Genomic DNA, 113,044 nt, shown 5'->3' with positions numbered 1-113,044 from the left:
AGGTGGCGGGACAGTTGGCGGAATGCTTGCAACGGTATTGTTATGGCGTTTTGTCAATAAAGGAACGTTGAAAGAGTTGGGCTTCAGAGGATCGCTGAAAGATTTAGGTTTCGGCCTTTTGCTTGGAGCTGTGTCCATCGCTATCATTTTCTTTATTCTATTGGCTTCCGGTAATGTGATAATGCTTAATTCATTCACGAATCCCGAGTTTTCCGTGTATGCATTTTCCTTTCTTGTTTTATTCATTCTCGTCGGCTTTTTCGAAGAGATGTTTTTCAGAGGGTACGTTATGTCGACGATGGAGAAGCGCGGAAATCCGAAATGGCTCGTCTATGTCGTCTCTGCGGTCGTGTTCAGTTTGGCACACGGAACGAATCCGAATGTCAGTGTATTAGGATTGGTCAACATCGCATTAGTCGGTATCTTATTCGCCTATATGTTCGACGCGACGAAGAGCTTATGGCTGCCGATCGGCTATCATATTACATGGAATTACTTTCAAGGGAATGTTTTCGGATTTGCAGTGAGCGGAACTGCGCCGCATGGGATTTATAATGTGTCTGTGGAAGATGGGAATGCATGGCTGACAGGTGGAGCGTTCGGATTGGAAGGCGGCATACTGGCGTCGTTGTTAATTATTATAGGTTTTTTTGCGACAAGGCTGTATGTGAAGTTGAAGGCGGAGTAATGCTGTGACCGTCCGTTATGCGTGATTTTAGCGATTTATGCGCGATTATAGGAAATTATGCGTAGTTTTATTGATTTATGAGCGAATTTATCGTTTTATGCGCTTTTGCGGCGTTTTATGCGTAGTTGGAACGATTTATGCGTAATTAGAATGTGATGTAAGGCTGCCTATTGAATGGCAGCCTTTTCTTTTCGCCCGCTGAACGTTAACACGAGGATTCCGCCTAATAGTAGGGCGATTCCGCTCCATGAAACAAGATCCAGCCTTTCCCCTACGACGATTACGCTTAAAATAGCGGCGGTTAACGGTTCGGCCAAAGAAAGTGTCACGGCGGATGACGAAGGGATATGCCGTAGACCTGTTGAAAATAAGATATACGCCACGCTTGTTGCCGCAATGCCGAGATAAATCATTGTCGAGATGCCGGGAACGGTGAGCAACCCTTCCGTTTCAAAAATGAAAAGAAATGGCATGAGCATAATGGCGCTCACTGAGAAAATGACAGCGACTGAAGGAATCGCATCCGCTTTCTCCAATACTTCTTTGTTGAATAATGTATAAAAGGCAAATAGAAGTCCGGCGATTAAAGATAGCGAGATGCCGACCGGGTTGACGACGAGTCCCTCTTTATTCGAAAATAATAATATACATCCGACAATGGCAAGCGATGTTGCCGTCAACCATACTTTTGACGGGCGCTTTTTCAATAGTAGCCATTCAATGACACCTGAGAACATCGGCGCACTCCCGATTGCTACAACTGTTCCGATGGCAATTCCGGTCAACCGAATAGATGTAAAAAAGCAGTATTGGAAGATCGCCATCGCCAATGCTGAAAGAATTGTCGCTTTCCATGGCCAGTTCCGAAAATCGATTTTGCGAAGAAGAAGCATGATAACAAGTAATGTGAAGCCGCCTACTGCGAGTCTTGAGGCACCGACCGCCAATGGATGGACCGTTTGCGGCATGAAAGTTTGCGCAGTGCCGGTCGTCCCCCAGAGCACCGCCCCTAATAGGACAACTATGAATGCTAAGCGTTGTGACAAAGAAATCCCCTCCCCCAATATATTGAATATATCATGATATTGAAGGAGGGTGTATGAATTCTCGCAATTATTTAGTTGTTTGACTCAATCGTTTTTTTCAGCTTCGCCAATAGTCCATCCCAGCCTCCGGACATGCGCGGTCGAACGACATCATGCGATTCGCCGAACTCCGTTTGCTTGCCATCCTCCCAGCCGGCATGAATGAAGGTCAATTCAGTTTGGTCATCGATCCCCTTCAATTCAAAGTGAACTTGCCAATCCTTTCCCCAGTCGAATGACAGACGATTTGACGGTTGGACTTCAGTTACTTTACATAGTGATTCTCCCCATGGACCTGCTTGCAAAGTGAATTCCTTTCCTTCGACCGGTTCCATATCATTCGGCATGAACCAAGCGCCAATCCCATCAGCTGTTGAGACGTACGGCCATACTGTTTCGATAGGTGCATAGATAACGATGTTTTTTCTGATTTCTGTTGTAGACATTTGGTTCTCTCCTTATTTTAACGAATGAAATCAAGTCTTTGAAACTTCTCTCGAATCTCAGGATGAATCCGATTCTCCTCCTTCATTATTATATCTTCTGTTTCGATATCTTTGAATACATCATGAATTGATTGTAATTGATTCATTTGCTCAGCAGTCGGCGGCTTGTTAATTAGTTGGTTCAACATGTCAATCGTGCCATCTAAAGAAACATTCAGCTCCCGATTCAACTCCGCAGCCATCTCCAGCAATCGCTCAGCATTATAAGCACCTTCTAAGATCGGTTCAATGATTGCCCTTCTCTCCTCATTATCCTGAAGGCTATTCTCACTAGCTTCTAGAACCGGCAACATTTTAGTTGTAAATGCCATGTTCATTAATTTATATGCATCGTTGAAAAAGGCATAGGAGGCCGGCTCGTTATCCTGATCATTTGTATTTTCTTTCTTATAAAAAGTCTCTTTCTGATATCCATTTTCATTTTTATCGTATGTGAATTTCTGTACCTTACTATCAGAATGCGACCTCATAATCATCACAATTCCCGGTTTCCCATCAAATCTTGCCGTACTGAAATCAATCGAGCCTAGCTGAACAAAGTCATCAAAAAGCGGGTAGGTTTTCTCGCCGTCTTTTACTACTAACAACCAGGTTTGTCCATCGTCCCAAGTAAAGACCCCATTTTCCGTTTTTCCAGCATTCACATGTAATTCAATTACTTCCTCTTCGCCATCCCCATCCATGTCCAATGCGGTTGTCTTATATAAAGTTTGCGGATACTTTTCAATATCTTTTGCGATAATCATCGAATAATCATTATTTACTTGTTGATTCAAGTCTAGCTCGAGCGCCTTTTTTTCCTCCTCTAACGTATTTACAAGAGCATCTTTTTCTAATGAGATTTGCTCGATTTGCTTTTTCAGTTCATTAATTTCGTTAGTCTGATCTGCATTTGTCTGGTCCGTGCAGCCGCTTAGTATGCCGATCAAGCACACGCCTCCTAGCAAGAGTTTCCTCATTCCCAATCCCCCTGTGTTTATCAATACGACACTTCCACTATTGGTACGTTCTTAACGACTAATTCGTTTCAATAATCAAAAATCAACTCATGCAGTGAACGCCATCCCTCAATGAAACAGCCCCGATTCCCGTGATTTTCTTAATAATTGATGGGTTTTCCGGTTCACAATCTTTTTCAGGAAGATGCCTATTAATAAAAAGATGATTCCTGTAATGAGCAGAAATGTGACGTTCGTGATGACCCGTTGCCAAACAATGCCGCCGACTGCTTCTCTCATTAAATCGATCGCATACGTGAAAGGGAGACCGGGATTGATCCATTGAAAGAAACGTGGCAAGAGCGCAACTGGATACGTGCCGCCGGAACCGGCAATTTGCAGAACGAGCATGATGATTGCAAGCGCCTTTCCGACATCTCCGAATAAAGAGACGAGCGTGTAGACGAATATCATGAACACCGTACTGATGAAAAGACCGAAAACGATGAACCAGACTGGATCCTTTGCATGAACACCAAGGATTATCAGATCGCCGACTATAACGATAAGAGTTTGGAGCAGACCGATAGCAAGGAATGTAAAAAGGCGCCCTGCGTAAATATGTCTGCTGCTCATCCCATCCACATTTTCAACATCCGTAGCAAGAAGGGAGATGAGAAGAAGGCAGCCAACCCAGATGGCAAGCACGGTGTAAAATGGCGTCATGCCTGTTCCGTAATTTTCGATAGGGAATAATTTATTTTCATTTAACAATATCGGTTCCTCAAAAAAGCTGCGCTCCGCTTGCGGATCATTCCGAAGCAATTGGATAATTTCATTGATGTCCGTTTCACCTTGAATGGTACGAATTTTGTCAGCAAGATTTCCCACTCTATCCGCGATGTAAGGGTACTCGTTCAATGCTTTTTCCGACAGCTCGATTCCCTCAGTAATATGCTTAGAGGTACTTGCCAGAATTCGCTCCACCTCAGGGACAGTCGATTGTATTGACGTCAGTAACGATTTAGCCTGTTGCAGCGTTTTTTTGGCACGTACTGTTTCCGCGATGACGGTCGGTTCGATTGTATTTTTATATTCATCAAGAAATTGATCCAGCCGAACGGTTGCATTCTCCGATAACCGTTCTAAATTTGTCAATGTTTGTTTCAGTTGCTGTTGCTTACCTTCAACTAATCCATTAAGCGAGTTAGCATTCGTTTGCGCTTCTTCCAGTAAGTTTTGTAATTCCGTCGTCTTGTCGATTGCCTTTTGCAATCGCTCTTGCTGCTCCGCACTTGGCTGTTCTTCGTTGCTTGCTACATCTTGCAACCACCGGAGATCCGCTTCCACCGATCCAACATTCTGGATTGTCTCTGTCATTTTAGCGTTAAGCTGCTCTTTCACACGCTCAATTTCTGTAAAATCCAATTTAACGTTATACACTTTTCCTAAAAACTCGTTCGTTTCCTTTGAAATCGCAGACGCTCGTTGCAAATCACTTTTCACCTTAGGAGCAATTTCATTCAGCCTAGCTTCCGCATTATCCAAAAAGGTCAATGCACGGTTCACCGTCGTCAATCCGTCCGCAACCGATTGTTTTGCTGTCGGCATTTTCTTTTGCGCTTTATGAATCAAATCTTGTGCTGACACTGCGTCTCGTCTTGTGCTTTTCAACAAATCATGTATATGCGGCAGTTGCTCTTCCATGTCAAAAATATAGTTCTCAAACTTTTTGACATCCGGCATATCGTGTTGAAGCTCAATACCAAGCCGATTAAACTGGTCAAAAATAACACCGTTCACCGTTGAGATGAATTGTCTGCTCACTTTATCGACAATGACGCTTGCACCTTTTTCAGTAATTTTAGGGGCAATCGAATTGATTTTTTCATTCACATAATAATCGATCTCCGCTTTTTCGGGATGATCGGAAATAACGGAACTGAGCTTTTCCGAAAAATCCTTTGGGATAATTAACACGGCAAAATAATCCCCGTACTCAATCCGTTCCATCGCCTGCGTCCGAGTAGTGAATTGCCAAGCCATATCCCGATTTCCTTTCAGCGTATCAACAAGCTGCGCGCCGACATCAAAATGCTCACCTCGAACAGCCGCCCCGACATCCTCATTGACGACGGCGACCGGCAGATGACTTGTTTTACCATAAGGATCCCATGTCGCATAAATATTGAACCATGCATACAAGGATGGAAGAAAAATGAGCCCGCCAATCAACACAGCCGCCACCCAGTTTTGGCTAATATTCTTAACGTCAGTCATGAAAATGGACCAGCTTTTCCGCATATCGCTCCCTCTTTCAACGATCATTCATTTGAAAATAGCATACCCGTATTCAAGGTAAATCAGCGGTCCGAATAAAACAGCTATTGAACGTTCAATAGTCCTATGGTAAACTAAAAGGTAGGCTTTTTGCCACGTGGTTCGCGAACCTCCCACGAAAAAAAACTAAGGAGAAATGAATATGAAAGTAAAAATGATGGCAACGAGCGGTATTATCGCTGCGTTGTATGTTGCTGTGACGTTTTTGATTGCCCCGTTCGGGTTCACAAACATCCAGTTCCGCTTGTCTGAGATGTTCAATCATCTCGTTGTGTTCAATAAAAAATATATCGTTGGTGTCGTATTGGGCGTATTTATCGCCAACATGCTCTTTTCCGAACTCGGGCCGATCGATCTTGTATTCGGTGTTGGGCAATCCGTAATCGCTCTATCGATTACAATCCTATCCGCTAAGTTCATCAATGGGCTTTACAAACGGATGTTTTTCAATACAATCGTCTTCACGTTTACGATGGTCCTCATAGCATGGGAATTGAACATCGCGCTGGAGTTTCCTTTCTTACTGACATGGTTCTTCGTCGCAACCAGCGAATTTATCGTCATGACAGTCGGCATTCCTATTATGGTTGCTTTGGATAAACGGCTCAATTTCAGCAAACTCATATAAAAAAACGAGAGTGGCTTTGCAAAATGCCATTCTCGTTTTTTCTTACGTTTCATCTATATATGTGCTCCCGAAATGCGTTTTCAAAAGCCAAGAATGAAAAAAGTATTCCCCTACACTTACAATTACCCCTGTCAAAAATGCTTCTCCCATGGAATTCGTATATCCCAGCAAATGTAAACCACCCCACAAAACAATAAACCCTAACAATATATCTCCAATTGTCGCAGCCATATTCCCAATTCTCGGGAGTATCACCATATCGCCTAAATAGGAAATGAGTAATAAAGCGATTCCTAAAATGGTCGAGTGCCAGAAAGATACCCCGTTAAATAATGTTAAAACAATCCATAGAACCGGAAAAATCATTATTGCTTTAATCAAAATAGATCTTCCATGGTTCACGTTAGATTCTTCATTCATATTGATTGCTACCTCCATTCGTCTAGTTCTTTTTAAATTGCCCAAGTACATGCAAAATATAAAGGAAGGAAGGCTATCGGTAGTATTCGTTTATAATGTAAAGAAAACAGAAGGAGAGTTTTGGTATGTATATGACAATTGAAGAAACAGCAGAATATTTAGGGATGCCGGTCGAGCAAGTCCGGAAGTATGTTTGGGGAGGACGCATACGAGCTGTGCATGACGGCGAACAATATCTTATAAATCAAAGTCAGTTTGGCACTTATTTCAATCAGCTCGAGACGTTAAAAAAGCAGATTGAAGACTATTTGAGTGAACCATTGCCTCCAGATCTTGATATTAAAGACGAGGATTAAAAGTCGGTATAAGGGGTAAAATGAAAACAGGGATGTGCTCTAGTCAAAAAGACACATTTTTTTTATTCAATCTAAACCGGATTCACAATCCAGAACTTTCTATTTATTCCCACCAGACACCTACCGGATGCACTTTATACATGTTTATAAAAAAATAAAACAAGCTGTTTGTGTAAGTGTTTACATTTTCACCCCTTTTGCTTTCCTGCTATATGATTGGTATAGTATGTAGTCGTTTCAAAAATTCATGATCCATAGGGGGAAACATGCGAAAAATATCAAATGTATTTTATATAACAATCGGCCTGATCATCTTGGCGGTCGGCTATGGAGTGGCTGCGGCGGAAAGTTTTGAAGCCGTCACAACTTCCATAAAATCCTTCGTTTCATCTTCATTCGGATGGTATTACATGCTTCTGCTTTCATTTCTTCTTGTGCTTAGCCTTTTCTTCATTTTTAGTCCCTTTGGAAAAGTGCGTTTAGGTCAAGATACGGACCGTCCAGCGTTTACGATGATCACTTGGATTGCCATGCTGTTCTCTGCAGGTATGGGCATCGGGCTAGTCTTTTACGGGGCTGCGGAACCGTTATCCCATTACGCCATCAATCCTGCTACAGCCGAGCCTAATTCAGACGCAGCCTTCAAAGAGGCAATGCGCTACTCGTTTTTCCATTGGGGCTTGCATGTATGGGCGATGTACGGAATCGTCGGTCTTGCACTTGCCTATTTCCAATTCCGCAAAGGAGAACCGGGGTTAATTTCAGCAACATTGAAGCCGATTTTCGGTAAAAAAATGGAGGGCCCATGGGGTGTCCTCGTTGATGTACTTGCCGTTTTTGCAACAGCTTTTGGCGTTGCCACTTCTCTCGGCTTCGGTGCTGTTCAAATTAACGCAGGGCTGAATTATCTTTTTGGCTTTACAATCGGGTTTTCTTCACAACTAATAATTATTGCAGTCGTCACAGTACTTTTTGTGATGTCCGCTTGGTCAGGGCTTAGCAAAGGGATTAAGTATTTGTCGAATACAAACCTGATTCTTGCTCTTGCCATATTAGGCTTCGTCCTCATCGTAGGGCCGACTTTGCTTATATTCAATGTGTTCACCGATTCAATTGGAGGTTATCTTGCCAATCTCGTTTCGATGAGTTTCCGTACTGCTCCATTGAACGATGCTCACCGTGAATGGCTTGATACCTGGACGATCTTCTATTGGGCTTGGTGGATCTCTTGGGCACCATTTGTCAGCATGTTTATCGCACGTGTATCGAAAGGAAGAACGATCAGGGAATTCATGGTTGTGGTCATGTTGGCACCAACCATTTTGAGTGCTTTCTGGTTTTCAGCTTTCGGGACAACCGCTATCAATATGCAACGTGAAGGGATTGCAGACTTAGCGAAAACAGATACTGAACTAACGATTTTTGAAATGTTCCATTCGATGCCATGGTCATTCTTCATTTCTGTAGTCGCAGTTCTTCTCATTGCATCGTTTTTCATCACTTCCGCGGACTCAGCGACGTTCGTATTAGGCATGCAGTCCACGTATGGTTCATTGACCCCGCCGAATAACGTGAAGATTATTTGGGGTGTCATCCAGTCAGCCATTGCGATTATACTATTATCCGTAAACGGATTGACTGCGCTCCAAAACACGATCATCATTGCCGCCTTGCCGTTCTCCTTCATCATTTTGCTAATGATCGTTTCTCTGATCAAAGCATTGCAAAGTGAACGGCCTAAGAGTGAGCGACCAAGAAAACAGAAAGTGAAAGACAGCGTATAATGAAAACAAAAAAGTGGAGGGTGGAATCTAAGATTCCTCCTCCACTTTTTTAGTTCGGCACTAGAACTGATTCGTGTTGACGAATAATATGCAATAAATCGGCAATCATTGCACTTCCTGTTGGATACATGCCAGCGCCGGGTCCTACCAAAGTTAACGGTCCTAAATACTCGGTATCTACAATGATTGCATTGTCGACACCGTCTATGCTGTACAGCGGATGATCCGCCCCGATCAAAACCGGTCCTACCGTCGCTTGCAGCTTTCCTTTTTTGTCCTTCCAAATATCAGCTACGTGGCGATAGCGAAGATCACCTTTGGATGCATCGATAATATCGATTGACTCCAAATGATCAATTCCGATAACCGGTACGTCATCCCAATCGGGCTGCCTGCCGAAAGCGAGCGAACTTAAAATCATCAGCTTGCGGAAAGCGTCCGTACCGTCCACGTCATCCGCAGGATCCGCTTCCGCGTACCCGTTTTTCTGGGCATGCAAGAGAGCTGCTTTGAACGAAGAACCTTCTTTACGCATTTTTGTCAAAATGAAATTTGACGTCCCGTTTAAAATACCTTGAATCCGTTTGATACGGTCGCCTGCAATAAGATTTGTCACTGTCCGGATAATCGGGACGCCGCCAGCTGTTGTCGCTTCGAATCCGACTTGCACATTGCGGAATTCTGCATGCTTCAGTAATGCAGGTCCGTGTTTAGCGAACATCTTTTTATTCGCAGTAATAATGTGGCAGCCCTTCTCAATCGCTTCCGACAAAAACGTATAGGCAGGCTCTTCCCCGACAATTGCTTCGAAGATAACATCGATTTCGGGATTATTCCATATTTCCTGAATGTCGTCGGTGAATTTCGCTCCTTGAATCGGCTTGCGTCTTTTCGCCTTGTCTTTCACAAGGATGGATACGACATCAACTGTGAAACCAGTGCTCTCTTTAATCTCCTCCCGCTTCTCCTGCAGGATTCTATACACACCTTCACCGACCGTACCAAAACCGAGTATGGCCACTTTAATTGACGGCATTATACCACCCTTCCTTCCTAACTTTGCTTTGTCATTTTAAATCAAAGTCGCTCTATTATCGGACTTCGACAGGCGCAGCTTTCTCAATCGCCTGCTGCAAGTCTGCAATCGTATCTTCCGTAGACTCAAGTCCGACAGACAGACGGATCAATTCTTCTGGCGTTCCCGTCTTTTTCAAGTCCTCAGCAGACAATTGCTGATGTGTCGTCGATGCAGGATGGATGATAAGTGATTTTGCATCCCCTACATTCGCTACGTGTGACCACAACGTAATATTGTCGATCACTTTGCGTCCTGCTTCACGTCCACCTTTAATACCGAAGACGATGATGGAGCCGAAGCCATTTTTCAAGTATTTCTTAGCATTTTCATACGTCGGATGGTCTTCCAATCCTGCGTATGTTACCCACTCTACAGATGGATGCGATTTTAGGAACTCAGCCACTTTAACGGCATTTTCGTTATGACGAGTAACACGCAAATGAAGCGTCTCTAGCCCTTGTAGGAAGTTGAAAGCACTATCCGGATCTAGGCAAGGCCCGAAGTCGCGCAGTAATTGGACGCGAAGCTTTGTCGCAAATGCAGCTGCCGCAGTGTCAATACCGTATCGAAGTCCGTTGTACGTTGTATCAGGCTCTGTAAAGCCAGGGAATTTCCCTCTCGTCCAGTCGAATTTCCCCGCGTCTACAACGACGCCGCCGATTGTTGTTCCATGGCCGCCGATCCATTTCGTCGCGGAATGAATGACAACGTCCGCCCCGAACTCGATTGGATTCGATCCGTATGGGGATGCAAATGTGTTATCGATGATGAACGGGATTTCATTCTCATGCGCAATGTTTGCGACCGCTTCGATATCGAGCACTTGAAGGCTCGGGTTCCCGATTGTTTCAGCGAATATCGCTTTTGTTTTGTCCGTGATTGCAGCACGGAAGTTTTCAGGGTTTTCTGCATCGACGAATTTTACATTGATGCCGTAGCGAGGAAGCGTGACGGCGAATAGATTATACGTTCCACCGTATAGGTTGCCCGCCGCGACGATCTCGTCCCCAACTCCAGCAATGTTCAAAATGGAAAAGGCGATAGCGGCCATACCGGAAGAAAGAGCGACAGCGGCTGTTCCACCTTCTAAAAGTGCAACTCTTTCTTCAAAGACAGCAACAGTCGGATTCGTGATTCTTGTGTAAATATTGCCTGCTTCTTGCAAGCCGAATAAGTTTTGGGCATGTTCAGTATCGCGGAAAACAAATGCAGTAGTACGGTGGATCGGCACAGCGCGTGAACCTGTAATAGGATCCGGCTTTTGGCCTCCGTGTAAAAGAAGAGTTTCTGGTTGAAGTTGGTTTGTCATTTTTATTACCTCCAGTGGATTTTTTTAAGATGAAAAGGCAATGCGGAGGCGTTGGGGGTTTTTGGAATAAAAAAAATAACCCCTTTCGCTAAGAGAAGGGTTACGCTTTCGCTTATTCCTCCTCTTATCTTTCAGACCGTTTGCACGAATCTGTAGGAAGTAGCACCTTTGCAAGTTCGTCACTTGCCGGTTGCCGGGCATCGCAGGGCCTAGTCCCTCCGCCGCTCTTGATAAGAGTTTGGGTATTCAGTTTTTCATCTTGTTGAACAGTATAGGAGACTCTTTTTGAAAAGTCAAGAGGTGAATTTATTTTTTTCTGAAACTTCCGCTTTATCTCTGATGTTATAATAGTTTTAGTAATTGGACTGACGGCGCAGGTGTGCTTGCATCGGACGTGGAACCTGCCTCTTTGGTCGCGTGGACACTTGCTTTGGACACGGAAGCACCCTCTTTGGACGCGCAGACACTCACTTTGGACGCGGGAGGGCCTTCTTTGGACGTGCAGCTACTTGCTTTGGACGCGATTCAACAGGCTTTGGACGTTGGTGCATATGAATATATTAATTTTGGAGGATTTATATGACGTTATGGATTTTGGGCATAGTCATTTGTGGTTATTTAGTCGGCTGCTTGCACGGTTCGACAGTTGCACATTGGATTTCTGGGGTTAATTTAAAAGAGACTGGTGTGAAAAATGCTGGGGCGTCGAATGCGATGATTGTTCTCGGGAAACGGTATGGCGCTCTTGTTGCATTAATTGATATCGGCAAAGGCGTTCTCGCGGTCATTGCGGTAAGATTGCTAGCAGGACATTTCGGACTGCCTGTAGAATCTATCATATTGTTATTATTTGTTGTCGGCGCAGCCGTTATATTCGGCCATAATTTTCCGTTCTATATGAAGTTCAACGGTGGTAAAGGAACGGCTACCGTAATCGGTGTACTTTTCGCCATCGATTGGCGATTCGGGCTTGCCGGGCTTGCTTTATTCATACTGGTTGCCCTTCTCACCGACATTCTTGTCATCGGCGTCTTCATGCTCTATATTACTCTCTTCGTCATGGCCGTTTGGCTCGATGGTTATTGGCCGATACTGATTGCCGTGTTGCTTTCCTTAATGGCGATCTGGAAGCATATCGAAAACTTCAAGCGAATTCGAAAAGGGACTGAACCACGGATTCGTGCATCATTCAAGAAAAAACAGAAGCACTCGGAATGAGGCTTCTGTTTTTTCTTATGCTATCCTTATCAAAAATCCAACCAAATCTTCACAGCCGTCCCTAAAATCAACACCGCCAATATACCCTGCAATATTTTCGTATTCATCTTCTGTCCCGCCTTTGCCCCTAGTGGAGCAGCAAGGATACTCGCTACAATCATGATGGCGGCTGGTCCGTAAAGAACTTGGTCAGTCACGATCTTCCCTACCGTCGAACCGATCGATGAGATGAATGTGATAGCAAGTGACGTTGCAATTGTCATGCGTGTCGGGATTTTCAAAACGACGAGCATGATCGGAACTAGAATAAAAGCACCTGCAGCTCCGACAATCCCAGCAGCAATGCCGACGATGAAAGCAAGTACGGCTGCAAGCCATTTATTGAAAACGACTTGATCCGCCGGAATATCATCCAGTCCTTTTTTCGGAATGAACATCATGACGGCCGCAATCGTTGCCAAAATGCCATACACGAGATTGATGCTTCCTTCTGATATCAAATTGGAACCATACCCTCCGATAAAGCTTCCGACTAAAATCGCACTTCCCATATAAATGATCAATGTCTTGTTAAGATATCCGCCTTTCCGGTACGCCCACACTCCGGATATTGTCGCGAAGAACACTTGGATTGCACTGATTCCTGACACTTCGTGTGCAGAGAATGCGGCAATTCCGAGCAATGGCGGAATGTATAATAGCATCGGATATTTGATAATTGATCCACCGATTCCGACCATGCCGGAAACGAAGGACCCTATAAATCCAATGAGAAAAATGGTAACGAGAAATGTCAAATCCATAAAATCACTCTCCTTAATTAGGAAAAGGGTATCTGTTTAGATACCCCCACCCTTTATTCAGCTTTCTTAATCCAGAACATGAAGACGCCTGCTTCTTCTTTTTGGTCAATCATTTCATGGCCGCTTGATTTTGCCCATGCTGTCAAATCAGCAACCGAACCTTTGTCAGTCGCTTGAATTTCTATAATTTCTCCTACTTCCAATTCCTTAATTGCCTTTCTTGTTCGTACAACCGGCATTGGGCATGCCAACCCTTTTGCGTCTAATACTTTTTTTACGTCCATTTGGTCATCTTCTCCTTATAATTAATTTGTCACCGTACCGCGCAACGGTTCGGTCCAATTTCCATTTCACGCTGTGTTTCCTCATTTGGCGCAATTTTACCCATGTTCATTTGACGGATTTCTTGGTATGCGTTCGGTTGAGGAGGCAAGTTTCCCGTCACCAATTGCCTGAATTCCTGTTCATCCTTAATATTCAAACCGTGGTTAACCTCAAATAGCTTCCCTAACTTTTCGGAGACACTTCCGTCGTCATTCAATTCTTCGATAATCATGAAGTGCGCCGGAAGAACGAGAAGATCCTTCGCTAACTCGCGGTAGCGGCTATACAAAGTCTCCCGCAAATCACCGACCCAATCTTCCGCCAATCCCGCAAGGTCAGGTCTCCCGATTGAATCAATGAATAAAATGTCTCCTGTCAATAAATAAGCGTCATCGACAATAAACGAAGTGGAGCCGATTGTATGGCCCGGTGAATAGAGCGCCTGAATATCGATTTTCGATGTCCCTACAGTTATGACACGGCCATCTTCTAACGGTTCGTATGCAAACGTTACTTCTTTCGCGTCTTTCGGCGGGAGCCAGTATGTTCCATTCACGGCTTCGGCAATTTTACGCCCGCCGGAAATATGATCAGCGTGCAAATGTGTATCGAGTACGTTCGTAATTTTCACGTCCAATTGTTTCGCGAAATCAAGGAAGACATCCGTCATTCTTGTCGCATCTACAATGACCGCTTCACCGTTTGACATGATCATGTAAGAAAGGCAACCTTTTCCGATGCGCACGAATTGATAAATCGAGCCGCCATCCTTCAAGTCACCTATTTTCACCGGCTCCAAATGCTCGCTCCACGCCTTCATGCCTCCTTGTAAATAGGAAACATCACGTCCCTCTTCAGCAAGCATTTCCGCGACGAAAACTGAAGAGCCTTCCTTTGCACAGATGACGATAATATCTTGATCGGTCGGGATTTGTGGAAGAATTTCTTCTACACCGTCCAATAGATCGAAATATGGGACATTCAAGTATTGAATGTTATCCCCTTCAATTTTCCAATCTGCGAATGCATCTTCATTACGGACATCCAAAATGAAGAAGTTCTCTTTATTGATCACCTTTTTTGCGACTTCCGCAGCCGTCATTGGTGTTACTGTCATACTTATCTCCTCCTATCTAGCAAAGTTCGTTATTAAATAGATTTTTCTATGGGACCGTTCCATCCACTCATGCCGGGTACAACATTTTTTACGTTCTTGAATCCTGCTACAGCAAGTTTTTGTGCAGCCATGTCGCTCCGATTGCCTGATCGGCAAACAATGTAGATAGAAGCTTCTTTATCTAATTCGTTAAAAGATTTTTCAATATCACCAAGAGGCAGCGACTGCGCTCCTGAAATATGGCCGAAAGCGAATTCCGCAGCTTCACGGACATCCAATAAAACAATCTCCTCTCGGTTCGAAAGTGCGGTTTCCAATTCTTCATTGGAAACGACATGAGGATAGCTCATTTCCTCTTTTTCCCCTCCTTCGGATTTTCGTAAATAATGGGTAAGCACTCCATCTTCTTCCGTTGTGCCTAAAAATTGATGTCCTGAACTTCCCGCCCAAGCTTTGAGGTCGGCGGAAGAACCTTTATCGGTTGCCTGAACCTCAAGGACACTACCGAGTTCCAACTCTTTCATTGCTTTTCTCGTCTTGACGACTGGCATTGGGCACGCCAAGCCTTTCGCATCGATTATGTGATCTGCTTTTATCATTTTCCGTCTCTCCAAGTACCCGCAGGGGTATATTTTTCTTTATAAAAAATTACTTAGTAGGGCCTTCCCAAGCCAACATACCGCCAGTCATATTTATGACTTGGTATCCGTAACTTTCCAAGAACTTCGTTGCCTGCCCGCTGCGTCCGCCAGAGCGACAAACCATAATATATTCCTTCGCTTTATCCAATTCGTTCATGCGGAACTCCAACAACCCTAAAGGGATATTGATCGCGCCAGGAATTTTACCTTCAGCTACTTCGTCGACTTCACGGACATCGATAATGTTCAGCGGTTGCCCAGCAGATAATTTTGTTTCGATTTCTTTTGCTGTCACTTCATTCATGTTGTTTCCTCCTAATTTAGATAAATAAATTCACACTGCCATCTTGTGCATCAGCTAAATAAGCAGCTACCCCTGCATAGTCAATCCCATCTAGCAATTCGTCTTGATGAAGACCTAACAAATCCATCGTCATCGTACAAGCGACAAGTTTAATATCCTGTTCTTGCGCTAGTTCAATCAATTGGGGAAGCGTCATCGCATTATGTTTTTCGATGACGTGCTTAATCATTTTTGGTCCCATTCCAGCCATATTCATTTTCGAGATGCCCATCTTATTAGCACCACGAGGCATCATTTTCCCAAACATCTTTTCAAGGAACCCTTTCTTCACGGGAACATGCTCTTCTTTCCGGAGTGTATTCAATCCCCAGAACGTATGGAAGATTGTCACTTCATGATCGTAAGCCGCCGCTCCATTTGCAATAATATAAGCAGCCATTGCTTTATCGTAGTCTCCACTGAATAAAACAATGGTTGTTTTTTTCGTTTCCGACAATCCTATCTTCCTTTCAAAATTATTATACACTACCCTACCCCGTAAGGTATAATGAATGCTAATAAGAAAAGAGTCAACAGTTAGCGACTCTTTACCAAAAGATCTACAGCTTCTTTTATAATCTCCTCTTGAGACATCGAATTAGTTTCATCAACGTTCTGCATACAAGAAATGATATTTGAGCTGACAATAACACCGATTGTACGGTCAATCGCCGAACGGGAAGCAGACAATTGTGTAACGACTTCTTTGCAGTCTTTTCCTTCTTCGATCATCCGTAAAATCCCTTTTATCTGACCTTCGATTCGTTTTAATCGATTTACGATTTTATCATCATATTCCAATTGTGCTCAACTCCTTTCTCGTTGATTACAAAACTGATTGTATACCCCTCCAGGTATAATGTCAAGCAACTATTCTTCTTGGATTCAGGATTCTGCAAAGTACGACAATTTATGATATAATAATAATAGACAACTTGATAGAGATCGTTTTCAACTAGTTGTTTTCCATCATGATTCGATTGCTTAGGGCATGCCCAAGCAATTTTTTTCATTAAGAATTATGATGAGAATGAACAGTAGGAGTGATCAGATTGGCTTTTCCACGCAGTGAAAAACCTGTTTCAGATTTTGTCGCAGCTCGTCATATCGATGAGGAAATCTCGTTCGTTCGCAATGATCATGAGGTGAACGGAACAATCCAAAAAATCCTAGAGAACTCAGTCATCGTTAAGATTTCAGAGGAAGATGCAGACCGAATCGGTGTCGCATCCAATCTCACCGTTGTTTCCCACAAGAACTACTCCGTAGTCTAATTTCATATGGGAAAAGGGCATTTCCACGTGGGAATGCCTTTTTCTTGTGCATTCTTTAGAACCGATGACTTTTATGTATGTCTTTCAACTGTTACATTCTTTAATGATCCGCATTGCGATGCCCGATAACTCCCCATGTTCAGTGAAACGTTCGCTGAGCATATCCGTCAGAATATGGTCGAGGAAGTATTTTACGCAGTTCATATTTTGAAATATCAGTATTGTTCTTAATGCTTCTTCATATATCTCTATAAACAATGGCTCTGGATTACCTTTTTGAATTTCACCAAATGCTTCATAAAGCAAATCAATTTTATCAGCAACAGATAAAATGCGCCCCTCCAATGTCTCATCTTTACCTTCCTTAAATCGCTCCAAATAAATGCCTTGAAACTCAGATGGAAGTTCCTTTTCTACAAACTTTCTTGTCATTTCTTCTTCTACTTCACTGAAAAGTTGCTTCAACTCTTTCGAAGCATATTTTACAGGTGTCTTTATATCTCCCGTAAAAAGTTCAGCGTAGTCATGGTTCAATGCCTTTTCATATAGGATTCTCCAATCCACTTTCTGTCCAACCTTTTCTTCGACCGTTCCAAGAAATTGAGCAATTTTCGTCACCTTAAATGAATGGCTGGCGACGGAATGGTGCTGATATTTGAACTTTCCTGGGCAACGGATAATTTGTTCTAAATCAGATAAGCTTTTAAAATATTGATGTACACCCATCCTCTTCATCACCTTTCTATAATAAGCATTATCAATACTTTCCCTTATTTCATCTAAATTATGCATGTAAGGGATTCATATCAAATAAGGCGCCTTTTCCTTTTTCGGAAAAGACGCCCACAATTTTATATAATAAAATACACCAAAACAGACAAACAGACTGATGTGATAGTCACCGCTATCAACGGCCTCATCGCGCGTTCACGCAGGTCTTTCAAGCTGACGTTCAATCCTAAACCGACCATGGCAGCAGTCAATAGCCATGTTGTCACTGTACTGATTCCTGTCATCACTTCATCAGACACAGGTATTGAATGACCTAATACATAACTTCCAAATATGCTTAACAGAATGAACCCGACAAGGAACCAAGGGAATTCGATTTTGTTCTGCCCCTCTTCTTCCCCTTTGCTTTTGCGCTTCATGAAATAAATGAAAATGAAGCATAACGGGACTAATAAGAATACCCTGCCGAGTTTCGCAAGCAATGCGATGGCGAGCGCATCTTCTCCCGCAGGAGCTGCGGCAATCGCGACATGCGCCAATTCGTGGAGACTCATGCCCGACCAGATGCCGTACTCAGTTGGGAGCAATGGCACAATCGGTCGCAATACTGTATAGCCAATTGCAAACACCGTCCCCAGCATAGCGATGATACCGACCCCGATTGCAGTATCTTCATCCTTCGCCTTGATGATCGGCGCAACCGCCGCAATGGCTGCAGCTCCGCATACCCCCGTCCCTACTCCAAGCAGTAAAGAAATATCTTTATCCGCCTTCAGCCACTTGGCAAGAAGGACCATAAGCCCGATGGCAAATGCAATGACGAGCACATCACGCGCCAGCAAGCCGAGTCCATCGCGGAAAACGACATCGATGTTTAATTTCAATCCGTATAAAATGATCGCTAATCTCAGCAGCTTTTTCGATGAAAACGTAATTCCCGCGCGAAGCGCTTCAGGATAACCGAATAATTGCCGGTATGCGACGGCAATTATGATGGCACTTGCCAATTGTCCGATATGGTTGAATCCAGGTACTTTCGCTAATAAAAAACCTAATAATGCAATAAAAAATGTGAAAGCGATTCCCGCAAACCACATGCTATTTTTTTGATTCACCTATACCACCTCCTATGTAAGCGTAATATGCAGTATGTCATAAGTAAAATAAATTATAATAATGCCTATGATAAGTAAAATGATATGATTGATTGCAAGGAGTGATGGAGATGGACCAGCAACTTCAAGTATTTGTAACAGTAGCGGAAAAAGAGAGCTTTTCACGCGCCGCTGAAGAGCATCATATGACCCAGCCGGCAGTAAGCCAATATATCCGGCAGTTCGAGGAACAGATCGGGACAAGACTGCTAGAGCGTACGAATAAATACGTCCGGCTGAACAAAGCAGGGGAAATCGTCTATCATCACGCTAAGGAAATCCTTGCTCTGTATACGAAAATGCAAAATCTTGTCGATGATCTAGCGAATAAGGCGAGTGGTCCTTTGTCGATCGGCGCAAGTTATACGTTCGGCGAATACGTGCTGCCACGCATTATCGCCAATTTGAAGCAGACTTATCCCGATATCCAACCGACAGTGACAATCGGCAATACAGCAACTGTCGCTGATTTAGTCGCAAGCCATCAGCTCGATATCGGCATCGTGGAAGGAAAATTCAATGCTGCAAGACTCATCGTGGAGGATTTTGCGGAGGACGCCATGGTAATCGTCTGTGCAGCCGACCACCCGCTTGCACGAAAAGGAAAATCTCTCGAAATGACCGAATTGGAGCAAGAGACTTGGATTGTTCGTGAGCATGGGTCGGGCACACGTGAAGCGATGGATAATTTATTTGAGCAGCATGGGATTTCACCGAGCAAACTAATGGATTTCAGCAGCACTCAACCAATCAAGGAATCTGTCGAGGCAGGCCTCGGTATAAGTCTGCTTTCCCATTGGTCGATTAAGAAAGAATTGAAAAACGGTGATTTACGAATGCTGGATGTCAAAGGGCTCCCTTACTGTCGCAAATTTTCTATTGTGACGAACACTCCTTTCCAAACGAAGGCGCTTGAAGTTTTCATTGATATCTTGCGGACTAAAAAATTATTGACGACGCTTTAACAGAAGGATTTCCACGTCCCCCTATCGAAGTGAAAAGGAGGAGAGGAGCTGTATAAGCAATGAGGAATATCGTATTGACAGCTATCATCATAATGGGTGCCCTTTATATATTTTTAATTCCACCTGATCCGGTCGGTTTCAAGATTTTCATGAAGCTAATTCCTATGGCACTCATTATCATATTCGCTGCGATGACGCCGTCACTGATTTCACATAACTATAAAAGAATCATTATTGCAGGGTTATTCATTTGCATGATTGCGGATGGTGTTATCTACTGGTTCATGGCAGGTCTTATTACTTTTTTCATTGGACATCTTTTTTACATCTTTGCTTTCAATTCTGCAAGCCGCAAACATATACCGAAATGGGCGGCAAGTTTGCTATTGTTATACGGCGTGGGCATGGCCATCTGGATTGCCGGCTCACAATTTGCTAATGGCGAATCAATTCTTGGGGTGGCTATCCTCGCTTATATCGCAGTCATTTTGACGATGGGCTGGATGGCGATTCGTACCCAGTTGAAGCTTGCCATTTTCGGGGCGCTGCTATTTATATTTTCCGATTCGGTGCTGGCGATTGACCGATTCGTCGTAGACATCCCCTACAGGGACGCATTTGTCATGGTGACGTACTATGCAGCGCAAGTCTTCATTGCTGCAAGCATCGGCAGTCGGGTCGTCAAGTATTCCGTGAATCGAAACAATCTGATAAGATAAGGGAAATAACGCTTTACACTAACTGGAGGTATTTGGAATGAAAGAAAAACTGATTGAACGCCTAACACGTTATGCAAAAATCGATACACAATCGGATGCAAATAGCACATCCACCCCATCCACACCAGGTCAGTGGGATTTGCTGCATGTGCTCGAAAAAGAACTTGCTGAAATTGGAATGGAAGAAATCACTTTAGACGAGAACGGTTATTTATTTGCCTCCCTTCCGTCAAATACTGACAAAGATCTACCGGTTATCGGATTTCTAGCGCACGTCGACACAGCAACTGACTATACAGGCAAAAACGTCAATCCACAGCGTATAGACAATTACGATGGAAACGACATCCAGTTGAATGCACAAACAACAATGTCCGTCTCCACATTCCCTGAGTTGAAAAATTATGTAGGCCATACACTCATCACAACAGATGGTACGACATTGTTAGGTGCTGACAATAAAGCCGGGATTGCTGAAATCATGACGGCGATGGAGTATTTGATTCAACACCCGGAAATTAAACACGGTAAACTGCGTGTCGCTTTTACACCTGACGAAGAAATCGGGCGCGGGCCGCATAAATTCGATGTGGAAGCATTTGGTGCAAAATATGCGTATACAATGGATGGCGGACCTCTTGGTGAACTGCAATATGAAAGCTTCAATGCAGCTGGAGCAAAAGTGACATTTCACGGAACAAACGTGCATCCAGGATCCGCGAAGGATAAAATGGTGAACTCAATCCTTATCGCGAGCCAATTCCAAGCGGCGATGCCTGCAAATGAAATTCCGCAAGTGACAGACGGTTATGAAGGGTTCGTCCACTTGATGGATGTAAGTGGATCTGTCGAAAAAACCGAGCTGCATTTTATTATCCGTTACTTCGATCGTGAAACATTTGAAGCGCGAAAGCAATTGTTTGTCGACTCTGTGGCTCAACTGAAAAAAGAGCATGGCGAACATGCCGTGGAACTTGAGCTGAATGACCAATATTTCAATATGGGTGAGAAAATCGAGCCTGTCATGGAAATTGTAGATATTATTTCGGATGCATTCAAAGCACTCGATATTAAGCCGGATATCGTGCCGGTGCGCGGTGGTACGGACGGATCCCAGCTTTCCTATATGGGCATGCCGACGCCGAATATTTTTACGGGCGGCGAGAATTACCACGGTAAATATGAATATATCTCCGTCGACAATATGGAAAAGGCGACGAATGTCATCATCGAGGCTGTAAAGCTTTTCGAAGAACGTGCATAAGGAGGGCGTCACTGTGAAAGCCATTTGGATAGGTATACTGTCATCTTTGTTTTTTGCGGTGACGTTCGTATTGAATCGGTCGATGGAAATTTCGGGAGGCAGCTGGTTATGGAGTGCCTCCCTCCGTTATTTCTTCATGGTTCCGTTTTTGATTGCCATCGTCGCTTATCGTAAAGGGCTTCGGGATACAAGCAAAGCTATGGCCGCGAAGCCCCTTCCCTTCTTTGGCTGGAGCGTCGTTGCTTTCGTCCTTTTTTATGCACCCCTCACTTATTCCGCTGCGTACAGCCCAGGTTGGCTCCTTGCGGGGACTTGGCAATTGACGATTGTTGCAGGCGTTCTGTTGGCGCCTTTGTTCGTCATTGTCGTGAAGACTAATGAAGGAGAAAAGAAGATTCGGCAGAGAATCCCCATAGTTTCGTTGCTCATTACATTAATCATTTTTGCGGGTGTCATTTTATTTCAAATTCCGAACGCAAACAGTGTCGATACACGTACTTTATGGCTCGGCATCCTTCCCGTTATCGTAGCAGCGTTCGCCTACCCGTTAGGCAATCGAAAGATGATGGATTTATTGCAAGGAAGGCTTGATACCTTTCAGAGAGTGCTAGCGATGACGTTGATGACCATTCCGGTTTGGATCGGTTTTGCTGTCTATGCGATGTTCACTGTCGGACCGCCATCCATGAGTCAGGTCATTCAGTCGTTAATTGTCGCAGTCAGCTCGGGCGTCATTGCGACAACGCTGTTCTTCATGGCGACCGACCTTGTCCAACATGACCAGGGCAAGCTCGCTGCCGTGGAAGCGACCCAATCGACAGAGCTCATTTTTGCGATGATCGGCGAAATGATCATTTTACATATTGCGCTGCCTGGCCCGCTTTCGCTGATTGGAATATTGGTGATTATTATTGGGATGGGATTGCATAGCTATCAGACGTCAGTAGGAAGAAAGAAGAGCCTTACAATAACACAACCCTAACGTCCTATGATTCGGATCAAACCGAATATAGGACGTTTTTTTATCGAAAACTATCAAACTATTCTACTTTATCAGTTGATTCTTAGAATTAAAAGTGATATATTGGTTTACAGGTTCAATAAATTTTATTACGGGAGGAATAATCAATGAACAGAGCTATTTCCGCTACAAAAGAGTTCCAGGTACATGATGTAAGCGCACTGGAGAAAGCGAAGGAAATTATTGAGAGCAGTTCAACCGCCCGAGAAATACAACAAGAAGTGATTGATGCAGTTGAAAGGAATGCGATATGGAGAGGTGAGGAATGCCTTAACCTATTGGCTCCTGAAGCCCCTACCAGTCAAACTGTCCGGAATTTGCTTGCATCTGAAGTAGGCACCCGTGCCGCAGAAGGCCATATCGGACCAGAGCAGCGTTGGTTTGCAGGTACGAAGCATATTGATGAAATTGAAGCACTTTGCGTGGAATTATTGAAAAAGGTCTTTAAGTCCAATTACGCCGATCACCGATTGGTTGCAAGCATGATTGGAAATATGGCAGTCTATGCTGCGCTAACTGAACCAGGCGATCAGATCATGACCATTTCCCAGCCATTGGGTGGCCATTCCAGCAACAGGCAAGATGGCCCTGCAGGAATCAGGGGGCTGAAAATTGCAGATGTGCCAATGAATGCGAAGGAACTGACTGTGGACTTGGAAGAATTCGAGCGCGTAGCCAATGAATTGAAACCGAAGCTCGTTACACTCGGAGCTTCGATGACGCTGTTCCCTTTCCCTATTAAAGAAATGGCGGAAATTATCAAGCCTTGGGGTGGTCGAATCTTCTTTGATGGAGCCCATCAACTAGGTTTGATCGGCGGAGGTCAATTCCAAGATCCTTTGAGAGAGGGTGCAAGCGTGATGACAGGATCTGCTGGAAAAACGTTCAGCGGCCCTCAAAGTGGGATCATTGTCTGGAATGATCCTGAACTGACAAAACCTTTGACAGACGCCATATTCCCTGCCCTCGCGGCGACCCACCAAGTGAATCGGGTGGCAGCACTCGCGGCATCCGCAGCTGAATTCCTGGAATTTGGAGAGGAGTATATGGCTCAAATTGTTACAAATGCGAAAACACTCGGCCAAGCCTTCCATGACCGAGGCATAACAGTCCTCGGCGCCCATAAAGGCTTCACAGAGACACACCAAGTCATTTTGGATGTAAAAGAATTCGGTGGAGGTCTTCACGTCGGACACGAATTGGCGAGAGCCAACATCATTACGAATAAAAACTTGATCCCAAGTGATAAAGCAGAGGATAAGGACCGTCCTAGCGGGCTTCGTATCGGGACAATTGAAGTGACTCGCTTGGGGATGAAAGAGGAAGAAATGAAACAGATCGCTAACCTGATTGCAGATATTCTAACTTCAGCCAAAGACATTGATACTGCAAAAGAAGAGGCAATCCGCCTGCGCAAGCAATTTACAAAGCTTCAATACTGCTATGACTGAAGCTGTTACATTCTAAAAAAAATATAACAAACAGGGTGTGGATGTTGAATCCTCTACCCTGTTTTTTACTTTCACTTATAGTTTTTCCGTCTTTGTTAAATGCTTTCCGAGCGTGAGCCAGTTCTCTTCAACGAGGCGAGCTGCTATTTCGACTTCCCCCCGTTTACACGCCGCAATTATTTCTTGATGTTGTTGGACAGATTGATGACTATCGATTGATTTGAATTTCATTAACGTTAGTCTGTGAACTTTAGGAAGGATTCTTTCAAGCGCTTTGTCAATCTCTCCGTTGCCTGCAATCTCAAGGAAGATTGCATGGAATTCAGTGTCGGCATTGATGGCTTCGGTACTGTCATTTTGCTCCAAAGCCTTCGCCAGATTTTCATTGCTTGCAGTCAGCCTTTGCAATTCGGGATTTTTCATAAGCGGAACAGCCAATTTTGTCGCAAGGGCGTGAAGAGCCGCCACGACTGTAAATGCATGTCTAGCCTCCTTTTCATTCAATTCCGTAACCCGCGTGGAAGACCCAGGAAAAGCTTCGACTAGCCCCTCATCCTCCAATCGCTTCAACGCTTCGCGTACAGGTGTCCGACTTACTGCAAATTGTTCAGCGAGCTTATTATCATTCAGTCTCTGCCCCGGCTCCAACTCTAAATTAATAATTGCATTTTTAAGAGCGTCGTACACTTGATCTTTTAGAGTCGGCCGACTAATTTGTTGTAAAGTTTTCTTTTCCATACAACCAGTATATCGCATATGAAATAGGTGGACAAACTTACCAGTGAAGCGCATCTTAGATGTCAGAATTTTGTTTCATACATATTGATAGCGGTGTACAATGTAGATAATGGGAGGAGGGATGCTTATTGAAGAGACTCTTACCGATCTTATTTATTTTCCTATTAGGAGCTTGCAATCAATATGCTACTGACATAATTAAAGTCGATTCCGGAACTTCCGGTTCAATCGAAACCGATTCTATAACTATGTCAAAGAGTAAACCTGAGGATTTCAATTTTTCTATCCAATTCGGCCATTGGAGTAGTAATGAAATTAATACATTTGAAGGCACTTTCACGAAAGATTTAATTGAGGCAGGAAACGTAACAACCGATGTAACATTTACTGAAGAGGAAATGGATTTTATTTACGAGAAAATGAAAGAGATTAACATTACGGACGCCAAACAATTAATACCTGAAATCATCGATTGTTCTGTAGAACCATATGAGGAGGATATATGGGAGGTTCTTATCAACGGAGAAACAATAAGACATTCTGTTTCCGGAACCTATTGTAACCCCACGCCAGATGCACAACAGCTTTTAGAGTTACGAGATACTATTTTCAAATTAATTAAAGATAAAGATTCATATAAGGAGCTTCCTAATGCTGAAGGCGGATATGAGTAATTTCTATTCCACAAAAAAACGCTCAGACTTTCGAGCATTTTTTTCGTCTACAAAAATATTCGAAGTACAACGAAACAATTAACAAACTAACTAACACCGAATCTATAACTCGGACAACTATAATACCATACAATTCAATCGAAACTGGATCAATGAAATACCAGGATCCAAACAAAAAAAGAGATAATAAAGTAATAACGGCCCAATACATCGCTTTTTGTATCGTTGTTATTCCCCTACCCTTATTACCATTATACTTTGCCGTTCGATAGCACATATATAGACCAATGACACATATACCGACGAATGTGCTTCCGTGTTGCAGGAATTTGTAAACAGGGATATTCCTATCAAAAACTTGAAAAGTATAAGTAAGCGCTGGTAGTTTATTCACCATAAAACCATTTATATGAGTAAACGAATCCCAGGCTACATGGGTCAACATGCCAAAAAGCGCCGAGTAGAGGAAGACAACAGCTTTTAACGATTTAGATGCATCTCGCTTTTCAAAATGCGTATCTTGCAGAAAAAACGGCAAATGATTAAATAAAGTTCTATGTATATATGCTTGATAAATTAAATAAACAACCGCAACTACTGGAAGATTAAAAGTCACAAACCCGATAAGTGTGTGGCCAATCTCACCAGATGGTTTTCCTCTAAGAAAGTACTCAAAGTCAGGCGACATGCTTCCTAAAACCAATGCTAAGAAATTAACATACTTACTGTTTCTCGAAAAAGGCAAGATTGCCGCTGGATGAGCGAACGTCAAGGGCATATAATCTACTCCCAATTATGCTTGATTAGTATTGTTAGCTGTAAAATCTCATTTTTTTCAGAACCATTTATTTTCCACTACTAATCATACGCCCCACATCACAAAAAGGTTTCCAAGATTTAAGAGTCTTGGAAACCTAACACCAATATTATTTGTCATTTATCCGAACAACTAAATTACCTATTGTCATTTATACGTTCCAATAATCTCCACAGCTTCTTCTGCTAATGAAGTATCTACGGCTTTATTAAAATCAATATCACCCAAGATTGCTCCATTCGCTTTATACGTATCGTATTGCTTCTTGATATCATCTACGAACATTTTTCCATCCGGATCCAGCCCGGTGACATTCACTTTATCCCATAGCTCGGGATCTTTCAAAGCGGTATGCTGCACCATGATGTCAACGATATCGTCTTTGCCTTCCCCTTTGAAGAACGCATCGTTGTAATCCCGAACACCTTTCAAATAAGCAGCCATAAAGCGGAGTGAAACGTCCTCCTCACCCATGAATTTCGGGGAAGCCAAAACCATGGCGATCTGCGATTCAGGAGCATAATCGGTTGCATCTTTGAAACGGACATGGAAACCATTTGCGACTCCTTGTGCAATTAACGGTTCGATGCTAAGTGCCGCGTCAATTGTTCCTGCGTCAATCGCGCCAAGCATCGCACCGAAATCCGCGATATGGACATACTCCACGTCTTCCTCAGTTAATCCCGCATGTTTCAACATTTCCTCGTAAATATATCCATCAATCGAGTTTCTGGAAGACACGGCAATCTTCTTCCCTCGGAAATCAGGATAATCTTTAATTTCATCTACCATATGGTTACCGATGACGAAGGTGAAATACGATTTGCCCGGCATATTATGTCCTTTATCCGCAATGATTCGAACATCGATGCCTTGTGCAATGGCGTTGAAAAATGATGCGGTCGAGACGCCGCCCGCAATATCGACTTCACCCGCTGCAAGTGCAGGCAGCATGTCGTCGCTATTAGCGAAATCAGCAAATTCCACTTCAATATTGTAATCCTCAAAATACCCTTTTTCCTTTGCTATATAGAACCCTGCACCAGAAGCCGCTCCGTCTTCGGCAATCAACACCTTCACCCGCTTATCAAGTGGCGCCAAATCCCCGGATGGCGTCTCAACGACTGTATCGCCAGGTGGTGTTTCCACTTTTGTTTCTGGAGTGGGCTCTTGTTTGGCACATGCTCCGACAAGTAAGAGCATGGCAGCCAAAATCATCATCCAACCATACTTGAACCCTTTCACCTTTTCTCCCCATTTCATCTATTCTCTTTCCTTGACCGTTGCACTTCATCTTGCAAATGCTTCCAAATATCGACAAACTGCTCCGCAAGCTTTGGATCTTTCCGGATATCTTCCATCGTTCTCGGTCGCGGTGTGTCGATTCTAATTTGCTGAATGATTTTTCCAGGCTGCGCACTCATAAGCAAAATCCGATCACTCAGCAACAATGCTTCATCAATGCTATGTGTTATGAAAATCACTGTCTTTCTCGTTTCCGACCATATAGAGAGCAATTCTTCCTGAAGGATGAATTTATTTTGTTCATCCAACGCGGCGAACGGTTCATCCATAAGGAGGATTTCGGGGTCATTCGCGAATGCACGGGCAATGCTCACCCGCTGTTTCATCCCCCCCGATAACTCTTTCGGGTAGAGATGTGCAAACCTGTCAAGCCCCGTCTTTTGTAAGTAATATTCCGTCCTCTCCTCAATGACATCCTTCGGCAATTTTCGCATTTTCAGCCCAAAGGAAACATTATCCTTCACAGTTAGCCAAGGGATGACTCCCCGTTCTTGGAATACCATCGATTGGAGAGGGCGTCCTTCCTGCTCCGAACGGATTTCGAATTCACCGACGCTAGGCTGTTCAAGCCCCGCCAGTATGCGCAATAAGGTCGTCTTGCCACAACCGCTCGGTCCGACAATGCAGACAAATTCCCCTTCTCCGATTGAAAGGGAAATATTGTCGAGCGCCGTCACACTCGATTGTTTTTTGTAAAATGCCTTCGTCAAATTCCTAATTTCGATTTTCGCTTTCTTCCTCACTCAATCACCTCCAAGGTAACAACTTTTTCTGAAGACCACGAAGCATCAAGGAGAAGAGATAGCCAAAAAATGAAATGAGAATGAGTCCGACAAACATTTCCTTTAACAGAAATGCCTTATACGACGTCCAGATCAAATATCCGATCCCCGAAGTCGCCCCCATCATTTCCGCAGCGACAATCGTCAACAAAGCGATCGCCTGCCCCATCTGGATCCCTTCCAGCATGACCGGCAACGCGCCAGGCAATGCGATTTTGAAGAAGAACTGCATCTTACCGGCTCCATAATTATTCGCAACGTCCAAATAAATTCGATCGATATTCAAGACTCCAGCCGCCGTATTAATGACAACCGGGAAAAACACGCTTCCCGCAATCGTGACAACTTTCGACAAATCACCAATTCCAAATAGGATGATGATGATCGGCAACAATGCAAGCGTTGGAATTGGCATAAGCGCCATGACAATCGGCTGAACGAAATGCCGGATCGGCGAATAAAGTCCCATTAGCAAACCGATGATTACGCCCGGTATGACGCCCGCGAGGAATCCTGCAAAAATCCGATATAAGGAAACCCCAATATGATCCACCATTACCCCATTCGCGATCATTTTGAAAAATGTGCCTAAAATGGCGGATGGCGGTGGGAAAAACCGGATATCCATCATCCCTGTCCTCGACATCACTTCCCACAACAGCAAAAGGAAGATTGGCGAAGCGATCGTCAATAGCTGCTTATATCGTTCCTTCGATTGTCTTTGCTTCCATTCCCGCTGCTCGATTTCATACGGATCGCGTCCAATAGTCGCCTTCTCTTTTTTCAACGTTCACCACCTCTTCATAACAATAGTATGTGTACGCCTATAGGTTTGGTTGGGCAGATGAGGAGGATTTTAGCGAATGAACTCGGATCGGCGTATGTAAGCGAGAGTATATAAACACAACAAAAAAGCATCCCGCCGCCATTTCTGACAGCTAGATGCTTTCTTGCTCTATTCAATTAACCGCGCCAGGCGCTCATTCCGCCTCTGACGTTAATAACATTCGTGAAGCCTGATTTTTTCAGCATATTTGCAGCTTGTGAACTGCGCATGCCGCTTTGACAAATGACGACCACTTCTTTATCCTTATCGAGTTTATCCAACTTGGACTTCAACAAGTTCAAAGGGATATTCTTAAATTCATGAATATGGCGCCCTTTATATTCCGCAGGTGTTCGGACATCGATGAATTGCTTTGAGTTATCCTTCAAAATATCTTTCAACTGTTCAGTCGATATTGTTTTGACACCTTTTGACGGCATCATGCGCCATGCGAAAAACGCGACAATTGCTATGATGATGATCCATTCCATGGATACTCTCCCCTTCAGTTTGTGGATTGTGCAGCAGAGTAGGCATTATACCCACCCTCCATATGTTTTACTGTTTCAAAGCCGCGCGCTTTCAAAATACTGGATGCGATTGCTGATCGCGCCCCACTTTGGCAATGAACGAGCACTTTCTTGCTTTCCGGAATGTCGGCATCACGCAATTTTCCGAGGAATAAATGCTCCGCTTCGTTCAAATGACCATTATTCCATTCGCTGTCATTACGCACATCGATGACAAACGCATCTTCGTCTCCCATTTCTTTAAGGAAAGTCGGAACAGGCAACGTTTCATATGTCACGAGGTCCTCGCCCTCAAGCAGAGCTGGATCGGCGAATGCGATGATCGTATCGAGCCCGATGGATTGCAGTGTTTTTTGCACTTCTTCCTGTTCACCACTATCCGCGATGACGACAATCTTTTCATCGTATTTCACCAACCAACCAGCCCAGTTGGTGAATGATTTATTGAACGGAATATTTACGGATCCTTTCAAAAGGCCTTTCTCCGCTACTTTGGCAGGCCGCGTATCCAAGACAAAAACTTGTTCTTCTGCTGCCAGTTTTTCAAGTTCCTCGCTCGTTTTGAGAATCCTTACTTTTTCATCATTCAAAATAAAAGGGCCTTCCTTATTCAGCTTCTTCATTTCCGCAAAATAAACAGGCGCTTCCGGCTGGTCTTTCAAAAGTTCTGCGACGAATTTTTCTTCTTCGTTTATTTGCAGCGCCCAGTTGAATTGCTTTTCGTAGCCTACCGTTGAAATCGGAACCGCTCCAAGTGATTTTCCGCAAGCAGAACCTGCACCGTGTCCAGGCCAAACGACGAGATGATCGGGCAGAGTTATAAAGCGCTGAATGGATCGGTACATATCCCGTGCGCCACTGTCAGCGGTTCCTCCGATGCCTGCCGCTTTTTCAAGCAAGTCCGGTCGACCGACATCACCGACGAAAACGAAGTCTCCCGTGAAGATACCCATCGGACCCGTCGCACCGCCACCCCGGTCCGTCAACAGAAATGATATGCTTTCGGGCGTATGTCCTGGTGTATGCCACACTTCAAAATCAATATTTCCAATCGAGAACTTTGAGCCTTCCTTTACGAGTTCAACATCGATTCCATCAGTAAAGCGATACTTCCAATTTTCATCGCCTTCGTCAGATAAATATAGCTTCACGCCATGTTGAACAGCCAACTGCCGCGCGCCGGAGACATAGTCGGCGTGGATATGCGTATCCGCCGCTGCAGTGACACGCAGACCTTCTTTTTCAGCCGCTTCCAATATATGATCAAAATTGCGGGGTGCATCGATAATGATGGATTCACCCGTTCGTTGACATCCAATTAAATAAGCATTTTGCGCTAACTTCTCATCTGTAAATGATTTGAAGTACATATATACCCCTCCATGTATTTTTATTGTAAACTTAATATACCACCAGGGGTATTAGAAATGCAACAATTTTGTTTATCACCGCTTAGGAGGTGGTTATCACCACTTGGGGGATGATTATTACCACTTAGAATGAGTTTATCACCACTCAGACGGCTTTTATCACCACTTAGAAAGGCTTTATCACCACTTAATCAATAACTTCGGATCGCTGGATATAATTATCAACGACTTGGGGGAGTTTACCTCCGATGCTCGGCTCATTACCACCGATTCGGGCGACTTTACCACCGTTGCTCGACCCGATACCACCGATTCCACCGCCCATTGAAGACAATTCAACAAGAATGTACCCTGTGGGGCACTTCCAAATAAAAAAGAGAAGCCCCATTCGGCTCCTCCCCTACTTGATCAATCCAAATTCTTTCGCTTCTTGCATTAATTCTTCTCTAAACTTCGGATGGGCGATATTAATTAATGCTTCTGCCCGTTCAGACAACGACTTACCATGCAATCTGGCAATCCCGTACTCCGTCACTACATTATCCACATAGTTTTTCGATGTCGTTACTACAGAGCCTGGTGCCAAATTCAGTTTGATTCTCGAAATCGTGTCGTTTTTCGCCGTCGAATGCATGCACACATACCCTTTGCCGTATTTCGACAGACGAACGCCTCTTGCGAAATCGGCCTGGCCGCCACTAGAAGAATAATAACGACCCGCAACGGTTTCGGACGCACATTGTCCATATAAATCGACTTCCGTCGTCGCATTGATCGACACCATATGATCTTCTTTTGCAATTTCGTATGCATCATTGACGACACTTACCGGCAAGAACTCTACTGAAGGGTTATTGTTCAGGAAGTCATATAAACGTTGAGAGCCGAAAGCGAATGTCGCAATGATCTTCCCTTTATGGGACGACTTTTTCATTCCATCCACCGCGCCTGCCTCAACGAGATCGACAATGCCGTCCGTCAGCATTTCCGTATGGATGCCTAAATGCTTACGGTCCTTGAGCATTTTCATGACAGCATTCGGAATCGCCCCAATGCCGATTTGCAGCGTATCTCCATCCTTGATATCTTCTGTAATAAGCTCGGCAATTTTAAGGTCTTTCTCGGTGATTGGGGGTGAAATGCCCTCTATCAAAGGCACATCATTTTCAATGAACCCAGCAATTTGACTAATATGAATTTGATTCGCCCCAAAAGTGCGCGGCATATGCTTATTCACTTCTAAGACAAAAGGAACTTGCCCGATAAATTCGGCTGCATAATCCGCATTCGTGCCAAGCGAAAAATAGCCGTGCTCGTCCATCGGTGAAGCGGTTGCCATCACTATTGGCTTCTTAGTCGTTTTCTGAAGCAATCTATACATTTCCTGAAACACATTTGGAATTAATTCGACATGCCCTTCCCAATATGCTTTCCTCGTTGCTCCGCTAAGGAAGTACGAAATATGTGAAAGATGGCCTTTCATTTTACCGTTTATATAATCTCGTTCACGCAGTGCTAACATTTGATGCACTTTGACGTTGTTCAATTTCTCATAATGCGCCTCAAGTAAATCCAACAAACCGTGGGGCTCGCCATTCGAAAGAGGGATGATGATATCTGTCTCCTTATCAATCAATCCGATAAGTTCCAACGGTTGTAAACGCTTTGTCATATGTCACACTTCCCTGTTGATGTATTGACATCAGTATAGTATAGACGAAGAGTCTGCTCAACTTGTTGAAAAGTGCGAGAATATTTATAATAAAGACATGACAAAATTAACAAACGATCAAATTAGACAATTGAATAGCTATAGTGTTTACGTAACTCACCCGCAACATCTCCTATTCACTTTACACGACTTGTTGGATAATGAAAAAACAGAGGATTGCATTCAAGCTGTACAAACAGTGAGCGGAAGCCCGAATATGACGGTCGCGGCGTCTTTTTTCATGCGGCGTGTTGGAATGTTTATCAATATGCAGTTGTATAACTTGTCTGCCTACGATGAAATTTGGAATGGCGATGCAACGAAGATGAGCTTTGGAGCAATTGAGGAGTATGGAAATCGGACAGTGAGTACTTTTGTCGAAGAAGGCGACTGGCAAGAGGTGGATGAAAACGAACATCGAGACGTTATCCGGAAAATCTTGCTGCAAGCAGACAAAGTCATCCGTCAAATCCGGACAGTCACCTCTGTCTCTCCGTTGACACTTTGGGAGAACATTTTCGGCTTTTTACTGTGGCAATATCACGTCATGCTGAACGACCCAAGCATGAGTGTGGAAGCGCGAAACAATCTGGATATATTAAAAAATGACGAAACATGGAAAGAGATTGCACTTCACTCTTTATTCGCGAAATACCTAAAAGGAAACGAGCCATCCGAACTGCTGAATTCGACAGTCCGGACGACTTGCTGTTTTTCGAAAGATGTACCAGGGTTAATGCAATGCGGATTTTGTCCACTCAAAACCTAACCTGCCCGATACGCCAAATAACTCTGCTTTATGGAATAAATGACGCCAATTGCAGCGCCACTATAAAAGAAGCCCATAAAAATCCCGGCAGGTAAATTGCCGCGATGGCTGATGAATATGGATAGAAGCAATGCGGCTATTGTGGCCACCGTCGATAACCAGCTCGACTTAACACCAAACAGCCATTTTGCGGCCAAAACGATCAATAAAACAACCGGCACCGCCCAAATCGCATCCCACATGTTTGTGTGGATGATTGGATATTCGGTAAACATGAAATCAGTCCTTTTTTTAATAAAGGATTTCCGTAAGCGTCTTATTTATTCATTTTTGAGGAGGGGAATCAATGATACATGTATCGGGTAATGTTATAGATAGCGAGACGCGATGTACACATTATCATTCTGAGCTCGATATTATTGCTATTAAGTTTTATTGCTGTGATACATATTTTCCATGTTTTCAGTGCCACGAAGAGTCTGGGTGTGGAAACCCTAGAGTGTGGCCTAAAGAGAAGTTTGGTGAGCAAGCAATCTTATGTGGTAAATGCAAAAATGAATTGACGGTTAATCAATATAAGGATAGCGGATATATGTGTCCCTCTTGCGGAGCAAAATTCAATCCAGGATGCGGGTTGCATTGGGATTTGTATTTTGAAAAATAATATATATTGAAACCACCAGTAAAAACTGGTGGTTTCAGCCTGTTGACAAACGCTCGCATCCGTTGTTGCTCGTCTCGTAGGGGCGAGTCATGCAACCGTTGCCACAGGACTTGGCGATCTTAGGTTGCCTTCCTTGGCAAGCGTTTTCAATCAGGCTGAGAAAAATTCCAGCCCATTGCTACTTGCCTTAAAAACTATATGATTCCCATTTTCTTAAGTTCTTGTATCTGTTCGTCTGTTAATTGAACTTTTTCCTTTAAAATTTCTTCAGTATGTTCGCCTTTATCCGGTCCCAGATGGCGTACCTCACCTGGCGTTTTTGAAAACTTAGCCACAACATTTGAAACACGCATTTCACCAAAGCTGCTATCCTTCACCTTGATAATGGATTCTCGATATTGATAGTGCTCGTCTTCAAATAATTGAGCAATATTATACATAGGCCCTACAACTGCTCCAGCTTCATTAAAAATATCAACAACTTCCGTATAAGAAAACTGTCCAATCCAATTTCCAATAATCTCATCTAGCTCTGCTACATTTTTTAGGCGCTGTTCATTCGTTGAAAATTTTGGATCTGTAATTAAGTCTTCTCGCCCTATTGCACGGAAGATATTTTCTGTAATTGACTGTGTAGAACCAGACAAGGCAACCCATGTTTTATCTTTTGTTAAGTAGGCATTCCGCGGAGCAGTTTGCAAACTACTATTACCAATTGGTACAGGAATTTTTCCTAATTGGTCATAAGCTGTGATTTGTGGTTCTAACAATCTCATTAATGGCTCATATAAGTTAATATCAATTTGTTGCCCTTCTTCTACACCATTTTTTATTTGGGCATAAAGGGCAATCATAATAGAGAGAGCGCCAAATATGCTTGACACACCATCTGCCAGTGCCATACCTGGCAAAGTTGGTTTTCCACCTTTTTCTCCATTAATAGAAGTGAAACCACTCATAGCCTCCGCGACTGTTCCGAATCCTCCTCGTCTTGCATAAGGTCCTTCTTGGCCAAATCCCGAAGTACGTAATAAAATCAATTTAGGATTTGCCTCCAATAAAGTAGGCCAATCTAATCCCCATCTATCCAATGTTCCAGGCCGAAAATTCTCTACAACAACATCGGCATCTTTCACCAACATTAAGAATATTCGTTTCCCCTCTGATGTTTTTAAATTAAGAGTAATGCCTTTTTTATTTCGGTTAAGGGTTTTCCAAAAAATACCCTCTCCATCCTTTTGAGCACCATACTTTCGTGCATGGTCTCCGTTTTGCGGATGCTCAACTTTGATCACTTCTGCGCCGTAATCTGCTAAAAATGTACTAGCCCATGGTGCAGCTAACATTGTCGATATATCTAAGATCCTTAGTCCTTGTAGCGGCAACATGGTATCAGACCTCCTTTAATTGAGCTTCATATTGCATTCTAGCTTCTTTTTTCATTTCCTCGTATTGCCTATAGATTTCAAATTGTGCGTGTATACGCTTAGCTTTTTCATAATGTGGAATATCAATCATTTTTCCTTTGAAATTAATTGCCGCAAGTCCTTCTCGAACTGCCTTTTCAAAGGTTTCAACCAATTGTTTCGCTTCTGCTACTTCTTCAACATCTGGCATGAAAGCTTCATTAAAGATTTCTACATTTGATGGATGGACGCAGCTATTTCCAGCAAAGCCATGTTCATATGCTAAACGAGCACCATTGGCAATTTCCTCTAAATCCATATAGTTTGCAATACTAGACATTAAACCCATTGGTACTACGCCATAAGCACGCGCTGTAATACATATTTGCATGCGTATATTTTTTAGTGCCTCTGCAGTAGAACTATTTATTTTCATTTGTAAATCCTCTACAAAATCTTCGGCACCTAACGACACTGATTGAATACGATTACTACTTTGTAAAATAGAGGAAAGGTTTATATAGCCCTTTGCTGTTTCTATTAAAACAGCTAATTGGATTGAACTGGCCTTAAGCCCATGCTGAGCTTCAAGATTCGTAAGAAAGGTGTCAATTTCTTTTATCTGATCAGCTGACTCTACTTTAGGTATATAGATTCCCGTCAATCGCGGAGAAATAGATGCTTGAATATCATCCCATAAAAGCTCCTCCGTATTGTTTACACGTACATATACTGCACTTCCTCCCTTTGAGGCAATTTCAACCCCGTTCTTTAAATAGGAACGTGCTTCAATCTTGCGCGTGTACGGTACACTATCCTCTAAGTCCAATACAATAATATCCGCATTGCGTAATGGCGCCTTTTGTACAAATCTTTCATTTAGGACAGGCATTATGAGTCTTGATCGGTGAGGATGCAGCATAGTGGATTTCCCCCTTTATAAAAGTGCTCCTTTTATTTATAAATGGAGTCGTTTTCGCATATTTACAAAGTGACGGCGTACGGCTTGTTCACTTTGTAATACATCTCGCTCTTTAATTGCGTTTAATAATTCTAAATGCTCCTCTACTGCGTGTGCTTGGTGCATTTTATTTGTAAAGTTTTGATCCCGTACTTCTTTAATAAGTTGCATATTTAGTTTAATGAAGTTTTCTAATACATTATTATTGCAAGCTGCAGCGAGAGCTAAGTGAAAGTAGGTGGAAGAACTGAAGTCATCTTCATTTTTTTGACGTCGCAATAAGTCTTCGATTTCTTGGATTTCTTCGTCTGTAATTCGTGCACACACTAATGTACACATACCTACTTCCAACAGCTCCCTCGCCTCTAACAAGTCAATAATCTCAGATTTTTTAAGCTCTACTAAAATGTTCTCTCCAACCGAAATATTTGAATCAATAGGCTTCATTAGAATTCGTCCTGCGCCAGGTCTAGTTTCAATAATCCCCCGTGATTCCAATACTCGAAAAGCATCACGAAGTGTGCCGCGACTGACATTTAATTGCTCTGCTAGATTTCTTTCTGTCGGTAATTTATCACCGATTTTGAAGATACCTTTTTCAATGTTTTCTTGGATATAAGAAATGACTTGTTCGTACAGTCTTTGATGCTGAATTATCATACTTATGTCTCCTTTAACAATTACACGTTAACCTTTGAGTGTCTTGTCTCCAAAATTTGTTCTTCAATTTCTTCCTCGGTTAAAATATTTGAAGTTTTATTTTTCAGTGCAGGAATAATAAAACCGAGCACACCTGCAATCGAACTCAAAATAAACGCGGGCTTAGCTAATAAATCATTCACCTTAATAATTAGTTCTCCTTGTTGGAACAGTAATCCTGCCAGTTGGCTGAAAACTAGAAGTGCACCAAGAGATAGAAAAGCGATCAAGGATACGATAAAAACTTTATCAAGAATTTTAATCATTAGTAGATCCTCCTATACTGGTATTGGTAGAATTCCCATGGCAATAAATACACCAATTAAGAAAACAGGAATTACATAATAGAAAATGAGTGGTGAAAATGTTTTACCTGGTTCAGCTTGCGCAATCCCGGATGCGATAAAAATTGGAGCTGAGGATGGAGGTGAAGATCCTTCTGTTGAAGCAAACACCAAAATCGCTACTACCGCTATTGTAGGATGTACACCCGCTGAAACTAATGCTGTAAATGCTACTAGTCCAATAGCTGTTAACGTTGCAGTACCCGAAAGTGGGCCTGCTACTAATACAATTAATATACCTACAACAACTATGACTAACCACGAAGGCATATTTAATGTTGTTAACAATGACGTCAGATCTTCACTCAAACCTAATTGTTTTAAATTTTCACTTGCCGCAAATGCAAATAACAATAATACACCGATAACAGAAAATTTACTTGTTGCTCCATGCAAGAAGGTATTCCATTCTGAGAATGACTTCGGCAGTTTTTTATAGCCGATAATCATACTAATTGCCGTAATTAAAACAGGTACCCAAACAAGTAAAGAAATACTGTCGATTGCATCTTCTCCAATATTCGGATTTGCCATTAATAGTTCAGATAACGGACCAATCGTAACTGTAAGCGGTATCAAAATCCCAAAGAAAATAAACAAAGATTTCCATCCCATAATAAACGTTTTCTTGAGTGGTGCAATATTGTCACCCTTCAAGGTTTCAATATTGTGTTTCTTGACGAACCAAAAAGTCAATATAACACGGTATAAAACTTGATACATACCGCCGATTAAAAGAGCGAAATATAAATCACCTTCTGAAACAACAGCTGCAATCGGCGCGAAGCCCAATAAAATAAACATTGAACTGCTAGGAGGCAAAGCGATTCCCAATCCAGCATTCCCCGCACAAACAGTTGCCGATAATTCACGTGACCATTTTGATTTAATCATCCAAGGGATTGTCACCGAGCCTGTTGTAGCTGAATTACCAGAGCCAGATCCTGAAATGAGTCCGAAAAGCGCCGAACTAGCTGTATCAACATGTGCTGGACCACCAGGTACTCTACCTAATAGAGAGTTCAATATGTTGATAAGCAATGTAATAATCCCCGTCTTATCAATGACATAGGCCATAAATACAAAAGCCAATGCCGCGAATAAAACTTCATTTGTAGCACCAAATACGATTCCATCCCACATCATACTCAGTGCACTTGTACCGCCAAATAAAGCGGTTACAAAAAAACCTATAATCATCGCTTCCCCAATACTTCGTTTAAGAATAGTTGTCCAGCCAATGATTAGTAAAATAAATACAATCAACGCGATAAAACCAATCCCCATACTATTCACCCCTTTTAAAATGTCCAGCTGGATAACTGGATGAACCAATTATCCACTTCAAGTCGAATATTGTCAATATATTATTTATTTTGTTAGAAGTCAGTTTGTTAATAGGAAATGAATTTTTTCTTGTATTTGTTGATAGCACTACAAAAGCAAATCAACAGCCTCTTCTCAAGTTATTAGATAAGAAGCTGTTGATTTATTATGAACTCTATAAATATGCGTAATTCAGGAAAACACAAATCTCTATGTGCATATTGCAATATTTTATGAATACATATCCAGCTAGTTACCACACACCTCAACCAGCTCGATCACCTCACCATCGAGCCCCTCATAAAAAACAACTATCCAGCCGTTTTTTAACTTGCACGGCCCTTCTGAGGGAAATAATCCTTTTTCTCTCAAACCCTTCATCCAACTTTCAATGTCATCGACTTTCCACGCCAAATGCACTGAATTGGATAAGGCTGAGATATCCTTTGATTCGATCAATTCGATTTTCACATCATCGTTTGTTAGAAAAACAACTTCCTCACTATTCAACGTAAAGCGCTGCTCGATTTTCAATTCAAACATATTTTCATAAAACTGAATGGAATCTTCCAAACTTCCTACTTCAATCCCGACGTGATGCCACCTCATCACTTCTCTCCCATCGGCAGGATCAAATTCATGTCACCAAACTCATGCCAAAGATATCCGGCTGTTAATACTTCCTCATAAGCTTTCATAAGAATTTCTTCATCAATAAACGCACTAAGCAGATCCAGATGGCTTGCCTCCGGTTCATGGAAACCTGTTAACAGCCCATCCACTACGCGTAAGGGGTATCCTTTTTGAATATAAAGACGTGTTGCCCCTTCCTGCGCTTCAACAAATCCATCGCTAGTAACCGCAGTTTCCAGTGCCCGAACTACCGTTGTTCCGACTGCGATGACACGTCCGTTATTTCTTTTCGTTTTGTTTACTAATTCTGCGGTCTCTTCCGGGATGCAAAAAGCTTCAACATGGTTAGTTGGATTCGGCCAGCGATCATTCCCGTAATAACTTAATCCAGCGTGCAGCTGCAAATAAGCAATTCCGACTCCCTTTTGCTTTAATGTATGTAGCAACTTATAGGAAATGGCTCTTCCTGCTGATGCCATTTCCACGGAACCCGGCACGGAAGCATACACAGTCTGGTACATCTCTAACGGCCATGGGGTTTTAATGTATTCATAGTGCAGCGGCTCCCCGTATCGATAAATCGCATCATATAAATCCAAACCACTCTTTGAAAAAGAAAGAATAACTAAAGGAGACTCATTTCCTTTCCCTATAACAGAAGCTGTTAATTCTCCGGGTAAGTATATCTTGTCCCCTACCGTACATACATCTCCTATAATGAGTGCTTCCCATTCTTGGTCGGTTACTTTATGGGATAGTCGAATTTCAATCGGCAGCTCTCCCTTTCTTCCTTTCAACACTGCCGGAAGGGTACGACTATTATTTAACACAAGCAAGTCTCCCCCACACAAAATGGATTCCAGTTCGGAAAAATGATGATGAAAACTTTCCCCTGTCATTCTATCGAGCGCCAATAAACGAACATCGTCCCGCCTAATTCCTCTATATTCTGCAGGGGTATTCGCATTTAAATATGCAGGCACTTGGAAGGGACGAGTATCTGTCATCATCAAATGTCCCTCTTTTCATTTAAAATGGATTGGGCTTCAAATCTCATTCCATTCACTTCTATGGATTCATTCGTCGCAATTGAAACAAATACGTTCGCCACATCATTCGGGTCCCCTAATTCATAATCACAAGCTGGGACGGCTATCTCGTGCATCTCCGTATCCATTTCCCCCGGGTCAACCATGCACACACTAACCCCTGTCTCACTCAGTTCATCGGCCCAAGTTTGTGTTAATCCCTCTACTGCGAACTTGGAAATACCGTAAGCACCCCATTCTGCAAATCCTGTTTTTCCCGCTTCCGACGTTATATTAAGGATTCTTCCTTTATTTCTAGTTAACATGCCCGGTAAAACTCGTTTTGTCACTAGGAATGGATTCATCGTATTCACCCGAAGCACTTCCTCAAAGTGATGGTCAGGATAATCCACTAACAGTGTAGGTCCTGGTCCAAATACAGAAGCATTATTAATCAATACATCAACCCTTCCATACGCTTCTTGCGCAATCGATACGAAACGTTCGACATCCTTCGTATTAGAAACATCAGCATTGACTGCGACGACTTCCGCTCCAAGATCCCGTGCTTCCAACTCCACCTTACGCAGAAGCTCATCCCCTCTGGCACAAATGGCAAGTCGTACTCCTCGTTTTGCAAATGCCAACGTCAATGCTCTGCCAAGACCTTTAGATGCACCAGTAATCATAACGACCATTTTTTCATCCATGTAATCTCCCGCTTTCTTTATTGTTGTTACATTTATTGTAGAGAGAAAGGGCATTAGAAACATCGGAAGGATGAATGAAAACTTCTACGAAAAAAAGAGGAAAGATGTATACAACTTTTGAATGAACTAACACGTTTCTTCCAAAAGCAAAAGAGCTTTCGATTGATACCCTACCGAAAGCTCTTTCCTATTTACTCCCCACTTGGTTCAGTTAAACCATATTTCACTGCATAAAGTACAGCTTGTGTTCGATCCTGCACTAACAGCTTCGGAAAAATATTGGAGATATGCGTTTTCACCGTTTTTTCCGATACGAATAATGACGATGCAATTTCCCGATTACTTTTACCTTTCGTTAGCTCTGCTAGCACATCCTGTTCGCGCGGAGTCAATGGGCTTACAATATGCGGCGGTACTTCCTTCTGTGTCCTTATCTTCATAAGATGCGTTGTTGCATGTGGATGAATTGTGTTTTCTCCGCGCATAATTTGTCGAATGCAAGTGACGAGCTCGTCTGGCTCTATGTCCTTCAACTGATATCCTGCAGCTCCTGCTTCGATAGCTGGGATGACATGATCCCGATCGGAAAAGCTTGTTAATATGAGTACTTCAACTTGCGGAAAACTATCTTTTATATGCTTTGTTGCCTGAATTCCATCCATTACAGGCATCATTAAATCCATGAGTACAATATCAGGTTGAAGTTCTGCAGTTAATTCAATTGCTTCTTTTCCGTTTTTCGCTTCTCCAATCACTTGTATGTCTTTCTGTGTTTTTAAGAAAAAAAGGAGTCCTCTTCGAACGACGTGATGATCATCTGCGATTAGTACCTTTATCATTCCGTTCACCTCTCAATATGGTATCCGGACTAATATTTCTGTCCCTCTACCAATTTCACTATCCCATTCAATCGAACCTCCTGCATTCTTTGCACGATCTTTCATGCTTAGTAGACCCATTGAAGAAAGCTGAATTCCATGGTTGATTAAAAATCCATGACCATCGTCTTTTATGACGAGCAATACGTCGGTTTTGGTTATATTCAAAAATATTTCCGCGACAGTGACACCAGCATGCTTTCGAATATTATTCAACGCTTCCTGCGAAATACGAAATAACGCCTCTTCTACACGTGACGGTACATTAATGATGCCGGATACAGTAGAATGAACGGATAAACCTAACATTTCCCCATATCCTTTTATTGCTTCAAGCAACCCGCTTTCAAGCCCACTTGGACGAAGCTGCCATATTAATGCCCTCATTTCGTTTAGTGCTTCTTGCGATAAGTTCTGTATTTCTTTGAAAGTCTCTTTTATTTCAGCTTGGGCAGTCATTTCTGCTCCGCCTCTCGCCGTCAATGTCACGGAAAATAAAAGCTGGTTGACTGAATCATGCAGGTCCTTCGCTAAACGATTCCGCTCTTGTAATAGCGCCATTTCCTGCTCTTGTTTTGTTAAGAGAATCCGTTTAATCGCTGAACCTAATTGGAATGCAAGTGATTCGAGCAACGCGAGCTCTCCCTTTGAATATATGATCGTATTCGGCGAAGCAACATTCACCAGTCCGAAACGTTCTTGACCAGATTGGAGGGGAACCGTTGCATGATGTGTGATTCCTCCATTGTCACCGATCTTTGCAGCAAGTACATTTTCGATACGTTGGCACTCAATAATATTCGATGCTTTCTCCAACCTACCTTCACGATATTTGGATACACACCAACAGCCTCCATTTTTCAATTGGCTGCATCCATTTTGCGCCAGTGCTTCAGGTAGGTTTTCACTGACAATTAGCTGTTGCTTACCGTTGTCAGAAATGAAAAATATCCAACCTGTTTCAAAGTTCGTTCCTTCCAAGAACTTTCGAAGAGCGCCGGATAGCATCGCTTCTATTTCCGTCTCTTCATTTATAAACTCCGCAATTTCCTTTAACAATCGGACATTCGAAAATTCTGTTGGATGCATAACAGCGCCTCCATCCTCTTATATAATTCATATGATATCACTCCATGAATCTGCCCGCCCCATACTTTTGACTGAATATACAGCACAGAAAGGCAGTCTATGAAATTTGGTTCGGTAGAATTTACTACTTTTCTTATTTTCCTTCATGCATTGGCAAGTGATTGACCGTTTCCATTTAATAGTCTTGTTCCGTAAGTAATTGAATAGTATACTCGTAATGCATTAAAAATTTTAATAATTACATAAAGGAGGAATTCGACAATGTTTTCATCGACATGGAACCGATTATGGTACATGCACGATCAGGTGAAGGACCTATTCCGTTTCTTTTTCAATCCGAATACAGCTGAAATGGCATCCGGCGGCGGAGGCGGACAGAAAGTCGGAGTTGAAAATGCAGGCGGAGGGCGGGATCCGCGGAGTTATTCACCTGCACAATTGATCGGATTGGTGTTAGGACCGCTATTATTCTTTCTAACTTTATTATTTTTCAAGCCTGAAGGACTTTCTTCTGAAGGTGTCGCTATTTTGGCAAGTACTGTGTGGATTGCAACGTGGTGGATTACGGAAGCGATTCCGATTCCGGTCACTTCTTTATTACCATTAGTGCTGTTTCCTTTGTCGGGCGGGATGGAAGTAAAATCGACTGCTTCCGCTTACGGGGATGAAACAATCTTTTTATTCATGGGAGGCTTTATGATTGCTCTCGCCATGGAAAAATGGAATTTGCACCGTCGGATTGCATTGACGATTATTTCTGCCATCGGAACAAATATGAACCGTATCATTTTAGGTTTCATGGTAGCAACCGGATTCCTCTCCATGTGGATTTCCAATACGGCGACAGCAATGATGATGGTGCCGATCGGACTTGCAATCATCTATCAAATTTCTGACGCACTGAAGGATAACCCTTCCATCGACACATCGAAAGAGAACTTCGGTTTCGGGAAAGCACTCATGTTGGGAATTGCCTACTCTGCTTCTTTGGGTGGAATCGCGACATTGATTGGAACACCGCCAAATACATTGCTAGCAGGTGCGATCAATAAAATGTATGGCATCGAGCTGTCCTTTGCAAAATGGATGCTGTTCGGTGTACCACTTGCTTGGAGTTTCATTTTGATCACTTGGTTCTACCTTGTAAAAATTGCTTATCCATCAAAGATTAAAACATTGCCAGGTGGACGCGCCATCATTGATAGTGAGAAACAGAAATTGGGTAAAGCTTCTACGGAAGAAAAACTAGTTCTAACTATTTTTATATTAGCTGCTTTCTCTTGGATCACTCGGACTTTCCTGCTTTCCAAATTCATTGACGGGCTGAGTGATGGGGTCATCGCGATGGTGTTTGCGATTATTCTTTTCATCATCCCATCGATCAATAAGAAAGGCGATCATCTATTGGATTGGAATACAGCTGTCAAATTGCCATGGGGGATTCTCTTGCTTTTCGGAGGGGGTCTTGCAATCGCTGCAGGATTTGTCAGCTCTGAACTATCCGTTTGGATTGGATCACAATTGTCAGGATTGAACGGTGTGCATGTACTTGTCGTCATTATTGTCGTTACGGCACTTGTCATTTTCTTGACGGAAATTACATCCAACACTGCAACTGCTTCCATGATGTATCCGATCATGGCTTCCCTTGCCGTCGCATTAGGGTTCCATCCGTATGCATTAATGATTGCTGCAGGCGTGGCCGCTTCTTGCGCCTTCATGCTGCCGGTTGCAACTCCACCGAACGCCGTCGTATTCGGATCCGGCTATTTACGGATTCCCGACATGGCGAAAGCTGGGTTTGCACTCAATATCATCGGAGTCGTTTTAGTGACCTTATCCATTTACTTCTTGCTGCCTCTTTTCTGGGGAATCGATCTGACAACGATACCAGAAACATTCAAATAAGAAAAAACAGGGCTCGCCATATTGTCTGGCTGCCCTGTTTTTATTCTCTACGCCTTTTTCATTCGCCTTAAACGGATCATTCCTACATAAACTATCGGCAATATTGCCGTAAATGCAATGAGTCCGACCCATCCTAATGACTCATATAGCGGGCTGAGCAACGTACTGCCCATTGCTACGCCGATATAATAGGAAACTAAGTAAAGGCTTGCCGCACTGCCTTTATGATGAGTCGCTTCCTTGCTGACAGATGCTGCAGTCAAAGAATGGGCCGTGAAAAATCCTAAACAGACGATACATAGACCGATAATAATGACGATAAGAGATGAAAATGCTGTCATTCCAATGCCCAAAACGAGTAAAACGATTCCTGCGAGTCTGACATTGCGAAGACCGAACTTACCTGATAGCCAACCTGCGAGCGGAGCACCAACAACCCCGAACCCATACGCCAAATATAAGTACGAAATGGTTTCAAGGGATAATGAATATGGTGGATTGATCAAATGGAACGGTAAATACGTCCACACTCCTGTAAATGAAAATTGAAGGATGATACCTAAGCCGAAGACGACGAGTAAAGTAGGGTTTTTCAGATGAAATACAATCCCCTCGATATCTTTTACGAAGGTCGTATCAGTCGGCACAAAATTCCTTGATTTCGGCAAAGCTAATAAGAGGACGATAAACAGTGCCGTTCCGAAAATTGAAAGTATGTATAAAGACATTTGCCACGAATCCTGTTCAGCAATGAACCCTGTCATGAATCGACCGACCATGCCTCCCAAACTGTTAAAAGATATGTAGAGTGCGGTTGCGATATTCGTAAAATTCTTATGTACTTCCTCGCTAATATACGCGAGCGCTGCAGCAGGTACGCCGGCGAGCGCAAAGCCTTGTACGAAACGCAGAATAACGATAAGAAGGAAGGATTCCGTATTCGCGATAATGAGAAACGGAATGACCGATCCAATCAGGGATAGGTATACGTATACCTTCCGCCCGTTTCGATCCGAGAAGAATCCTAGAACAATGAGCCCTGCAATAAGGCCGATCGTCGTCATCGACATTGCCATACTTGCATACGAAACCGAAATGCCGAATTCTGTTGTGAATAAAGGAAGGAGCGGCTGCATTGAATACATCGATGCAAAGATGAAAACCGAGGCAATCCCTAATCCGAGCACGATTTTCCAAAATTGAAGATCCCTTATTGTGTAGCCATCATGTTGCATCATCCCACATCCAGTCGTCAGCCTATTTGCTCTTATTATACCATTTGAAATCTTTTATGCTTAAGGCTGTGGAAATACTAGAGTTTCTGGAGTTTCCTTATAATTGAAAGTAAGGCGTTGTCCTGGCACGCCATGACCGCCTGATGCATTACAACAACCGCCTGATAGTCCGCTCCAAACGCCCAATAAAGCGCCATGAAAAAGCAGATAAAGGAATTCCTTCATCTGCTTTAAAATATATATCTCTACACATTTTTCGTAGCAGCATCTTTAATACTCCTTCGCTGCTCATAAATATTCCGCACGATCACTTTCAAGACCGCATACACAGGAACCCCAACGATGATGCCCACGAAGCCGGCGATGTTGCCCGCTGCCAAGATGATAGTAATGACGGTGAGCGGGTGAATGTCGAGCGATTTGCCCATGACGTTCGGTGTGATGAGGTTGCTGTCAATTTGCTGAGCGACGAGCGTGACGATCGCAACTCCGATGACAAGTTTAGGCTCTTGTATATAGGCGATGATGAGTGCTGGTGTGACGGCAATCCATGGTCCAATAAAAGGCACCAAGTTCATGAAAAGTGCAAAGATCGCAAGTAACAATGAATATTGCAATCCAAGAATCATATACCCGACAAAAATGAGAGTTGCCAAGATGGCGCTGATCAGGAACTGCCCTTGGATGTAAGAACGCAACACATGGTCAATGTCACCAAGTGTCTTTTTCACCCAGTCTCTGCGTTCGCCGCTGAACAGGTTATAGATGATCGGCGCGAATTTCTCATGGTCCTTCAGCATGAAAATGAAGAAGAACGGCACCAATATAAGCAGGAATACAGCTTGGAAAAAAGATTGCAAAAACTGGACGACCCATTTTCCAAAATTCACTGCAATTGTTTGAAGCGAATTTGCGGCACTGTCAAGCGATTTTTGCAGACTTTCCGGCAAGTCTTCTTTTTGAGGCAATATATCTTTCATATTCTCAAATTCCTTAGCCAACGTCGGCGCATTTTCAACGAGAGTATTTACCTGTTTCGACACATGTGGTCCGATGATGGAGATGAAAATCCCAAGAATAACAGCAATTCCTACCAAAATGAGCAAAATGCTTCCCCATCGCGGTACTTTCCGATCTTCAAGGAAACGCTGAATCGGTTCAGTCATGTAATAAAGCACACCGCCAAGCAGCAACGGTAAAATAATCGCTTTAATAATAATGACGACCGGCGCAAATATAAAGCTGATTTCCATGAAGTATTTAATGATTAAAATGGATAATAGGATTCCTACGCCAACTTGGAACCATAACTTCTTTGTCAATTTCCCACGTCCTTTACCGTTCAGTTACTAGTAGTTTAAGTATACGGTTAATTACGTTCGGTGTCGAAAAGAAGTTTCATTTATAAACGATCATTTTGTTATGGGTAAATATACTACTCATTACTTGCCTCTCTCTTTGATAATCCGATGCAGCTAATAAATACGATTACAAATAAAATTATTTTTCTCGTCTCCAATAAACTCGGCATTTCTTTCGTGAACGCATATTGGACGAGACTATGCATTCCTACGACAAGTAGAGCCATTAAAAAACTACCAATCACGATGTTGACGTTTCTCATAACTATTCCTCCTCGTTTGTCTTTCTCTTACGATACCAATGTTCATGGAGTTTATTTTGATTGAACTTGCGGTGTGGACATCAAGAAATCGCAATTTTTATCAAAATCGGTGTACTCACCTACGCTATACTTGTGCTAAAGGGGGAGGGTTCATGGAAGACGAACAGATCATTCAAAGAACTGTTGAATGGATTGAAGAAAATCTACATGAGGACATCCAACTGGCGGACGTAGCTAGTTTTTCCGGTTATTCAAAGTTTCATTTCCATCGGATGTTTCAATCTGTTTTGCATATGAGTGTGGATCAATACATTCGTACACGTAGATTGGCGGCATCGGCTGTTTTGTTAATTCACTCGGATGAACGGATCCTTGATATTGCCCTTAACGCTTCATTCAGCTCCCAAGAAGCGTTCACCCGAGCGTTTAAAAAAACTTACCATTTAGCACCAGGTGAATACCGAAGAATTATGAGAAGCATTACATTCAAACAAGAGGAGGAACTATTTATGCAGGAAATGAAAGGATGGTTTTTAAGCGGAAGCCACCCGAATCATTTTAAGATGGGGATTGACCGACAAGTTGTCCATACAGGAAAGGCTTCAGGTTATCTCCAATCAGAATTTGTGACTGGAAATGAAGAGTTTGCAACGATGATGCAGCAATTTAAAGCAGACAAGTATATTGGCAAACGCATAAAGTTATCATGTTTTCTTAAATGTGAGGACGTAGAACTATTTGCAGGCGCATGGATGCGTATCGACAATAAGCTAGAGGATGTGCTGCAATTCGATAATATGAGCAATCGCCCTCTAAAAGGGACACTCGATTGGAATTACTATTCTCTCGTCCTGAACGTTCCAACCGACAGTATGACCATCTCGTTCGGGGTGCTTTTGCAAGGGAAGGGAAAGCTGTGGGTTAACCAATTTCAATTTGAAGAAGTTCCGGAAACGGTCCCCACGACAAATTTGGAAGTAATGCCCGAACTGCTTGATGAACCAGTGAACCTATCATTTGAGGAATAGAAAAACGGACCGAGGCACCGCAAAGCGCCAAGGTCCATTTTTCTGTACGGCTTCCAACTTTTACTTCACTAACTCAACAACAATGTCATCCAGTTGAAACTCTTCACTACCCTTTCCTTCCTTCGTTGGAATGGCGATCACACTCGTCTCTCCGTCTTTCGAAATTTCAACGCCGCCATGATTCTCAGACGTGTATTCAACTAATCTGGCTGAAGGTGTAATGATAAGCTTCGTCGCGTCAGGATCGAGCTTTTTAAATGTCTTGCTCCAGCTCATCTTATTTTCAGTGCCGAAGCCACCGTTTCCATCGCCTGCGTATTCGTTGCCCAAGTCATCTTCAATTTCAATTTCAACATCGACACCATGCCATTTGTCGAGCACTTCTTTGGAGACCAATTGATCGTAATAAACGATGAAAGACATCGGTGTTACCGTTATTTTATCAATGGATACGGTAACGCCATTTTGTTCTGTCCCTTGATCAACGAGTTGCACTTCATTGTCGGACGCTTGTAATGAAAGGGAAAAGTTCCAGTTCCCTCTGACCTTTTCTTCTGTGCCGTCAATTGAAATGCTACCCACTTTCCATCTCACTTTCACAGCATCCAGATCTCTCTCATCCAATCTGCTGCCCGTAATCATTCCGACGTATTGATTTTCACCCACTTTAGAAATTTGATCGCTTCCCGAACCACCACTTGTTTCTTTTATATCCAAGTAGCCGTCGATGAGCGGTCGATCACCCAAATCCTGCTCGCTTTCAATCGAATAGGTCAATAAAACGGTTTTCCCATCGTAAATCGCATCATTGATTGTAATTTTCACACCGTTGCTTTCCTTCGTCAAATTTACCGTATTTGAATATTCCTGATAATTATCGTAGATTCCTGTTCTCCCATTGTCCAGAAACCTAAAAATATCGCCGATAATAGGGACATTCCCCGCATAGGCGGGAAAGGCAATGCCAAGTGCGGAAACTGATAAACCACCTATAACGACAGCCGCAGCGACTTTCATTTTCCAACTAGGTCTCTTCCTCTTTTTGCGTAGTGCCATTTTTACTTCCTTTTTCACTTTTGCCTTATCAAACTCGCTAATTTCTATTTCCTCAACTTCACTTTCATCGACATCCAGTTCATTCAATAGTTGATAAATATCTTTTTCCTTCATAATACAAAACCTCCCGCGCCCAAATTCTGTGCCTCTTTCAATAATTTCTTTTTTCCTCTGAACACCCGGTTGTCAATCGCCGTTATGCTTAAGCCGGTTTTTCGGGATATATCCGCCGTCTTGTACCCTAAGAAAAATTTCATTAAAAAAATGTCCCGATCAAGCGGTTCAAGTTGGTTGATGAGCGTAATCAATTCAGTTTTATCCTCTGTTCTGATCAATTCGTCTTCTACCGACAGTTCGGCATTCTTGTCCATATGTTCGGAGGAAACTTCCATTCGCTTCGCCGCCCTGCGATAGTAATCAATTGATTTGTATTTCGCAATCGAGCAAATCCATTTCCTGAAATCCGTTGAATCCCCGCGGAATTTGTCCGCATTGTCCCATATCGACAGGAAAATATCATTGACGCATTCATCCACTAGTCCTTCATTTCCAAGCGGAGATAGCACTTTGTGTGTGATGCCCTTTATTAATGGCAAATAAGTATCAATGATGAATTCCAACGCGTCTTCTTTTTGTTTCTGCAATCGTCGTATAAAATTTTCACTAGTAGACTTCATTTACAGTTCCCCTTATTTGTTGTAAAAGCTTTTACACCCTATACAACGAGCCAAAAAATTTTTTCTCTCTATGTACACCACTTTTTTCTAGTTTACCAAATAAAAAAAACGATTCCCCGCGACGTGGGAATCGATTTCTTTTATTGTTTTATTTCATAGCAATCCTCAAATATTATTGATGAATGCGCAAGACAATTCCATTTCCTGCCGGATCTTCCGTCACAAAATGTTCTGCTGCTGATTCAACAGTTGCACTAAGCCCTTTGATTCTCTCGATTGCCGTATCCAATGTCGATTGGTCAGGATAGACAAGCGTGAATGCTTCGAGTCCGGCACTTTCTTTAGACGGACGAGGTGCGCCTGCCCCGTTCCACGTATTCATTCCAATATGATGATGGTATTTACCTGTCGACATGAACAAAGCTTGTGGATAAGGAGTGACTACTTCAAACCCTAGCGCTTCGTAGAAAGCTTGCGACTCAGCGAGATTTGCGACGTGCAAATGGACGTGCCCCATGATCGTGCCTGCAGGCAGGCCATCCCATTCTTCATTTCCACTTGCCATTACGACCCCTTGTGCATCAATCGGGTCCGTGCTCATTCCAACAAAACCGTTCTGCCATGTCCACGCTTCCGGTTCACGGTCGCGGTAAATTTCAATTCCGTTCCCATCAGGATCTGATAAGTATAGCGCTTCGCTCACGAGGTGATCTGAAGCTCCAAGGCGTACTTCGTTCCTTGAAAAATGTTTGATCGCTTTTCCGAGATCTGCACGCGTCGGCAACAATAGTGCGAAATGATAAAGACCTGTACGTCTCGCCTCTTTCGGAAGAATATGCTCCGGTTGTTCGAGGACAAGCAATGGATTTTGGCCATCTGCAGTCAATACAACTCGGTTCTCTCCTTTTTCCAATACGCGGAATCCGATAGTTTCCGTATAAAAACTTGTCATTTTGTCTAGGTCAGTCACATTCAAAACGACTTCCCCTGTATATATATATGGTGGTTGATGAAATTTCATATTTATTCCTCCTTGTAAGTAACTTACTTTATGTAACTAACTTTATATGTTATACTATACTTTGTCAACATATAATGATTTTTACATGAAAGGATTTTGGCATATGAATGAATTCGAGCTTTGTCCTCGCTTCGAAAAAGCCGTGTCTATATTGAGCCAACGGTGGACCGTATTGATCTTATATCAGCTCATGTCAGGTCCGCACCGTTTCTGCACGATGACTGAAAAATTGGGAGTGAGCGGGAAAACATTAACGGAACGATTGAAGGATTTGGAGAAGCGCGGCTTCGTCGTTCGTAATGTGTATCCCGAAACGCCGGTGCGCATCGAGTATTCATTGACGGAGAAAGGGAAGTCTTTAACGCCGATTATGAAAGAGATTGAAGAGTGGTCGAAGGAATGGGTTACAATCGAAGAATAGAATGAGTTTCAAAGGAGAAAGCGACTTATAGAGCGACGGACCATCTGCTATGAGCGCATGGTTACTTTATCAGTAAAAAGCCGGCTGCAAACTAGCAACCGACTTTTCATCTATGGATTTTTACCGTAGTCCCTAGCAACACGAGTGAGGACAGCTCCAGGACATCTTTGTTATGCATGCGGATGCATCCATGCGACACATTTTTCCCGATGGATGAAGGATTATTTGTTCCATGGATCCCATAATGGGGTTTGGACAGCCCCATCCAGAATGCACCGAACGGACCGCCTGGATTCAGCTGTTTATTAATAATTCTAAATGTCCCCTGTGGTGTAGCCGTCAACATCTTCCCTACGGCGATCGGATATTTTTTCAGTAATTTTTTTCCTTCATACAATTTTAATTCGTGTTTACTGATAGAAACATCAATCCAACGCATCAGCTTCCCGCCTTTATCAAAAGAATTGTTCTTATAAGATACGGGCGGGAAACCGGATGCTTTGGGCGCTTAATAGCTTACATTGGACGAGGGAAGGGGAGCTTTGGACGTCCTCCTGCTAACTTTGGTCGTGGGGGGAATCCCTTTGGACGTACAGATAGCTGCTTTGGACGCATAGATGCCTACTTTGGTCGCGAAACGACTTGTTTTGGACGCACCGCTACTTTCATTTTCATTCGCACTTAGGAAAGGTTGCTAAAAATCCTTCAATTTGTGCGGATGACTTCAAATGATGAACTGTCTTTCCTTCATTTGCATACCTTTGCATCCGTTCAAGCATTTTCTTCTTCCGGCGATGGTACGTTGTTACGATGAATTTTATGAATGCCCAATCGATTTTTTCAGGACAGCCTTCCGTCAGGTCTTCCCGGGTTTTTCCGTGATATTGAATCCGTCGCTTAACGACCCGGTAAAGACAGACACGCAATGGCAGTTCCAAATAGATGACCGTGTCGGCATGAGGTTCTCGAATATCAATTGTAGACGTGTAGTTGCCTTCGATTATCCATTGATCACGTTCGACAATATCCCGTTGTGCATCTGAAAATTCCTTAGCGGGTGCTTCGATCCAGCCGGGTTTCCAATACAATGTATCGAGATGCGTGACCTCGATTCCCGACAACTTCCCTAATGCGCGTGCGAACGTCGATTTACCTACTCCTGCTGAAACGCCAATGACCATAACACGGTTCATTCCACCACTCCTTGCAGTAGGGGTACCCATTCATGGTGAGGTACATGAATTTCAAGTGCATCCATGAGCCATTGCTGATCTCCTCGGCTCAGCAATTCCTTCACAGTATGGAAATCTGTATGGTCCTTCTCTCGCGGATTTTTCGCTTTGTATAGAAGGACGACGACCGGATGTAAATAAGGAATGCCTTCTTTGGAAATCAAAAATAGGGTTGAGGTTGGGTAAGTGATTGACGGGTTCCGTCTAAATATCCATCGTTCATTTTCCACTTCATTCAGCAACACTTCCAAGCTCTCTCCCGTTCGGTTAACACCGTGCAATTCATGGATCGGCAGGCTCAACGTCTCCGATTCCCAATTCACGAGCTCCCCCTTCACCGCTTTTTGAAAGGACCAGCCGACTAATGCATCTCGCATCTCATGTTGATCTTCCCGAAGGATCGCAATTTCAATATCGGAATGGTCCCGAGTTTGATCTCCCACAAACAGATCAATTGCCCAACCGCCCGCAATTCCCCAAGGACGGTCATAGCCACTCATCCACTCCGCCACTTTTCGACATGAACGCAACATTTTCATCCCCCCTCATAAATTCACGCAAAAAAGGAGCGACACAGTCACTCCTCGTAAACCTCATTTTATCTGAACGTTGAAATTCTTACAAACTATTTTTACAATTCCCCGATATAGCTTAAACTTCCAACATCTTGTGAATCAAATGACCCGTCTAATATAGCCTGCACATCTTTCAATGTATCCTGAAGACTAACGGATTTGCCCTTTTGCCCCGTGAACTCTTCCGCTACATAGAACGGCTGAGTCAAGTACGCCTCTAAACGCTCTCCACGTTTATACGTTTGCGTTTCGGAAGCTGGCAGCTTCTCTTCCCCGCCCACAGCAACAAGTGAACGCAATTCCCGATAACGCCGTAATAGCTTTTGTGCTCTTTGTTGAATAAAGAAATGGTTTTGATCCATATGTGAGCCTTCCAGTACAGATGAAGTGGAAGCAATCGGATTTACTGCCGGATATCGGTGCCTTGCTGCCAAATCGGCGTCGAACTGCCAAAGCGTTTCAAGTGGACCGTATGGAAGTTCCTCGTCCACTGCATCTCCCGTTAAATCCAATAGGAACGTAGTGACAGCTTCCATTCCGATTTGCTGTAAGCGCTCTTGCAACTCATAAATTCCACCAGCTACTACATGACTCTTGTCTGCTGCAAACGCAATGTCCTTTTCAACGCCGAGAGCTGCCATTTTCTCATACGTTTCGTCAATCGTTTTCGTTGTAACGTCCACATTTTCCAATATATCTTCCAACTCAGGAAAATTCCCCTCGGGCATTAATAGGAATGTCGTATACCCCTCGCTCTTTAACCGATAAAATAATTCACTCATTACAACAAGTTGACCCATTTGTTTCCGAGCGACGAGCCCGACTGTCCCACCTTTCGCTAATGGTGCGAATAAATCCAATGCTTTAATCTTCGTTTCAATCATTTCGATCTTCTCCCCCCGGATTATCAATTCATCCAAACTGCATTCCGCCAGATCCGCAAGTGCCACAAGCGTTCTTACTTCCGACTTTCCAACTGAAATCTTTCCTGTACACAAATTCGAAACGGTTGCTGGCCGAAGACCGACTGCTTTAGCGGCGCTCGTCAAGTTCGGCACTCTTCTCCTCAATAATGAAACATTTAACCGAAGATTGTCTCTTTCCATATTTTTCACCCCTTACTTTGTATAGTAATTTATTTTACATCTTAAAGCAATATAAAGTTACTCTTTAACGTAATTTATTTTTCGGTCGAGAAGAGATTTACTGAATTCCTTTTAAGTGGATAAAAATTACGAAGTAGGGCATCTTAACTTTGATCCAAAAACCAATGTGAGGAAGGTGACGTTTTTATGAATAAAATGGCGATAGCAGCTTTAGGGATTGGAGCGGCATTTCTCATGAGGAATAAAAATGTCCGAGGAAAGCTAATGAAACAATTCGAATCGCTCGCAGAACCATTCACCTCAAAAAATGGATCAACTCGTTCATAAAAATCTTTCTCATGGAAAAATCGGCATCCTTTTCGGATGTCGATTTTTTAGTGCTGATAATGGAGCCCTCGTGCAAAACGACAGACTAAGAAACTCCTTTGTTTAGACTCTTTCAAATCGGGAAAGTAGACTATAAGCAAAAAATTAGGAGGCAACAATTATGAATAAAAAAATGGCATTAGCCGCTCTTGGTTTAGGCGCAGCGTATTTGATGAGAAACAAGGATGCGAGAGGTAAACTATCAAAGCAATTTGAATCATTCGGGTCCACACCGATGAGAGGCGATAAAAACTCCCGCACGTCCACTTCCGCTAGTCGGAATAAAGGACTGTTGGGTGGTCTTTTCAACTGAATCGAATGAAACATTAAAAGGAGAGGTCGCATCTATGAGTGCGGCCTCTCCTTTTTGGTGAAAAATAATTATTCATTGACCGCGACTTGACGTCTTTCCATGTAAAGAACGATGAAAATGCTCGCCTCATACAGCAAGATCATTGGAATAAGGACGATGAGCTGGCTGACGAAATCGGGCGGCGTAATCAAAGCCGATACGACGGCTAAAATCAAATATGACCATTTCCTCACTTTCCGCAAAGTATCGGCTGTCAATACGCCAATTGCAGCTAAAAACATGGCGACAATCGGCAACTCGAACAAGAGCCCGATCGGCATCGTCGTCATGAGCAGAAATTTGGCGTATTCCTGAGCCGACACCATCACATTGAAGTTCATCGCTCCTAACGATATGAGGAAACTATAGCTCAATGGATTGACGACGAAGTAGCCAAACGCCAATCCAGCGAGGAACAAGAAAAACATGACCGGCGAATATAGGCTTAGAAACTGCCGTTCCTTCGGGTTTAGTCCCGGCTTTACGAATTGCCATAAAAAGTGGCATAGAAACGGCAGCGATAGCCCGAATGCCAATGCAGTCGAGATGGACATGTAGAAGACGACGACTTCCATCGGTCCAAGGACAATCAATTCATGCCCTCTTGTAACAACGGGAAACCATAGATTGACTGTCGCGAATACACCGATAAAAAAAGTTACAAATACAACTGCACTTTTAATGAGCTGTTTGCGTAAATCAGTGAGATGTTCGACTAGTGGTGGGTCCCCGCTTATCGTTTCCTCTTCTTTCACTGCCGCCATCTCTTTTGTAGTCTCCGCTTCGACCACAATCACTTTCTCCGTTTCTCCTTCTCCAACAAGCTCATTTTGTTCTGTCATATTCTTTTTATCAAGCGGGCTTAGAATCTTCCGCTGTTGATCACCATAAGGATCCATGTCTCCACCTACTTATGAATGATCCGTTTTATTCGAAGGTTCCTTTTTGACTTCCTCATCATCCAAAATGTCGCGTGCGGACTTCTTGAACTCTGCCAACGTCTTGCCTACTGCCGATCCGACTTCCGGTAGCTTGCGCGGTCCGAAAAGGATGAGGACAATGACTAAGATGATAATCAACCCCGGTACGCCAATACTCGCTAAACTCATAGCGAAATTCTCCCTTTCTTAAACGAGAGAGCCTCCCGTTTTGCTGTACTTCTGAATGGCTTCTGCTGTGCGGTACGCTAATGCTCCGATTGTGCCTGTCGGGTTATAGCCGCCATTATGCGGGAAGTTCCCCGCACCGACGACAAACAGATTTTCCGCGTCCCAATGCTGCAAATATGTGTTAACAACACTATTAGCGGGATCTGTGCCCATAATTGTTCCACCCGTATTATGTGTCGTTTGGTAAGGAACTATGTCATAGTCGGAAATCGGGTTTCCAGGAACTACAGTTTTCGCGCCCATTTCTTTCATAATTTCCGCGATCCGGTCTGTAAGGTACTTATGCATATTCCGATCCTGTTCGGTGAAATTGTACGTCAGCTGCAATAGTGGAACACCGTATGCATCCTTATAGTCAGGGTCAAGCGACATATAGTTTTCTTTATGTGGCATGGAAGCCCCTTGGCCTCCAATCGATAACATTCGAGTATAATTCTCAATGGAAGCCTTCTTGAATTCTGCTCCCCAAGCTGGTACATCCGGTGGAACCGGGTTTGTCTGTATCGGCCTATATCCTGGTTGCGTAAGTGAAATGCTCGCCCCGTGAATGAAATCAAGATCGGAATGATCAAAACTGTCGCCATTGAAATCATCAATCGTCATACCTAAAGCGCCTGCACCCATGAACACATTCATCTGCTCATCGAAAAATCCGGTCACTCCCGGCAAAATTTGATAGCCATAGTTTTTGCCTAAAGTTCCTCTTCCCGTGTCAGGATTATATTGTTCGCCAATTTTAGAAACCATAAGCAATTTTGCATTATTCATCACATAGCTTGTTAAGACGACGACATCTGCCGGTTGGATAAACTCCTCGCCGGATTGCGTATCTATATACCTTACACCAGTCACTTTATTGCCGGATTTCAGGACTTCAACGACGTTGGCGTGGAATGTCACATCGAAATTTCCTGTTTTCATTGCTGTCGGTACTACAGTAATTTCAGGTGATGTTTTTGCCCCATATTCACAGCCGAACCTTTCACAAAACCCACAATATTGGCAAGCGCCGATTGTTTGGCCGTCCGGGTTTTCGTATGCCTCTGACAGATTTGCTGAAGGCAACATGTACGGATGATAGCCCAAGGATGAAGCGGCAGTTTCAAACTTTTTCAGAATCGGTGTCCTCTTCATCGGAGGGGTCGGAAAATCATTCGAACGTTTCCCCGCGAAAGGATTTGTATTTTCTCCTGAAATGCCTGATGTCTTTTCGAATTTATCGAAGTACGGCTCCAATTCTTCGTATGTGACTCCCCAATCCTGCAGCAAGTAATCTGCTGACAGTTTGTTTTTTCCGTATTTTTGCTCGGTCATTGTCTTAATTTGAAAATCGTACGGCAAGAAGCGGAACGTATGGCCATTCCAGTGCGTTCCAGCACCACCGAGATTTTCACCAAGGAGGAATGAACCCAACTGCCGCATCGGGAGCGCGCGCATTTTACGATGATTGCGGAACGTGATCGTCTCCTTCGACAAATCTTGCATCAACTCGTAGCGGATTGCATAACGATATTCGTCATGTATCATTTGATAATCAGCCGTGCCCCGAGGTTTTCCTCTTTCCAAACCGCGTACTTTCATTCCCGCCTTTGCGCATTCAGCTGCGATGATGCCTCCCATCCAACCGACTCCGACTGTTACGACATTCACTTTATCCAACGTTTTTGCCACTTGTTATCCCTCCGTCAGTGCTGCATCGTACTAATTGATTTTGGTTCGATCTTTTGAAACTTTTCATCTTCAATCATATTGATATACGCGAACTGGTGGCCTGGGAATCCTTTCATCCTCCAGCCGTCCATATTGTTGTTTCCGTTGTAGATCGGGTCAGCATATGCACCTTCCAATGTCGCTTGCCGAAGAACACGGAAAAAGAATTCAGAAGAAACACCCTTCATCTCCACTTCATTTTTTTGGAATGCAGTGAGGATCTCATCCATTTGACCGCCATCCAGATCAACAAACGGTTTTTGGTAGCGTTTTTGCGCCTCTTCCTCAAACTTGGCAATTCCTTGTCTGAACATCTCGGCACGCGTCAGTCTGCTCTGGTAGCCTTGCGTCGCTTCTCCTGCGAAAAACGGGCCTTGCATATATTCCCGTGAATTACTGCCGTAACTTCCGGCCAATTGGTTGTCTATAAAATAGGGCACGCCAAGGCCGATAGCTCCTGGTCCGAGATCATCCTCCGGGAATATTCGCTCAACCGCCTGTGAAAGCACATTGAAATCAGCATGATTCGTAAAGAACATCAAGCCTTTGACCGATGTTACATCGTGATTTTCCTCATTCTGCGTCCCGCTTTTCGTTTGTACTCCGTCTTTATTGACGTTGTAACCAACAAGACCACCAATCAGTCCTCCCCCTACCAATGCTCCAGTGGCGATTCCTGTCGTTTTTAGGAAATCGCGTCTCGACAAACCTTTTTGTTCTTCAGCCATATTGTTTCCTCCTCCCTGTATATGTCATCTAGCATGTCCGTTTTCTTATGCGTTTCATACAAGTTGAGCAATAATTATCCAATTACGGTATATTGTTTAAAACAAATCTTTTGGAAGGAGGTTTTTCTCATGAAACGTTTCTTGTTTATTATGATTCTCGTTGTATTGGCAGGTTGTTCATTGAACGAAAATACGACTACCTCCACTACTCTTACAGAGCGACTGGCTACACAATTGGATTCCCCATGGTCCATTGCGTCAGACGGCGATCGTTTTTTCATTTCAGAACGGAATGGGGCGATTGTGAAGGTGGAGGCGGATGGCAATACAGTACGGGAAGAAGTACATCTCTCCGCCCCCCTATCGGATGCTGCGGAGGCGGGGTTGCTCGGTTTTGTTCTTCAGGATGATTTTGATGAATCAGGCCTCGCCTATGCATACTACACATACGACGCGGAAGGAGCTCCTATCAATCGGATTGTAAGGCTGCAGTACGATGCGGGGGAGTGGAGGGAGACGGACATCCTTCTGGACGGAATCGAGTCGGGGCCAGTCCATCATGGCGGGAGACTTGCAATTTCACCGGAAGGAACCCTACTTGCCACGATTGGTGACGGGGCAGCTCCCGAAAATGCACAAGATCCGGAATCACCCAACGGAAAAATCGTGGAGCTACAGAAAGATGGCAGTTTCAGCATTGTTAGCATGGGGCATCGGAATCCACAAGGGCTCGCCTGGAATTCGGACGGTGAACTTTATTCCTCAGAGCATGGACAGTCCGCAAATGATGAGATAAACAAGATTGTGCAAGGTGGGAATTATGGTTGGCCAGAAATTGAAGGAAATGAAAGTAAGGAAGGCATGTATTCGCCTTTGCTTACTTCCGGTGCAAACGAAACGTGGGCACCTTCCGGGATGACATTTCATGACGGTTTGCTCTATGTCGCTGCGCTGCGCGGGGAAGCAATATTGGTGATCGATCCAGAGCGTATGGAAATTGCAGACAAAATTGATGGGTTCGGCCGGATTCGGGACATCTATTCCGATGGTGAATCGCTGTTCTTCATTACAAATAACACGGATGGCCGTGGGAATCCAACCGAATCGGATGATATTTTATATAAAATCGGCTCGCACGAGATGACGGTTATTTTAGAATAAGCGTCAGATACCCTTAAAGTTTTCTGAAATATTCCGATACGAATAATAAGAGGAAAGGAGGATATAATTGCTCGGTAATTGGAATACGATGGGGTTGAATATCCTGCGCAATATGACTATGCATAATAATCAAGTTATGCGATCGATGGAGAGGCTCTCTTCCGGTATGCGCATCAACAGAGCTGCAGATGATCCCGCAGGTTTGGCTATTTCCGAGAAGATGCGCGCTCAAATTCGCGGGCTGCAAGTGGCACAGCGTAATATCCAAGATAGTATTTCATTGTTTCAGACGGCAGAAGGCGCGTTGAATGAATCTCACGCTATGCTTCAGCGCATGCGCGAACTAAGTGTTCAGGCAGCAAATGACACGTTGACAGATGCTGATCGTGAATTGCTCAATCAGGAATTCCAGGAGCTTAAAAAGGAGATTCAACGCACATCGACAGATACGGAATTCAATACGAGGAAATTGCTTGATGGGTCCAGTTCATCATTCAAAACACAAGCAGGAGCGAATGCAGGACAGTCGATCGAATTTTCTATTGGCAATATGGGCATTGACGCTCTTTCACTGACGGATGCCTCTATCGCCACCCGTGAAGATGCCGACAAAGCAATAGCTTCAGTGGATAAAGCCATACAGACCGTTTCATCCGAACGTTCCAAAATGGGCGCTTACGTGAATCGGTTGGAACATAGCTATAATAATGCACTGACAATGGAAGAAAACCTGACTGCTGCCGAGTCGCGAATTAGGGATGTCGATATCGCTAAAGAAATGCTGGCGCTGACGAAAGCAAATATTCTTCTGCAAGCCAGTCAGTATATCCTTTCCTTGCATATGCAACAAGCTCAATCCGTCCTTCAGCTGATTAAACAAACGTAACAGGCTGTCCGATAAGAAACTTCACTTTACGGACAGCCTGTTCTTCACTTCTCAAATCCTAAAATAGGAACGCGGTCTTCCAAGATGGTAACTTCTTCTATTGGAAGATCAATACGAAACTCATCTTTTCCATAAGGGCTGACCGCAACTTTCTTTTGAGCAAATGGATTATTCGTCACAAGCATCGCCATGCCGCTCTCCTTCTCATAACTCTCCAACGCAAAGCGATAACCCGATAGCATCGCATAGGGAAACACTTCATAAGCGTCTTCCAATTCCTCGGTGCTAACTTCCTTGAATAAATGTCCATTCGCGCCCATTTCGACAAACCCTATTTCCTTATCTTCCGGATTATCGGATTGCAAATAATATGTACGTCGTTGGGATACGATGGGATATTCTTTACCGTTCCAAACTGCAAAACGACCTTTTCTTATCATTCCATCTCCTCCAAGAAATGCTATTATGTACGTTTCTATTATATAAATCTGTGAAAAGTAGGGACAGGTAAGTTTAACCAAATTTTCGACATAATTCACAAGGACTTAACACTCTTGCCAAGTTAGAACTTTGGGCTGTCCTGGTCTTTACGTTTGCCTTTTTCCCTATCGGGTATTTAAAAACTACTACTCTTTGAGGAGGTTTTTATTATGAAAGACAACAATTACTCAGACAAGTTCAAAGGCGCGGTTAATAAAGCCAAAGGTGAAGTAAAAGACCAATTAGGTAATGCGACGGATGATGCAATGCTGCAGGCGGAAGGCAAATTGGACAAATTGAAAGGTGAAGCACAACAGGAAGTCGGCGAATTCAAGGATCGTTTTGGCAATTACAAAAATCAGAAGCGTTAAAAAGGTATATGGTGGGCTGTCTCCTCAGGACAGGGAGACAGCCTTCCTTCACTATAGATTGTCGGTATTAATTCGTGGAACAGAGTCTCCATATTCATCTTTCGGCTCTAATATATCATCAGCGGGCAACATAGTTTGCCTATCGATCATTGTTGCTCGAATATCCCTTTCTGTATCCTCGACTTCTCCGCTTCCACGTCCCTCAATCGATACATCAGGTTCAACATTGTCAACAAAAATCGCGATGCCTCCATCTTTCATCTCATTATAAATAGTATCTGCTTCCTGTCTGGAGAAGCCCATCTCTTCGAATATTTTTTGCTGCTTCGGCTGATTGTCAATAAACATTCCTTTGAACCGATCAAGAAAGTTCTCTGCTTCCCTCCCATCCAAAGCGACAAACGTTTGCCTGCGCAATTGTGCAAGATCGTCATCCGTATTTGCGACAGCGTGTATTTGGTCTTCTGAATAGCCCTGTGAGGTCAGTTCCGTAATCTTATACAATGCCGCGTCAATTTTATTCAACGTACCGACGTATCTTTTTTCCACGCTAAACACTCCTTTTCTTTTGTTTTCATTACTCTACCCCTAGAAACCATGGAAAACACCTTTCCATGAAATATGCGCCATGTTTAGTCTCAATGAATCGCGTGAATAGAATAAGAACAGAAAGGAAGTGCTTTCATTGAATAAGAAAAAAACTTTTACTTCAGAGGATCGGAAAGACGCCGAAGGCTCATTCATGGACAATCCGGAAAACTTGCCGACTGACAAGGAAAGCATCTACGATATGCACGAAGATATGCAAAATGTCGATCCAATTCCATTAGAGGATGTAAGATTGGAAGAATATGAGGAAGAACATCACCATAAAACAAAAAGCAGTTCGTCCAGCGAAGAAAAATATAAATAAACACAAAAAAGTAGAGGTGGAATACTGTGAAATTCCAATCCTCTACTTTTGTCGTCACCTGTCGATATTCCCCGGGAAATGTCAGTAAACTTCAATTACGCCCTGTCTAATTCCTGTTATACTAATGTCTTTGCTGCATTCTTTTTCGACATATACATTCCGAAAAGGATAAGCAAAATGATAAGGGCAACCGTCAACCCGACGCTCATCCAATAGGCTGATTGCTCTCCAGATGCGCTGAATGCATATGATGCGTATGTGCTCAACTTCCACGGGGTCACTGTCCAGTATGCGCCGACGACTCCGTCGATGATTTGGAAAACGAGCAGGACTAAGATAGATAGCCCGGCAACCCCTCCCGTAGACGTCCACGCACTGAATGCAAGAACGACTGTCACAGCGAAAACCAACCACAAACTATACGTTCCTAAAAACGTAAAGACTTCCCCTGCTGACACTGAGTTGAATAAAATTTGAATATAATACCACGCCGCGAAAAAACCTAACCAAACGCTAGCTAATACAATTGCATTGACGACTACCCATTTACTAAGAAAATATTGTCCAAACGACATAGGACGCACGTATAGAAGCGTTGCAGTACCAGTTTTCCGCTCACCTGAAATGGAACCCATGAAAGCGAGGATGATAACAAGGATGCCGATTGTCTGGTATTGGCCCATCAATGAGACAAAAATATCTTCCCCTCGGAACTCCGGCCAAGCAAAATTCGTCCCTTCCGGCAAGTTGCCGACACTCTTCATAATTTCAGGAAGGAAATGATTCGTGACCGGCTCGAGCACTCCAAAGATGACAAACACGATTGGAATCCAATACAGCTTGAAGTTACGGACATTTTCACGCCATTCCTTGCGTAGCAATACACTGAAGCTGCTCATTCCCCCATCACCACTTTCATGAAGATTTCTTCCAAGCTTGCCGTTTGCAATTCCACCTTCCGAATATGAAGGGCTTCTGCATGCAGCAATGCGATAACTTCAGATGTGCCTATCTCTTCCTTCAAAGCATCAATGGACACTTGCTTCTTTTCCGCTTTAACTTTCCATGGTGACAGTGCAGTAAACCGTTCTGCTTCTTCGACTGATCCAAACTCGATAAGAATGCGTGGGTTGGCGTATTTCTCTCGGATGGAATCCAGCGATCCATTTTCGACAAGGACACCTTTCCGAAGGAATAGCAGCTGGTCTGTCATTTCTTCTGCATCGTTCAAAATATGGGTTGAGTATAAAATTGTCGTTTTCTGTTGTAGTTCCTTCAACAAGTTCATCACTTGCCTTCGTCCAACAGGGTCAAGAGCTGATACTGGTTCATCTAACAAGAGCAGCTCCGGTCCGTGGACAATCGCCTGTGCCAATCCTAGCCGTTGCTTCATCCCTCCAGAAAACGTTCCAGTTCTTTTCTTCATAGCATCTCCAAGACCGACAAACTCGAGCGTCTTCTTCGCTTCCGCTAATGCTTGCCTTTTCTCAACTCCGCTCAACACGGCAGCCATCTCCGCGAATTCCAGTGCAGTCAACCAAGGAAAGAACTTTGGATACTGCGGAAGGTAGCCGATGGAAGACCGTATATCCGGCTTCGCCTGCCCCTGGAATAAAATCGAACCACTTGATGGCGTAACAAGTCCAGCAAGCATGGACAGCGTAGTCGTCTTTCCCGCCCCATTCGGACCGATCAATGCTGTAGAAGTTCCTGGCTCCAATTCGAATGAAATCGAATCTGCGACTTTATGACTTCCATATATCTTTGTTAGATTATTCACTTGCAGCAATTGCGTCATTCTTGCCGCCTCCCAAAAATGAAATACAAAATTGATCCGATGATGTTCCCTAGTAATATGATGAAAATCCACATGATGAACGGCCCATTCGTCCGCTGATGCCGTATGATATCGACTAGAGCGACTACCATCAAAATCAGTTGAAGTACTAGTATCGGCAAAATAAGATTCCAAGGTATGTTTGCAAGTTCAGACATGAACGTCACAACCTCTCCCTTTGTTATATACCAAGTATAACACCCCTGTTATATATTGTACATAACAAAATCCAATTATTTTTTGAGGATCTCATTTTGACTAACTAGATGTGACGAATATCACAGCAAACAGTGATCCCTTTTCTTATGATGGTGGGGAAAGAAATCCTTCTCATTCTTATGAATCAAAAAGTCACAACTATAAAGTAGGAGTGCTATTTATGAATCTTTTATTCAAGGATCGAAATTTTCAACATGAAAGGGACTATGATAAGTATCCTTTCATCGTCATTTGGGAAGTTACACGTGCTTGCGCTTTAAAATGCTTACATTGCCGTGCCGAAGCACAATACAAGCCAAATCCATGGCAATTGTCGTTTGAAGAGGGAAAAAAGCTGATTGACGAAATCGCTTTAATGGATAATCCGTTATTCGTCTTTACTGGCGGCGACCCTTTAATGAGACCTGACTTGTTTGAACTCGCCAAGTATGCAATCGAAGAAAAAAACCTTCCAGTATCGATGACGCCTAGCGCCACTCCAAAAGTGACACGTGAAGCAATCCGTAAAGCGAAGGAGGTCGGGTTATCACGCTGGGCCTTCAGTTTGGACGGCTCCTGTGCAGAAATCCACGATCACTTCCGGGGAACAAAAGGTTCCTTTGATCGGACAATGAAAGGAATCGAGTATTTAAAAGAACTGAATATCCCGATACAAGTGAATACAACTATCTCTAATTACAATCTTCATGATCTCGAAGCAATTGCCGAAAAAGTGAAAGACATGGGAGCTGTTCTTTGGAGTACATTTTTCCTCGTACCGACAGGACGCGGCCAGGAAAAGGATATGATCAGTGCTGAAGAACATGAGAAAGTGATGAAATGGCTGTATCAAATACAACAAACAATGCCTTATGGAGTTAAAACGACCGAGGCTCCGCACTACAGGCGTGTATTCCTTCAGGAAGAACAAAATGCTGAAAGTAAAATGGATGAGAGGGAATCAAAAAGGAAAGATGTATTGGGCAGAGCGCCAAAACCTGTGAATGATGGAGATGGATTCGTCTTCATCAGCCATATCGGTGAAGTTTATCCAAGCGGCTTTTTACCCGTTTCTTGTGGAAATATCCGCGAGCGGTCTCTCACAGATATCTACCAAAACTCTCCGATCATGCGGGAATTACGCGACAAATCTCTCTTAAAGGGCAAGTGCGGCGTTTGTGAATTCAATAAAGTATGCGGGGGATCTAGGTCTCGAGCATTTGCAATGACAGGTGATTACTTAGAAAGTGATCCTTCTTGTTCCTATATTCCAAAAGCTCTTCGAAAAAATGAGCTTGGGGTGACAACATATGAATAATGGCCGAAAACATATAGTTGTCCTTGGCGGCGGAATTACAGGGCTTAGTGCTGCCTACTACGCAAAGAAATTGTCGGAGAAACGGAATATCCCGTTAACAATTCATGTCATCGAAAAAAGCGGCGTATTGGGAGGAAGGATTCAGACAGTTGAACGGGATGGCTTCATTATCGAGAAGGGGCCGGATTCTTTTTTATCAAGGAAACTACCAATCATTGAGTTATCCAAAGAGCTTGGACTGGAGGATGAACTCGTCGGCACTAACCCGAAAGCTAGAGCTAATTATATATATTTGAACAAAAAGCTACACCCTATGCCATTGGGACTCGTTCTAGGAATCCCTACAAAGCTGACTCCATTTTTAAAAACCGGACTCATTTCCCCCATGGGAAAAGCACGTGCCGCCATGGACATATTCATGCCAAGAAAAACCGGATCCCAAGATGAATCACTCGGACATTTTGTTGAACGACGTCTAGGGAAGGAAGTGCTGGAACATATTACGGAACCACTGCTTGGCGGAATTTATTCCGGTAATGCCCGAAAGATCAGTACGAAAGCTACATTTCCACACTTCTTGGCACTCGAACGCAAACATGGCAGTTTAATTAAAGGGATGCTGAAGGGCAAACAACCCTCCGTTGAAAGCCATCAATATCCCGAGATAGCCAAAAAAAGCATGTTCTTGACATATAAACACGGTATGCAAACACTTATAGACCGATTGACCGAAGCGATGAAGGACGTTCATTTGCTCACGGATTGCAGTGTCGAATCTATTTCGGAAATAGATCGCCAATATACCGTTCAACTAAGTACAGGAGAATCAATACGAGCAGACGGTCTCATCATGGCCCTTCCCTCTTCGGAGGCAGCAAAGCTACTGCGGAGCGAGCCGGGCACTACGTGGCTGCATAAGATCAACTACGTATCCGTCGCCAATATCGCACTGGCATATGACGCAGCCACAATCCCCAATCCGCTGAACGGAACCGGGATTGTCATTCCCCGCAAAGAAGGAAAAGATCTCACTGCGTGTACATGGACCTCCTCGAAGTGGAGCCATTCAGCACCGAAGGATAAAGTTCTGCTGCGCTGCTACGTCGGAAACGAACAAGCGCAAGATTGGGTCGACTTGACGGACGACCAGTTGCTGCAAAAGGTCCAGTCCGATTTGAAAGAAATTATGGGCATTACCGCGAAACCGCTCTTTCATGAAGTGACAAGAGCCGTTAAAGCCATGCCGCAGTATCCCGTAAATCATGTCGAGGAGCTTGCAGCCGTTCGACAAGCATTGCAGCAGACAAAGCCTGGAGTTTTTCTTTGCGGGGCTGGATATGAAGGTGTTGGGGTCCCGGATTGTATCCTACAAGGAAAACAGGCGGCAGGTGACGTATTGGATTATTTGAAATTCATATGAATTGTGTCAGTCTCCCCTGTTATTTCCTGTCCATGTTATACTATTGCGTGGACTGGAGGATGTATGATGAAACCTTGGATGTATCCGCTGTTCGTCATTCTTGGAGCGTGCAGCTATGGAATTCTTTCTACGATCATTAAATTGGCCATTGCGGACGGGTATACAGCACCTCAGGCAGTGACAAGCCAATACTATACCGGCTTTCTATTAGCCTCACTCATTTATCTTGTTGTCCGTCGAAAGCTTCCGAAGTTCGGCGGTGGTTTTACGCTTGTGATTGCCGGTACACTAACGGCAATCACAGGAACAGTTTATGGGAAAGCCGTCAGTTTAATGCCCGCTTCCCTCGCTGTCGTCATGCTTTTCCAATTCACTTGGATCGGCATGCTTTTCGACTGCATCGCTCGCCGGCGCCTGCCGAAGCGAATTGAAGTCATTTCATTACTGTTTTTATTCGGAGGCACAGTTTTTGCAGCAGGCGTCCTTGATGCAGATCTTAGCGGCATTCCATGGCAAGGATGGGCTTGGGGAATGGCAGCGGCTGTCAGCTTCTCTGCATTCCTCATGGTGAATCAACGCCAAGTAGAGGGGATGGACATGCTGACAAGGCTACTGTTCATGTCTTTCTTCGCTGCTCTCGCTATCACTTTTTTCCAAGAGCCTCAGATCATCTGGGACGGTACATTGATAAACGGCTTATGGGTATACGGCTTAATTTTAGGAGTGTTTGGCATTATCCTGCCCATCCTTCTATTCTCTATCGGCATTCCAAAAGTCGGTACGGGAACGGCATCGATTCTAAGCGCGATCGAGCTGCCAGTTGCCGTCACTGTGTCGATGCTTTTATTGCATGAGCATATGACCATTTTACAGCTTGTAGGCATTGTGATTATCTTAGTCGGCATGACATTGCCTAGCGTCGCCAACCGAAAAATACGATTAAAGAATGCTTAAGATTGTTTCCACATCACTCGGATCAGTGATGTGGTTTTTTTATTGTGTCGAAAACTTTTCGGCAATACTGAGGGTATATATAGTGAGAACAACAAATTCGGTTGTTCTGAAAGGAGTGTGCCGCGTGCAGCAGGAAAAGTGGGTTCAGAAATTACGGGCAGGCGATCAGGCAGCTTTCCGTCAATTTTATGAAGCATACGCGGGTGCGGCTATCCGGACGGCGAGCGCCATTACCCGAAACCGTGAAATGGCGAAGGACGCAGTGCAGGAAACGTTCATCCGAGTATATCGCCAAATCGATAGCTTCAATCCGGCTTTGCCTTTCGACCCATGGTTTTATCGGATTTTGACAAATGAATGTCTTCGTTTACTGAAAAAAGAGTCCCCTCTTTCAAATATCGAGACACTTGAGAACGACCCTTCCCTTGCGGAGGAATCCTTCGATCAGTTGACGGAGCTTTACGATATCATTCAAGCATTGGACGATTCACACCGGATTCCGCTTATCTTGAAGTATATTAAAGGGTTTTCCGAAAAAGAGATTGCGGACATTTTAGAGTTGAATCAGAACACAGTGAAGTCGCGATTATTCAAAGGAAGGAAGCGGTTGAAAGAGCAGCTGGATTCTACTCGAGAGGAGGATATGCCGCGATGAGCAAATTTGACGAGCAGATAAAGAGGGAGCTTGAAAAACATACCGACGGAAATGTACGTGAACTGAAAGACGATATTTGGAATGAAATTAACAAGGAATTATTTGAAGGGAGACGGAAAGAAGTGAAACAGAAGAAGAGATGGATTCCCGCAGTGCTTATCGCAGCGGCTGCACTTGTCCTTGCATTCACCTTGCAGACCGAGCCCGGCTTGGCGTTAATGAAAGGTATCAAGGATATGTTCGCTCCTGAAAAGGAAATCATCCAAAGCATTGAGGGGCAGGACGAGCCGACAGAAGTCCATTTGAATGAAGGAAAAGATTCCGATTATATCATTTATGTGGATGAGTCTCGCTATAAAATGATCAAGGGAGAAGAATCCGACGTCATTACGACAATTGAACCTCTCCCTGAGAACTATCCGGAAGTGAGCATGGAAATTAAACAATATCCTTCCGACAAGCCAGAAACGCTCGTGAAGGAGATTGAGGAAAAATTGAAAGTCGATTTCCCTGATTTACGGGATATTGAAACCGTTTCGGAACCGGTGGAAGGCTTTTGGCTGCACGGCCTGACCGAATCGAAGTGGGATGGAAAGGTCATCGATGTGTACGTCATCAGTAACGGCAAAGATGGGAGCTTTGTTATTACCGAGAAGTATTTCCTTGAAGCAGCGGAAGGTCACGGCGCAAGGTTTTATCATATGTTGCAGAGCTTTGAAATTATCGAATGAACGGAAGCGTAGAGGGGGAGCCTATACTCCCCCTTTTTTAGTTTAGGTATAAAAGTAGATTCGCCACCTTTTATGCATATGTTATAAGAATATAGGGTATAGATTGATAAGAGGAGTGTAAGGAGGTTACACATGGACATTTTTATGATCGTCATCGATACGCTAATCGTTGTACTATATATAACGCTAATTGCATTCATCACACCATTTACAATGAGATATTTTAAAAGAAAGAAATTCGACATTTTCATTCAACTATTGCCTATCTGCTTTATTGTTTTTGTAAGCAGCATCGTGATCTCCATCGGACTAGGCGGATTCAAAGAGATGCTATTCTTTCAGATAACGAGCATTGTTTCATTGGTTCTATTAGGGTTCCTATTGTTCCTGACCTTAGCGATGAGAGCGCTATGGAAAGACAAATACGATTTATTAGTAGAAAGGATCCTTTCCTTTCGTGAAAAAAATGAACGGAGCTTCTCACTGAAATAAGTGGGAAGCCCAGAGTGTAGACAAAGTCGATCTTTGACTTTGTCTACACTCTTTTTAAGCAAGAAGCAATGGGCAGGAATTTCCTCAGCCTGATTGAAAACGCTTGTCAGCCTAGGCGCGAAGTCGAGAGAAGACGCGAATAGAACTAAAGTTCATGAGCGGACGAGCGAGACGAGCAACAACGGATGCGAGCGTTTGTCAACAGGCTGAAGCCTTTTTCTATTTGTTGTACACTACTTATAAAACTATTCACGCTAGGAGACGGTACTATGTTAAAGGATCGTTTGTACTATCAAAATGCCTATAAAAAGACTTTTACTGCACGCATCGTCAAAAACGGAGTGGATCTAGAGGGGCGTCCATATATCGTATTGAGCAATACTGCATTTTATCCGACGGGTGGAGGACAGCCGCATGATACAGGTACTATAGATGGAATTCGTGTGATCGATGTTGAAGAGGTGGACGGTGAGATCTGCCACTTCCTTGAAGAGGAGCTTCATTCCAAAAAAGATGTGGAAGGAGCTATCGATTGGGAGCGCCGTTTGGATCATATGCAGCAGCATACAGGACAACATATTTTGACAGCGGCTTTTGTACGGCTATTCGGATTCCAGACCGTCAGTTTTCATCTAGGCAAAGAGCTTGTTTCAATTGATTTGGACACAGAAAACGTAACAACGGAGCAATTAGCTGCCGTGGAAAAACTTGCGAACGATATCATTTTGGAGAACCGTCCGATTGAAACAAAATGGGTGACGGAGGACGAGCTTTCGGAGTTTTCATTACGGAAGCAATTGTCCGTAACTGATGAAATTAGGCTCGTTATTATACCGGATTTTGATACGAACGGCTGCGGAGGGACCCACCCATCCTCTACTGGGCAAATAGGATTACTGAAAATACTTTCCACTGAAAAACAGAGGCGGAAAGTCCGCGTTCACTTCGTTTGCGGCGGCAGGGTATTGCAGCAGCTACATCGTAAGCATGAGGAGTTGACTGCCGCCTCCAAGCTGCTGAGTGCGCCTGAAGATGGCGTCAGCAATTCGATTGAACGACTTTTAGCTTCTCATTATTCATTGGAAAAATCATTGGAACAGGCTAAGGAAGATTTGCTTACTTTCGAGGCGAAACATCTATTGGGCAATAGGAACGGCAATATATTAAGAGCTTCATTCACTGATAGAACCGTGCAGGAACTGCAAAAATTGGCAAGAATCATTGCAGCGGAAGATGATTCTGTCATCGTACTCCTCGTTGCAGAAAATGAAGATCGCCTTCAGTTCGTTGCTGCCAAGGGTGCATCTGTCGGTCCTAGCATGAAACAAGTCTCCGCATCGGCTTTGCCCCATCTCAATGGGAAAGGCGGCGGAAATGATGCATTTGTGCAAGGCGGCGGCGAGCGAACAATGACTGCGGAAGAACTGCTGAATCTTATGGAAAATACAATTGCAAACTAATTGCTATGCAACTCCTCCCGATTTTTTAAAATGGGAGGAGTTTATTATTTTATAAAGATTACTAGCTATCTTATGTTTACTATTTAACAGTCCGGGTAGATAAAGACATTAGATACCACGATACTTCTGTTATCTTCGAAAGGGAGATTTATATGAAGAAAAAAATAGTATTCATTTCCGATCACGGCGATCCGCTTGCACCGCTCGGAGGCGAACAGGCAGGCGGACAAAATAATTACGTAAAGCAATTGGCACTGTCATTGGATAAAAAAGGACATACAGTAGATATCATTACGCATTGGGCGGATGCGGATGATCCACAGATTGAAGAATTCGGTTCACGATGCCGAGTGATCCGCGTGGCGGCCGGTGTGAAAGGCTATGTACCCAAAACCGAAATGTACGACATGCTTTTCGATTTTTATGATGAAATGCGTTCTCTCATCGACTTGACGTCTTATGACCTCGTGCACACCCACTATTGGCTATCCGGCCTGCTCGGCGCAAAAGTGGCAGAGGATTATGGCATTCCTTGGATTCACACATCCCACTCATTGGGCGTTGCGAAAGAGCAAGCTACCGGCGTTCGCGACGAAAAAAGATTGGCAGCCGAACAATTGATATTGCAGTTAGCCGACACAGTAGTCGCTACAACTGGATCTGAAAGAAAATTGATCAAAAACTTCGTTGAAGACCCTTCCCCTGTTAAAGTCATTCCGATAGGAGTAGACAAGAGCTTCAGGCCAACAATCCGAAAAGAAAAACAGCAACCTTATTTCGCATTTGCCGGAAGGCTTGAAAAGACGAAAGGAATCTACACACTGCTCAAAGCCTTCAGACTTTTAATGGAGCGGCACGACCTTCCTCCATCTACGAAGCTGGTCATTGCGGGAGGAGATCCGGATACAATCGATCTTCAAAAAAAATTGCCGACATGCCCGAAATTGAAAAAAGCGATCAATGGTCTCGAACGGCATGTAGAGTTTATCGGAGCCCGCTCCCAACGACAATTAGCTGAACTTTTCAATGAAGCAACTGCTGTCATTGTCCCTTCCACGTACGAATCATTTGGAATGGTCGCAGCAGAAGCGCAAGCGTGCGGCAGTCCTGTCATCGCCTCAAAAGTCGGCGGTTTACAGGATGTTGTCCGCCACCGGGAGACGGGACTTCATATCGAAAAGGAAAATCAAGAGCATTTGGCATTCGCGATGAAGCTTATTGCAGTCAACCGTGAATTTGCCCGTTCCCTCGGACGGCGCGCAGCTGCCTATGCACGCAGGGAATTCGATTGGGACACTGTCGCCAAGAAAATGGATGGATTGTATGAGGTGGTTATGTTTGAAAAACAAGAAGTACTTGTTAGCGACTGACTTGGATGGAACATTTGTAGGAGATGAAAAAGAGCTTGGGAGACTGCTTCGATTCTTTGACAGCTCGCCGGATGAAGTGGCACTCGTCTATGTAACGGGTAGGCATTTATCCTCCGCCCAATCCCTTATGAAGGCAGAGGGTTTGCCGACACCGGATTTGCTTATAACGGATGTTGGTACGTCTATTTATGAATCTACGGTGCTGGCGGAAGACCTTGACTGGAAGGCACGTATGCAGAAAGAATGGCAACCGGATAAAATTGTAGAAGTTGCCGCCAACTTTCCGATGCTGAAAAGGCAAGAGCTCCCCGATGATCGACGGATTTCCTTCACTGTGGAGGAAAGCTTAGGAGCAGTGGAGGAATTTAAGAAAGCTCTCGCAGACGCATCGATTGCTCATACGTTCATTTTCAGCTCAAATCGAGATATCGACGTACTACCGATAGGTGCCGGAAAAGGGAACGCTTTGGAATATGCGCTCGATCGGTATGCGATGGAGGGCGTTCAATTGCTCATTGCAGGCGATTCAGGCAATGATCGGGACATGTTGTCGCTAGGCCACCCTTCCGTCATCGTCGGCAATGCCCAACCCGAGTTGTTGGAAATGGAACCATGTGAGACTCTCTTACACGCTAATAAAAACTGCGCAGGCGGCATCCACGAAGCGTGGCTTCATTTTTATGGAGACGGAGACGGACGGAAGTCGTTCGTATGAGGTAACACCGAATCGTGGGGATACCACCGATGCGGAGCGCGTTACCACCAATTCTTCGAGCTTTACCACAGATGCGCATGAATTTAACATCCTTTGGAGGGTTTATCACCACTCAGAAGGAGTTTAAGACACTTTATCACCGCTTGACCATTTAACGGTTCCACATATCTATTAAATGGAACAAAAAGGCTGCCTCCTGAGGATGGCAGCCTAATTTATTCAACCAATCAATATGCTCTTGCAAACCAAACTGTATGCTTCGCATCTTTTCCGCAATTAATGCAAGTCGACTTTTCAGCAGGTGGATTAAATGGGATGTTGCGTGTCGTGAACTTCGTTTCTTCCTTCACTTGCTCTTCGCACACGTCATCGCCGCACCAGCCGGCAAGGATCCAACCAGGGATTTCTCCTTTTTCTGCTGAATCTGCGATATGCTTCGTCAAATCAGCAATTGTGTCGATATGCGTGTGGGAATGCTCTGCACGGAATGCGCGTGCTTTTTCAAGTAGACGCGTTTGCATCGTTTGCAATTCCTGTTCAATGCTTTCAACGATATTTGCCAAGTCAACAGCAACTTTGTCACCTTCATCACGCGCTTTCATGAGCGCTTGATTGTTTTCCAAATCACGTGGCCCTAGTTCAACACGGACCGGTACACCTTTCAGCTCCCACTCGTTGAACTTGAAGCCTGGTGACTGATCGGAATCATCTAGACGTACACGGATGCCTTTCGCTTTCAACTGTGCGAATACCTCATCCAGCTTCTCCATAATGGCAGGGTTCTTCTTCCAAGGACCGACCGGAATCAAAACAACTTGTGTCGGTGCGATGCGTGGAGGCAGTACAAGCCCTTGCTCGTCCCCGTGTACCATAATGACAGAACCGATCAAACGAGTCGAAGTTCCCCATGAAGTCGTATGGACGAATTCATGACGGTTTTCTTTATTCAAATATTTAATGTCGAACGCTTCCGCGAATTTCGTGCCTAAATAGTGGGAAGTTCCCGCTTGAACAGCTTTTCCATCTTTCATCATCGCTTCGATCGAATATGTATCGACCGCACCCGCAAAGCGCTCGGATGGCGTTTTTTGTCCATCGTAGACCGGAATCGCAAGCAATTCTTCAACAACTTCTTTATAAATATTCAACATTTGCATCGTTTCTTCGCGAGCCTCTTCTTCATCAACATGCGCAGTATGCCCTTCTTGCCATAAAAACTCAGATGTACGAATGAACGGCAATGTTTTCTTCTCCCAACGGAAAACGTTCGCCCATTGGTTAATTAACACAGGAAGGTCGCGGTAGCTCTTAATCCAATCAGAATACAAATGACCAATCATCGTTTCGGAAGTCGGACGCAATGCGAGGCGCTCTTCCAATTGCTCGCCAGCCGCTTCCGTCACCCATGGAAGTTCAGGGGAAAATCCTTCAATATGGTCCTTCTCTTTTTGGAAGAACGATTCAGGAATCAACATCGGGAAGTACGCATTGCGGTGGCCTGTTTCCTTGAAACGTCTATTCATTTCCTCTTGGATATGCTCCCAAATTTCAAAGCCATCCGGTTTAAATGCGATACATCCGCGGACAGGCGTATAATCCATTAAATCCGCCTTCTGGATCGTATCGATATACCATTTTGAAAAATCGTTTTGCTGATTACTCACTATAATTTCCTCCCTATGCATAATAAAAAGCGCAAAGCTGTCCTCATATAAGGACGTCTTTGCGCTGGATAGACGTGGTACCACCTTCATTCGGCCTAGCGACGCTAAGCCCTCGAACGTTTTGTAACGAAAACGACCCGGTCATGTTTGCATGACATCTCCGTGGTAGGGTTCAATGAAAAGCGGTGGTACGGCTCTCAGCAAGTTGCCATACTTTCTGTTTCACAATTTCCATTTACTTGGCCACATCTACGATTCCATATTGCTTATAATATAGCAAATACTTGAGATTTATACAAATACAGTTTTGTTTTCTCTTGCGGACTTGGATTAATCCTATTCTCTGCTATAGTATGATTGATACTACTGGATGGAGGAATCTCGTTATGAGCAATTTACCAAACTGCCCAAAATGTAATTCGGAATACACATATGAAGATGGAAATCTGTTCGTTTGCCCTGAATGCGCCCATGAGTGGACATTGGAATCTCAAGAGGCGGAAGCGGAAGCCGCTGTTGTCAAGGATGCGAACGGCAATGTCTTGAACGACGGCGATACAGTTACTGTCATCAAGGATCTGAAAGTGAAGGGCAGCTCAAATGTTGTCAAAATGGGAACTAAAGTGAAAAACATCAAGTTAGTCGAAGGCGATCATGACATCGATTGTAAAATTGATGGATTTGGCGCGATGCAATTGAAATCGGAGTTTGTGAAGAAGATATAAATCAATTTGCGATACGCTATTTGTGGGTCAAAGGTCACAAATTGACAATAACTTACGGGAAATGATCGATATTTGTTAGGAAATGAACGATAAATTTGTGAAATTGATCGATAACTAACGAGGAACGATCGATAACCGCTGGGAAATGATCGATAAGTTTGCGTAACTGTCAAAAACAAACAGGGCTGTCCAACATACTTTGTGGACAGCCCTCTTTATTATTGACTTGCTAGCTTACAGTTTAAATTGAAGCACATTTCGATTAAGTTCCTCAGCGTATTTCGCCAATTGCTCAGAGCTCATTGCCACTTCCTCCATCGAGCTGTTTGTTTGTTGAGTCGACGCAGATGTTTGTTCAACGCCTGCGGATGTCTCCTCTGTAATGGCGGCGATTTCTTCAACCGAGCTCCGCATTTCCTGACTGCGGGAAACCATTTCCGACAAATTGCTCGAAATCATTGTTATATGCGATGCCACTTCAGTCACAGCATCGTTAATATCATTGAACGTTTGGCTCGTCTGTGTAATTTGTTCTGTCCCTTTCTCGACTTCCCCATATCCTTCCAATAGGGATGTCGCCACAGAACTGGATTCAGATTGGATGTCGCCTACGATTTTCGTAATGTCGGTAACGGAAAGTGAAACCTGTTCTGCCAAGTTCCTTACTTCTTCAGCTACAACCGCGAAACCTTTGCCATGTTCGCCTGCTCTTGCTGCTTCGATAGCTGCATTCAGAGCCAACAAGTTCGTTTGATCGGCGATATCTTTAATGACAACAACCAATTTCGATATTTCCTGCGATTGGGCATCCAAGCCTTGGATTTTTTCTACAGAGGATTGTACGATTTTATCGATTCTACCCATTTGTTCATTGGACAGATTCATTAAGCGACGACCTTCTGACGTCATATCCAACACTTTTGTTGAAGCAACTTGAATATGTCCACCCTTTTCATCCGCCTCTTCCACACGATGAACGAACGAATCCATCAAGTCAGATAGATGGCTCGCCTGTGTCGCTTGCGACTCTGCGCCTTCCGCCAAGTCATACATTGTCATCGCGACCTGATCGGTAGCTGCTTTCACTTCTGTGGCAGATTGTGTCAACTCTTCACTTTGGGCTGATACGGATGCCGAAATGCCGTTAATTGTATTCAATAAACTACGTGTATTTTCGCTCATCTCATTTGCAGCAAGGACAAGCTGGCCTACTTCATCCTTCGATTTTGTTTTCATATTGTCGCCGCTTAAATCGCCTTTAGCCATTTCCAGCATGCGGTTCATTACCATTTTGATCGGTTTTGTTATTTGATCGGCAGTGAAAAGTGCAGCTGCGATACTTAATATGATGACTAAAATTGTTACCGCACTTACGATTTTGAACGTTAATTCCCCGCCCGCGATAATTTCCGCTTCTGCTGCATTAATATTCGCTTCATAATCTGCTGCGAGTTTTTCATAGCCTTTCATAATTTCACGAACCAACGGGGTGGAATCTTCCAGGTTTCTGAGTGCCAGCTCCTTGTTGCCTTTGTCATACTCAGCAAAAACTTCCTCAGTTATGAACGTTCTCCATTCAACTGTTTGCTCAATGAGCTTATCGAATTCATCGGTCTCCTGTATGTCACGGATGATCTTTTCATTTTTCATCCCATGCTCGCTGTACTCATTGAATCTTTCTTTAAAATCTCCTCCGTATAATACATACCCACGAGCCGTTGATATACGGTTCGCCATTGTCAACGCCATCTGTTCATGGGCAATTAATAATGGGAGCTCCTTTTCCACAATATTTCTCGCTTCATTATTACTTTTTATCACTACTGAAATATTATAACTGCCATACATAAGCACTAATAAAATCACTAATGAAAAAGAGAACAACAATTTTCTTTTTATTGTCTTAAACATACTTTACATCTCCTATTAATATTTTATATCCCTCTACACGCACGTTTAGTAATATCGGTTAGATTGACCGATTATAAAATAATTAATTAATAAAAATAGCAAGCCTCTTCCGAATAAACCGGTGTGAGGCTTGCTGAATTAAGATATTGATTATGTCAGCTTATAACTTTCATTCTTCTTAGATTTCAATGAAGGGGCAGCTATTTTATTCTGCAGCGAAAGTGTCACGACCAATCCAAGCTTATGCAGCCCCATCATGACGATTCCTGCCATGAACTGATCATATTTCGTATTGAATGGAGGCGGAAGCACGGTAATAGCATTTGATGTACCTGGCATACAAAGATGAGCGGTCAGTTGTGCAAATAAAGGATTTTCTATCCCCCCAATAAAGGCGGCCACTATGAAAAAGAGACACGCTGGCATTAACACATACCCACTTTTCATTGCATACCGCTTCATCTCTTGTCTGCATAGCCGTCGCTTAGAATCCGGTGAGGCGATAGGCGACCACATGATGAAAGAGAGAAAAAATAAAATAGTTATATATCCATTTTGCAAAAGTGAAGTTGTTGAAAGAAGGGTGAGGATGAAAGGCAAATGGTATAGGAGTAATAACACTGCAAATATATAGAGAGCTATTTTTGGAGGGAACTTACATTTTTTTATCCACCGTGGCTTCGGAATGTCGATTGCTTTCATGAAGAGGCTCTCAGGAATGCCTAGCAAAAGAAGGGGCGGAATGATGAAGTAAAGAATGCTCATCTGAATCATATGCAAACTGAACGAGAAGTGACTAATGACAGCAAACGGGCTGCCGATCGTAAAGTAAAACAGGAATAAGCCGAGAAAAAAAAGAAAGACCTGTTTATTATCCAATTCCGCTTTCGAATAACGTTGCATCAAAAATAGATAACAACAGGCTAAACAAACAAGAACGGCCAGTAATGAAAAATTCCATGGCGAATGACCATCGAGAAATAGTCTAATATCCAGCACGACTTGCCTCCTTTTTTCTTGCCATAAGTTCATTGTATGTTTTTCCGGAGGGATTAACACTGTCACTTCAGTTGCTTATCGGGAGTGCGTTATTTATAATTATTAAACAAAATCGAATGGGTTGAATGCATTCGATGAATGGAAAGAGGCGATTTGAACAATGTTAAAAACAACTGTGTTCGAACAACTGAAGAAGGCTATGAAAGAGAAGGATGTACTTTCCAAAGGGGTGCTGACACTTCTGAAGTCCGCACTTGATATGGCTGAAAAAGAGAAGGGCTCCGCTCTGACAGAAGAAGAGGAAGTCGCAATCGTCAACCGCGAAATCAAGCAGACGAATCAAGCGTTGGAAGGTGCCGAAAAAGCGCAACGTGAAGATTTGATTGAACAGGAAAAGGCGAAATTGACATTGTTGAAATCATTCTTGCCGAAACAGTTAAGCGAGGAAGAAGTGTTGGCGCTGCTGACAGAAGCTGGAGTTGTTCAAGGAATGAATATGGGGGACGCGATGAAAATCGCAAAACCACTCCTTGCCGGCAAAACGGACGGTGCGACAATGTCCAAAGCCGTGAAGAGCCTTATTCAATAAAACACCAAAAGCCCATCCAACAGATTGGATGGGCTTTACATATGCTATTACAACTTTACTCGTTGAAGTCTAAGCGCATTGAGCACAACCGATACTGAGCTGAATGCCATTGCTGCACCAGCTACCCAAGGGGCTAGAAGGCCGATTGCTGCAACAGGGATGCCGATCGTGTTGTAGAAGAAGGCGAAGAACAGGTTTTGCTTAATGTTGCGCATCGTTTTACGACTCATGATAAATGCATCGGCAACGCTATTTAGATCGCCACGCATTAACGTAATGTCTGCCGCTTCAATCGCAATATCCGTTCCTGTTCCAACAGCCATTCCGATATCTGCCATAGCAAGCGCGGGCGCGTCGTTGATGCCGTCTCCGACCATTGCAACTTTCTTCCCTTGCGCTTGCAACTCCTTGATTTTATCGCTTTTCTGGTCAGGAAGCACCTCTGCGATAATATGTGTCAAGCCTACTTGCCGCCCGATTGCTTCGGCAGTTTGCTGATTGTCTCCCGTCAACATAATGACGTCAAGACCAAGCTCTTGCATTCTTTGAATCGCCTCTTTGGACGTTTCTTTTACTGTGTCCGCAACGGCAACGACACCTGCAAGCTTCCCATCGATTGCGATAAGCATCGCCGTTTTCCCTTCGTTCTCCATTTTCTCCATTGTCGCTTCGATATTATCGAGAGCTATATTTCGGCTTCGCATTAGTTTCCGAGTACCCGCAAGCACGTGCTTGCCAGCAACTTCCGCTTCGATTCCATATCCAGGAAGCGCTTTGAAAGCATCTACTTCGATCAGTTCAACACCTTGTTCTTTGACGCCTGTTACGATCGCCTGCGCCAATGGGTGCTCAGATTGATTTTCAGCCGATGCGACCAATTGCAATACATCCTTATCTGCAAAGCCATCAACAACGATTGTATCCGTCAATGCAGGTTGACCTTTTGTAACTGTTCCCGTCTTATCCAACACAACCGTGTCGATGGAGCGTGTATTTTCAAGATGCTCGCCGCCTTTAAAGAGCAAGCCCATTTCAGCCGCTCTACCTGAACCTGCCATGATCGATGTCGGCGTCGCTAAACCTAGCGCACACGGACATGCAATGACGAGAATCGAGATAGTCGGAATAAGCGCTGATCTAAAATCGCCAGGCGTAACGGCAAAATACCAAATTAAGAATGTCAAAATCGCAATACCGACAACAATCGGTACGAAAATACCCGATATTTTATCCGCCAACCGTTGGATTTCCGCTTTGGATCCTTGCGCTTCCTCAACGACTTTAACAATTTGCGATAACGCGCTATCTCTTCCGACTTTCGTCGCCTTGATTTGCAATGATCCATTTTTATTGATTGTCGCTCCAATGACGGCATTTCCAGGTACTTTATCGACAGGAATACTTTCTCCCGTAATCATAGATTCATCGATTGCCGACTGCCCAGAAACGATTTCTCCGTCAACCGGAATTTTCTCGCCCGGTTTAACGAGAATAATGTCTCCCGCCACTACTTCTTCGATAGGAACTTCTTTTTCAACGCCATCTTTTAAGACACGCGCTGTTTTCGCTTGCAATCCAAGCAGCTTTTGAATAGCTTGACTCGTTTTTCCTTTCGCTCTCACTTCAAACAATTTACCGAGGACAATCAGTGTAATAATGACAGCGGATGCTTCAAAGTACAACTCCGGATGTCCGATACTCCCCGCAGCCCTCCATTCAAATGCTAAATATAAACTATAGAAATATGCTGCACTTGTACCGAGCGCCACTAAGACGTCCATATTGGCGCTCTTATTTCGTAATGAATTAAAGGCACCCTTGTAAAACGCTGCACCGACGATGAATTGGACAGGTGTCGCTAGAGCCAGCTGCACCCAAGGGTTCATGAGAAATTCAGGCAAGTAGAGGAACGATAAAAATTCGAAATGTGCTACCATCGTCCATAATAACGGAAGTGTTAAAATCACTGAGAAAATGAACTTCCGGTATTGCTTCTTAATTTCCTGTTCTTTATGATCCAGCTTTTCTTGGCCATCGCTTTTCGGAATCAACTCGTAGCCCATTTTCTTAACAGTTGCGATCATTTCATTCGGGCTCGTTTGACCTTGATTATAATCTACGGTAAGTGTTTCAAGCGCGAAGTTGACCGCAGCCTTTGAAACACCATCCATTTTATTAATTCGCTTTTCGATTTTCGTCGCACATGCTGCGCATGTCATGCCCGAAATATCGAACTCTGCTTTATCTTGAATGACGCCATACCCTAATTTCTCGATTCGTGCGGTAAAGTCATCAATATTCGCTTTTTCCGGGTCGAACACGATTGTCGAACTTTCCATTGCGTAGTTGACATTCGCTTTTTCCACACCTTCTATTTTTGATAACCCTTTCTCAATCCGGTTCGCACATGCTGCACATGTCATCCCGTTAATCTTCAAAGTTGTTTCTGAAGTTTCCATTTGTATCCCTCCAATACATAGTGGGGGTATATTTTTTTGAAAAAAGAAGGATTATACACTGTTGTATAATCGCTTCGGCCGCTATATACCCCCACACGGTGTAAGCGGAATGCTTTCAATCAAGCGATATCGTATCCTTGATCTTCAATCGTTTCTTTAATTTGCTCCAAAGTTACTCCGTTTTCAAACTCAACAGTAACTTCTTTAGTAGCTAAGTCTACTTTAACAGCAGAAACACCGTTTAGCTCACCGACGCTCGACTCGATTGAATTGACGCAGTGACCACAAGACATGCCTTCAACTCTTAATACTTCTTTCATGATGAAAAACCTCCTGTTTTGTTGTTAATCACAATATAATATACCCTATACCAGTATGTCAAGTCAAAAATCTCATTACTTCGTCATTGTTTTCATGACGCTCATAAGCTCTTGGATAGCCGCCTCGCCATCTTGTCCTTTAATGGCATTGACGACACAGTGGTGTGTATGGTCTTCCAATAAAGCTAATGAAACCTTGTTCATTGCAGACTGAATCGCGCTAATTTGATGTAGAATATCTACGCAATAACGGTCGTTTTCAATCATTTGATGAACGCCTCTCACTTGTCCTTCAATTCGTTTTAGTCGATTTAACATCTGTTGCTTATTCGGCTGTACAGTCTTCTTCATCGATTCTGACATATCAATCACCCCTCAGAGTTTTATAAATACCCCGTACCCCTATGGTATCACTTATAAGAAAGAAGAGCAATGATATTGTCCCAATCATTAGGAGCTAACATTCTACATTGCCAACAGCCTTTTAATCTCGTCTTCATTTCGCTCAAAACCGATCAACACTTTCGGCTTGCCCCCAAAACCTAAAAATGATTTTTTCTTAAATACAAAGGCTGGCACGACCCGAGAGCCACTAACTTTAATGAGCTCTTTCTCTTTTTCCGGTTCTATCGATAAGTCGTAACCGATATACGGAATGTTATGTGTTGCGAGAAATGCTTTTGCGTCTTGGCAATCCGAGCACGTCGGTCTTGTATAAAGCTCAAATTGAGCATTCTTCATATGTCGCCACCTCCTTATTATGAGGATGCACGTTGAAAAGAATTCATTTTACATCGATATTATATGAATAATTTCCAACCCCCTATACGCCCCCAGGGGTATATACAATACAAAAATATATACCCGTTATTCCTCTTCGTAAATCACTTCAGGTTTGAAAGATCATTTTCAAAGTGGAAAACTAGGATGACCACATCATAATATACCCCCGTATTGTATGTAAAGAAATTTGTTTCATTTTCAAAAAAATAGTGACCGTAGCATTACTGCTGCCGATCACTATTAGCTTTAATGATGGTGATGATGCCCTCCCGACGCTTCAGGTTTCACTTGGCACAAAATTGACTCGTCATGCTGATGTGCAGAAGTTTCCAATTGAATTGTTGCATGATGGATATTTTGATGCAATAAGGCATGTTCTACACTGCGCAGCAATTGCTCACTTTCCGCAATTGTCATTTGATCGTCAACGACCGCATGGCAGGAAAGTGCGTTCAGGCCGCTCGTAATGGACCAAATGTGTAGATCATGAACGCTCTGGATGCCTTCTTCATTGCGGATTGTTTGAAGTATTTCATCCAAATCAACGTTTTGAGGCACACCTTCCATTAGGACGTGCAATCCAGACTTCGATACAAAGTAACCGCTTCGTAAAACTAAGATGGCAACAATGACACTCGCTAACGGATCTGCCCATCCCCAGCCAAAAATCATTATAAGCAACGCCGCAGCGATTGCCCCGACTGAGCCCAACATATCACTTATGACATGGAGGTAAGCACCTTTCATATTCAAATTTTCTTCGACATCGCTGCCGCGCATCATAATCCACGCGACTATAATATTGACTGCCAACCCGATGCTGCTGACGATCAGCATGCCAGTCGTCGCAACTTCAGGCGGGTTTGCGAAACGGTGAATCGCTTCGTAAAAAATGAACAAAGCGATAACAATTAATGTGACGCCATTTATTACGGCGGCTAAAATCTCAAATCGCTTATAACCGAATGTCTTGCTTTTGCTCGCTGCTTTTTCACCTAGCTTAAATGCAATTAACGCAATCGCTAACGAAATTGAATCGCTTAACATATGGCCCGCATCCGCCAATAAGGCAAGACTGTTCGTCAAAAATCCACCGATCGCTTCCACAATCATGTACGTAGTAATGATCAGAAAGGAAATCAATAATACTTTTTTATTCGCGCCGTGCGTATGGTCGTGTCCGTGATCATGCCCCATTTAGATACCCCCTCTGCGTAATTAATTATGCGTTGCGTGTTCAATCGCCTGTCTCAATAAATTCATAACGTGATGATCATCTTCCGAGTAATATATCGTTGTCCCTTCTCTTCTGAACTTAACTAATCGTAAATTTTTCAAAAAGCGCAATTGATGAGAGACAGATGATTGACTTAGATTTAACGTTTCAGCAATATCATTAACTGAATGCTCCTCTTTGCATAATAAGTTTAAAATTCGAATTCTCGTTGGGTCACTTAACGCCTTAAAAGTTTGAGATACAACAAATAATGTTTCTTCATCCAAAAGTTCCTTATTTTCATCCAATACCTGATCTACGCTGCCCTCTGCACTCATTTTTATCCCTCCATATTTTCATTACTGTTTATATGAGCATATGTTCATATATTATAACCTCTATTCCTTTTTGTCAAATCAAAATATAGTACCCCCCTATTTTTAAATACCCAATAGTTATATATTTTAACTCGTAGTATTTATATGACGCTATTTCAATCTAAAATTAAAAACCACTTCTTTACATACCCTACTTAGGTATTGTAATATGACTCTGTAAGATTTCTAAATGAAAGGTGCGTCAAAATCACATGCAAACAGAGAAAAAGGTGAAATTGGCTGTTAACGGCGGAATTTCGTTCGGCGCTAAATTAAATGCTAAGCAGTTAATGATCCTTGCTGACTATTTAGGTGATCAAGAGTTGGAGTTAACGACATTCCAACAATTATATATTGAAGTGTTGGAAAGCGATGTCGAATTCATTCAAAAGAAGTTCAGTGAGGTCGGCCTATCCTGCTATCCGGTCGGGAATTATGTAAAGAGCATACGCCATTGTAATTTTTGCAAAGGTGCGGAGGAAGAAGGAATGCCTGTCGCTATCGAGCTGAATAAGCGAATTGCCGGAAGACCTGTCCCATTCACTCTTCGGCCGGCCTATACAGGGTGCCCGATAGGATGCGGCGAGCCGCTCGTCAACGACATCGGCGTCATGAAATCGCGGAAAGGCTATGACTTGTATATTGGAGGAAATGCGAAAGGTGCTTATGCAAAGACAGGAACACTTTTACTTGAGCAGGTGCAGCCTGATGAATTGTATGAAGCTGTTGATCAAGTGATCGATTTATACGCGGAGAATGGCAAAAAACGTGAACCGTTTTATAAATTCGTCAACCGTTTTGGCATGGATAACATAATGCAATATATAATGAATGATTCGGCTCAAATTGAGTAGACTTCTTTGAAATTGATGAAAAGAATAAGTCTCTACCATGATTGATGATTGGGAAAAGAGGCCATCCGCCTTTGGATAGCCTCTATATATTTTAAAACTTCACCTTATCCGGAATGTCTGATGGCTGCACTTCATCATAGGAAGTAACTACATTTCCCTTTTTCAAATACAACTTCAAATATGCCCCTTCTCTCAACTCTTTCGCTGCTGAAAATTCCACTTCGATTGAATCACCATTCTCTTTATAGGCGGTGCCGGTATATAAATACCTTTTTATAATTTCACCCGAGTCCAGCTTTGTTTCTTCGACTGAGCTTTCAGCAGGGATTTGATAGTAAGCATTATCTTTTCCCATTCGATTGAAGTCTACCGTCGCCAAGGCAACGATCGCTCCGATTAACAAAACAGCTACTACGACTATTCCAATTAAACCTTTCTTCATCTATTATCCCTCCAAATAGCTTCTTCTAATTAATTTATTGAAGTTATGAACTGTAGCAATATAATAAATCGCATAGATTAACGTGTAAGCGACCATCCAAATGACGACCGGAACTAAGAAATCCATCATGAGCAAGTTTGAGACAGCAGTCAACGCAACGCCTCCATGAAGAAGTCCTAAAAGTAGAGGTGCAATGAAAATGACACCGACTTGCCCGCGGATCGTTCGCTTCATATCTTTGTTTGACACGCCGATTTTATGGAGAATGGCGTACTTCGCTTTATCCTCTTCCGCCTCCGTCATCATTTTAAAGAATATGATGCTTCCTGTCGCAACAAGAAAAACAAGCCCTAAGAAACTCCCGACAAATAATAAGGCTCCTAAAGACTCAATGGAGGCACTGTAATCATCTGTCGCGCTCGAAAAACTATCTGTCGACGCCGCCAATTTATCGGATACTTCACTCTGTTTTTTGTAATCCATGACAGTAACAGCTTGCAGCAATTTCTCATCATAATCCATTTCATCATATAATTGATCCGGTACTACAATTACATTTGCGCCGAACGTTCCTACATTGAACAATGCCTGATCATAAAGCTTAGCAACTTTGAAATCCGTATCATTGATCGTGATCGCTTCAATTTCGTCGGTCCACCGTTCATCATAATAGGCGTCAATTGCGAAGATTTCACCCTTGTTCAGCTTTTGAACTTCCGGCCACTCTATGTTCTTTGCCAACGTTTGATAAGTTGTCTCATCAATGACAGTGTATTCCACTTCATAAGTATCAATTGGAACGCGGACCATTTTGCTATTGAACGAAACCTCCGATTCAATAATTGCAGGATCAATCGTCTGCTTATCCCCCTCCCACATAAAAGTGTAAGGCGTATACATTCCCACATTTTTTTCGGCATTATAATAAACCCCGAATACCGCTCCGCCTGAAGTAATTGTCGTTGCGCTCAGCACAGTAATGATTGTCAATGTTTTGGCGTTTCCTCTAATCCGGTATAGCAATTGGGAAGCAGTCATCATATGAAGACCTTTCCAAGCCCAGCGCGGATTTCTTTTCAACGCTGACAATGCATAGACAAGAACGCTATGGAACAGTAGATACGAGCCGATTACGGTCAATGCGATGATAACGATTGGTGTCGCGATCCCTAATATCCGCCATACTTGCGATTGAGTTAAGTCCTGTAAGGCAATTGCGTATGCAGCAGCCAATGCCAACACACCCAAAACTGCTGTCACGATACGTGCTTTCGGTACTTCTTCGCCTTTTTTCTCGGCATGGAATAGGTCAATTAACTTGAAACGGTAAATAACCCGATACCCCATCAATGAAGTAACTAAAAAGATGATAAAAAACACAATGATTGTGTTGATAAGCGCGCCTGTTGAAAATGTAAATCCTGCAACAACATCAAGTCCCATAAGCTTCAATAATATGCTTAACAAAACGCGGGAGAGCAAAAATCCTAATACGACCCCAATGATGAGCGATAGTAATCCGATTACCATGTTTTCAAAAAACAGAAGAAATCCGATTGATCGCTTCCTCACGCCAAGCAACGAGTAAAGTGCGACTTCCTTTTTCCTCTTCTTCATGAAAAAAGAATTGGAATACAATATGAAAATTGCTACAAAGATCATGAGCACAAATGCAGCGGCGCCCATCACCCCTTGGATCTGCTTTGACATTTCAGCCGCCCCGCTAATACCGTCGCTATATTTCAAAGTCGCAAATGTAAAGTAAATGAGGATCGAAAAAACAGTAGATCCGATGTATAGCGAATAGCTTTTCATATTGCGGCGTATATTTTTTACCGCTAAATCAAATAACGTCATTCGATTCACCGCCTACTTGCGATAGCTCATCCAAAATCATTTGGAAAAACTCCTTACGTGTCTTCCTTCCACGTAATATCTCTTTCGACAGCCGGCCATCTTTTATGAATAAAATGCGGCGACAAAAACTGGCGGCATATGCATCATGTGTTACCATCATAATCGTCGCTTCATGCTTTTCGTTCAGCGAGCTCATGTTTTCAAGCAAATCCGTTGCCGACTTTGAATCCAATGCGCCGGTCGGTTCATCCGCAAAAATGATTTTCGGCTTGGAAATCAATGCACGGCTCGCCGCTGTGCGCTGTTTCTGCCCTCCCGAAATTTGATAAGGGTATTTATCAAGCAAATTGGTAATGCCAAAAGTCGCTGCAATTTCTTCTACACGCTCTTTAATGACTGCTGGTTTCTTCTTTGCAATCGCAAGCGGCAACAGTATATTTTCTCGGACCGTCAACGAATCCAATAAATTATAATCCTGGAAGATGAATCCTAAGTGGTCGCGCCTAAAATCTGCAAGCTTCTCTTCATCCATTTTTGCGATATTGTCCGTTCCGATTACAATATCCCCGCTCGTCGGTGTATCGATTGTTGCTAATACATTAAGCAATGTCGATTTCCCGGCCCCCGAAGGACCCATGACACCAACGAATTCTCCATGGTCGATTTCAAATGATATATTTTCAAGCGCATTGAATGTGGTCGCGCCTTTTCCGTATGTTTTTTCAACATTTTTCACAAGTAATAATGATTCCATTTTTTTCGCCTCTCTTTCGTATATCCTTACTATACTCGGCGAACCTTAAGCTAAATTTAATCCTCCCTTACATTATCCTTAAATATAGGCGGGGTACGGTAAATTGCATTATACTTGAGCAAAGAAGTTTGAAAGGATGTGCGCGATTTGGCGAAGCCACGAATCTTAGTCGTAGACGACGAAAGCGATTTGCGTCATTTAATGAAAACCGCACTTATGAAGGAAGGTTTTTCGGAGATTGAAACGGCGGACTCCGTTCAAGAAGGTTGGGAGCAATTCGAGTCGTTTTCACCCGATATCGCAATTTTAGACATCATGCTTCCTGACGGGGAAGGCTTTGATTTATGCAAAAGGATTCGGGAAGTCTCCCATATTCCAATTTTATTCTTGTCGGCAAAGTCCGACGAGACAGACAAGATATTAGGTCTCGCCATTGGGGGCGATGATTATATTACGAAACCGTTCAGTCCAAAAGAAGTCGCATTTCGAGTAAAAGCCCAATTGAGACGGGCGGGCTATTATGAAACAGAAATGCCTTCGCAATCTAAAAAAATCACTGTCGGACCGTTTTCAATGAATGAAGCGGAAACCGAAGTGACCAAACATGGTGAAACTTTGGAACTGACAGCTAAAGAAATAGGATTGATGGCTTGTTTTATGCATCATCCGAACCAGATTTTAAGCAAAGAGACACTCTTTGAACGTGTTTGGGGGGAAGATTTTTTCGGTGCGGATAATACGTTGATGGTACATATCCGCCGTCTCCGTGAGAAAATCGAAGAACATCCGTCAAAGCCGATCTATCTTACAACTGTAAAAGGACTAGGTTATAAATTCATTGCGAAATAGGTGATTCGATGAAATGGAAGTTGACAATCCGATACTTGTTTTCAGTCTTAAGCATTGTTTTTATCGTCGTTTTCGTCAATTTATTTGTCCTGATCGGCATCCTTTATTACCAACAGATGAATGGCAATGACAACATATCTGCCGATACAGGCGAAAATTTCACACGCCAATTTTCCCGCTATCTATCGATTGAAAACGGGCGGCCCGTCATTTCAGACGAAGGGGTTCAAGCACTTCAGGAATTTGGCGGCTGGCTCCAAGTGTTAGATCAAAATGGACAGGTTGTCGCGGCCGCCTTACCACCTGCAGATGCACCCGCACACTATAGTCCAATTGAGCTCGTACATATTTACAAATATATGGACGACCAATTTACAACATATTATATCGGCCAATTTGAGGAGTACAGCTATCTATTAGGCGTCAAAGATTCTGCGGAAGAGCGGATTATCTTCATGTTCAACATGAAGTCCTTCCTATCTTATATGTCAAAAGCATTCTTCGGCATTACAATTGCCGATCTGCTAATCGCCATGCTCATCGGATTGCTGTTTAGCATTATTATCACAAAGCCGGTTACATACATGATCGACCGGATCTCACAGCTGAAAGAGCGTAATTTCTCCGTCCAGAAAATGAAACGCCAAGGTATTTTCAAACCAGTCTTTTCAAATTTGAACTCCGTCTCCGAAACATTGCAAGCCCATGAAGAGGAGCGCATGAAGTTGGAAAAGATGCGCGAAGAGTGGATAAGCAATGTTTCGCACGATTTGAAGACGCCTCTCGCATCCATTCAAGGCTTTGCGGAATTGCTGCGCGATCAGGACGTTACAGAATCGGAACGGGTAACCTATGCGGAAGTCATTGAACGAAAATCCATTTATATGAAGGAACTATTAGATGATTTCAATTTAACAATGCGTTTGCGTAATCAAGAAATGCCCCTCCATCGCGAATATACACGCCTCGAAAGCTTTGTCCGCGAAATGGTCATAGACGTGTTGAACGACCCAAAATACAGCAATAGCGCAATTTCTTTCAGCAGCTACACCACAGATCTGAGATGGTATATCGACCGCCACCTAATGAAGCGGGCAATTTTAAATTTTATCAATAACGCGATCATCCACAACGACAAGGATATCCAAATCACCGTCAGCGTCTCAAATAGCGGAATCACAATCGAGGACGACGGAAAAGGCATTCCCAAACATGACATGGACCAGATTTTTGAACGCTATTACAGAGGGACAAATACGGAAGATATCCATGGCACTGGCCTCGGACTGGCCATCTCCAGAGACATAATCGAGGCACATGGCGGAAATATTACATTAAAGAGCGAAATCGGCGTAGGTACAAAAGTGGAGATTCAGATGGAAGGATGACAAAGCAGCAACATCTCCAACAATGTTGGCTATACGAATGTTAAGTCGCATTTTCTATGAATAAATGGGGGCACACGAATATAAAAATAAAATACAGGTGTTACTCCGGACACCTGTATTTTGTAGTCGTTCAGTTCAGTTTAGAAATCCATCATAATGTCACATGCTTAGGCTTCTTCCAAAACAGCGCTAATACGGTGCCTAACAATAGGACGATAGCTGCAAAATAATACGGGTAGTTCAAATCAATGTCGAAAAGCACTCCCCCTATAATAGGGCCAAAAATATTGCCGATACTTGTAAACGTCGAGTTCATTCCACCGACAAATCCTTGCTCATTGCCTGCGATTTTCGACAAGTATGAGGTAATTGCCGGACGCATCAAGTCAAATCCGACGAACAGAACGAATGTCGTCAATAAAATGGATAAATAGGAGCTGACAACAGTCATCAGCACAACAAGAACTGTAGAAATCCCTAACGACCAACGGATTAGATTGATTTCTCCCATCATTTTTGTTAAACGGTCAAACAGTGCCACTTGTGCAATCGCCCCGACTAACGCACTCCCTGTAATGACGATCGCAATGTCCTTTGGCGTGAAGCTGAACTTATGATCGACGAAAAGGCTGAATAGCGATTCGAATGCTGCAAGCCCAAATGATAATACGAATATTAAAATGAACGCAATAAAATACATGGGGATAAAAATACGCCGCAAGCCCGTTTTTTGTCCGGGAATCGGTGTTTCTTCAGCTACTCGATCCGGTTCCTTCAGAAGGATGATGGAAAGGATCGCAGCGAGAGCTCCAAGCACACCTGCTGAATAAAAAGGCACTCGTGTACCGATTTCCGCTAAAAACCCTCCAAGCCCCGGACCAATGATGAATCCAGTACTAATCGCAGCCGACATGTAGCCAAGCGCCTTTGACCTGCTTGAGGCTGTCGTTATGTCCGCAATGAAAGCTGTCACGGCGGGCATGATAAAGGCTGCACTTATACCGCCAAGCATACGGGAAACAAAAAGGACTTCTACCGTTTTACCGATGCCGAATAAAAACTCAGAAAATCCGAATATGAACAAACCGACGACAATCATAATTTTACGCCCGTATTTATCTACCCATTGACCAGCAATCGGCGAGAAAATAAGTTGGGTAATCGCAAATGCGGCAACCATATATCCAACGACGGAGCCGGTGATCTCCAGTTCATTCATAATCGTTGGAAGAACCGGAATGACAAGCCCTATACCTAAAAAGGCGATAAATAAGTTCATTAACAATATCGCCAATACTACATTTTTTCTTTTCATAAGAAATCTCCTCTAATTTTCTGCAAGGTGGCAGGCACCGAGACCGATGGGTTGTTTCACCTTTTGAAGATTATACCATCTTTACCTAAAAAGCTAGTAATCCCTTGCCCTTTTCTCCGTCGGGTTGCCATCAAACAAAGACAAGTGAGATTTGATTTTCATTTGCGGGCGGTTCTGACAGTAACCGATACATTAAAAAACGTAAATGTAAATCAAAACAAACGTGAATATGAAGCTCACGTTTGTTTTGATAGTATCGCTTTATTTATTTGTTTTATCTTCGAATTCTATTTTCGTTCCATCATTAAATGTAATTTCCAAATCAAATTTCGTATAGTCGTTTGGTAGGTTAAAGGTTTTCAATACTTCCGCAATGGCTTCTTCCTTGCTCGTCTGCTGAGTAATATTCAACTTCTGAACGAGAGGATGCAATTCATCGAACGCCTCTGTGCCATTTTTCTCGACATGGTTTAATGAATCTTCAATTTTAGCTTTAACGGTACCTACACTTTTCGTCTCGATTTCTACTTCGTATTCGGTATCGCCTGCATATTCAACTTCCAATTCAAATTCTGCATAGTCAAGCTCATCCATCCTCTGCAACATATCGTCTTGATTGGATGCGTCGTTGTTTTGCTCAGCGTTTGTAGCCCCTGGTGAACTTGCTTCACCTTGTGCATTCGTTTCACTCTCACTTACCGCGGGCGTTTCGTCTTTTACGGTAGGCTCTTCTTTCTGGCCATCTGTACCACAGCCAATCAACATGAGCGACAACGCACTGGCGAAGGATAATGTACCGATTTTTTTCATTCGAATGACCTCCAATCTATGTTATTCCTTACCCGATACATAGTATTTTAATCAAATTTGACAATTCAAAAAGAACCCGATAAGATGAGATTAATTGAGAGGAGCGAAAGATACATGGCATTTTTACAACTATACTGATCCATATGCATGATGTGAATACCGTTTTTAGACGGTTTATTTGCTATGTGTACGGTGTAGGTATGTTGTAGAAAGAAAATCGCTCTACGGGATATCCATACCAATTTACGAGTACACAGGGCGATCTGTGTACTTTTTTATTGGAGGGAAAAAGATGATGACTTTATTATTTTATTGATATGAGCTTATTTCAGTAAGCTCGTATCGATTCCAGCTATCGATACGAAATCAAAAATTTCGGAGGTAGCGAAAATGGAACAAATTTGTTTTGAATTAAAGAATATTGAAATGACTTATTTAGATAAAGAAATCCTTACAATTGAACATCTTGCTGTGCATCAGTTTGATCGCATCGGGATTGTCGGACAAAACGGGGCTGGAAAAAGTACGCTTCTTAAGTTGCTTGCCGGGGAAATTCAACCGACAAGAGGACAAGTGTTGCGTCATATGGAATGCGGGTATTTTCAACAGCTCGAGCCCACCTCCTCGATAGAGGCGGATCATGGGATGCTTGGCAGACTAGCTGTTCCGGCCAACTCCGATCGACTTAGCGGAGGAGAGCAAACGAGACTAAAGCTCGCACATTTGTTTACCCATTATCATGAAGCCTTGTTGATCGACGAACCGACTACCCATTTGGACCGTGACGGTATTTCATTTTTACTGGATGAACTGCGCTATTATTATGGAGCCCTCGTTCTCATCAGCCATGATCGGGCCGTCTTAGACGAGCTCGTGACGACGATTTGGGAAGTGCACCAAGGTGAAGTACACGTCTATCAGGGAAATTACAGTGACTATAAAGCGCAAAAGCAGTTAGAACGTGAACAGCAACGCCAAGCTCACGAACAGTTCCTGAAGGAAAAAAGCCGCCTGGAACAAGCTGCGCAAGAAAAAATGAAAAAGGCCGAAAAAATTACACAAGCAACCAATATGTCGAAAAAGGAAGCTAAAGCGAAAGCAAATCGCATGTTTGAAACGAAATCGAAAGGTACAAGTCAAAAAGCCGTGTACCGTGCAGCCAAAGCGATTGAGCAGCGCATCGAAAACATGGAAAAAGTCGAACCGGTGATAGATGATAGGCCTATCGTTTTCCGGCAATCAAAAGCATTGGAATTGCATAACAAATTCCCGATTATGGCCGATCGGCTAACCCTTCAGGTTGGGGGGAAATTGTTATTAGACGATGTGAGTTTCCAACTGCCGCTTGGAAAGAAGATTGCGATCACCGGCGGAAATGGTGTTGGGAAAAGTTCATTGCTCAACTACATTGCAAAGGATGGAGAAAATCTCAGCATTTCACCAAAGGCTAAAATCGGTTACTTCCAACAGTTGAGTTATCAATTTGTCAGCAACGAAACAGTTCTCCAATTTTTGAGCAACCGATCTGATTACGATGAAGGTTTCTTGCGAAGCGTATTGCATGCGATGCAATTTACAGGAACGGATATTCAGAAACAAGTGCAGTCTCTAAGTGGAGGTGAAGCAATCCGTCTACATTTATGCCAACTGTTTTTAGGTGAATACAATATTTTATTGTTGGACGAACCGACGAACTTTTTGGATATTCATGCGCTTCATGCGTTGGAGCAATTTATACTTGCGTATGAAGGGACGGTTATATTTGTCTCGCATGATCAAACATTTATCGATCATGTGGCAGACGTACAGTATTTGATCCATTCAAAAAAGATAAAGTTAGTTTAAATAAAAAATCCCATCCAATTATTTTTTTGGATGGGTTTTCTCTTCGTCTCTAGTATACTTATAGGTAGTTTAAAAATTAAAAACTGTCCGTCGGAAGGAGTGCAATGTTGAATGATTACACCTATTTTTCGGATTTTCGATATCGATAAAGCTTATGCATTCTATTTGGATTACTTAGGATTTCAATTGGACTGGCAACATCAGTTTGCTGAGAACATGCCACTGTACTTTCAAATTTCTATGGATGGAATTGTTTTGCATTTATCTGAACATCATGGCGACGCTTCTCCTGGAAGTTCAGTGCGAATAAATTTAGATGATTTAAGAAGCTATTATGCTTCTCTATCGGCAAAAGAGTACCGCTATGCCAACCCTGGTATAGAGAAAACGCCTTGGAATACACTCGAGTTGAAGGTAACCGACCCTTTTTCAAACAGGATTATTTTTTATGAGGATAATAAGTAGAGAATCACTACGTTGTAATCAGTTTTATTTCTTCACCCTTGAAACTGTCATTCCATCACCGATTGGAATCAGGATGGATTCCAACCGAGGATGATTCGCTACGGTTTCATTAAATTTCTTCATCTGTTCTGTATACCGTTTCGGTACGACTTCAGGATCTGCTACGCTTCCCCTAGCGAGTACGTTGTCCGCAACGATGAGCGCTCCTGGCGAGGAAAGTCGAATGCAATAATGTAAGTAGTTTTCATAATTCCCTTTGTCGGCATCGATGAAGAAAAAGTCAAATCGTTTATTCTCCTCCACGAGCTTTTCGAGGCTTTCCAATGCCGGCCCGGTCATATACGTAACTTGATCGCCAAAGCCGGCTTTCGCTAAATTGCTATATGCCAGTTCTGCATATTTCTCTTCCAATTCAAGGGACGTCAATGTCCCGTCACTTCCGAAACCTCTCGCAAGAAAAATGCCGCTATAGCCCCCAAGTGCTCCTATTTCCAGAACATGCTTAGCGCCTGACGATGACACGAGCATCGTTAATAGTTTCCCCGCTGAGGGAGATACTGATATCGAGGGCATGCCATTTTCTTCAATAGAGGAAATGACTTCTTCCAATAAGGAATCTTCCTGGCAAAAAACTGAATCGATATATCGGTTAATTTGTCTCATTTAACTCTTCCCCTTTCACGTCTTGATCTTCCGCCGCTTCTTCATTCTTTTCGCTAGAAATTTCTGTTAAATCGCTTTCTTGTATTTCGAACAACTGAGTAAATTCAGCGATGACCATATCAATCGCTTTCAACTCTCCAATTAACACTTGATGAATCGATTGGAATTCCGGTTTTTCCAATTGCTGCTGGATCGTTGAACGCTTGCAGATCATTCTTTCCAAAAAGGAGATAGCCCTTCCCCGCCGAAAGGTTTTAGCACCCTGATGCTTCATGCCTTCCTTCCCTTTATTGCGCCGGCCGCGATGATGTCTCTCTTTCATATAATCCTTTTCAATTTCATTTTTCACTACGAGAACCTCCTTTGTATACAAATGTATACAATCGATTACATTTATATATTGTATACACTCGTATACAATTCGTCAATTTCGAATCTGTGTAATCATCAATATTGTTATCCCTCTACCCAAATCTCTGTTCCTTCTATTAAGAATGAAGGTATAATTATCGTAAGGAATAGGATGGGAGGAGGTTTAATATGGAACAAAACAAGGAGAATATTGTTTACTGGGCGTTATTGAATCATGGCCAATGGAAACTATATTTGGCAGCGACAACTGAGGGGCTTTGCTACGCCGGTCCGCATAACGCTCCATTCGAAGAACTTGCCGCGTGGACGAGGAAACGACTTCCAGCGTATAGTTTGGTGGAAGACAGTTCTATCTTGGAACCTTATGCAGAGGAATTGATTGACTATATGGAAGGAAAACGAAAAGCGTTCACAATGCCATTAGATCTTCACGGTACTCCGTTTCAACAATCTGTCTGGATGGCTTTGCAGGAAATACCGTATGGACAAACTGTTTCATATTCTGATATTGCCAAAAGGATTCAAAATCCGAAGTCGGTGCGCGCAGTCGGCGCCGCAATCGGAGCCAATCCTCTGTTGATCACAGTTCCATGCCATCGCGTCATTGGGAAGAATGGCAACTTGACCGGGTTTCGCGGCGGTTTGGACATGAAAAAGCAATTGCTGGAGTTGGAACAATAATTGAGAATACTAAATAGCCCACTAAGAGCCGAGACTCTGGCGGGCTATTTTTGGTCAATTTACTGTTTAAGTGCTACCTTCACAATCTCTTTTCCAAATTTCATTTCAAAGTACCGGTCGGAATCAGCGATTTTTTTCAAATTTACATTATGAACAAGAATGCTTTCTTTAATTAAATCCATGAAACGCAAAATGACTTCATTGGTAGCTTCTGTTGCCGAAAGGTCGATTGATATATATTGCTCAACAGGCAAATTGATTTTCTTGCGGGTATCCTGCACCGATCTGATTAATTCCCTGACGCGGCCTTCCTCCACCAATTGCTCTGTAAGCTTTGTATCCACTAAAACTTTTACATGCTGATCACCCGCCATATCGAAGCCGGCTAATATTGCATACTCGATATTGATATGTTCTTTTTGCAACGTTATTTCCTGCCCATTTACATTGATCTGCAGTCGACCGTTATTGATGAACGAAATCTTCTCCTCTTCAGGAATATGTTCCACGTATGATTTAATGGCATTTACCAAATTTCCGAATACCGCGCCTGCAGTTTTGAAATTCAACTTAAATTGGGCTGATTCATATTGCGACAGATCCTCTGTATAGACAACCTCTTTCACATTCAATTCATCTTTAATAATATTCGTGTAGGCTAGTGAAAGATGCTCCCTTTCTGGGCGATAAACAATCATTTTCTGTAATGGCTGCCTAACCTTTATATTATTTGTATTACGGATGCTTCGGCCCAGTTCCACTATCCTCAGGATAGTATTCATATCATCCTCTAATTCCGTGTTGATCATTGAGTCATCACCTGAAGGATAGTCTTGTAAATGAACACTATTTTGATGTAGCTTCACATGAATATCTTCTGCAACAAAAGGGACAAATGGTGCCAACAATCGGCTAATTGTGCTTAAAGCTTCAAATAATGTTGAATATGCTGCTAGCTTATCCTCTGATAGACCTGCAGCCCAAAACCGATTTCTTGACCTTCGGACATACCAATTACTCAACTCCTCGACTAAGACCGCAATTTCACGCGTCGCTTGGGTGAATTGATAGCGATCCATATTGGCTGAAACGAGCTTTGCCGTACTCTGCAGCCGTGAGAGGATCCACTCATCCAATATCGTCCTCTTTCCAGTCTTCTCTTTATTGTACACATATCCATCTATTTTCGAATACAACTCAAAAAACTTATACGTATTATCGAACGTATCAATTAACTTCGATTTTGCCTCCTGCACAATCTTTTTCGAGAAGCGTTTCGGATTCCATGGTGAACTATCGACTAAGAAAGCCCATCGCAATGCATCTGCCCCGTATTCTTCAAGAAGCTCCATCGGGTCTAAGGCATTCCCTTTACTTTTAGACATTTTTTGTCCATGTTCATCCAGCACATGACCGAGTGACAAGACGTTCTTATAAGGGGCATCCCCAGTAAATAAAGTGGAAACAGCGAGCAGGCTATAGAAAAATCCCCTCGTCTGATCAATTCCTTCAATTACTACGTCCGCCGGGAATTGCGATTCGAATTTTTCTTTATCTCCAAATGGATAATGGTATTGCGCAAATGGCATTGAACCACTATCGAACCAAACGTCAATAACTTCAGGCGTTCTTAGCATGACGCCTTTACATTTCGGACAGGTGCACTGCACTTCGTCAATATACGGCTTATGCAATTCGATATCGTTTGAAACCGATGATTTGGCTATTTTTTGTAGAGCCTTGATACTGTTCGGCGCTTCTTCATGCCCACAGTCGGAGCATATCCAAACGTTTAAAGGCGTACCCCAATAGCGGTTTCTACTTATATTCCAATCCACAAGATTTTCAAGGAAATTACCGAACCGGCCATCTTTAATATGCTCGGGATACCAATTTACTGTTGCATTATTCTCAAGCATTTTCTCTTTTAGAGATGACATATTAATAAACCAACTATCTGTTGCATAGTAAAGCAACGGAGAATCACATCTCCAGCAATGCGGGTAGCTATGCTCGTATTTTTCCTTATGATAAAGTTTCCCTTGTTCCGAAAGCATCTTAATGATATCGACATCGCAGTCCTTTACAAATTTCCCCGCAAGCTCTACAACGTCTTTTGTATAACGCCCTTCCTGATCAACGACATTAATGAACGACAATCCATTTTGTTGAACTGTTTTATAGTCTTCTTCCCCGTAAGCAGGAGCAACGTGAACAATACCTGTACCACTATCCTCAGTTACATAATCAGCTAATACAACTTGATGGCCCTTCGAGACATTTACATAATTGAATGGAGGTGTGTAATGCACTCCTTCAAATTCCACGCCTGGATGTTCACTTAACAAATGCGCACTATCACCAAGCACCTTTTCAACTAGCGATTTGGCAACAATATAAATTACCCCTTCCTTTAGGGCACGTACGTACGTTAGCTTGGGGTTCATAGCAAGCGCTACATTCGCAGGCAATGTCCACGGTGTCGTCGTCCAGCCTAGGAAATATTCCTCCGCATCAAGACGCTTAAACTTTACAGTCGCCGATAAATCTTTAACATCTTTATAACCTTGCGCGACTTCGTGCGAGCTCAATGAAGTTTGACAGCTCGGGCAGTATGGGGATACTCGATGCCCTTTGTACAATCGTCCGTCTTTATGAACTTTACTTAAAATTTTCCAGACGCTTTCAATATAATCGTTGCTCAACGTCATATAAGGGTCATCCATGTCGACCCAATAGCCTAATTCTTCCGTGAAAGAACGCCACTTCTTCTCGTAAGTGAATACACTTTCTTTGCATTTGTTGATAAAAGGCTCCACGCCATATCGTTCAATCTCCTGTTTCCCTGAAATTCCAAGCTGCTTTTCAACTCCTAATTCAACAGGAAGACCATGCGTATCCCAACCCGCCTTCCTTTCTACCTGGAATCCTTGCATTGTTTTGTATCTTGCCACTACATCCTTTATCGTTCGTCCAAAGGCATGACCTACATGGGGCAAACCATTAGCGGTTGGCGGTCCTTCATAAAACACAAATGGCGGCTTGCCCTCGCGAAATTTAACAGATTGACTAAAAGTGCTTTCCTTGGACCAATAGTTTCGAATACGTTCTTCACGCTGAACAACTGTTTCTTTCATTTGATGACTGTTCATTGATATCGCTCCTAAACTTTTTTTATAAACAGCACACAAAAACCCCGTCCCAAGAAAGGGACGGGGTTAACCGCGATACCACCCTAATTCTATTGATCCGATCAATAGCACTTAGCAACGTACAATCATACGCGTTCCTGTTAACGGTGGACTTCCGATTAGACTTATGAAAAGATTTCAGTCTAACTTCTCAGAGAGGATATTCACGTAACTCTTGAACACTGACTTGCACCAAAATGTCAGCTCTCTGTAGACCAAGGAGAAACGCTACTTTTTCTCATCAACGAATTTGTATGCTTTTATGGAATTGATTGTAGCAAAAGGAAAAACAGTTGTCAAACTGTTTATTATATTTAAACATACCGAACGATAAAGCTGTAATTCGCCAAATAGAATTAGTAATACTTCAGCAACCCACTAATAGTCCCTTCCATAGACATCTGGGCATTCAAATCGACAAAGAATAATACGATTGTAGAATCCTCATTCGCAACCAGCGGTGGGAGCGGGTTGACTAAGTCCGTTATAGCTTCTTGTTTACCGATAGTAAAATCTACAATAGCAATTTCACCGTCCATTACGTATAGAAAGGGTGAAAAACCCGCATACAATGGGATTTCTAGCTTTTCGCCCGCTTTCGGATGCGCATCCAATATGTAGACGTTTTGCCTAACATATAAAGGCGCGCCGCTTCCTTTGGGACCAGCCATTACATACCAATCGCGATTATCTACAGGTTTATCATGAAATTGAATTTCCGGTGAAAGGTCAGTTTCATACGGACGGACGAAGATTTGAAGCATTTCCACTTCATCTTCCTTTACTTTCTCCTCATGCCAGAATCCCGCTCCCGCATTCATCAGCATTAATTTCCCTCGTGCTATCGGTGCTTCAAAACCCGCTGAGTCCTTGTGGTGTGTGACTCCAGAGATTATATAACTTAGGATTTCATCATTGACGTGCTCATGCATTTTAATCGTTAGTCCTTTTTTCATGATGGCATGATCTATAATCGCTAACGGTCCAAACGCAGGGTCAGCGGTTTTATTCCCCAAAATGTCACCTGGCCGGACACGTGTAATTGAAAATGGACCTTTGAACGGCTGTGCATGATTTCCCGCTTGAAGTTTTTGCAACAAGAGAACACCACCTAAATCGACTCCCCGTAGGAAGTCGTTTTTGTTCTTATTTTGCCTGAATGTATTTCTCACCAAGAAGGCTAGTAACCGTATAAGAGTCTCGCGGCAATTGTTGCTGTACAAATGCCTCTACTTCACTTTTATCTATCGAATAAAACTCTTCAATTTCGCGGGAAAACAATAATTTTTCCTCTTGAAGCAATTGGTCCAATCCGGAGAGTTGCTTCGGTTTTATTGTTTCACCCGGAAGCAATCGTTGCAGACCGTTTGCGTAGTCCTCCAAAGTTCGAGCGCCGACAATTCGCACTCCTTTTTGTTCTTCATTCATCATGACGATTGTCGGGAAACCGCGAACACCTAACTGACCGACGAACTGGAAGTCTCCATGCAATGCAGCGTCCGCTTCCGAAAGCTTGGATTGCTTAACGATTGCTTCCCCATCTAGTCCAACTTGATTGACAATATCGATTAAAACACCGTCTTGTGCAATGTTTTTATTGAAGGCGAAAAGCTCTTCCCGCGCTCGACGTAAAAATGTGTTTGCAAGATCCGGATGTTTTTCTTGAATCACTTTGTATACCCGAGATGGGATGAAAGATGATTCGATCGGATTGTCATACCAAACAGTGCCGTCAATCGGCATGCGCGAATGTTCACCAACTTCTCTCCAGTGACCCGCAACGTCAGATGGATCGTTTATTCCGTTTGCAGGATCGACTGGTCCATCCCCCCACTTTTCAAGCAAGCCGCCCATCAGTGTATGCATATTGAAGTACTGCCCGTATTGATGAACAAATTTTCGTAGAACCGGCTCCAATGCCCAGCAATGTGAACAGATCGGATCAGTTACATAATAAAGTTCAATCGTCTTTTTCGGCGCGGACAAATCGATGAATTCCATAGTGCCCATGTCTTCTCCAGCCGGTCCACAAATACCTGTTTCCAAATTACAGATCATATTATTGTTCATGCTCACTTCAATTCCCCTTTTCTTTTGTGTGATTGGATAACTCAAGTGAAATATGTTGTTGCGCCCACGCCTGTATTGGCTGCAAAGCGAGAGCCAATTGCTGTCCCTTTTCGGACAGATGATACGAAATAATGACAGGAGTTCCTTCCGTCACTTTTTTTATAACTATTCCGTGCTCTCCTAGTTCAGTCAATTTCAATGAAAGAGAACGTGGGGTAATATCCGGTAAATCGCGCTTCATATCAGAAAAGTGTGCAGTGAACTCGGGGCAATTTGACAAATAATGAATAATCAGCCCGTTCCAACGTCTTCCTAAAATTTCGAAGCATGCTTCTAAATAGGGACATACTTTAATAAGTCTCACCTCCACTTGATTACTTTCATTGTATATCGGTATAAAAAGTATATCAAGTATAAAGATTATCAAAGAAGGTTAAATTATCTTTAGGATTAATCTATTGACCACATAAATAGCCTTGTGATATATTTATCTTGAATTCAAGATATTTTTTTACTGTTACGGTATGTAATTAACGCAAAAATCCTTACTGCTCATATATTTATAAACATGAAGTGCAATGGTTAATGTATTTTGACCGATTCAAGAAGGAGGTTAGCGATTTGAATCAAATCGCAGATCACCAACATGTTTCGATGATTACAAAGACTGCTGGTGAAAACCATCATTTTTATCATGATATTTTAGGGTTACGCAGGGTAAAGAAGACCATCAACCAAGAAAACTCGAAAATGTATCTAAAGAACATCGCATTTTAGACTTGGGTTCTGTGGAAATGACGGTTCAAAATGCGAGCAGCTTAGCTTCTACTATAGAGAAGATTTTCAGTTATCAACAAGTGCAGCATACAGGTGGAGGTCTACTTATCAATCAACAAGAGGTCATGCTTTTGGAGAAATTTTAATTATTGAACAAAAAGGCTCCGTTCAAAGAACAGGAATAGGAAGCAAATATAAAGCTATCGCTAACGTGTCGTGAAAAACACTTAAATAAAGGAGTTAAGAAAATGAAAAAACATACTACTGGTATTCACCATATTACCGCTATTGTCGGGCATCCCCAGGAAAATATCGATTTCTATGCAGGCATACTTGGATTACGACTCGTAAAACAAACGGTTAACTTTGATGACCCAGGTACGTATCATTTATATTTTGGTGACGAAGGCGGCAGCCCTGGAACGATCATTACTTTCTTCCCTTGGGCAAATGCGTATCAAGGACGTATCGGAGACGGTCAAGTTGGTGTAACGACTTATGCTATTCCTGAAGGTTCCATGAACTTTTGGCTGAATCGTCTTAGAAAATTCAACATTTCTTTCACAGAAGCAGAACGGTTCGGTGAAAAAGTTGTACAATTCGACGATCCACATGGATTACATCTAGAATTGGTGGAACGTACTGAAGGTCTGTCGAATAATTGGACATTCGGTGACGTGACACCTGATGTAGCGATTAAAGGATTTGGTGGTGCCATATTGTACTCAAGTCGCCCAGAAGAAACAAAAGCAACTTTGCTAAACGTCATGGGTTTGGAAGAAATTGCAACAGAAGGCGATTATACACGCTTTAAAGCAAGCTCCGACATAGGCAACATCGTTGATTTGAAAATGGCTACAGGCGTTCGCGGGACAATGGGTGTTGGTACAGTGCACCATATTGCATGGCGCGCAAATGATGATAAAGATCATTTGGAGTGGCAAAAATATGCCCAAGAAAACGGGCAGCTTGTGACAGAAGTTAAAGACCGCAATTATTTCAATGCGATTTACTTCCGTGAATCAGGTGAAATTCTATTTGAAATCGCGACAGATCCACCAGGTTTTGCACATGATGAATCACAAGAAACAATGGGTAAAGAATTGAAGCTCCCTGCTCAATACGAACCATTCCGTGAAAGGCTGGAACGCTCTCTCATCCCGATTGAAGTTCGTTTTTTAGACTAATATACATTATGGGCAATCAAATCAGATTAGATTTGATTGCCTTCTATTCGTCTATTAACAATTTCGAGTTGCTTCTTTAGCTTACTTCACCGTCATAAAACCCCTTTTAATATCTTCTGCCGGCACTGGTTTACTGTAATAAAAACCTTGTACTTCATCACATCCATGCTCATTTAAAAATTGGAGCTGTTTCTTATCTTCTACTCCTTCCGCGATTACTCTTAGTCCAAGGCTATGCGCCATGCGAATGATTGAAACTACAATATTCGAGTCACTTCCGCCTTTTTCGATGTTCCAAACAAATGATCTATCGATTTTCAATTGGTCTATTGCAAACTTCGTCAAGTAATTCATCGAACTGTATCCTGTTCCAAAATCATCAAGACTTATCTTTACACCTAGTGCATTCAATTGGTTTAACGTTGGAATCGCGTGCTCTACATCCATTGCCATCGTTTCAGTTATTTCAAGTTCCAAGTATTCGGCTTTTAAACCGGTTTCCTTTAAAATTGTTTCAACTAATCCGATAAGTTTATGACTCGCAAATTGTGCAGAAGACAAATTGACTGCAACGCGAATAGGAGCGAGACCCATATCCTGCCACTTCTTATTTTGTTTACAGGCTTCACGTAACACCCACTCATCCACTTGGATAATGAGACCAGTCTCTTCCGCCATAGGGATGAATTCAGCGGGATGTATGAGGCCACTTTCAGGATGTTGCCATCTGACAAGTGCTTCCACTCCACTAATATATCCTGTCTTGATATCGACTTTCGGTTGATAATGAAGGACTAGCTCATCTGAATCCAACGCTTTTCGAAAAGATGCTTCAAGTAAAATTTTTTCATGTGAATCAGAATCCAAGTTTTTTGTATAAAAAACGAATTGATTCTTTCCATTTTTCTTCGCGTAAGACATTGCCGTATCCGCTTTGAAGAGCAGTTCCTCAGGAGTAGAAGCATCTTCAGGATACATGGCTATTCCTACACTTGCTGTAATATGAAATTCATAACCTCTCATTATAAACGGCTCTTTAAATAATGATTGAAACCTCTCATTAATCTGTAAAACTTCATGTTTATTCTCAAACGGCGCAACGATGCTAAACTCATCTCCCCCAACTCTTGCAATAAATTCACCCATTCCCAAACTATTTTTCAAACGTTGCACAATTCTTTTTAATACCCGGCCGCCATCCATATAACCTAACGTATCATTGACGACTTTAAAACGGTCCAACCCCAAATGCATGACTGCCAACCCATTTTTCCCTTGAGGAATCTTATTCTCTTCCACAAGCTCTTCTAATACATTCTTTAAAAATTTGCGATTCGGCAACCCCGTATACTCATCGTGATTTGATAAGTGATTAAATCGCTCATGTACTTTATACGCTTCCGTTATATCGTGCAACTGCACAAATGCACCAATTAATTTTTCATTTTCATCATTCAACGGAAACGCATCCAATAAACAAGTGTGATCTAAATTATTCCTAATTAGCACATGAATTTTTTCAAATCTTTTCCCCTTTTCTAATACCTCAATTATATAATCCCCGATTTCAGGTATGTTTCTAGCATGACTCCCTAAAATCTGTTGTGCTTTTTGATCGAGAAGATTTTTTGCAATATGATTATATTCAACAACCTTTCCTTTAGAATCCGTAATTACGATTCCAAATTGGTCGCTATCTATCAAGGCTTTATTGATACTAGTCAACCATCTGTTTTCATTCCGTACTAGTAGCTCTCTCTTAAATGAGTCTTGTGTCATTGCTAAAAGCGTTGTGATCGTTAAGTCCGGTCTTGAAATACTTCCAAGCTGCAAAGCTGTATTTCGATTATTTTTATTTCCTTCATTGATACACTGTACTCCCTCTTTCATTTCACTTCCCCTTTTTCGAGTTCTTTCAATACCTACCACCTCTTGATTGTACATAAATCGTGAGTAATTATCTTCAATTCAAGACTTTATCCTTGCGATGTTATCAATTGATTGGTAAAGTGATAAGTATCAAAGGAATATAATGGGGGATGGACTATGTTCAAGAAAAAAACTGACAATGATTTCAATAAATTAATTAACGAAATTGATCGGCTCAAGAATGAATCCCAACAAGAAAACCCTACTTCTGATCAACTATCCTTTCAGACAAATAATCGTGATTTACAAAGAGTAGTCGAATCCATGAATAAATTATTAGATGCTTTACAGACAAAATATGAGAACCTTTATATGAAACATCAGATCGTTACAGAACTAAACGGCATTGGAACATGGGATTTGGAAATAGAAGATGGTATTCCTGCTGGTAATAATGTTTACAATGATATTTTCAGAAAGTCATTAGGATATCAGGATGAAAATGATTTTCCGAATGTTTTCGAAAGCTGGTATAACACAATCGCACCAGATGAAGTTGAAACTGTAACAAACGTTTATCAAGAACATTTTTCGGGACAGACAAGAGAACCATATGACATAGAATATCGAAGTATAAAAAAAGATGGATCCATCGAATGGTTCCAAGCAAAAGCAGAAACATTACGAAATGAATTCGGAGTACCCTATCGCAATGTCGGTACGTTACTAAACATCCACGAAAACAAAATGAACACAATAAGAATCCAAAATTTATTATCCCGCCTGGAATTGATCGAAAAGTCACTAGGCTTCAGTGTGACCACTCTTGAAGGTGCCTGGGGCATGGATTTGAAAAACAACTTGGATACTCAAGAGGGATGGTTTTCTCCACAATTTAAGAGATTACTCGGGTTTGAAGATCATGAGTTTGTACCAAAAATAGATTCATGGTTGAATCTGGTGACAGTAGAAAACAGGGCAAACGTAAGAAGAAACTTTATGTCCCAACTTTATGATACGAATCAGACAGAATTTGAGATGAAATTCCAATTGAACATAAAAAATGGTGATGAAAGATGGTTTACCATGTTGGTAAACATACTTCGTGATGACAAGGGAAATCCGACACTCATATCAGGCGTTCTACGTGATATCAATCATGAAATAACACGAAAAGAGCATGATGAGAAAATCGAAAGAGAAATGAGCGACTTTACACATTCACTACAAGACATTGCGGAGAATATTAAAGATATATCAAATAACGCTACAGAAATCGCATACGAGCATAAAATAACAGCAAAATCCTCCGACGAGGCAATCGAACGCATTGAATTGACAAAATCCATAACGGAACTAATTAGAAGCATTTCGACTCAGACAAATTTACTTGGACTCAATGCGTCTATCGAAGCAGCACGCGCAGGTGAACACGGAAAAGGATTTAGCGTAGTTGCTGCAGAAGTCCAAAAATTATCTTCCAATACATCTGAAGCGGTTGGGCAAATAGAAGAGATATTAGATCAAATTAACTCATCTGTACAAAGCATCGCTACAAGTGTTAATCATATGAGTGATAAGATTCAATCACAGGCTAGCGCGACCGAAGAGATTAATAGCTCAACGGAAGCTATCCATGGGATGTCTGGGAGATTATTGGAATTGATACAACAGTTAAATTAGAAAACTCATGTAACGCCCGCCTATTCAATAGGCAGGCGTTTTTTTGCGCTTACGTTGTAAACAATAAGACATTATGTTATTGTTTTTTACTTTTTAATCGAAACGACAAGAATATACCCAAAACCGCCAATATAGATGCGATCATAAACGAATTTTGAATCCCATCCATTGCCGCTTGTTTTGGTTCTTGAAGTGATGTGTTTAAAGACGCATAACTCATCACAGAAATTAACGTTGCAGTTCCAATCGATCCGCCAACCATCCGGATTGTATTATTCATTGCCGTTCCATGGGCAATAAGATGAGGAGGCAGGGCATTAATACCAGCTGTCATTAACGGCATCATCATCATCGATGTACCAATCATCAAAACAGCAAATATAGTTGCAATCCATACTAGGCTCGCATGAAGTGACAAGTTTGCATAAAGAAATAACGAAATCGTTATTAAAGAAAACCCACTGACAGAAAGCCATTTACCGCCAAATCTATCAAAGATCTTACCAGTTACCGGCGACATAAGACCCATAATCAGTGCCCCAGGAAGTAGCATGACTCCCGATTCAAGAGCAGTAAAGCTGACTACGTCCTGTGCGTAAATCGGCAATAGTGTTTGTGTCCCTACCATGATTGCAAAGACAAAGACAGACAATATCGTTGTAATTGTAAAGATAGGTGAGTTGAAAACACGGAATTCTAACATTGGTTGTTTAAGTTTCAGCTGCCTTGCGATAAATATGAATAACGCAACCACTCCTACACCAATTGCTCCTAGAGCCTGTCCGCTCATCCAGCCAGCTGTTCCGGCGATACTAAACCCGTATAGTAGACCTCCCCATCCGAAAGTTGAGAAAATAACAGATGAAATATCTATTTTAACTTGTTTTTGTTCCGTAACGTTTTTCATGAGGAAGATCGCTATTACAAGAACAATCAGAGCAACTGGAAGTACAGTATAGAATAGAGAGCGCCATGAGAATTGGACAATGAGCCACCCCGCCAATGTCGGACCGATTGCAGGTGCGAATCCTGTGACAAGACCAACCATTCCCATTGCAGCCCCTCTCTTCTCTGGCGGGAAAAGAGTTAGCATAACCGTCTGCATTAATGGCATCATAATCCCGGCACCAACTGCTTGAATAATTCTTGCTACAAGCAAGAAAGAAAAACTTGGGGCGATTGCGCCAATAAGCGTTCCAAGTGAAAAAATACTTAACGCAGCAATTAATAGACGTTTACTCGAAAACTTTTCAATCAAGAATGCCGTAACAGGTATTAGTATTCCGTTCATTAACATAAACGCTGTTGTCAGCCACTGCGCTTGGCTGGGATCAATTTGAAATTCATTCATTATAGGCGGAATGGCTATAATGATTAATGTTTGGTTCAAAATTGTAACAAATGATGCTGATAATAATATCCCGACAATCAGGTTTCGGTTAAATGATTGTTTTTCAGATAACATCTATTTTATACTCCTATCAACTAAACTTATTTTTTTAATGTCTCACAAAACAATTGAATCGTATTCGCGACAAATGGCTCCTCCCATTCATGTAGGAAATGGTCTTTCCATAATGACGTCGATGAAAAATATCCATACAAAGTCGTTAAAAAAATAATTGCCTGCGCTTCTACATCTGTCTCCTTTATTCGATTCTTTTCTTGCATGGAACTGAAATAATCAATGATCAGGTCTTTAAGCTCCTTCGTTTTTTTAGCGATGGCTTGATTTAACTCCGGAAAATCACTTCTTTCTTGAACAGCTATTAAAAAGATCGACTTATTTTTATTCATCAATTTTAAATAAGACTTAGCAAGTAAGGTCAAATCCTTTTCCAAATCCCAAACAATACGTTCCCCAAATATCTCCTTGAAACATGGAATATAAGAATATTTATCTACCGCTGATTCGAAAACTCCCATTTTCGTCTTAAAGTGCCGAAAAATCGTCATCTCGCTAACTTCAGCTTTGTGGGCAATTTCCTTTATTGAAACCTTTTGATATCCTTTGTCTTCCATTAGCGTCAATGCCGCCTGCAATATTTTATCCGAAGTATTTTGCATCTTATCCCCTCCAATTATTCCCGAATGTTAGTTAGTCACCACTAACATTCAAAGCAAAAAAATAACCAATACAGAGTTAGCACTTGATTTCTGAAAAGGAATGCTCCTTGGATTGGTCAAACCACTGTAGCATCAAATGATGTCCAACTCATATTTGGCATCATTTGATGCTTATGAAATACATGATGCATACAATTAACTAAAAACACTTGTGCTATGAAGTGGTTGTAGTCTTGCTTTGGGATCTATATGTGCTTTCGCATGGTTCACAGCTATTGGTGCTTCACCAAGTCCTGTTGCAATTAACTTCACTTTGCCAGCATATGTCGTCACGTCACCTGCTGCATAGATTCCTTGAATATTTGTTTCCATACGCGTATTCACCTTAATGGAGTTTCGTTCTAACTCAAGCCCCCACTCCTTTAATGGACCAAGCGATGAAATATTTCCGTAATTGACAATAAGATGGTCAGCGGGAACTCGCTCTTCATTGCCGTCCCGAGATACTAATGTGATTTCATTGACCTCTCCGTCTACCCCTTCAACTTCCTTGACAGCAAATGATGTTTTTACATCCACTTTTGATTGCAATAGCTGATTAACACTTGTTTCATGCGCAGTAAAACGATCTCTTCGGTGTACGAGCGTAACGGATGAAGCGAGCTCTTCTAACATTAATGCCCAATCCACCGCCGAGTCACCTCCACCACAGATGACCACTTTTCTATCTTTAAATATCGAAAGGTCTTTAATCCCATAATGGAGTGTTTTACCTTCAAATTGTTCTTCATTCGGCAAACCTATTTTACGAGGTTGAAAAGCGCCAATGCCAGCTGTTAAAAGAATTGTCCTTGTTAGATAAACACCTTGATCGGTCTGTAAAATAAAATGGTCTCCATTACGCTCAGCTGACAAGGCAGTTTCACCAAGTACTATTTCCGGCTTTGCATAATGAGCTTGAGTCACAAGGTTAGCAACAAAGTCTTTAGCAAGGATTTTTGGAAATCCGCCAACGTCATAGATATATTTGTCAGGATAAAGTTCAATCAGTTGTCCACCAAGTTGTGGTAAACTGTCTATAATTCTTACCGACATTTCCCTCATCCCTGCATAAAATGAAGCAAAAAGACCTGCGGGGCCTCCTCCAATAATAGTAAGATCAACGATTTCACCCTTCATTTATATACACTCCAGTTAACAAAATTTGATAAACATAATCTTTTGTTTTTTACCGATATACTTAGCAACTATAAGTATGAATTTTAATTCTCATGGAAGCTCGATGGTAATGCACCCATCTTTCTTCCGTGATAAACAAGGGGTGATTTCTTTTCAACAGTGATTTCCAATATCTTTCCAATAAAAATTGTGTGATCTCCTGCTTCAATTCTATTAAATACGTTACATTGCAGCGTGGCAGCTGCCCCATGAATAATTGGCAGTTGAGTAGCCGAAAGATTCCACTTACAATTCGCAAAGCGATCGCTGTTCCTACTTGCAAATAAAGTAGCAATGTCTGCTTGATTTTCTGCCAAAATATTAACTGCGAACTTATCTACCTTTTGAAACGATTCGTATGTAGAAACTCTTTTATCAATTGACCACAAAATAAGCAATGGATCTAGTGATACGGATGCAAATGAATTGACTGTTAATCCAATCGGATTATCTTTTTCATCAATTGTTGTAACGACCGTTACACCAGTGGGGTAATTTGCCATTGCTTCTTTAAAAGAATTGACTTTATCAGGATTGCTTTTCAATTCGTCACTTCCCTATATGTAGTTGGTTTTGAAATGCACAAGATAAGAGCCCGGAAGGCACCTTATCTTGTAGGCATCTATTATTTCTTCAATGCATCTTCATATTTTTTACTAACGGCATCCCAATTAATGATCTTGAAAAAGTTTGAAATATAATCAGGTCTTCTGTTTTGATAAGACAAGTAGTAAGCGTGCTCCCAAACGTCCAATCCTAAAATTGCTGTTTCGCCTTCCATAATTGGATTGTCCTGATTTGGTGTGCTTGTTACCTCGACTCGTTTTTCTTTATTTACGACTAACCAAGCCCATCCAGACCCGAATCTTCCTGTTGCCGCTTTCGTAAATACGTCTTGGAATTTTTCAAAGCTGCCAAATTCCTTGTCTATCGCCGCTGCTAACTCTCCAGTCGGTAAATTGTTTTCAGATGTTGCCGTGAGGGTTTCCCAGAATAACGAGTGATTCATATGCCCCCCGCCATTGTTTCTGACAGCTCCTTGAATTGACGCAGGTAG

The 113,044-nt window shown here is 42.7% G+C and carries 125 protein-coding genes, 2 riboswitches and 1 other annotated feature (2 of these 128 only partly in view); of the genes, 44 read left to right on the top strand and 81 right to left on the bottom strand.

Features of this window, described 5'->3' with window-relative positions:
* Positions 1-688 carry the 3' portion of a lysostaphin resistance A-like protein gene (locus tag AC0L13_RS00915; RefSeq protein WP_473643020.1) on the top strand. It extends 203 nt beyond the left edge of the window, so only the last 688 of its 891 coding nucleotides appear in the window; its start codon lies beyond the left edge, outside the window; the stop codon is at positions 686-688.
* Positions 689-855: 167 nt separating this feature from the next.
* Here AC0L13_RS00915 and AC0L13_RS00910 read toward each other — a convergent pair whose 3' ends face one another.
* The 4 genes from AC0L13_RS00910 to AC0L13_RS00895 all read right to left on the bottom strand — a co-directional run bounded on the left by AC0L13_RS00910 (position 856) and on the right by AC0L13_RS00895 (position 5,521).
* On the bottom strand, positions 856-1,734 hold the full coding sequence (locus tag AC0L13_RS00910; RefSeq protein ID WP_473643018.1) for a DMT family transporter: 879 nt from the start codon (positions 1,732-1,734) through the stop codon (positions 856-858).
* A gap of 71 nt (positions 1,735-1,805) precedes the next feature.
* On the bottom strand, positions 1,806-2,219 hold the full coding sequence (locus tag AC0L13_RS00905; protein ID WP_473643016.1) for an SRPBCC family protein: 414 nt from the start codon (positions 2,217-2,219) through the stop codon (positions 1,806-1,808).
* Between the two features lie 17 nt (positions 2,220-2,236).
* Positions 2,237-3,238: a hypothetical protein gene (locus tag AC0L13_RS00900; RefSeq protein WP_473643015.1), complete on the bottom strand. Its 1,002-nt coding sequence runs from the start codon at positions 3,236-3,238 to the stop codon at positions 2,237-2,239.
* Between the two features lie 108 nt (positions 3,239-3,346).
* The gene (locus AC0L13_RS00895) at positions 3,347-5,521 is read right to left on the bottom strand and encodes a YhgE/Pip domain-containing protein (RefSeq protein WP_473643013.1); all 2,175 of its coding nucleotides are present in this window, start codon (positions 5,519-5,521) and stop codon (positions 3,347-3,349) included.
* Between the two features lie 127 nt (positions 5,522-5,648).
* Positions 5,649-5,693: riboswitch (PreQ1 riboswitch) on the top strand.
* A 6-nt stretch (positions 5,694-5,699) separates the two neighbouring features.
* Between AC0L13_RS00895 and AC0L13_RS00890 the strand changes: the two genes are divergently transcribed.
* Positions 5,700-6,185, top strand: a complete 486-nt coding sequence (locus AC0L13_RS00890) for a QueT transporter family protein (protein WP_473643011.1) — start codon at positions 5,700-5,702, stop codon at positions 6,183-6,185.
* A 42-nt stretch (positions 6,186-6,227) separates the two neighbouring features.
* Here the strand turns inward: AC0L13_RS00890 and AC0L13_RS00885 are convergent, their stop codons facing one another.
* Positions 6,228-6,605: a DUF2512 family protein gene (locus tag AC0L13_RS00885; protein WP_473643009.1), complete on the bottom strand. Its 378-nt coding sequence runs from the start codon at positions 6,603-6,605 to the stop codon at positions 6,228-6,230.
* Positions 6,606-6,730: 125 nt separating this feature from the next.
* Between AC0L13_RS00885 and AC0L13_RS00880 the strand changes: the two genes are divergently transcribed.
* The gene (locus AC0L13_RS00880; RefSeq protein WP_473643007.1) at positions 6,731-6,961 is read left to right on the top strand and encodes a helix-turn-helix domain-containing protein; all 231 of its coding nucleotides are present in this window, start codon (positions 6,731-6,733) and stop codon (positions 6,959-6,961) included.
* Positions 6,962-7,227: 266 nt separating this feature from the next.
* Complete coding sequence (locus AC0L13_RS00875; RefSeq protein ID WP_473643005.1) at positions 7,228-8,745, top strand: BCCT family transporter; 1,518 nt, start codon at positions 7,228-7,230, stop codon at positions 8,743-8,745.
* Positions 8,746-8,794: 49 nt separating this feature from the next.
* Here the strand turns inward: AC0L13_RS00875 and AC0L13_RS00870 are convergent, their stop codons facing one another.
* Together AC0L13_RS00870 and AC0L13_RS00865 are read right to left on the bottom strand one after the other, a co-directional pair.
* A complete protein-coding gene (locus AC0L13_RS00870; protein WP_473643003.1) occupies positions 8,795-9,781 on the bottom strand; it encodes a homoserine dehydrogenase in 987 nt (328 codons plus the stop codon).
* Positions 9,782-9,836: 55 nt separating this feature from the next.
* On the bottom strand, positions 9,837-11,132 hold the full coding sequence (locus tag AC0L13_RS00865) for an O-acetylhomoserine aminocarboxypropyltransferase/cysteine synthase family protein (protein WP_473643001.1): 1,296 nt from the start codon (positions 11,130-11,132) through the stop codon (positions 9,837-9,839).
* Between the two features lie 121 nt (positions 11,133-11,253).
* Positions 11,254-11,369: riboswitch (SAM riboswitch) on the bottom strand.
* 172 nt (positions 11,370-11,541) lie between these two features.
* Between AC0L13_RS00865 and AC0L13_RS00860 the strand changes: the two genes are divergently transcribed.
* Entirely contained in the window at positions 11,542-11,715 is a 174-nt protein-coding gene (locus AC0L13_RS00860) for a hypothetical protein (protein ID WP_473642999.1), read from the top strand.
* The gene (locus tag AC0L13_RS00855; protein ID WP_473642997.1) at positions 11,712-12,350 is read left to right on the top strand and encodes a glycerol-3-phosphate acyltransferase; all 639 of its coding nucleotides are present in this window, start codon (positions 11,712-11,714) and stop codon (positions 12,348-12,350) included. The genes AC0L13_RS00860 and AC0L13_RS00855 overlap by 4 nt, the downstream gene beginning before the upstream one ends.
* A gap of 29 nt (positions 12,351-12,379) precedes the next feature.
* Here AC0L13_RS00855 and AC0L13_RS00850 read toward each other — a convergent pair whose 3' ends face one another.
* The 7 genes from AC0L13_RS00850 to AC0L13_RS00820 all read right to left on the bottom strand — a co-directional run bounded on the left by AC0L13_RS00850 (position 12,380) and on the right by AC0L13_RS00820 (position 16,379).
* Positions 12,380-13,153, bottom strand: a complete 774-nt coding sequence (locus AC0L13_RS00850; protein WP_473642995.1) for a sulfite exporter TauE/SafE family protein — start codon at positions 13,151-13,153, stop codon at positions 12,380-12,382.
* Between the two features lie 53 nt (positions 13,154-13,206).
* Positions 13,207-13,437, bottom strand: coding sequence for a sulfurtransferase TusA family protein (locus AC0L13_RS00845; RefSeq protein ID WP_473642994.1), 231 nt, complete (start codon positions 13,435-13,437; stop codon positions 13,207-13,209).
* A 29-nt stretch (positions 13,438-13,466) separates the two neighbouring features.
* Entirely contained in the window at positions 13,467-14,594 is a 1,128-nt protein-coding gene (locus tag AC0L13_RS00840) for an MBL fold metallo-hydrolase (protein ID WP_473642992.1), read from the bottom strand.
* A gap of 32 nt (positions 14,595-14,626) precedes the next feature.
* A complete protein-coding gene (locus tag AC0L13_RS00835; RefSeq protein ID WP_473642990.1) occupies positions 14,627-15,193 on the bottom strand; it encodes a sulfurtransferase TusA family protein in 567 nt (188 codons plus the stop codon).
* Positions 15,194-15,242: 49 nt separating this feature from the next.
* Positions 15,243-15,539, bottom strand: a complete 297-nt coding sequence (locus AC0L13_RS00830) for a rhodanese-like domain-containing protein (protein WP_473642988.1) — start codon at positions 15,537-15,539, stop codon at positions 15,243-15,245.
* Between the two features lie 16 nt (positions 15,540-15,555).
* A complete protein-coding gene (locus tag AC0L13_RS00825) occupies positions 15,556-16,035 on the bottom strand; it encodes a DsrE/DsrF/DrsH-like family protein (protein WP_473642986.1) in 480 nt (159 codons plus the stop codon).
* A gap of 80 nt (positions 16,036-16,115) precedes the next feature.
* Positions 16,116-16,379 (bottom strand): metal-sensitive transcriptional regulator, encoded by a 264-nt coding sequence (locus AC0L13_RS00820; RefSeq protein ID WP_473642984.1) that lies wholly within the window; start codon positions 16,377-16,379, stop codon positions 16,116-16,118.
* Positions 16,380-16,621: 242 nt separating this feature from the next.
* Between AC0L13_RS00820 and AC0L13_RS00815 the strand changes: the two genes are divergently transcribed.
* Positions 16,622-16,852, top strand: a complete 231-nt coding sequence (locus AC0L13_RS00815; protein WP_473642982.1) for a DUF2187 family protein — start codon at positions 16,622-16,624, stop codon at positions 16,850-16,852.
* Positions 16,853-16,936: 84 nt separating this feature from the next.
* Here the strand turns inward: AC0L13_RS00815 and AC0L13_RS00810 are convergent, their stop codons facing one another.
* Positions 16,937-17,578 carry an HD domain-containing protein gene (locus AC0L13_RS00810; RefSeq protein WP_473642980.1) on the bottom strand — a complete coding sequence of 214 codons (642 nt, stop codon included), beginning with the start codon at positions 17,576-17,578 and terminating at the stop codon, positions 16,937-16,939.
* A gap of 125 nt (positions 17,579-17,703) precedes the next feature.
* Positions 17,704-18,681, bottom strand: coding sequence for a YeiH family protein (locus AC0L13_RS00805; protein ID WP_473646797.1), 978 nt, complete (start codon positions 18,679-18,681; stop codon positions 17,704-17,706).
* Between the two features lie 128 nt (positions 18,682-18,809).
* On the opposite strand from AC0L13_RS00805, the gene AC0L13_RS00800 reads away from it, so the two are divergent.
* The 5 genes from AC0L13_RS00800 to AC0L13_RS00780 all read left to right on the top strand — a co-directional run bounded on the left by AC0L13_RS00800 (position 18,810) and on the right by AC0L13_RS00780 (position 24,158).
* Positions 18,810-19,703, top strand: coding sequence for a LysR family transcriptional regulator (locus AC0L13_RS00800; RefSeq protein ID WP_473642978.1), 894 nt, complete (start codon positions 18,810-18,812; stop codon positions 19,701-19,703).
* Positions 19,704-19,762: 59 nt separating this feature from the next.
* Positions 19,763-20,422, top strand: coding sequence for a lysoplasmalogenase (locus AC0L13_RS00795; protein ID WP_473642976.1), 660 nt, complete (start codon positions 19,763-19,765; stop codon positions 20,420-20,422).
* A 37-nt stretch (positions 20,423-20,459) separates the two neighbouring features.
* Positions 20,460-21,686, top strand: a complete 1,227-nt coding sequence (gene pepT, locus AC0L13_RS00790; protein ID WP_473642974.1) for a peptidase T — start codon at positions 20,460-20,462, stop codon at positions 21,684-21,686.
* Positions 21,687-21,699: 13 nt separating this feature from the next.
* A complete protein-coding gene (locus AC0L13_RS00785; protein ID WP_473642972.1) occupies positions 21,700-22,668 on the top strand; it encodes a DMT family transporter in 969 nt (322 codons plus the stop codon).
* A gap of 146 nt (positions 22,669-22,814) precedes the next feature.
* Positions 22,815-24,158, top strand: a complete 1,344-nt coding sequence (locus AC0L13_RS00780) for a serine hydroxymethyltransferase (RefSeq protein WP_473642970.1) — start codon at positions 22,815-22,817, stop codon at positions 24,156-24,158.
* A 75-nt stretch (positions 24,159-24,233) separates the two neighbouring features.
* Here AC0L13_RS00780 and AC0L13_RS00775 read toward each other — a convergent pair whose 3' ends face one another.
* Positions 24,234-24,896, bottom strand: coding sequence for a GntR family transcriptional regulator (locus tag AC0L13_RS00775; RefSeq protein WP_473642968.1), 663 nt, complete (start codon positions 24,894-24,896; stop codon positions 24,234-24,236).
* A 128-nt stretch (positions 24,897-25,024) separates the two neighbouring features.
* Between AC0L13_RS00775 and AC0L13_RS00770 the strand changes: the two genes are divergently transcribed.
* A complete protein-coding gene (locus AC0L13_RS00770; protein WP_473642966.1) occupies positions 25,025-25,570 on the top strand; it encodes a hypothetical protein in 546 nt (181 codons plus the stop codon).
* 22 nt (positions 25,571-25,592) lie between these two features.
* On the opposite strand, the gene AC0L13_RS00765 is transcribed toward AC0L13_RS00770, so the two are convergent.
* The 8 genes from AC0L13_RS00765 to AC0L13_RS00730 all read right to left on the bottom strand — a co-directional run bounded on the left by AC0L13_RS00765 (position 25,593) and on the right by AC0L13_RS00730 (position 32,872).
* Complete coding sequence (locus tag AC0L13_RS00765; protein WP_473642964.1) at positions 25,593-26,348, bottom strand: DUF4184 family protein; 756 nt, start codon at positions 26,346-26,348, stop codon at positions 25,593-25,595.
* Between the two features lie 186 nt (positions 26,349-26,534).
* Positions 26,535-27,608 carry an ABC transporter substrate-binding protein gene (locus AC0L13_RS00760; RefSeq protein ID WP_473646795.1) on the bottom strand — a complete coding sequence of 358 codons (1,074 nt, stop codon included), beginning with the start codon at positions 27,606-27,608 and terminating at the stop codon, positions 26,535-26,537.
* 38 nt (positions 27,609-27,646) lie between these two features.
* On the bottom strand, positions 27,647-28,435 hold the full coding sequence (locus AC0L13_RS00755; protein WP_473642962.1) for an ABC transporter ATP-binding protein: 789 nt from the start codon (positions 28,433-28,435) through the stop codon (positions 27,647-27,649).
* Between the two features lie 4 nt (positions 28,436-28,439).
* Positions 28,440-29,261 carry an ABC transporter permease gene (locus tag AC0L13_RS00750; RefSeq protein ID WP_473642960.1) on the bottom strand — a complete coding sequence of 274 codons (822 nt, stop codon included), beginning with the start codon at positions 29,259-29,261 and terminating at the stop codon, positions 28,440-28,442.
* Positions 29,262-29,437: 176 nt separating this feature from the next.
* Positions 29,438-29,791, bottom strand: a complete 354-nt coding sequence (locus AC0L13_RS00745) for a rhodanese-like domain-containing protein (protein ID WP_473642958.1) — start codon at positions 29,789-29,791, stop codon at positions 29,438-29,440.
* 14 nt (positions 29,792-29,805) lie between these two features.
* Entirely contained in the window at positions 29,806-31,200 is a 1,395-nt protein-coding gene (locus tag AC0L13_RS00740; RefSeq protein WP_473642956.1) for an MBL fold metallo-hydrolase, read from the bottom strand.
* Positions 31,201-31,387: 187 nt separating this feature from the next.
* A complete protein-coding gene (locus tag AC0L13_RS00735) occupies positions 31,388-31,588 on the bottom strand; it encodes a hypothetical protein (protein ID WP_473642954.1) in 201 nt (66 codons plus the stop codon).
* Between the two features lie 12 nt (positions 31,589-31,600).
* Entirely contained in the window at positions 31,601-32,872 is a 1,272-nt protein-coding gene (locus AC0L13_RS00730; RefSeq protein WP_473642952.1) for an acetyl-CoA hydrolase/transferase family protein, read from the bottom strand.
* 97 nt (positions 32,873-32,969) lie between these two features.
* On the opposite strand from AC0L13_RS00730, the gene AC0L13_RS00725 reads away from it, so the two are divergent.
* A complete protein-coding gene (locus tag AC0L13_RS00725) occupies positions 32,970-33,680 on the top strand; it encodes a hypothetical protein (protein WP_473642950.1) in 711 nt (236 codons plus the stop codon).
* Here the strand turns inward: AC0L13_RS00725 and AC0L13_RS00720 are convergent.
* Entirely contained in the window at positions 33,677-33,955 is a 279-nt protein-coding gene (locus tag AC0L13_RS00720) for a hypothetical protein (RefSeq protein WP_473642948.1), read from the bottom strand. The genes AC0L13_RS00725 and AC0L13_RS00720 overlap by 4 nt on opposite strands.
* Before the next feature lie 71 nt (positions 33,956-34,026).
* On the opposite strand from AC0L13_RS00720, the gene AC0L13_RS00715 reads away from it, so the two are divergent.
* Positions 34,027-34,344 (top strand): CHY zinc finger protein, encoded by a 318-nt coding sequence (locus tag AC0L13_RS00715; protein WP_473642946.1) that lies wholly within the window; start codon positions 34,027-34,029, stop codon positions 34,342-34,344.
* A 194-nt stretch (positions 34,345-34,538) separates the two neighbouring features.
* Here AC0L13_RS00715 and AC0L13_RS00710 read toward each other — a convergent pair whose 3' ends face one another.
* From AC0L13_RS00710 to AC0L13_RS00665, 10 genes are all read right to left on the bottom strand, one after another.
* Positions 34,539-35,732: a CaiB/BaiF CoA transferase family protein gene (locus AC0L13_RS00710; protein WP_473642944.1), complete on the bottom strand. Its 1,194-nt coding sequence runs from the start codon at positions 35,730-35,732 to the stop codon at positions 34,539-34,541.
* A 4-nt stretch (positions 35,733-35,736) separates the two neighbouring features.
* Positions 35,737-36,672, bottom strand: coding sequence for an HpcH/HpaI aldolase/citrate lyase family protein (locus AC0L13_RS00705; protein WP_473642942.1), 936 nt, complete (start codon positions 36,670-36,672; stop codon positions 35,737-35,739).
* A gap of 36 nt (positions 36,673-36,708) precedes the next feature.
* On the bottom strand, positions 36,709-37,371 hold the full coding sequence (locus AC0L13_RS00700; RefSeq protein WP_473642940.1) for a FadR/GntR family transcriptional regulator: 663 nt from the start codon (positions 37,369-37,371) through the stop codon (positions 36,709-36,711).
* Positions 37,372-37,391: 20 nt separating this feature from the next.
* Entirely contained in the window at positions 37,392-37,676 is a 285-nt protein-coding gene (locus AC0L13_RS00695; RefSeq protein WP_473642938.1) for a hypothetical protein, read from the bottom strand.
* A gap of 12 nt (positions 37,677-37,688) precedes the next feature.
* Positions 37,689-39,041, bottom strand: a complete 1,353-nt coding sequence (locus AC0L13_RS00690; RefSeq protein ID WP_473642937.1) for a TRAP transporter large permease subunit — start codon at positions 39,039-39,041, stop codon at positions 37,689-37,691.
* Positions 39,042-39,329: 288 nt separating this feature from the next.
* Complete coding sequence (locus tag AC0L13_RS00685) at positions 39,330-39,689, bottom strand: VOC family protein (protein ID WP_473642935.1); 360 nt, start codon at positions 39,687-39,689, stop codon at positions 39,330-39,332.
* A complete protein-coding gene (locus AC0L13_RS00680; protein ID WP_473642933.1) occupies positions 39,689-40,723 on the bottom strand; it encodes an S-adenosylmethionine:tRNA ribosyltransferase-isomerase in 1,035 nt (344 codons plus the stop codon). Before AC0L13_RS00680 ends, AC0L13_RS00685 begins: the two co-directional genes overlap by 1 nt.
* Positions 40,723-41,451 (bottom strand): SDR family oxidoreductase, encoded by a 729-nt coding sequence (locus AC0L13_RS00675; protein ID WP_473642930.1) that lies wholly within the window; start codon positions 41,449-41,451, stop codon positions 40,723-40,725. The genes AC0L13_RS00680 and AC0L13_RS00675 overlap by 1 nt, the downstream gene beginning before the upstream one ends.
* 191 nt (positions 41,452-41,642) lie before the next feature.
* The gene (locus tag AC0L13_RS00670; protein WP_473642928.1) at positions 41,643-42,290 is read right to left on the bottom strand and encodes a response regulator transcription factor; all 648 of its coding nucleotides are present in this window, start codon (positions 42,288-42,290) and stop codon (positions 41,643-41,645) included.
* 12 nt (positions 42,291-42,302) lie between these two features.
* Complete coding sequence (locus tag AC0L13_RS00665; protein ID WP_473642926.1) at positions 42,303-43,418, bottom strand: GAF domain-containing sensor histidine kinase; 1,116 nt, start codon at positions 43,416-43,418, stop codon at positions 42,303-42,305.
* Between the two features lie 261 nt (positions 43,419-43,679).
* Here AC0L13_RS00665 and AC0L13_RS00660 point away from each other — a divergent pair, with 261 nt between their 5' ends.
* Positions 43,680-45,326 (top strand): SLC13 family permease, encoded by a 1,647-nt coding sequence (locus AC0L13_RS00660; RefSeq protein ID WP_473642924.1) that lies wholly within the window; start codon positions 43,680-43,682, stop codon positions 45,324-45,326.
* Positions 45,327-45,373: 47 nt separating this feature from the next.
* Here the strand turns inward: AC0L13_RS00660 and AC0L13_RS00655 are convergent, their stop codons facing one another.
* The 3 genes from AC0L13_RS00655 to AC0L13_RS00645 all read right to left on the bottom strand — a co-directional run bounded on the left by AC0L13_RS00655 (position 45,374) and on the right by AC0L13_RS00645 (position 48,185).
* Positions 45,374-46,561 carry an MFS transporter gene (locus tag AC0L13_RS00655; RefSeq protein WP_473642922.1) on the bottom strand — a complete coding sequence of 396 codons (1,188 nt, stop codon included), beginning with the start codon at positions 46,559-46,561 and terminating at the stop codon, positions 45,374-45,376.
* Positions 46,562-46,806: 245 nt separating this feature from the next.
* Positions 46,807-47,883, bottom strand: coding sequence for an AI-2E family transporter (locus AC0L13_RS00650; protein WP_473642919.1), 1,077 nt, complete (start codon positions 47,881-47,883; stop codon positions 46,807-46,809).
* A 113-nt stretch (positions 47,884-47,996) separates the two neighbouring features.
* A complete protein-coding gene (locus tag AC0L13_RS00645) occupies positions 47,997-48,185 on the bottom strand; it encodes a hypothetical protein (protein WP_473642917.1) in 189 nt (62 codons plus the stop codon).
* Between the two features lie 152 nt (positions 48,186-48,337).
* Between AC0L13_RS00645 and AC0L13_RS00640 the strand changes: the two genes are divergently transcribed.
* Positions 48,338-49,213 (top strand): helix-turn-helix domain-containing protein, encoded by an 876-nt coding sequence (locus tag AC0L13_RS00640; protein ID WP_473642915.1) that lies wholly within the window; start codon positions 48,338-48,340, stop codon positions 49,211-49,213.
* Between the two features lie 60 nt (positions 49,214-49,273).
* Here AC0L13_RS00640 and AC0L13_RS00635 read toward each other — a convergent pair whose 3' ends face one another.
* The 3 genes from AC0L13_RS00635 to AC0L13_RS00625 form a co-directional block, all read right to left on the bottom strand.
* Positions 49,274-50,383, bottom strand: a complete 1,110-nt coding sequence (locus AC0L13_RS00635; protein ID WP_473642913.1) for a DUF4179 domain-containing protein — start codon at positions 50,381-50,383, stop codon at positions 49,274-49,276.
* A complete protein-coding gene (locus AC0L13_RS00630; RefSeq protein ID WP_473642911.1) occupies positions 50,380-50,946 on the bottom strand; it encodes a sigma-70 family RNA polymerase sigma factor in 567 nt (188 codons plus the stop codon). Before AC0L13_RS00630 ends, AC0L13_RS00635 begins: the two co-directional genes overlap by 4 nt.
* 172 nt (positions 50,947-51,118) lie before the next feature.
* The gene (locus AC0L13_RS00625) at positions 51,119-51,967 is read right to left on the bottom strand and encodes a VOC family protein (RefSeq protein WP_473642909.1); all 849 of its coding nucleotides are present in this window, start codon (positions 51,965-51,967) and stop codon (positions 51,119-51,121) included.
* Positions 51,968-52,070: 103 nt separating this feature from the next.
* Here AC0L13_RS00625 and AC0L13_RS00620 point away from each other — a divergent pair, with 103 nt between their 5' ends.
* Positions 52,071-52,388 (top strand): winged helix-turn-helix transcriptional regulator, encoded by a 318-nt coding sequence (locus AC0L13_RS00620; RefSeq protein ID WP_473642907.1) that lies wholly within the window; start codon positions 52,071-52,073, stop codon positions 52,386-52,388.
* Between the two features lie 106 nt (positions 52,389-52,494).
* On the opposite strand, the gene AC0L13_RS00615 is transcribed toward AC0L13_RS00620, so the two are convergent.
* The 4 genes from AC0L13_RS00615 to AC0L13_RS00600 form a co-directional block, all read right to left on the bottom strand.
* The gene (locus AC0L13_RS00615) at positions 52,495-52,830 is read right to left on the bottom strand and encodes a L,D-transpeptidase (protein WP_473646793.1); all 336 of its coding nucleotides are present in this window, start codon (positions 52,828-52,830) and stop codon (positions 52,495-52,497) included.
* A gap of 229 nt (positions 52,831-53,059) precedes the next feature.
* Positions 53,060-53,581: a P-loop NTPase family protein gene (locus AC0L13_RS00610; protein ID WP_473642905.1), complete on the bottom strand. Its 522-nt coding sequence runs from the start codon at positions 53,579-53,581 to the stop codon at positions 53,060-53,062.
* On the bottom strand, positions 53,578-54,153 hold the full coding sequence (locus AC0L13_RS00605; protein WP_473642903.1) for a nucleotidyltransferase domain-containing protein: 576 nt from the start codon (positions 54,151-54,153) through the stop codon (positions 53,578-53,580). Before AC0L13_RS00605 ends, AC0L13_RS00610 begins: the two co-directional genes overlap by 4 nt.
* Positions 54,154-54,251: 98 nt before the next feature.
* Positions 54,252-55,301 (bottom strand): ATP synthase beta subunit C-terminal domain-containing protein, encoded by a 1,050-nt coding sequence (locus tag AC0L13_RS00600; RefSeq protein ID WP_473642901.1) that lies wholly within the window; start codon positions 55,299-55,301, stop codon positions 54,252-54,254.
* Between the two features lie 186 nt (positions 55,302-55,487).
* Here AC0L13_RS00600 and AC0L13_RS00595 point away from each other — a divergent pair, with 186 nt between their 5' ends.
* On the top strand, positions 55,488-55,628 hold the full coding sequence (locus AC0L13_RS00595) for a hypothetical protein (protein ID WP_473642899.1): 141 nt from the start codon (positions 55,488-55,490) through the stop codon (positions 55,626-55,628).
* Positions 55,629-55,788: 160 nt separating this feature from the next.
* Complete coding sequence (locus AC0L13_RS00590) at positions 55,789-55,980, top strand: hypothetical protein (RefSeq protein ID WP_473642898.1); 192 nt, start codon at positions 55,789-55,791, stop codon at positions 55,978-55,980.
* Between the two features lie 68 nt (positions 55,981-56,048).
* Here the strand turns inward: AC0L13_RS00590 and tatC are convergent, their stop codons facing one another.
* Genes tatC through AC0L13_RS00570 form a run of 4 tightly spaced genes read right to left on the bottom strand, consistent with a single transcriptional unit; the run spans position 56,049 to position 59,626 of the window.
* The gene (gene tatC, locus AC0L13_RS00585; protein WP_473642895.1) at positions 56,049-56,918 is read right to left on the bottom strand and encodes a twin-arginine translocase subunit TatC; all 870 of its coding nucleotides are present in this window, start codon (positions 56,916-56,918) and stop codon (positions 56,049-56,051) included.
* A gap of 12 nt (positions 56,919-56,930) precedes the next feature.
* Positions 56,931-57,128 (bottom strand): twin-arginine translocase TatA/TatE family subunit, encoded by a 198-nt coding sequence (tatA, locus tag AC0L13_RS00580; RefSeq protein ID WP_060205402.1) that lies wholly within the window; start codon positions 57,126-57,128, stop codon positions 56,931-56,933.
* An 18-nt stretch (positions 57,129-57,146) separates the two neighbouring features.
* Positions 57,147-58,859 carry a GMC family oxidoreductase gene (locus tag AC0L13_RS00575; protein ID WP_473642893.1) on the bottom strand — a complete coding sequence of 571 codons (1,713 nt, stop codon included), beginning with the start codon at positions 58,857-58,859 and terminating at the stop codon, positions 57,147-57,149.
* Between the two features lie 14 nt (positions 58,860-58,873).
* Positions 58,874-59,626 carry a gluconate 2-dehydrogenase subunit 3 family protein gene (locus AC0L13_RS00570; protein ID WP_473642891.1) on the bottom strand — a complete coding sequence of 251 codons (753 nt, stop codon included), beginning with the start codon at positions 59,624-59,626 and terminating at the stop codon, positions 58,874-58,876.
* A gap of 129 nt (positions 59,627-59,755) precedes the next feature.
* Here AC0L13_RS00570 and AC0L13_RS00565 point away from each other — a divergent pair, with 129 nt between their 5' ends.
* On the top strand, positions 59,756-60,787 hold the full coding sequence (locus AC0L13_RS00565) for a PQQ-dependent sugar dehydrogenase (protein ID WP_473642889.1): 1,032 nt from the start codon (positions 59,756-59,758) through the stop codon (positions 60,785-60,787).
* Between the two features lie 67 nt (positions 60,788-60,854).
* Positions 60,855-61,673, top strand: coding sequence for a flagellin N-terminal helical domain-containing protein (locus AC0L13_RS00560; protein ID WP_473642887.1), 819 nt, complete (start codon positions 60,855-60,857; stop codon positions 61,671-61,673).
* A 44-nt stretch (positions 61,674-61,717) separates the two neighbouring features.
* Here the strand turns inward: AC0L13_RS00560 and AC0L13_RS00555 are convergent, their stop codons facing one another.
* A complete protein-coding gene (locus AC0L13_RS00555) occupies positions 61,718-62,113 on the bottom strand; it encodes a hypothetical protein (protein ID WP_473642885.1) in 396 nt (131 codons plus the stop codon).
* A gap of 210 nt (positions 62,114-62,323) precedes the next feature.
* On the opposite strand from AC0L13_RS00555, the gene AC0L13_RS00550 reads away from it, so the two are divergent.
* Positions 62,324-62,524: a CsbD family protein gene (locus tag AC0L13_RS00550; protein ID WP_473642883.1), complete on the top strand. Its 201-nt coding sequence runs from the start codon at positions 62,324-62,326 to the stop codon at positions 62,522-62,524.
* Positions 62,525-62,575: 51 nt separating this feature from the next.
* Here AC0L13_RS00550 and AC0L13_RS00545 read toward each other — a convergent pair whose 3' ends face one another.
* Positions 62,576-63,073 carry a general stress protein gene (locus tag AC0L13_RS00545; RefSeq protein ID WP_473642881.1) on the bottom strand — a complete coding sequence of 166 codons (498 nt, stop codon included), beginning with the start codon at positions 63,071-63,073 and terminating at the stop codon, positions 62,576-62,578.
* A 136-nt stretch (positions 63,074-63,209) separates the two neighbouring features.
* Here AC0L13_RS00545 and AC0L13_RS00540 point away from each other — a divergent pair, with 136 nt between their 5' ends.
* Complete coding sequence (locus tag AC0L13_RS00540; protein ID WP_473642879.1) at positions 63,210-63,437, top strand: hypothetical protein; 228 nt, start codon at positions 63,210-63,212, stop codon at positions 63,435-63,437.
* A gap of 116 nt (positions 63,438-63,553) precedes the next feature.
* On the opposite strand, the gene AC0L13_RS00535 is transcribed toward AC0L13_RS00540, so the two are convergent.
* The 3 genes from AC0L13_RS00535 to AC0L13_RS00525 are packed head-to-tail and all read right to left on the bottom strand — an operon-like array spanning position 63,554 to position 65,432.
* Positions 63,554-64,336, bottom strand: coding sequence for an ABC transporter permease (locus tag AC0L13_RS00535; protein ID WP_473642877.1), 783 nt, complete (start codon positions 64,334-64,336; stop codon positions 63,554-63,556).
* Positions 64,333-65,235, bottom strand: a complete 903-nt coding sequence (locus tag AC0L13_RS00530; RefSeq protein WP_473642876.1) for an ABC transporter ATP-binding protein — start codon at positions 65,233-65,235, stop codon at positions 64,333-64,335. Before AC0L13_RS00530 ends, AC0L13_RS00535 begins: the two co-directional genes overlap by 4 nt.
* A complete protein-coding gene (locus AC0L13_RS00525; RefSeq protein ID WP_473642874.1) occupies positions 65,232-65,432 on the bottom strand; it encodes a PLDc N-terminal domain-containing protein in 201 nt (66 codons plus the stop codon). Before AC0L13_RS00525 ends, AC0L13_RS00530 begins: the two co-directional genes overlap by 4 nt.
* A 221-nt stretch (positions 65,433-65,653) precedes the next feature.
* Here AC0L13_RS00525 and AC0L13_RS00520 point away from each other — a divergent pair, with 221 nt between their 5' ends.
* From AC0L13_RS00520 to AC0L13_RS00480, 9 genes are all read left to right on the top strand, one after another.
* On the top strand, positions 65,654-66,790 hold the full coding sequence (locus AC0L13_RS00520) for a TIGR04053 family radical SAM/SPASM domain-containing protein (RefSeq protein ID WP_473642872.1): 1,137 nt from the start codon (positions 65,654-65,656) through the stop codon (positions 66,788-66,790).
* Positions 66,783-68,210 carry a protoporphyrinogen oxidase gene (gene hemG / locus AC0L13_RS00515; protein ID WP_473642870.1) on the top strand — a complete coding sequence of 476 codons (1,428 nt, stop codon included), beginning with the start codon at positions 66,783-66,785 and terminating at the stop codon, positions 68,208-68,210. The genes AC0L13_RS00520 and hemG overlap by 8 nt, the downstream gene beginning before the upstream one ends.
* 66 nt (positions 68,211-68,276) lie before the next feature.
* Positions 68,277-69,164, top strand: a complete 888-nt coding sequence (locus AC0L13_RS00510) for an EamA family transporter (RefSeq protein ID WP_473642869.1) — start codon at positions 68,277-68,279, stop codon at positions 69,162-69,164.
* A gap of 124 nt (positions 69,165-69,288) precedes the next feature.
* Entirely contained in the window at positions 69,289-69,819 is a 531-nt protein-coding gene (locus AC0L13_RS00505; protein ID WP_473642867.1) for an RNA polymerase sigma factor, read from the top strand.
* A complete protein-coding gene (locus AC0L13_RS00500; protein ID WP_473642865.1) occupies positions 69,816-70,550 on the top strand; it encodes a hypothetical protein in 735 nt (244 codons plus the stop codon). The genes AC0L13_RS00505 and AC0L13_RS00500 overlap by 4 nt, the downstream gene beginning before the upstream one ends.
* A 132-nt stretch (positions 70,551-70,682) precedes the next feature.
* On the top strand, positions 70,683-71,042 hold the full coding sequence (locus tag AC0L13_RS00495) for a hypothetical protein (protein WP_473642863.1): 360 nt from the start codon (positions 70,683-70,685) through the stop codon (positions 71,040-71,042).
* Between the two features lie 269 nt (positions 71,043-71,311).
* Positions 71,312-72,502, top strand: a complete 1,191-nt coding sequence (locus AC0L13_RS00490) for an alanyl-tRNA editing protein (protein WP_473642861.1) — start codon at positions 71,312-71,314, stop codon at positions 72,500-72,502.
* 152 nt (positions 72,503-72,654) lie between these two features.
* Positions 72,655-73,872 carry a glycosyltransferase gene (locus AC0L13_RS00485; RefSeq protein WP_473642859.1) on the top strand — a complete coding sequence of 406 codons (1,218 nt, stop codon included), beginning with the start codon at positions 72,655-72,657 and terminating at the stop codon, positions 73,870-73,872.
* A complete protein-coding gene (locus AC0L13_RS00480) occupies positions 73,841-74,587 on the top strand; it encodes an HAD-IIB family hydrolase (protein ID WP_473642857.1) in 747 nt (248 codons plus the stop codon). Before AC0L13_RS00485 ends, AC0L13_RS00480 begins: the two co-directional genes overlap by 32 nt.
* A gap of 227 nt (positions 74,588-74,814) precedes the next feature.
* On the opposite strand, the gene proS is transcribed toward AC0L13_RS00480, so the two are convergent.
* Complete coding sequence (gene proS, locus AC0L13_RS00475) at positions 74,815-76,272, bottom strand: proline--tRNA ligase (RefSeq protein ID WP_473646791.1); 1,458 nt, start codon at positions 76,270-76,272, stop codon at positions 74,815-74,817.
* A 365-nt stretch (positions 76,273-76,637) separates the two neighbouring features.
* Here proS and AC0L13_RS00470 point away from each other — a divergent pair, with 365 nt between their 5' ends.
* Positions 76,638-76,976, top strand: a complete 339-nt coding sequence (locus AC0L13_RS00470) for a zinc ribbon domain-containing protein YjdM (RefSeq protein WP_440498563.1) — start codon at positions 76,638-76,640, stop codon at positions 76,974-76,976.
* A gap of 234 nt (positions 76,977-77,210) precedes the next feature.
* On the opposite strand, the gene AC0L13_RS00465 is transcribed toward AC0L13_RS00470, so the two are convergent.
* Together AC0L13_RS00465 and AC0L13_RS00460 are read right to left on the bottom strand one after the other, a co-directional pair.
* Complete coding sequence (locus tag AC0L13_RS00465) at positions 77,211-78,887, bottom strand: methyl-accepting chemotaxis protein (RefSeq protein WP_473642855.1); 1,677 nt, start codon at positions 78,885-78,887, stop codon at positions 77,211-77,213.
* Between the two features lie 150 nt (positions 78,888-79,037).
* A complete protein-coding gene (locus tag AC0L13_RS00460; RefSeq protein WP_473642853.1) occupies positions 79,038-79,886 on the bottom strand; it encodes a cytochrome c oxidase assembly protein in 849 nt (282 codons plus the stop codon).
* A gap of 160 nt (positions 79,887-80,046) precedes the next feature.
* Here AC0L13_RS00460 and AC0L13_RS00455 point away from each other — a divergent pair, with 160 nt between their 5' ends.
* Complete coding sequence (locus tag AC0L13_RS00455; protein ID WP_473642851.1) at positions 80,047-80,475, top strand: GatB/YqeY domain-containing protein; 429 nt, start codon at positions 80,047-80,049, stop codon at positions 80,473-80,475.
* A 47-nt stretch (positions 80,476-80,522) separates the two neighbouring features.
* Here AC0L13_RS00455 and AC0L13_RS00450 read toward each other — a convergent pair whose 3' ends face one another.
* The 6 genes from AC0L13_RS00450 to AC0L13_RS00425 all read right to left on the bottom strand — a co-directional run bounded on the left by AC0L13_RS00450 (position 80,523) and on the right by AC0L13_RS00425 (position 85,591).
* Positions 80,523-82,934, bottom strand: coding sequence for a heavy metal translocating P-type ATPase (locus tag AC0L13_RS00450; RefSeq protein WP_473642850.1), 2,412 nt, complete (start codon positions 82,932-82,934; stop codon positions 80,523-80,525).
* A 119-nt stretch (positions 82,935-83,053) separates the two neighbouring features.
* On the bottom strand, positions 83,054-83,254 hold the full coding sequence (gene copZ, locus AC0L13_RS00445; RefSeq protein ID WP_473642849.1) for a copper chaperone CopZ: 201 nt from the start codon (positions 83,252-83,254) through the stop codon (positions 83,054-83,056).
* A 75-nt stretch (positions 83,255-83,329) separates the two neighbouring features.
* Positions 83,330-83,617, bottom strand: coding sequence for a metal-sensitive transcriptional regulator (locus AC0L13_RS00440; RefSeq protein ID WP_473642847.1), 288 nt, complete (start codon positions 83,615-83,617; stop codon positions 83,330-83,332).
* Between the two features lie 102 nt (positions 83,618-83,719).
* Entirely contained in the window at positions 83,720-83,995 is a 276-nt protein-coding gene (locus AC0L13_RS00435; RefSeq protein ID WP_473642846.1) for a glutaredoxin family protein, read from the bottom strand.
* Positions 83,996-84,283: 288 nt separating this feature from the next.
* Positions 84,284-85,234 carry a cation diffusion facilitator family transporter gene (locus AC0L13_RS00430; protein WP_473642844.1) on the bottom strand — a complete coding sequence of 317 codons (951 nt, stop codon included), beginning with the start codon at positions 85,232-85,234 and terminating at the stop codon, positions 84,284-84,286.
* A gap of 21 nt (positions 85,235-85,255) precedes the next feature.
* Positions 85,256-85,591: an ArsR/SmtB family transcription factor gene (locus tag AC0L13_RS00425; RefSeq protein ID WP_473642842.1), complete on the bottom strand. Its 336-nt coding sequence runs from the start codon at positions 85,589-85,591 to the stop codon at positions 85,256-85,258.
* A 251-nt stretch (positions 85,592-85,842) separates the two neighbouring features.
* Between AC0L13_RS00425 and AC0L13_RS00420 the strand changes: the two genes are divergently transcribed.
* Positions 85,843-86,484 (top strand): nitrite reductase, encoded by a 642-nt coding sequence (locus AC0L13_RS00420; protein ID WP_473642840.1) that lies wholly within the window; start codon positions 85,843-85,845, stop codon positions 86,482-86,484.
* A gap of 91 nt (positions 86,485-86,575) precedes the next feature.
* Here the strand turns inward: AC0L13_RS00420 and AC0L13_RS00415 are convergent, their stop codons facing one another.
* From AC0L13_RS00415 to AC0L13_RS00405, 3 genes are read right to left on the bottom strand one after another with little or no spacing between them, the layout of a single operon-like run.
* Positions 86,576-86,926, bottom strand: a complete 351-nt coding sequence (locus AC0L13_RS00415; RefSeq protein WP_473642838.1) for a YxeA family protein — start codon at positions 86,924-86,926, stop codon at positions 86,576-86,578.
* 3 nt (positions 86,927-86,929) lie between these two features.
* Positions 86,930-88,783: an ABC transporter permease gene (locus tag AC0L13_RS00410; protein WP_473642836.1), complete on the bottom strand. Its 1,854-nt coding sequence runs from the start codon at positions 88,781-88,783 to the stop codon at positions 86,930-86,932.
* The gene (locus AC0L13_RS00405) at positions 88,770-89,537 is read right to left on the bottom strand and encodes an ABC transporter ATP-binding protein (RefSeq protein ID WP_473642834.1); all 768 of its coding nucleotides are present in this window, start codon (positions 89,535-89,537) and stop codon (positions 88,770-88,772) included. Before AC0L13_RS00405 ends, AC0L13_RS00410 begins: the two co-directional genes overlap by 14 nt.
* 147 nt (positions 89,538-89,684) lie before the next feature.
* On the opposite strand from AC0L13_RS00405, the gene AC0L13_RS00400 reads away from it, so the two are divergent.
* Positions 89,685-90,386 (top strand): response regulator transcription factor, encoded by a 702-nt coding sequence (locus tag AC0L13_RS00400; RefSeq protein WP_473642831.1) that lies wholly within the window; start codon positions 89,685-89,687, stop codon positions 90,384-90,386.
* A gap of 8 nt (positions 90,387-90,394) precedes the next feature.
* The gene (locus AC0L13_RS00395; protein ID WP_473642829.1) at positions 90,395-91,774 is read left to right on the top strand and encodes a sensor histidine kinase; all 1,380 of its coding nucleotides are present in this window, start codon (positions 90,395-90,397) and stop codon (positions 91,772-91,774) included.
* Between the two features lie 151 nt (positions 91,775-91,925).
* Here the strand turns inward: AC0L13_RS00395 and norA are convergent, their stop codons facing one another.
* Together norA and AC0L13_RS00385 are read right to left on the bottom strand one after the other, a co-directional pair.
* On the bottom strand, positions 91,926-93,089 hold the full coding sequence (norA, locus tag AC0L13_RS00390) for a multidrug efflux MFS transporter NorA (protein ID WP_473642826.1): 1,164 nt from the start codon (positions 93,087-93,089) through the stop codon (positions 91,926-91,928).
* Positions 93,090-93,350: 261 nt separating this feature from the next.
* The gene (locus AC0L13_RS00385) at positions 93,351-93,899 is read right to left on the bottom strand and encodes a YusW family protein (RefSeq protein WP_473642823.1); all 549 of its coding nucleotides are present in this window, start codon (positions 93,897-93,899) and stop codon (positions 93,351-93,353) included.
* A gap of 390 nt (positions 93,900-94,289) precedes the next feature.
* Here AC0L13_RS00385 and AC0L13_RS00380 point away from each other — a divergent pair, with 390 nt between their 5' ends.
* The gene (locus AC0L13_RS00380) at positions 94,290-95,744 is read left to right on the top strand and encodes an Msr family ABC-F type ribosomal protection protein (RefSeq protein WP_473642821.1); all 1,455 of its coding nucleotides are present in this window, start codon (positions 94,290-94,292) and stop codon (positions 95,742-95,744) included.
* 111 nt (positions 95,745-95,855) lie between these two features.
* Complete coding sequence (locus AC0L13_RS00375) at positions 95,856-96,209, top strand: glyoxalase superfamily protein (protein WP_473642819.1); 354 nt, start codon at positions 95,856-95,858, stop codon at positions 96,207-96,209.
* A 24-nt stretch (positions 96,210-96,233) separates the two neighbouring features.
* Here the strand turns inward: AC0L13_RS00375 and AC0L13_RS00370 are convergent, their stop codons facing one another.
* On the bottom strand, positions 96,234-96,872 hold the full coding sequence (locus AC0L13_RS00370) for an O-methyltransferase (RefSeq protein WP_473642817.1): 639 nt from the start codon (positions 96,870-96,872) through the stop codon (positions 96,234-96,236).
* Entirely contained in the window at positions 96,859-97,209 is a 351-nt protein-coding gene (locus AC0L13_RS00365; protein WP_473646789.1) for a hypothetical protein, read from the bottom strand. The genes AC0L13_RS00370 and AC0L13_RS00365 overlap by 14 nt, the downstream gene beginning before the upstream one ends.
* A gap of 203 nt (positions 97,210-97,412) precedes the next feature.
* Between AC0L13_RS00365 and AC0L13_RS00360 the strand changes: the two genes are divergently transcribed.
* A complete protein-coding gene (locus AC0L13_RS00360; protein ID WP_473642815.1) occupies positions 97,413-97,925 on the top strand; it encodes a methylated-DNA--[protein]-cysteine S-methyltransferase in 513 nt (170 codons plus the stop codon).
* 59 nt (positions 97,926-97,984) lie between these two features.
* Here AC0L13_RS00360 and ileS read toward each other — a convergent pair whose 3' ends face one another.
* From ileS to AC0L13_RS00340, 4 genes are all read right to left on the bottom strand, one after another.
* A complete protein-coding gene (gene ileS / locus AC0L13_RS00355) occupies positions 97,985-101,062 on the bottom strand; it encodes an isoleucine--tRNA ligase (RefSeq protein WP_473646787.1) in 3,078 nt (1,025 codons plus the stop codon).
* Between the two features lie 68 nt (positions 101,063-101,130).
* Positions 101,131-101,370, bottom strand: a binding site (T-box leader).
* Between the two features lie 102 nt (positions 101,371-101,472).
* The gene (locus AC0L13_RS00350; RefSeq protein WP_473642813.1) at positions 101,473-102,216 is read right to left on the bottom strand and encodes a pirin family protein; all 744 of its coding nucleotides are present in this window, start codon (positions 102,214-102,216) and stop codon (positions 101,473-101,475) included.
* A 46-nt stretch (positions 102,217-102,262) separates the two neighbouring features.
* Positions 102,263-103,186: a DsbA family protein gene (locus tag AC0L13_RS00345; RefSeq protein ID WP_473646785.1), complete on the bottom strand. Its 924-nt coding sequence runs from the start codon at positions 103,184-103,186 to the stop codon at positions 102,263-102,265.
* A gap of 7 nt (positions 103,187-103,193) precedes the next feature.
* Entirely contained in the window at positions 103,194-103,541 is a 348-nt protein-coding gene (locus AC0L13_RS00340) for a winged helix-turn-helix transcriptional regulator (protein ID WP_473646783.1), read from the bottom strand.
* Positions 103,542-103,807: 266 nt separating this feature from the next.
* Here AC0L13_RS00340 and AC0L13_RS00335 point away from each other — a divergent pair, with 266 nt between their 5' ends.
* Entirely contained in the window at positions 103,808-103,963 is a 156-nt protein-coding gene (locus AC0L13_RS00335; protein ID WP_473647203.1) for a hypothetical protein, read from the top strand.
* Between the two features lie 248 nt (positions 103,964-104,211).
* Positions 104,212-105,150 carry a ring-cleaving dioxygenase gene (locus tag AC0L13_RS00330; RefSeq protein WP_473642811.1) on the top strand — a complete coding sequence of 313 codons (939 nt, stop codon included), beginning with the start codon at positions 104,212-104,214 and terminating at the stop codon, positions 105,148-105,150.
* Positions 105,151-105,231: 81 nt separating this feature from the next.
* Here the strand turns inward: AC0L13_RS00330 and AC0L13_RS00325 are convergent, their stop codons facing one another.
* A complete protein-coding gene (locus AC0L13_RS00325) occupies positions 105,232-107,040 on the bottom strand; it encodes a putative bifunctional diguanylate cyclase/phosphodiesterase (RefSeq protein WP_473642810.1) in 1,809 nt (602 codons plus the stop codon).
* 156 nt (positions 107,041-107,196) lie between these two features.
* On the opposite strand from AC0L13_RS00325, the gene AC0L13_RS00320 reads away from it, so the two are divergent.
* Positions 107,197-108,702 (top strand): methyl-accepting chemotaxis protein, encoded by a 1,506-nt coding sequence (locus AC0L13_RS00320; RefSeq protein WP_473642808.1) that lies wholly within the window; start codon positions 107,197-107,199, stop codon positions 108,700-108,702.
* Positions 108,703-108,778: 76 nt separating this feature from the next.
* On the opposite strand, the gene AC0L13_RS00315 is transcribed toward AC0L13_RS00320, so the two are convergent.
* The 5 genes from AC0L13_RS00315 to AC0L13_RS00295 form a co-directional block, all read right to left on the bottom strand.
* Entirely contained in the window at positions 108,779-110,167 is a 1,389-nt protein-coding gene (locus tag AC0L13_RS00315) for an MDR family MFS transporter (protein WP_473642806.1), read from the bottom strand.
* A gap of 26 nt (positions 110,168-110,193) precedes the next feature.
* Positions 110,194-110,769, bottom strand: a complete 576-nt coding sequence (locus AC0L13_RS00310; protein ID WP_473642804.1) for a TetR/AcrR family transcriptional regulator — start codon at positions 110,767-110,769, stop codon at positions 110,194-110,196.
* Between the two features lie 195 nt (positions 110,770-110,964).
* Positions 110,965-111,948, bottom strand: coding sequence for an NAD(P)/FAD-dependent oxidoreductase (locus tag AC0L13_RS00305; protein ID WP_473642802.1), 984 nt, complete (start codon positions 111,946-111,948; stop codon positions 110,965-110,967).
* 83 nt (positions 111,949-112,031) lie between these two features.
* Positions 112,032-112,490: a flavin reductase family protein gene (locus tag AC0L13_RS00300; protein WP_473646780.1), complete on the bottom strand. Its 459-nt coding sequence runs from the start codon at positions 112,488-112,490 to the stop codon at positions 112,032-112,034.
* Positions 112,491-112,612: 122 nt separating this feature from the next.
* A protein-coding gene (locus AC0L13_RS00295) for a superoxide dismutase (RefSeq protein ID WP_473642800.1) crosses the window boundary here: on the bottom strand, positions 112,613-113,044 show its 3' portion. The gene runs 192 nt beyond the window's last position; 432 of the gene's 624 nt are visible here — the last part of the coding sequence; the start codon falls outside the window, past its right edge; it ends in the stop codon at positions 112,613-112,615.

Source organism: Sporosarcina sp. QA0331, from assembly GCF_055808055.1.
The sequence above is the reverse complement of the archived record's forward strand: the minus strand, read 5'-3'. Positions and strand labels throughout refer to the sequence as shown.

What these genes read in the sequence shown, in the direction of transcription:
- AC0L13_RS00905 (WP_473643016.1), bottom strand. Translation starts at nt 2,219, where the DNA reads ATGTCTACAACAGAAATCAGAAAAAACATCGTTATCTATGCACCTATC.
- AC0L13_RS00900 (WP_473643015.1), bottom strand. Translation starts at nt 3,238, where the DNA reads ATGAGGAAACTCTTGCTAGGAGGCGTGTGCTTGATCGGCATACTAAGC.
- AC0L13_RS00895 (WP_473643013.1), bottom strand. Translation starts at nt 5,521, where the DNA reads ATGCGGAAAAGCTGGTCCATTTTCATGACTGACGTTAAGAATATTAGC.
- AC0L13_RS00890 (WP_473643011.1), top strand. Translation starts at nt 5,700, where the DNA reads ATGAAAGTAAAAATGATGGCAACGAGCGGTATTATCGCTGCGTTGTAT.
- AC0L13_RS00885 (WP_473643009.1), bottom strand. Translation starts at nt 6,605, where the DNA reads ATGAATGAAGAATCTAACGTGAACCATGGAAGATCTATTTTGATTAAA.
- AC0L13_RS00880 (WP_473643007.1), top strand. Translation starts at nt 6,731, where the DNA reads ATGTATATGACAATTGAAGAAACAGCAGAATATTTAGGGATGCCGGTC.
- AC0L13_RS00875 (WP_473643005.1), top strand. Translation starts at nt 7,228, where the DNA reads ATGCGAAAAATATCAAATGTATTTTATATAACAATCGGCCTGATCATC.
- AC0L13_RS00870 (WP_473643003.1), bottom strand. Translation starts at nt 9,781, where the DNA reads ATGCCGTCAATTAAAGTGGCCATACTCGGTTTTGGTACGGTCGGTGAA.
- AC0L13_RS00865 (WP_473643001.1), bottom strand. Translation starts at nt 11,132, where the DNA reads ATGACAAACCAACTTCAACCAGAAACTCTTCTTTTACACGGAGGCCAA.
- AC0L13_RS00855 (WP_473642997.1), top strand. Translation starts at nt 11,712, where the DNA reads ATGACGTTATGGATTTTGGGCATAGTCATTTGTGGTTATTTAGTCGGC.
- AC0L13_RS00850 (WP_473642995.1), bottom strand. Translation starts at nt 13,153, where the DNA reads ATGGATTTGACATTTCTCGTTACCATTTTTCTCATTGGATTTATAGGG.
- AC0L13_RS00845 (WP_473642994.1), bottom strand. Translation starts at nt 13,437, where the DNA reads ATGGACGTAAAAAAAGTATTAGACGCAAAAGGGTTGGCATGCCCAATG.
- AC0L13_RS00840 (WP_473642992.1), bottom strand. Translation starts at nt 14,594, where the DNA reads ATGACAGTAACACCAATGACGGCTGCGGAAGTCGCAAAAAAGGTGATC.
- AC0L13_RS00835 (WP_473642990.1), bottom strand. Translation starts at nt 15,193, where the DNA reads ATGATAAAAGCAGATCACATAATCGATGCGAAAGGCTTGGCGTGCCCA.
- AC0L13_RS00830 (WP_473642988.1), bottom strand. Translation starts at nt 15,539, where the DNA reads ATGAATGAAGTGACAGCAAAAGAAATCGAAACAAAATTATCTGCTGGG.
- AC0L13_RS00810 (WP_473642980.1), bottom strand. Translation starts at nt 17,578, where the DNA reads ATGGGTGTACATCAATATTTTAAAAGCTTATCTGATTTAGAACAAATT.
- AC0L13_RS00805 (WP_473646797.1), bottom strand. Translation starts at nt 18,681, where the DNA reads ATGTGGTTTGCGGGAATCGCTTTCACATTTTTTATTGCATTATTAGGT.
- AC0L13_RS00800 (WP_473642978.1), top strand. Translation starts at nt 18,810, where the DNA reads ATGGACCAGCAACTTCAAGTATTTGTAACAGTAGCGGAAAAAGAGAGC.
- AC0L13_RS00795 (WP_473642976.1), top strand. Translation starts at nt 19,763, where the DNA reads ATGAGGAATATCGTATTGACAGCTATCATCATAATGGGTGCCCTTTAT.
- pepT (WP_473642974.1), top strand. Translation starts at nt 20,460, where the DNA reads ATGAAAGAAAAACTGATTGAACGCCTAACACGTTATGCAAAAATCGAT.
- AC0L13_RS00780 (WP_473642970.1), top strand. Translation starts at nt 22,815, where the DNA reads ATGAACAGAGCTATTTCCGCTACAAAAGAGTTCCAGGTACATGATGTA.
- AC0L13_RS00775 (WP_473642968.1), bottom strand. Translation starts at nt 24,896, where the DNA reads ATGGAAAAGAAAACTTTACAACAAATTAGTCGGCCGACTCTAAAAGAT.
- AC0L13_RS00765 (WP_473642964.1), bottom strand. Translation starts at nt 26,348, where the DNA reads ATGCCCTTGACGTTCGCTCATCCAGCGGCAATCTTGCCTTTTTCGAGA.
- AC0L13_RS00760 (WP_473646795.1), bottom strand. Translation starts at nt 27,608, where the DNA reads ATGATGATTTTGGCTGCCATGCTCTTACTTGTCGGAGCATGTGCCAAA.
- AC0L13_RS00745 (WP_473642958.1), bottom strand. Translation starts at nt 29,791, where the DNA reads ATGGAATGGATCATCATCATAGCAATTGTCGCGTTTTTCGCATGGCGC.
- AC0L13_RS00740 (WP_473642956.1), bottom strand. Translation starts at nt 31,200, where the DNA reads ATGTACTTCAAATCATTTACAGATGAGAAGTTAGCGCAAAATGCTTAT.
- AC0L13_RS00735 (WP_473642954.1), bottom strand. Translation starts at nt 31,588, where the DNA reads ATGGGGCTTCTCTTTTTTATTTGGAAGTGCCCCACAGGGTACATTCTT.
- AC0L13_RS00730 (WP_473642952.1), bottom strand. Translation starts at nt 32,872, where the DNA reads ATGACAAAGCGTTTACAACCGTTGGAACTTATCGGATTGATTGATAAG.
- AC0L13_RS00725 (WP_473642950.1), top strand. Translation starts at nt 32,970, where the DNA reads ATGACAAAATTAACAAACGATCAAATTAGACAATTGAATAGCTATAGT.
- AC0L13_RS00720 (WP_473642948.1), bottom strand. Translation starts at nt 33,955, where the DNA reads ATGTTTACCGAATATCCAATCATCCACACAAACATGTGGGATGCGATT.
- AC0L13_RS00715 (WP_473642946.1), top strand. Translation starts at nt 34,027, where the DNA reads ATGATACATGTATCGGGTAATGTTATAGATAGCGAGACGCGATGTACA.
- AC0L13_RS00710 (WP_473642944.1), bottom strand. Translation starts at nt 35,732, where the DNA reads ATGTTGCCGCTACAAGGACTAAGGATCTTAGATATATCGACAATGTTA.
- AC0L13_RS00705 (WP_473642942.1), bottom strand. Translation starts at nt 36,672, where the DNA reads ATGCTGCATCCTCACCGATCAAGACTCATAATGCCTGTCCTAAATGAA.
- AC0L13_RS00700 (WP_473642940.1), bottom strand. Translation starts at nt 37,371, where the DNA reads ATGATAATTCAGCATCAAAGACTGTACGAACAAGTCATTTCTTATATC.
- AC0L13_RS00695 (WP_473642938.1), bottom strand. Translation starts at nt 37,676, where the DNA reads ATGATTAAAATTCTTGATAAAGTTTTTATCGTATCCTTGATCGCTTTT.
- AC0L13_RS00690 (WP_473642937.1), bottom strand. Translation starts at nt 39,041, where the DNA reads ATGGGGATTGGTTTTATCGCGTTGATTGTATTTATTTTACTAATCATT.
- AC0L13_RS00685 (WP_473642935.1), bottom strand. Translation starts at nt 39,689, where the DNA reads ATGAGGTGGCATCACGTCGGGATTGAAGTAGGAAGTTTGGAAGATTCC.
- AC0L13_RS00680 (WP_473642933.1), bottom strand. Translation starts at nt 40,723, where the DNA reads ATGATGACAGATACTCGTCCCTTCCAAGTGCCTGCATATTTAAATGCG.
- AC0L13_RS00675 (WP_473642930.1), bottom strand. Translation starts at nt 41,451, where the DNA reads ATGGATGAAAAAATGGTCGTTATGATTACTGGTGCATCTAAAGGTCTT.
- AC0L13_RS00670 (WP_473642928.1), bottom strand. Translation starts at nt 42,290, where the DNA reads ATGATAAAGGTACTAATCGCAGATGATCATCACGTCGTTCGAAGAGGA.
- AC0L13_RS00665 (WP_473642926.1), bottom strand. Translation starts at nt 43,418, where the DNA reads ATGCATCCAACAGAATTTTCGAATGTCCGATTGTTAAAGGAAATTGCG.
- AC0L13_RS00660 (WP_473642924.1), top strand. Translation starts at nt 43,680, where the DNA reads ATGTTTTCATCGACATGGAACCGATTATGGTACATGCACGATCAGGTG.
- AC0L13_RS00655 (WP_473642922.1), bottom strand. Translation starts at nt 46,561, where the DNA reads ATGCAACATGATGGCTACACAATAAGGGATCTTCAATTTTGGAAAATC.
- AC0L13_RS00645 (WP_473642917.1), bottom strand. Translation starts at nt 48,185, where the DNA reads ATGAGAAACGTCAACATCGTGATTGGTAGTTTTTTAATGGCTCTACTT.
- AC0L13_RS00640 (WP_473642915.1), top strand. Translation starts at nt 48,338, where the DNA reads ATGGAAGACGAACAGATCATTCAAAGAACTGTTGAATGGATTGAAGAA.
- AC0L13_RS00635 (WP_473642913.1), bottom strand. Translation starts at nt 50,383, where the DNA reads ATGAAGGAAAAAGATATTTATCAACTATTGAATGAACTGGATGTCGAT.
- AC0L13_RS00630 (WP_473642911.1), bottom strand. Translation starts at nt 50,946, where the DNA reads ATGAAGTCTACTAGTGAAAATTTTATACGACGATTGCAGAAACAAAAA.
- AC0L13_RS00625 (WP_473642909.1), bottom strand. Translation starts at nt 51,967, where the DNA reads ATGAAATTTCATCAACCACCATATATATATACAGGGGAAGTCGTTTTG.
- AC0L13_RS00620 (WP_473642907.1), top strand. Translation starts at nt 52,071, where the DNA reads ATGAATGAATTCGAGCTTTGTCCTCGCTTCGAAAAAGCCGTGTCTATA.
- AC0L13_RS00610 (WP_473642905.1), bottom strand. Translation starts at nt 53,581, where the DNA reads ATGAACCGTGTTATGGTCATTGGCGTTTCAGCAGGAGTAGGTAAATCG.
- AC0L13_RS00605 (WP_473642903.1), bottom strand. Translation starts at nt 54,153, where the DNA reads ATGTTGCGTTCATGTCGAAAAGTGGCGGAGTGGATGAGTGGCTATGAC.
- AC0L13_RS00600 (WP_473642901.1), bottom strand. Translation starts at nt 55,301, where the DNA reads ATGGAAAGAGACAATCTTCGGTTAAATGTTTCATTATTGAGGAGAAGA.
- AC0L13_RS00595 (WP_473642899.1), top strand. Translation starts at nt 55,488, where the DNA reads ATGAATAAAATGGCGATAGCAGCTTTAGGGATTGGAGCGGCATTTCTC.
- AC0L13_RS00590 (WP_473642898.1), top strand. Translation starts at nt 55,789, where the DNA reads ATGAATAAAAAAATGGCATTAGCCGCTCTTGGTTTAGGCGCAGCGTAT.
- tatC (WP_473642895.1), bottom strand. Translation starts at nt 56,918, where the DNA reads ATGGATCCTTATGGTGATCAACAGCGGAAGATTCTAAGCCCGCTTGAT.
- tatA (WP_060205402.1), bottom strand. Translation starts at nt 57,128, where the DNA reads ATGAGTTTAGCGAGTATTGGCGTACCGGGGTTGATTATCATCTTAGTC.
- AC0L13_RS00570 (WP_473642891.1), bottom strand. Translation starts at nt 59,626, where the DNA reads ATGGCTGAAGAACAAAAAGGTTTGTCGAGACGCGATTTCCTAAAAACG.
- AC0L13_RS00565 (WP_473642889.1), top strand. Translation starts at nt 59,756, where the DNA reads ATGAAACGTTTCTTGTTTATTATGATTCTCGTTGTATTGGCAGGTTGT.
- AC0L13_RS00555 (WP_473642885.1), bottom strand. Translation starts at nt 62,113, where the DNA reads ATGATAAGAAAAGGTCGTTTTGCAGTTTGGAACGGTAAAGAATATCCC.
- AC0L13_RS00550 (WP_473642883.1), top strand. Translation starts at nt 62,324, where the DNA reads ATGAAAGACAACAATTACTCAGACAAGTTCAAAGGCGCGGTTAATAAA.
- AC0L13_RS00535 (WP_473642877.1), bottom strand. Translation starts at nt 64,336, where the DNA reads ATGAGCAGCTTCAGTGTATTGCTACGCAAGGAATGGCGTGAAAATGTC.
- AC0L13_RS00530 (WP_473642876.1), bottom strand. Translation starts at nt 65,235, where the DNA reads ATGACGCAATTGCTGCAAGTGAATAATCTAACAAAGATATATGGAAGT.
- AC0L13_RS00525 (WP_473642874.1), bottom strand. Translation starts at nt 65,432, where the DNA reads ATGTCTGAACTTGCAAACATACCTTGGAATCTTATTTTGCCGATACTA.
- AC0L13_RS00520 (WP_473642872.1), top strand. Translation starts at nt 65,654, where the DNA reads ATGAATCTTTTATTCAAGGATCGAAATTTTCAACATGAAAGGGACTAT.
- hemG (WP_473642870.1), top strand. Translation starts at nt 66,783, where the DNA reads ATGAATAATGGCCGAAAACATATAGTTGTCCTTGGCGGCGGAATTACA.
- AC0L13_RS00510 (WP_473642869.1), top strand. Translation starts at nt 68,277, where the DNA reads ATGAAACCTTGGATGTATCCGCTGTTCGTCATTCTTGGAGCGTGCAGC.
- AC0L13_RS00500 (WP_473642865.1), top strand. Translation starts at nt 69,816, where the DNA reads ATGAGCAAATTTGACGAGCAGATAAAGAGGGAGCTTGAAAAACATACC.
- AC0L13_RS00495 (WP_473642863.1), top strand. Translation starts at nt 70,683, where the DNA reads ATGGACATTTTTATGATCGTCATCGATACGCTAATCGTTGTACTATAT.
- AC0L13_RS00490 (WP_473642861.1), top strand. Translation starts at nt 71,312, where the DNA reads ATGTTAAAGGATCGTTTGTACTATCAAAATGCCTATAAAAAGACTTTT.
- AC0L13_RS00485 (WP_473642859.1), top strand. Translation starts at nt 72,655, where the DNA reads ATGAAGAAAAAAATAGTATTCATTTCCGATCACGGCGATCCGCTTGCA.
- proS (WP_473646791.1), bottom strand. Translation starts at nt 76,272, where the DNA reads ATGCATAGGGAGGAAATTATAGTGAGTAATCAGCAAAACGATTTTTCA.
- AC0L13_RS00470 (WP_440498563.1), top strand. Translation starts at nt 76,638, where the DNA reads ATGAGCAATTTACCAAACTGCCCAAAATGTAATTCGGAATACACATAT.
- AC0L13_RS00465 (WP_473642855.1), bottom strand. Translation starts at nt 78,887, where the DNA reads ATGTTTAAGACAATAAAAAGAAAATTGTTGTTCTCTTTTTCATTAGTG.
- AC0L13_RS00455 (WP_473642851.1), top strand. Translation starts at nt 80,047, where the DNA reads ATGTTAAAAACAACTGTGTTCGAACAACTGAAGAAGGCTATGAAAGAG.
- AC0L13_RS00450 (WP_473642850.1), bottom strand. Translation starts at nt 82,934, where the DNA reads ATGGAAACTTCAGAAACAACTTTGAAGATTAACGGGATGACATGTGCA.
- copZ (WP_473642849.1), bottom strand. Translation starts at nt 83,254, where the DNA reads ATGAAAGAAGTATTAAGAGTTGAAGGCATGTCTTGTGGTCACTGCGTC.
- AC0L13_RS00440 (WP_473642847.1), bottom strand. Translation starts at nt 83,617, where the DNA reads ATGTCAGAATCGATGAAGAAGACTGTACAGCCGAATAAGCAACAGATG.
- AC0L13_RS00435 (WP_473642846.1), bottom strand. Translation starts at nt 83,995, where the DNA reads ATGAAGAATGCTCAATTTGAGCTTTATACAAGACCGACGTGCTCGGAT.
- AC0L13_RS00430 (WP_473642844.1), bottom strand. Translation starts at nt 85,234, where the DNA reads ATGGGGCATGATCACGGACACGACCATACGCACGGCGCGAATAAAAAA.
- AC0L13_RS00425 (WP_473642842.1), bottom strand. Translation starts at nt 85,591, where the DNA reads ATGAGTGCAGAGGGCAGCGTAGATCAGGTATTGGATGAAAATAAGGAA.
- AC0L13_RS00420 (WP_473642840.1), top strand. Translation starts at nt 85,843, where the DNA reads ATGCAAACAGAGAAAAAGGTGAAATTGGCTGTTAACGGCGGAATTTCG.
- AC0L13_RS00415 (WP_473642838.1), bottom strand. Translation starts at nt 86,926, where the DNA reads ATGAAGAAAGGTTTAATTGGAATAGTCGTAGTAGCTGTTTTGTTAATC.
- AC0L13_RS00410 (WP_473642836.1), bottom strand. Translation starts at nt 88,783, where the DNA reads ATGACGTTATTTGATTTAGCGGTAAAAAATATACGCCGCAATATGAAA.
- AC0L13_RS00405 (WP_473642834.1), bottom strand. Translation starts at nt 89,537, where the DNA reads ATGGAATCATTATTACTTGTGAAAAATGTTGAAAAAACATACGGAAAA.
- AC0L13_RS00395 (WP_473642829.1), top strand. Translation starts at nt 90,395, where the DNA reads ATGAAATGGAAGTTGACAATCCGATACTTGTTTTCAGTCTTAAGCATT.
- norA (WP_473642826.1), bottom strand. Translation starts at nt 93,089, where the DNA reads ATGAAAAGAAAAAATGTAGTATTGGCGATATTGTTAATGAACTTATTT.
- AC0L13_RS00385 (WP_473642823.1), bottom strand. Translation starts at nt 93,899, where the DNA reads ATGAAAAAAATCGGTACATTATCCTTCGCCAGTGCGTTGTCGCTCATG.
- AC0L13_RS00380 (WP_473642821.1), top strand. Translation starts at nt 94,290, where the DNA reads ATGGAACAAATTTGTTTTGAATTAAAGAATATTGAAATGACTTATTTA.
- AC0L13_RS00375 (WP_473642819.1), top strand. Translation starts at nt 95,856, where the DNA reads ATGATTACACCTATTTTTCGGATTTTCGATATCGATAAAGCTTATGCA.
- AC0L13_RS00370 (WP_473642817.1), bottom strand. Translation starts at nt 96,872, where the DNA reads ATGAGACAAATTAACCGATATATCGATTCAGTTTTTTGCCAGGAAGAT.
- AC0L13_RS00360 (WP_473642815.1), top strand. Translation starts at nt 97,413, where the DNA reads ATGGAACAAAACAAGGAGAATATTGTTTACTGGGCGTTATTGAATCAT.
- ileS (WP_473646787.1), bottom strand. Translation starts at nt 101,062, where the DNA reads ATGAAAGAAACAGTTGTTCAGCGTGAAGAACGTATTCGAAACTATTGG.
- AC0L13_RS00345 (WP_473646785.1), bottom strand. Translation starts at nt 103,186, where the DNA reads ATGAACAATAATATGATCTGTAATTTGGAAACAGGTATTTGTGGACCG.
- AC0L13_RS00330 (WP_473642811.1), top strand. Translation starts at nt 104,212, where the DNA reads ATGAAAAAACATACTACTGGTATTCACCATATTACCGCTATTGTCGGG.
- AC0L13_RS00325 (WP_473642810.1), bottom strand. Translation starts at nt 107,040, where the DNA reads ATGAAAGAGGGAGTACAGTGTATCAATGAAGGAAATAAAAATAATCGA.
- AC0L13_RS00320 (WP_473642808.1), top strand. Translation starts at nt 107,197, where the DNA reads ATGTTCAAGAAAAAAACTGACAATGATTTCAATAAATTAATTAACGAA.
- AC0L13_RS00315 (WP_473642806.1), bottom strand. Translation starts at nt 110,167, where the DNA reads ATGTTATCTGAAAAACAATCATTTAACCGAAACCTGATTGTCGGGATA.
- AC0L13_RS00310 (WP_473642804.1), bottom strand. Translation starts at nt 110,769, where the DNA reads ATGCAAAATACTTCGGATAAAATATTGCAGGCGGCATTGACGCTAATG.
- AC0L13_RS00305 (WP_473642802.1), bottom strand. Translation starts at nt 111,948, where the DNA reads ATGAAGGGTGAAATCGTTGATCTTACTATTATTGGAGGAGGCCCCGCA.
- AC0L13_RS00300 (WP_473646780.1), bottom strand. Translation starts at nt 112,490, where the DNA reads ATGGCAAATTACCCCACTGGTGTAACGGTCGTTACAACAATTGATGAA.